Annotated in this window: 123 protein-coding genes, 4 tRNA genes and 3 pseudogenes; 41 read left to right on the top strand and 89 right to left on the bottom strand. The window is 39.5% G+C overall.

All coding sequences use genetic code 11. From position 1 onward, the window contains the following. Window positions 1–170 precede the first annotated feature (170 nt). The 3 genes from AC1M9I_RS11600 to AC1M9I_RS11590 are packed head-to-tail and all read right to left on the bottom strand — an operon-like array spanning window position 171 to window position 2,978. Window positions 171–1,238 carry a DUF6670 family protein gene (locus AC1M9I_RS11600; protein WP_481611059.1) on the bottom strand — a complete coding sequence of 356 codons (1,068 nt, stop codon included), beginning with the start codon at window positions 1,236–1,238 and terminating at the stop codon, window positions 171–173. An 18-nt stretch (window positions 1,239–1,256) separates the two neighbouring features. After that, window positions 1,257–2,081: a CDP-diacylglycerol--serine O-phosphatidyltransferase gene (gene pssA / locus AC1M9I_RS11595; RefSeq protein WP_035269898.1), complete on the bottom strand. Its 825-nt coding sequence runs from the start codon at window positions 2,079–2,081 to the stop codon at window positions 1,257–1,259. Window positions 2,082–2,120: 39 nt separating this feature from the next. After that, window positions 2,121–2,978, bottom strand: coding sequence for a 23S rRNA (adenine(2030)-N(6))-methyltransferase RlmJ (locus tag AC1M9I_RS11590; RefSeq protein ID WP_481594886.1), 858 nt, complete (start codon window positions 2,976–2,978; stop codon window positions 2,121–2,123). Between the two features lie 117 nt (window positions 2,979–3,095). Between AC1M9I_RS11590 and AC1M9I_RS11585 the strand changes: the two genes are divergently transcribed. Next, on the top strand, window positions 3,096–3,698 hold the full coding sequence (locus AC1M9I_RS11585) for a 2OG-Fe(II) oxygenase (RefSeq protein ID WP_481594887.1): 603 nt from the start codon (window positions 3,096–3,098) through the stop codon (window positions 3,696–3,698). 58 nt (window positions 3,699–3,756) lie between these two features. Continuing rightward, window positions 3,757–4,284 (top strand): hypothetical protein, encoded by a 528-nt coding sequence (locus AC1M9I_RS11580; protein ID WP_481590846.1) that lies wholly within the window; start codon window positions 3,757–3,759, stop codon window positions 4,282–4,284. 25 nt (window positions 4,285–4,309) lie between these two features. On the opposite strand, the gene AC1M9I_RS11575 is transcribed toward AC1M9I_RS11580, so the two are convergent. The 5 genes from AC1M9I_RS11575 to AC1M9I_RS11555 all read right to left on the bottom strand — a co-directional run bounded on the left by AC1M9I_RS11575 (window position 4,310) and on the right by AC1M9I_RS11555 (window position 8,831). Then, window positions 4,310–4,561 (bottom strand): DUF2789 family protein, encoded by a 252-nt coding sequence (locus tag AC1M9I_RS11575; RefSeq protein WP_035269894.1) that lies wholly within the window; start codon window positions 4,559–4,561, stop codon window positions 4,310–4,312. Window positions 4,562–4,680: 119 nt separating this feature from the next. Beyond that, window positions 4,681–4,920, bottom strand: a complete 240-nt coding sequence (locus AC1M9I_RS11570; protein WP_179999322.1) for a DUF2789 family protein — start codon at window positions 4,918–4,920, stop codon at window positions 4,681–4,683. 148 nt (window positions 4,921–5,068) lie between these two features. Next, window positions 5,069–6,055: a malate dehydrogenase gene (locus AC1M9I_RS11565; RefSeq protein ID WP_035269892.1), complete on the bottom strand. Its 987-nt coding sequence runs from the start codon at window positions 6,053–6,055 to the stop codon at window positions 5,069–5,071. 173 nt (window positions 6,056–6,228) lie between these two features. After that, window positions 6,229–6,891 carry a ribonuclease T2 family protein gene (locus AC1M9I_RS11560; protein ID WP_481593784.1) on the bottom strand — a complete coding sequence of 221 codons (663 nt, stop codon included), beginning with the start codon at window positions 6,889–6,891 and terminating at the stop codon, window positions 6,229–6,231. Between the two features lie 26 nt (window positions 6,892–6,917). Then, window positions 6,918–8,831, bottom strand: coding sequence for a lytic transglycosylase domain-containing protein (locus AC1M9I_RS11555; protein WP_481594921.1), 1,914 nt, complete (start codon window positions 8,829–8,831; stop codon window positions 6,918–6,920). A 360-nt stretch (window positions 8,832–9,191) separates the two neighbouring features. On the opposite strand from AC1M9I_RS11555, the gene miaB reads away from it, so the two are divergent. The 7 genes from miaB (at window position 9,192) to AC1M9I_RS11520 (ending at window position 15,112) form a co-directional block, all read left to right on the top strand. Beyond that, a complete protein-coding gene (miaB, locus tag AC1M9I_RS11550; RefSeq protein ID WP_179999317.1) occupies window positions 9,192–10,649 on the top strand; it encodes a tRNA (N6-isopentenyl adenosine(37)-C2)-methylthiotransferase MiaB in 1,458 nt (485 codons plus the stop codon). 38 nt (window positions 10,650–10,687) lie between these two features. Beyond that, window positions 10,688–11,773, top strand: coding sequence for a PhoH family protein (locus AC1M9I_RS11545; RefSeq protein WP_092768044.1), 1,086 nt, complete (start codon window positions 10,688–10,690; stop codon window positions 11,771–11,773). Window positions 11,774–11,803: 30 nt separating this feature from the next. Further along, a complete protein-coding gene (gene ybeY / locus AC1M9I_RS11540; protein ID WP_179999313.1) occupies window positions 11,804–12,292 on the top strand; it encodes an rRNA maturation RNase YbeY in 489 nt (162 codons plus the stop codon). Window positions 12,293–12,366: 74 nt separating this feature from the next. Beyond that, window positions 12,367–12,660, top strand: a complete 294-nt coding sequence (locus AC1M9I_RS11535) for an antibiotic biosynthesis monooxygenase family protein (RefSeq protein WP_481593785.1) — start codon at window positions 12,367–12,369, stop codon at window positions 12,658–12,660. A gap of 258 nt (window positions 12,661–12,918) precedes the next feature. Continuing rightward, window positions 12,919–13,599: a hypothetical protein gene (locus AC1M9I_RS11530; RefSeq protein ID WP_179999309.1), complete on the top strand. Its 681-nt coding sequence runs from the start codon at window positions 12,919–12,921 to the stop codon at window positions 13,597–13,599. 141 nt (window positions 13,600–13,740) lie between these two features. Beyond that, window positions 13,741–14,454, top strand: a complete 714-nt coding sequence (locus AC1M9I_RS11525) for a DUF3108 domain-containing protein (RefSeq protein ID WP_035265223.1) — start codon at window positions 13,741–13,743, stop codon at window positions 14,452–14,454. 82 nt (window positions 14,455–14,536) lie between these two features. Next, the gene (locus AC1M9I_RS11520; protein ID WP_035265221.1) at window positions 14,537–15,112 is read left to right on the top strand and encodes a xanthine phosphoribosyltransferase; all 576 of its coding nucleotides are present in this window, start codon (window positions 14,537–14,539) and stop codon (window positions 15,110–15,112) included. Between the two features lie 37 nt (window positions 15,113–15,149). On the opposite strand, the gene AC1M9I_RS11515 is transcribed toward AC1M9I_RS11520, so the two are convergent. From AC1M9I_RS11515 to AC1M9I_RS11500, 4 genes are all read right to left on the bottom strand, one after another. Further along, window positions 15,150–16,004 (bottom strand): MetQ/NlpA family ABC transporter substrate-binding protein, encoded by an 855-nt coding sequence (locus tag AC1M9I_RS11515; RefSeq protein ID WP_481594888.1) that lies wholly within the window; start codon window positions 16,002–16,004, stop codon window positions 15,150–15,152. Between the two features lie 166 nt (window positions 16,005–16,170). Next, entirely contained in the window at window positions 16,171–16,917 is a 747-nt protein-coding gene (locus AC1M9I_RS11510) for an isopenicillin N synthase family dioxygenase (protein ID WP_481611058.1), read from the bottom strand. Continuing rightward, complete coding sequence (locus tag AC1M9I_RS11505; RefSeq protein WP_481593788.1) at window positions 16,914–17,048, bottom strand: hypothetical protein; 135 nt, start codon at window positions 17,046–17,048, stop codon at window positions 16,914–16,916. The genes AC1M9I_RS11510 and AC1M9I_RS11505 overlap by 4 nt, the downstream gene beginning before the upstream one ends. A gap of 115 nt (window positions 17,049–17,163) precedes the next feature. Next, a complete protein-coding gene (locus tag AC1M9I_RS11500) occupies window positions 17,164–18,144 on the bottom strand; it encodes an aliphatic sulfonate ABC transporter substrate-binding protein (protein ID WP_092768056.1) in 981 nt (326 codons plus the stop codon). A 271-nt stretch (window positions 18,145–18,415) separates the two neighbouring features. Between AC1M9I_RS11500 and AC1M9I_RS11495 the strand changes: the two genes are divergently transcribed. After that, window positions 18,416–18,790 (top strand): hypothetical protein, encoded by a 375-nt coding sequence (locus AC1M9I_RS11495; protein WP_035265212.1) that lies wholly within the window; start codon window positions 18,416–18,418, stop codon window positions 18,788–18,790. A 50-nt stretch (window positions 18,791–18,840) separates the two neighbouring features. On the opposite strand, the gene wrbA is transcribed toward AC1M9I_RS11495, so the two are convergent. Further along, window positions 18,841–19,437: an NAD(P)H:quinone oxidoreductase gene (gene wrbA, locus AC1M9I_RS11490; RefSeq protein ID WP_035265209.1), complete on the bottom strand. Its 597-nt coding sequence runs from the start codon at window positions 19,435–19,437 to the stop codon at window positions 18,841–18,843. A 114-nt stretch (window positions 19,438–19,551) separates the two neighbouring features. Between wrbA and AC1M9I_RS11485 the strand changes: the two genes are divergently transcribed. Next, window positions 19,552–20,796: a YihY family inner membrane protein gene (locus AC1M9I_RS11485; RefSeq protein ID WP_481586800.1), complete on the top strand. Its 1,245-nt coding sequence runs from the start codon at window positions 19,552–19,554 to the stop codon at window positions 20,794–20,796. Window positions 20,797–20,833: 37 nt separating this feature from the next. Here AC1M9I_RS11485 and yddG read toward each other — a convergent pair whose 3' ends face one another. Together yddG and AC1M9I_RS11475 are read right to left on the bottom strand one after the other, a co-directional pair. Further along, window positions 20,834–21,721, bottom strand: a complete 888-nt coding sequence (yddG, locus tag AC1M9I_RS11480) for an aromatic amino acid DMT transporter YddG (RefSeq protein ID WP_481593790.1) — start codon at window positions 21,719–21,721, stop codon at window positions 20,834–20,836. Beyond that, window positions 21,718–22,659 (bottom strand): DMT family transporter, encoded by a 942-nt coding sequence (locus AC1M9I_RS11475; protein ID WP_481593791.1) that lies wholly within the window; start codon window positions 22,657–22,659, stop codon window positions 21,718–21,720. Before AC1M9I_RS11475 ends, yddG begins: the two co-directional genes overlap by 4 nt. A gap of 102 nt (window positions 22,660–22,761) precedes the next feature. Between AC1M9I_RS11475 and AC1M9I_RS11470 the strand changes: the two genes are divergently transcribed. Further along, complete coding sequence (locus AC1M9I_RS11470) at window positions 22,762–23,565, top strand: AraC family transcriptional regulator (RefSeq protein WP_092768062.1); 804 nt, start codon at window positions 22,762–22,764, stop codon at window positions 23,563–23,565. 51 nt (window positions 23,566–23,616) lie between these two features. On the opposite strand, the gene AC1M9I_RS11465 is transcribed toward AC1M9I_RS11470, so the two are convergent. Beyond that, a complete protein-coding gene (locus tag AC1M9I_RS11465) occupies window positions 23,617–24,255 on the bottom strand; it encodes a fumarylacetoacetate hydrolase family protein (RefSeq protein WP_092768064.1) in 639 nt (212 codons plus the stop codon). Window positions 24,256–24,300: 45 nt separating this feature from the next. After that, complete coding sequence (locus tag AC1M9I_RS11460) at window positions 24,301–24,804, bottom strand: YcxB family protein (RefSeq protein WP_481593792.1); 504 nt, start codon at window positions 24,802–24,804, stop codon at window positions 24,301–24,303. Window positions 24,805–24,975: 171 nt separating this feature from the next. On the opposite strand from AC1M9I_RS11460, the gene AC1M9I_RS11455 reads away from it, so the two are divergent. Beyond that, a complete protein-coding gene (locus AC1M9I_RS11455; protein WP_481593793.1) occupies window positions 24,976–26,283 on the top strand; it encodes an SRPBCC family protein in 1,308 nt (435 codons plus the stop codon). 74 nt (window positions 26,284–26,357) lie between these two features. Here the strand turns inward: AC1M9I_RS11455 and AC1M9I_RS11450 are convergent. The 4 genes from AC1M9I_RS11450 to AC1M9I_RS11435 all read right to left on the bottom strand — a co-directional run bounded on the left by AC1M9I_RS11450 (window position 26,358) and on the right by AC1M9I_RS11435 (window position 27,099). Continuing rightward, window positions 26,358–26,434: transfer RNA gene (locus tag AC1M9I_RS11450), tRNA-Arg, on the bottom strand. Between the two features lie 361 nt (window positions 26,435–26,795). Further along, a tRNA-Arg gene (locus AC1M9I_RS11445) sits at window positions 26,796–26,872 on the bottom strand. A gap of 43 nt (window positions 26,873–26,915) precedes the next feature. Further along, window positions 26,916–26,992: transfer RNA gene (locus AC1M9I_RS11440), tRNA-Arg, on the bottom strand. Window positions 26,993–27,008: 16 nt separating this feature from the next. Further along, window positions 27,009–27,099: transfer RNA gene (locus AC1M9I_RS11435), tRNA-Ser, on the bottom strand. Between the two features lie 262 nt (window positions 27,100–27,361). On the opposite strand from AC1M9I_RS11435, the gene rnr reads away from it, so the two are divergent. The 3 genes from rnr to AC1M9I_RS11420 all read left to right on the top strand — a co-directional run bounded on the left by rnr (window position 27,362) and on the right by AC1M9I_RS11420 (window position 32,262). Then, window positions 27,362–29,800, top strand: coding sequence for a ribonuclease R (rnr, locus tag AC1M9I_RS11430; protein ID WP_481611061.1), 2,439 nt, complete (start codon window positions 27,362–27,364; stop codon window positions 29,798–29,800). 172 nt (window positions 29,801–29,972) lie between these two features. After that, on the top strand, window positions 29,973–32,012 hold the full coding sequence (locus AC1M9I_RS11425) for a M3 family metallopeptidase (protein ID WP_035265188.1): 2,040 nt from the start codon (window positions 29,973–29,975) through the stop codon (window positions 32,010–32,012). 40 nt (window positions 32,013–32,052) lie between these two features. Continuing rightward, the gene (locus tag AC1M9I_RS11420) at window positions 32,053–32,262 is read left to right on the top strand and encodes a YheV family putative zinc ribbon protein (RefSeq protein WP_171076743.1); all 210 of its coding nucleotides are present in this window, start codon (window positions 32,053–32,055) and stop codon (window positions 32,260–32,262) included. A gap of 54 nt (window positions 32,263–32,316) precedes the next feature. Here AC1M9I_RS11420 and AC1M9I_RS11415 read toward each other — a convergent pair whose 3' ends face one another. From AC1M9I_RS11415 to AC1M9I_RS11395, 5 genes are all read right to left on the bottom strand, one after another. Further along, the gene (locus tag AC1M9I_RS11415) at window positions 32,317–33,702 is read right to left on the bottom strand and encodes a TRAP transporter large permease subunit (protein ID WP_373687203.1); all 1,386 of its coding nucleotides are present in this window, start codon (window positions 33,700–33,702) and stop codon (window positions 32,317–32,319) included. A 1,173-nt stretch (window positions 33,703–34,875) separates the two neighbouring features. After that, a complete protein-coding gene (rrtA, locus tag AC1M9I_RS11410) occupies window positions 34,876–35,463 on the bottom strand; it encodes a rhombosortase (protein ID WP_035265184.1) in 588 nt (195 codons plus the stop codon). An 87-nt stretch (window positions 35,464–35,550) separates the two neighbouring features. After that, entirely contained in the window at window positions 35,551–36,594 is a 1,044-nt protein-coding gene (locus AC1M9I_RS11405) for a hypothetical protein (RefSeq protein ID WP_035265182.1), read from the bottom strand. A 537-nt stretch (window positions 36,595–37,131) separates the two neighbouring features. Next, window positions 37,132–37,446: a hypothetical protein gene (locus tag AC1M9I_RS11400; protein ID WP_481594890.1), complete on the bottom strand. Its 315-nt coding sequence runs from the start codon at window positions 37,444–37,446 to the stop codon at window positions 37,132–37,134. Window positions 37,447–37,507: 61 nt separating this feature from the next. Further along, entirely contained in the window at window positions 37,508–37,768 is a 261-nt protein-coding gene (locus AC1M9I_RS11395) for an FAD assembly factor SdhE (RefSeq protein WP_035265169.1), read from the bottom strand. Between the two features lie 179 nt (window positions 37,769–37,947). On the opposite strand from AC1M9I_RS11395, the gene AC1M9I_RS11390 reads away from it, so the two are divergent. Continuing rightward, entirely contained in the window at window positions 37,948–39,120 is a 1,173-nt protein-coding gene (locus tag AC1M9I_RS11390) for an acyl-CoA dehydrogenase family protein (RefSeq protein ID WP_481593796.1), read from the top strand. Window positions 39,121–39,167: 47 nt separating this feature from the next. Here the strand turns inward: AC1M9I_RS11390 and AC1M9I_RS11385 are convergent, their stop codons facing one another. From AC1M9I_RS11385 to AC1M9I_RS11240, 30 genes and pseudogenes are all read right to left on the bottom strand, one after another. Beyond that, the gene (locus tag AC1M9I_RS11385) at window positions 39,168–40,667 is read right to left on the bottom strand and encodes a flavin-containing monooxygenase (protein ID WP_481594922.1); all 1,500 of its coding nucleotides are present in this window, start codon (window positions 40,665–40,667) and stop codon (window positions 39,168–39,170) included. A gap of 179 nt (window positions 40,668–40,846) precedes the next feature. Further along, complete coding sequence (gene rplQ, locus AC1M9I_RS11380; protein WP_034587447.1) at window positions 40,847–41,212, bottom strand: 50S ribosomal protein L17; 366 nt, start codon at window positions 41,210–41,212, stop codon at window positions 40,847–40,849. Window positions 41,213–41,230: 18 nt separating this feature from the next. Next, entirely contained in the window at window positions 41,231–42,238 is a 1,008-nt protein-coding gene (locus AC1M9I_RS11375) for a DNA-directed RNA polymerase subunit alpha (protein ID WP_035265161.1), read from the bottom strand. 17 nt (window positions 42,239–42,255) lie between these two features. Continuing rightward, window positions 42,256–42,882 carry a 30S ribosomal protein S4 gene (gene rpsD, locus AC1M9I_RS11370; RefSeq protein ID WP_035265160.1) on the bottom strand — a complete coding sequence of 209 codons (627 nt, stop codon included), beginning with the start codon at window positions 42,880–42,882 and terminating at the stop codon, window positions 42,256–42,258. A 12-nt stretch (window positions 42,883–42,894) separates the two neighbouring features. After that, entirely contained in the window at window positions 42,895–43,281 is a 387-nt protein-coding gene (gene rpsK / locus AC1M9I_RS11365) for a 30S ribosomal protein S11 (RefSeq protein ID WP_001040166.1), read from the bottom strand. A 19-nt stretch (window positions 43,282–43,300) separates the two neighbouring features. Next, on the bottom strand, window positions 43,301–43,657 hold the full coding sequence (gene rpsM, locus AC1M9I_RS11360; RefSeq protein ID WP_035265156.1) for a 30S ribosomal protein S13: 357 nt from the start codon (window positions 43,655–43,657) through the stop codon (window positions 43,301–43,303). A 106-nt stretch (window positions 43,658–43,763) separates the two neighbouring features. After that, window positions 43,764–43,880 carry a 50S ribosomal protein L36 gene (gene rpmJ / locus AC1M9I_RS11355; RefSeq protein WP_000867907.1) on the bottom strand — a complete coding sequence of 39 codons (117 nt, stop codon included), beginning with the start codon at window positions 43,878–43,880 and terminating at the stop codon, window positions 43,764–43,766. 20 nt (window positions 43,881–43,900) lie between these two features. Further along, window positions 43,901–45,220, bottom strand: coding sequence for a preprotein translocase subunit SecY (gene secY / locus AC1M9I_RS11350; RefSeq protein ID WP_171076742.1), 1,320 nt, complete (start codon window positions 45,218–45,220; stop codon window positions 43,901–43,903). Between the two features lie 45 nt (window positions 45,221–45,265). Next, window positions 45,266–45,706, bottom strand: a complete 441-nt coding sequence (rplO, locus tag AC1M9I_RS11345) for a 50S ribosomal protein L15 (RefSeq protein WP_035265144.1) — start codon at window positions 45,704–45,706, stop codon at window positions 45,266–45,268. Window positions 45,707–45,709: 3 nt separating this feature from the next. After that, complete coding sequence (gene rpmD, locus AC1M9I_RS11340; RefSeq protein WP_004786899.1) at window positions 45,710–45,886, bottom strand: 50S ribosomal protein L30; 177 nt, start codon at window positions 45,884–45,886, stop codon at window positions 45,710–45,712. 6 nt (window positions 45,887–45,892) lie between these two features. Then, on the bottom strand, window positions 45,893–46,390 hold the full coding sequence (rpsE, locus tag AC1M9I_RS11335) for a 30S ribosomal protein S5 (RefSeq protein WP_035265141.1): 498 nt from the start codon (window positions 46,388–46,390) through the stop codon (window positions 45,893–45,895). A 2-nt stretch (window positions 46,391–46,392) separates the two neighbouring features. Further along, window positions 46,393–46,743 carry a 50S ribosomal protein L18 gene (gene rplR / locus AC1M9I_RS11330; RefSeq protein WP_035265138.1) on the bottom strand — a complete coding sequence of 117 codons (351 nt, stop codon included), beginning with the start codon at window positions 46,741–46,743 and terminating at the stop codon, window positions 46,393–46,395. A gap of 14 nt (window positions 46,744–46,757) precedes the next feature. Further along, window positions 46,758–47,291 (bottom strand): 50S ribosomal protein L6, encoded by a 534-nt coding sequence (gene rplF / locus AC1M9I_RS11325; RefSeq protein WP_035265135.1) that lies wholly within the window; start codon window positions 47,289–47,291, stop codon window positions 46,758–46,760. Window positions 47,292–47,304: 13 nt separating this feature from the next. Further along, window positions 47,305–47,700 carry a 30S ribosomal protein S8 gene (rpsH, locus tag AC1M9I_RS11320; RefSeq protein ID WP_035265132.1) on the bottom strand — a complete coding sequence of 132 codons (396 nt, stop codon included), beginning with the start codon at window positions 47,698–47,700 and terminating at the stop codon, window positions 47,305–47,307. A gap of 12 nt (window positions 47,701–47,712) precedes the next feature. Then, window positions 47,713–48,018 carry a 30S ribosomal protein S14 gene (gene rpsN, locus AC1M9I_RS11315; protein ID WP_067731180.1) on the bottom strand — a complete coding sequence of 102 codons (306 nt, stop codon included), beginning with the start codon at window positions 48,016–48,018 and terminating at the stop codon, window positions 47,713–47,715. Window positions 48,019–48,027: 9 nt separating this feature from the next. After that, on the bottom strand, window positions 48,028–48,564 hold the full coding sequence (rplE, locus tag AC1M9I_RS11310; protein WP_004809796.1) for a 50S ribosomal protein L5: 537 nt from the start codon (window positions 48,562–48,564) through the stop codon (window positions 48,028–48,030). 16 nt (window positions 48,565–48,580) lie between these two features. Continuing rightward, window positions 48,581–48,898 (bottom strand): 50S ribosomal protein L24, encoded by a 318-nt coding sequence (gene rplX / locus AC1M9I_RS11305; RefSeq protein WP_035265122.1) that lies wholly within the window; start codon window positions 48,896–48,898, stop codon window positions 48,581–48,583. Between the two features lie 11 nt (window positions 48,899–48,909). Beyond that, entirely contained in the window at window positions 48,910–49,278 is a 369-nt protein-coding gene (rplN, locus tag AC1M9I_RS11300; RefSeq protein ID WP_035265119.1) for a 50S ribosomal protein L14, read from the bottom strand. A 91-nt stretch (window positions 49,279–49,369) separates the two neighbouring features. Then, on the bottom strand, window positions 49,370–49,627 hold the full coding sequence (gene rpsQ / locus AC1M9I_RS11295) for a 30S ribosomal protein S17 (protein WP_004691314.1): 258 nt from the start codon (window positions 49,625–49,627) through the stop codon (window positions 49,370–49,372). Further along, window positions 49,624–49,821 carry a 50S ribosomal protein L29 gene (gene rpmC, locus AC1M9I_RS11290; protein WP_035265113.1) on the bottom strand — a complete coding sequence of 66 codons (198 nt, stop codon included), beginning with the start codon at window positions 49,819–49,821 and terminating at the stop codon, window positions 49,624–49,626. The genes rpsQ and rpmC overlap by 4 nt, the downstream gene beginning before the upstream one ends. Beyond that, entirely contained in the window at window positions 49,821–50,234 is a 414-nt protein-coding gene (gene rplP, locus AC1M9I_RS11285; RefSeq protein ID WP_035265110.1) for a 50S ribosomal protein L16, read from the bottom strand. Before rplP ends, rpmC begins: the two co-directional genes overlap by 1 nt. Beyond that, window positions 50,174–50,990 (bottom strand): annotated as a pseudogene (rpsC, locus tag AC1M9I_RS11280) (30S ribosomal protein S3). Before rpsC ends, rplP begins: the two are co-directional and overlap by 61 nt. Before the next feature lies 1 nt (window position 50,991). Then, the gene (gene rplV / locus AC1M9I_RS11275) at window positions 50,992–51,321 is read right to left on the bottom strand and encodes a 50S ribosomal protein L22 (protein ID WP_035265103.1); all 330 of its coding nucleotides are present in this window, start codon (window positions 51,319–51,321) and stop codon (window positions 50,992–50,994) included. An 11-nt stretch (window positions 51,322–51,332) separates the two neighbouring features. Next, window positions 51,333–51,608: a 30S ribosomal protein S19 gene (rpsS, locus tag AC1M9I_RS11270; RefSeq protein ID WP_004281508.1), complete on the bottom strand. Its 276-nt coding sequence runs from the start codon at window positions 51,606–51,608 to the stop codon at window positions 51,333–51,335. A 19-nt stretch (window positions 51,609–51,627) separates the two neighbouring features. Then, window positions 51,628–52,452 carry a 50S ribosomal protein L2 gene (gene rplB, locus AC1M9I_RS11265; protein ID WP_481611057.1) on the bottom strand — a complete coding sequence of 275 codons (825 nt, stop codon included), beginning with the start codon at window positions 52,450–52,452 and terminating at the stop codon, window positions 51,628–51,630. An 11-nt stretch (window positions 52,453–52,463) separates the two neighbouring features. Continuing rightward, window positions 52,464–52,784 (bottom strand): 50S ribosomal protein L23, encoded by a 321-nt coding sequence (rplW, locus tag AC1M9I_RS11260; protein ID WP_035265097.1) that lies wholly within the window; start codon window positions 52,782–52,784, stop codon window positions 52,464–52,466. Further along, entirely contained in the window at window positions 52,781–53,383 is a 603-nt protein-coding gene (gene rplD / locus AC1M9I_RS11255) for a 50S ribosomal protein L4 (protein ID WP_035265093.1), read from the bottom strand. The genes rplW and rplD overlap by 4 nt, the downstream gene beginning before the upstream one ends. An 11-nt stretch (window positions 53,384–53,394) precedes the next feature. Next, window positions 53,395–54,033 carry a 50S ribosomal protein L3 gene (rplC, locus tag AC1M9I_RS11250; protein ID WP_035265091.1) on the bottom strand — a complete coding sequence of 213 codons (639 nt, stop codon included), beginning with the start codon at window positions 54,031–54,033 and terminating at the stop codon, window positions 53,395–53,397. Window positions 54,034–54,092: 59 nt separating this feature from the next. Next, window positions 54,093–54,404: a 30S ribosomal protein S10 gene (gene rpsJ / locus AC1M9I_RS11245; protein WP_004725677.1), complete on the bottom strand. Its 312-nt coding sequence runs from the start codon at window positions 54,402–54,404 to the stop codon at window positions 54,093–54,095. Between the two features lie 235 nt (window positions 54,405–54,639). Then, on the bottom strand, window positions 54,640–55,398 hold the full coding sequence (locus tag AC1M9I_RS11240; protein WP_481593797.1) for a type 1 glutamine amidotransferase: 759 nt from the start codon (window positions 55,396–55,398) through the stop codon (window positions 54,640–54,642). Between the two features lie 152 nt (window positions 55,399–55,550). Between AC1M9I_RS11240 and AC1M9I_RS11235 the strand changes: the two genes are divergently transcribed. The 6 genes from AC1M9I_RS11235 (at window position 55,551) to AC1M9I_RS11210 (ending at window position 61,832) form a co-directional block, all read left to right on the top strand. Further along, on the top strand, window positions 55,551–56,753 hold the full coding sequence (locus AC1M9I_RS11235; protein WP_481594891.1) for a PLP-dependent transferase: 1,203 nt from the start codon (window positions 55,551–55,553) through the stop codon (window positions 56,751–56,753). Window positions 56,754–56,765: 12 nt separating this feature from the next. After that, window positions 56,766–58,349: a helicase HerA-like domain-containing protein gene (locus AC1M9I_RS11230; RefSeq protein WP_481611056.1), complete on the top strand. Its 1,584-nt coding sequence runs from the start codon at window positions 56,766–56,768 to the stop codon at window positions 58,347–58,349. A gap of 149 nt (window positions 58,350–58,498) precedes the next feature. Continuing rightward, window positions 58,499–59,260 carry a globin domain-containing protein gene (locus tag AC1M9I_RS11225; protein WP_481594893.1) on the top strand — a complete coding sequence of 254 codons (762 nt, stop codon included), beginning with the start codon at window positions 58,499–58,501 and terminating at the stop codon, window positions 59,258–59,260. A 106-nt stretch (window positions 59,261–59,366) separates the two neighbouring features. After that, window positions 59,367–59,813 (top strand): RrF2 family transcriptional regulator, encoded by a 447-nt coding sequence (locus AC1M9I_RS11220; RefSeq protein WP_481611055.1) that lies wholly within the window; start codon window positions 59,367–59,369, stop codon window positions 59,811–59,813. 86 nt (window positions 59,814–59,899) lie between these two features. Continuing rightward, the gene (gene yihA, locus AC1M9I_RS11215) at window positions 59,900–60,754 is read left to right on the top strand and encodes a ribosome biogenesis GTP-binding protein YihA/YsxC (protein ID WP_035265068.1); all 855 of its coding nucleotides are present in this window, start codon (window positions 59,900–59,902) and stop codon (window positions 60,752–60,754) included. Window positions 60,755–60,887: 133 nt separating this feature from the next. Then, a complete protein-coding gene (locus AC1M9I_RS11210) occupies window positions 60,888–61,832 on the top strand; it encodes a metal-dependent hydrolase (RefSeq protein ID WP_035265065.1) in 945 nt (314 codons plus the stop codon). 56 nt (window positions 61,833–61,888) lie between these two features. On the opposite strand, the gene AC1M9I_RS11205 is transcribed toward AC1M9I_RS11210, so the two are convergent. Both AC1M9I_RS11205 and AC1M9I_RS11200 read right to left on the bottom strand, forming a co-directional pair. Continuing rightward, window positions 61,889–63,142, bottom strand: a complete 1,254-nt coding sequence (locus AC1M9I_RS11205; RefSeq protein ID WP_035265062.1) for a dicarboxylate/amino acid:cation symporter — start codon at window positions 63,140–63,142, stop codon at window positions 61,889–61,891. A gap of 168 nt (window positions 63,143–63,310) precedes the next feature. Continuing rightward, window positions 63,311–64,183, bottom strand: a complete 873-nt coding sequence (locus AC1M9I_RS11200; RefSeq protein WP_481611054.1) for an acyl-CoA thioesterase — start codon at window positions 64,181–64,183, stop codon at window positions 63,311–63,313. A 301-nt stretch (window positions 64,184–64,484) separates the two neighbouring features. Here AC1M9I_RS11200 and plsB point away from each other — a divergent pair, with 301 nt between their 5' ends. Further along, window positions 64,485–67,058 carry a glycerol-3-phosphate 1-O-acyltransferase PlsB gene (gene plsB / locus AC1M9I_RS11195; RefSeq protein ID WP_035265057.1) on the top strand — a complete coding sequence of 858 codons (2,574 nt, stop codon included), beginning with the start codon at window positions 64,485–64,487 and terminating at the stop codon, window positions 67,056–67,058. A gap of 36 nt (window positions 67,059–67,094) precedes the next feature. Here the strand turns inward: plsB and AC1M9I_RS11190 are convergent, their stop codons facing one another. Next, entirely contained in the window at window positions 67,095–67,892 is a 798-nt protein-coding gene (locus AC1M9I_RS11190) for an NAD-dependent epimerase/dehydratase family protein (protein WP_481594894.1), read from the bottom strand. Window positions 67,893–67,945: 53 nt separating this feature from the next. On the opposite strand from AC1M9I_RS11190, the gene recG reads away from it, so the two are divergent. Both recG and AC1M9I_RS11180 read left to right on the top strand, forming a co-directional pair. Next, window positions 67,946–69,991, top strand: a complete 2,046-nt coding sequence (gene recG / locus AC1M9I_RS11185; protein ID WP_481594895.1) for an ATP-dependent DNA helicase RecG — start codon at window positions 67,946–67,948, stop codon at window positions 69,989–69,991. Between the two features lie 67 nt (window positions 69,992–70,058). Further along, entirely contained in the window at window positions 70,059–70,691 is a 633-nt protein-coding gene (locus tag AC1M9I_RS11180; protein WP_092768104.1) for a ComF family protein, read from the top strand. A 17-nt stretch (window positions 70,692–70,708) separates the two neighbouring features. Here AC1M9I_RS11180 and AC1M9I_RS11175 read toward each other — a convergent pair whose 3' ends face one another. Together AC1M9I_RS11175 and AC1M9I_RS11170 are read right to left on the bottom strand one after the other, a co-directional pair. Further along, a complete protein-coding gene (locus AC1M9I_RS11175) occupies window positions 70,709–71,110 on the bottom strand; it encodes an NUDIX hydrolase (RefSeq protein ID WP_481594896.1) in 402 nt (133 codons plus the stop codon). After that, window positions 71,107–71,706, bottom strand: a complete 600-nt coding sequence (locus tag AC1M9I_RS11170) for an LOG family protein (RefSeq protein WP_092768108.1) — start codon at window positions 71,704–71,706, stop codon at window positions 71,107–71,109. Before AC1M9I_RS11170 ends, AC1M9I_RS11175 begins: the two co-directional genes overlap by 4 nt. 155 nt (window positions 71,707–71,861) lie before the next feature. On the opposite strand from AC1M9I_RS11170, the gene AC1M9I_RS11165 reads away from it, so the two are divergent. After that, on the top strand, window positions 71,862–72,875 hold the full coding sequence (locus tag AC1M9I_RS11165; RefSeq protein WP_035265042.1) for a CorA family divalent cation transporter: 1,014 nt from the start codon (window positions 71,862–71,864) through the stop codon (window positions 72,873–72,875). A 110-nt stretch (window positions 72,876–72,985) separates the two neighbouring features. On the opposite strand, the gene AC1M9I_RS11160 is transcribed toward AC1M9I_RS11165, so the two are convergent. The 8 genes from AC1M9I_RS11160 to dxs form a co-directional block, all read right to left on the bottom strand. Then, complete coding sequence (locus AC1M9I_RS11160) at window positions 72,986–73,246, bottom strand: STAS domain-containing protein (RefSeq protein ID WP_218945337.1); 261 nt, start codon at window positions 73,244–73,246, stop codon at window positions 72,986–72,988. Between the two features lie 39 nt (window positions 73,247–73,285). Further along, on the bottom strand, window positions 73,286–73,918 hold the full coding sequence (locus AC1M9I_RS11155) for an MlaC/ttg2D family ABC transporter substrate-binding protein (protein WP_035265038.1): 633 nt from the start codon (window positions 73,916–73,918) through the stop codon (window positions 73,286–73,288). A 19-nt stretch (window positions 73,919–73,937) separates the two neighbouring features. Continuing rightward, on the bottom strand, window positions 73,938–74,618 hold the full coding sequence (gene mlaD / locus AC1M9I_RS11150; protein ID WP_035265035.1) for an outer membrane lipid asymmetry maintenance protein MlaD: 681 nt from the start codon (window positions 74,616–74,618) through the stop codon (window positions 73,938–73,940). Beyond that, window positions 74,618–75,397 (bottom strand): lipid asymmetry maintenance ABC transporter permease subunit MlaE, encoded by a 780-nt coding sequence (gene mlaE, locus AC1M9I_RS11145; protein ID WP_035265034.1) that lies wholly within the window; start codon window positions 75,395–75,397, stop codon window positions 74,618–74,620. Before mlaE ends, mlaD begins: the two co-directional genes overlap by 1 nt. After that, a complete protein-coding gene (locus AC1M9I_RS11140) occupies window positions 75,394–76,212 on the bottom strand; it encodes an ABC transporter ATP-binding protein (RefSeq protein ID WP_035265033.1) in 819 nt (272 codons plus the stop codon). Before AC1M9I_RS11140 ends, mlaE begins: the two co-directional genes overlap by 4 nt. A gap of 422 nt (window positions 76,213–76,634) precedes the next feature. Beyond that, the gene (locus tag AC1M9I_RS11135; RefSeq protein WP_180028266.1) at window positions 76,635–78,449 is read right to left on the bottom strand and encodes a DEAD/DEAH box helicase; all 1,815 of its coding nucleotides are present in this window, start codon (window positions 78,447–78,449) and stop codon (window positions 76,635–76,637) included. 408 nt (window positions 78,450–78,857) lie between these two features. After that, entirely contained in the window at window positions 78,858–79,688 is an 831-nt protein-coding gene (locus tag AC1M9I_RS11130; protein ID WP_035265030.1) for an inositol monophosphatase family protein, read from the bottom strand. A gap of 118 nt (window positions 79,689–79,806) precedes the next feature. Continuing rightward, window positions 79,807–81,711, bottom strand: a complete 1,905-nt coding sequence (gene dxs, locus AC1M9I_RS11125) for a 1-deoxy-D-xylulose-5-phosphate synthase (protein WP_481611053.1) — start codon at window positions 81,709–81,711, stop codon at window positions 79,807–79,809. A gap of 317 nt (window positions 81,712–82,028) precedes the next feature. Here dxs and ribA point away from each other — a divergent pair, with 317 nt between their 5' ends. Further along, entirely contained in the window at window positions 82,029–82,631 is a 603-nt protein-coding gene (gene ribA / locus AC1M9I_RS11120; RefSeq protein WP_035265235.1) for a GTP cyclohydrolase II, read from the top strand. A gap of 87 nt (window positions 82,632–82,718) precedes the next feature. On the opposite strand, the gene hemN is transcribed toward ribA, so the two are convergent. Then, entirely contained in the window at window positions 82,719–84,089 is a 1,371-nt protein-coding gene (gene hemN, locus AC1M9I_RS11115; protein WP_481611052.1) for an oxygen-independent coproporphyrinogen III oxidase, read from the bottom strand. A 245-nt stretch (window positions 84,090–84,334) separates the two neighbouring features. Here hemN and hemF point away from each other — a divergent pair, with 245 nt between their 5' ends. From hemF to AC1M9I_RS11090, 5 genes are all read left to right on the top strand, one after another. Beyond that, on the top strand, window positions 84,335–85,276 hold the full coding sequence (hemF, locus tag AC1M9I_RS11110; RefSeq protein ID WP_481611051.1) for an oxygen-dependent coproporphyrinogen oxidase: 942 nt from the start codon (window positions 84,335–84,337) through the stop codon (window positions 85,274–85,276). A 243-nt stretch (window positions 85,277–85,519) separates the two neighbouring features. Then, window positions 85,520–85,732, top strand: coding sequence for a hypothetical protein (locus AC1M9I_RS11105; protein ID WP_035265018.1), 213 nt, complete (start codon window positions 85,520–85,522; stop codon window positions 85,730–85,732). Between the two features lie 84 nt (window positions 85,733–85,816). Beyond that, the gene (aroE, locus tag AC1M9I_RS11100; RefSeq protein ID WP_481593810.1) at window positions 85,817–86,605 is read left to right on the top strand and encodes a shikimate dehydrogenase; all 789 of its coding nucleotides are present in this window, start codon (window positions 85,817–85,819) and stop codon (window positions 86,603–86,605) included. 379 nt (window positions 86,606–86,984) lie between these two features. Next, window positions 86,985–88,808, top strand: a complete 1,824-nt coding sequence (locus tag AC1M9I_RS11095; protein WP_481596519.1) for an acyl-CoA dehydrogenase C-terminal domain-containing protein — start codon at window positions 86,985–86,987, stop codon at window positions 88,806–88,808. Window positions 88,809–88,979: 171 nt separating this feature from the next. Next, the gene (locus tag AC1M9I_RS11090; protein ID WP_481611050.1) at window positions 88,980–89,585 is read left to right on the top strand and encodes an SRPBCC family protein; all 606 of its coding nucleotides are present in this window, start codon (window positions 88,980–88,982) and stop codon (window positions 89,583–89,585) included. A 59-nt stretch (window positions 89,586–89,644) separates the two neighbouring features. On the opposite strand, the gene AC1M9I_RS11085 is transcribed toward AC1M9I_RS11090, so the two are convergent. Both AC1M9I_RS11085 and hemW read right to left on the bottom strand, forming a co-directional pair. After that, window positions 89,645–90,058 carry a hypothetical protein gene (locus AC1M9I_RS11085; RefSeq protein WP_481611049.1) on the bottom strand — a complete coding sequence of 138 codons (414 nt, stop codon included), beginning with the start codon at window positions 90,056–90,058 and terminating at the stop codon, window positions 89,645–89,647. Window positions 90,059–90,183: 125 nt separating this feature from the next. After that, on the bottom strand, window positions 90,184–91,338 hold the full coding sequence (gene hemW, locus AC1M9I_RS11080) for a radical SAM family heme chaperone HemW (protein WP_481611048.1): 1,155 nt from the start codon (window positions 91,336–91,338) through the stop codon (window positions 90,184–90,186). A 112-nt stretch (window positions 91,339–91,450) separates the two neighbouring features. Here hemW and AC1M9I_RS11075 point away from each other — a divergent pair, with 112 nt between their 5' ends. From AC1M9I_RS11075 to AC1M9I_RS11060, 4 genes are all read left to right on the top strand, one after another. Beyond that, window positions 91,451–91,912 carry a DMT family transporter gene (locus AC1M9I_RS11075; protein WP_035264998.1) on the top strand — a complete coding sequence of 154 codons (462 nt, stop codon included), beginning with the start codon at window positions 91,451–91,453 and terminating at the stop codon, window positions 91,910–91,912. 99 nt (window positions 91,913–92,011) lie between these two features. Further along, a complete protein-coding gene (locus AC1M9I_RS11070; RefSeq protein ID WP_092768159.1) occupies window positions 92,012–93,316 on the top strand; it encodes an MATE family efflux transporter in 1,305 nt (434 codons plus the stop codon). A 143-nt stretch (window positions 93,317–93,459) separates the two neighbouring features. Beyond that, entirely contained in the window at window positions 93,460–94,752 is a 1,293-nt protein-coding gene (locus tag AC1M9I_RS11065; protein ID WP_481611047.1) for an ABC1 kinase family protein, read from the top strand. A gap of 77 nt (window positions 94,753–94,829) precedes the next feature. After that, window positions 94,830–95,081, top strand: coding sequence for a type B 50S ribosomal protein L31 (locus AC1M9I_RS11060; RefSeq protein ID WP_481611046.1), 252 nt, complete (start codon window positions 94,830–94,832; stop codon window positions 95,079–95,081). Between the two features lie 72 nt (window positions 95,082–95,153). Here the strand turns inward: AC1M9I_RS11060 and crcB are convergent, their stop codons facing one another. Continuing rightward, on the bottom strand, window positions 95,154–95,534 hold the full coding sequence (gene crcB / locus AC1M9I_RS11055; protein ID WP_481611045.1) for a fluoride efflux transporter CrcB: 381 nt from the start codon (window positions 95,532–95,534) through the stop codon (window positions 95,154–95,156). Between the two features lie 119 nt (window positions 95,535–95,653). Here crcB and AC1M9I_RS11050 point away from each other — a divergent pair, with 119 nt between their 5' ends. Then, window positions 95,654–95,986 carry a HopJ type III effector protein gene (locus tag AC1M9I_RS11050; protein ID WP_035264987.1) on the top strand — a complete coding sequence of 111 codons (333 nt, stop codon included), beginning with the start codon at window positions 95,654–95,656 and terminating at the stop codon, window positions 95,984–95,986. 24 nt (window positions 95,987–96,010) lie between these two features. On the opposite strand, the gene AC1M9I_RS11045 is transcribed toward AC1M9I_RS11050, so the two are convergent. Together AC1M9I_RS11045 and AC1M9I_RS11040 are read right to left on the bottom strand one after the other, a co-directional pair. After that, complete coding sequence (locus tag AC1M9I_RS11045; RefSeq protein ID WP_481611044.1) at window positions 96,011–97,237, bottom strand: TIGR03862 family flavoprotein; 1,227 nt, start codon at window positions 97,235–97,237, stop codon at window positions 96,011–96,013. Further along, a complete protein-coding gene (locus AC1M9I_RS11040; RefSeq protein WP_481611060.1) occupies window positions 97,234–97,899 on the bottom strand; it encodes a class I SAM-dependent methyltransferase in 666 nt (221 codons plus the stop codon). The genes AC1M9I_RS11045 and AC1M9I_RS11040 overlap by 4 nt, the downstream gene beginning before the upstream one ends. A gap of 84 nt (window positions 97,900–97,983) precedes the next feature. Between AC1M9I_RS11040 and AC1M9I_RS11035 the strand changes: the two genes are divergently transcribed. Next, the gene (locus AC1M9I_RS11035) at window positions 97,984–98,163 is read left to right on the top strand and encodes a DNA gyrase inhibitor YacG (protein WP_035264978.1); all 180 of its coding nucleotides are present in this window, start codon (window positions 97,984–97,986) and stop codon (window positions 98,161–98,163) included. A gap of 352 nt (window positions 98,164–98,515) precedes the next feature. Here AC1M9I_RS11035 and AC1M9I_RS11030 read toward each other — a convergent pair whose 3' ends face one another. From AC1M9I_RS11030 to AC1M9I_RS11010, 5 genes are all read right to left on the bottom strand, one after another. Continuing rightward, a complete protein-coding gene (locus AC1M9I_RS11030; RefSeq protein WP_092768141.1) occupies window positions 98,516–99,160 on the bottom strand; it encodes an MBL fold metallo-hydrolase in 645 nt (214 codons plus the stop codon). Between the two features lie 14 nt (window positions 99,161–99,174). After that, window positions 99,175–100,191, bottom strand: a complete 1,017-nt coding sequence (gene hemH, locus AC1M9I_RS11025; RefSeq protein WP_035264970.1) for a ferrochelatase — start codon at window positions 100,189–100,191, stop codon at window positions 99,175–99,177. A gap of 125 nt (window positions 100,192–100,316) precedes the next feature. Continuing rightward, the gene (locus tag AC1M9I_RS11020; RefSeq protein ID WP_092768143.1) at window positions 100,317–101,279 is read right to left on the bottom strand and encodes a DUF4062 domain-containing protein; all 963 of its coding nucleotides are present in this window, start codon (window positions 101,277–101,279) and stop codon (window positions 100,317–100,319) included. Between the two features lie 72 nt (window positions 101,280–101,351). After that, on the bottom strand, window positions 101,352–102,236 hold the full coding sequence (murI, locus tag AC1M9I_RS11015) for a glutamate racemase (RefSeq protein WP_481611043.1): 885 nt from the start codon (window positions 102,234–102,236) through the stop codon (window positions 101,352–101,354). A 49-nt stretch (window positions 102,237–102,285) separates the two neighbouring features. Then, the gene (locus AC1M9I_RS11010) at window positions 102,286–102,897 is read right to left on the bottom strand and encodes a DUF1285 domain-containing protein (RefSeq protein WP_481611042.1); all 612 of its coding nucleotides are present in this window, start codon (window positions 102,895–102,897) and stop codon (window positions 102,286–102,288) included. Window positions 102,898–103,080: 183 nt separating this feature from the next. Between AC1M9I_RS11010 and AC1M9I_RS11005 the strand changes: the two genes are divergently transcribed. Further along, window positions 103,081–104,793: an electron transfer flavoprotein-ubiquinone oxidoreductase gene (locus AC1M9I_RS11005; protein WP_481592064.1), complete on the top strand. Its 1,713-nt coding sequence runs from the start codon at window positions 103,081–103,083 to the stop codon at window positions 104,791–104,793. A gap of 87 nt (window positions 104,794–104,880) precedes the next feature. Here AC1M9I_RS11005 and AC1M9I_RS11000 read toward each other — a convergent pair whose 3' ends face one another. Beyond that, the gene (locus AC1M9I_RS11000) at window positions 104,881–105,966 is read right to left on the bottom strand and encodes an Imm72 family immunity protein (RefSeq protein ID WP_481611041.1); all 1,086 of its coding nucleotides are present in this window, start codon (window positions 105,964–105,966) and stop codon (window positions 104,881–104,883) included. Window positions 105,967–106,330: 364 nt separating this feature from the next. Between AC1M9I_RS11000 and AC1M9I_RS10995 the strand changes: the two genes are divergently transcribed. Beyond that, window positions 106,331–106,612, top strand: coding sequence for a helix-turn-helix domain-containing protein (locus AC1M9I_RS10995; protein ID WP_481594913.1), 282 nt, complete (start codon window positions 106,331–106,333; stop codon window positions 106,610–106,612). Between the two features lie 131 nt (window positions 106,613–106,743). Here the strand turns inward: AC1M9I_RS10995 and AC1M9I_RS10990 are convergent, their stop codons facing one another. The 8 genes and pseudogenes from AC1M9I_RS10990 to AC1M9I_RS10955 form a co-directional block, all read right to left on the bottom strand. After that, window positions 106,744–107,532, bottom strand: coding sequence for a hypothetical protein (locus AC1M9I_RS10990; protein WP_481611040.1), 789 nt, complete (start codon window positions 107,530–107,532; stop codon window positions 106,744–106,746). Window positions 107,533–107,960: 428 nt separating this feature from the next. Further along, window positions 107,961–109,028, bottom strand: a complete 1,068-nt coding sequence (locus tag AC1M9I_RS10985; RefSeq protein ID WP_481611039.1) for a PoNe immunity protein domain-containing protein — start codon at window positions 109,026–109,028, stop codon at window positions 107,961–107,963. Between the two features lie 5 nt (window positions 109,029–109,033). Next, a pseudogene (locus AC1M9I_RS10980) lies at window positions 109,034–109,175 on the bottom strand (hypothetical protein); the annotation flags it as partial. Between the two features lie 58 nt (window positions 109,176–109,233). Then, window positions 109,234–110,301 carry a PoNe immunity protein domain-containing protein gene (locus AC1M9I_RS10975; RefSeq protein WP_481611038.1) on the bottom strand — a complete coding sequence of 356 codons (1,068 nt, stop codon included), beginning with the start codon at window positions 110,299–110,301 and terminating at the stop codon, window positions 109,234–109,236. Between the two features lie 4 nt (window positions 110,302–110,305). Then, window positions 110,306–110,422, bottom strand: a pseudogene (locus tag AC1M9I_RS10970) (hypothetical protein); the annotation flags it as partial. Window positions 110,423–110,509: 87 nt separating this feature from the next. Next, a complete protein-coding gene (locus tag AC1M9I_RS10965; protein WP_481594918.1) occupies window positions 110,510–111,577 on the bottom strand; it encodes a PoNe immunity protein domain-containing protein in 1,068 nt (355 codons plus the stop codon). A 4-nt stretch (window positions 111,578–111,581) separates the two neighbouring features. Further along, window positions 111,582–113,030: a hypothetical protein gene (locus AC1M9I_RS10960; RefSeq protein ID WP_481594919.1), complete on the bottom strand. Its 1,449-nt coding sequence runs from the start codon at window positions 113,028–113,030 to the stop codon at window positions 111,582–111,584. Next, a partial coding sequence (locus AC1M9I_RS10955) for a DUF2345 domain-containing protein (protein WP_481611037.1) occupies window positions 113,027–113,988 on the bottom strand: 962 nt, incomplete at its 5' end. The genes AC1M9I_RS10955 and AC1M9I_RS10960, both read right to left, overlap by 4 nt.

Below are 113,988 nucleotides of genomic sequence, written 5' to 3'. Positions count from 1 at the left end.
TATTCAGCTAAATCCTTGTTTTTCAACAAGTTTTAATCAACATCACCGCCGATGGATGTGCATTCTACAGCATTCCTCCCCCAATGCAACCATGTTTTTTAAATATTTAAAAAAAATATGATTAACTGAATATTTATTGTTCAATTTACGTGATTTTTATGCTTTTTGAGCTATTTTTTAAGCGTGCATGGCACAATACTTGCAAAATTATCCATTAATTTTTCATCTTTATTAATTTCTTGCCACTTTAAACTACGGCAATCTATATATTCACAATACCCAGATTGTCCCACTTCTTTAATTCCATCAATCTGCACCTGATAACTAAAACTACCTACATAACCTGCGGCAAGACCGAATTTAAAATCTCCACGACTTTCACCTTTCACGATTATTTTTCTTTTTTTATTTTCAAATGACCATTCAAATACGCACGCTAAATACATTTCATGCCCATTAGGGGTTTTTACTTTTGGGTATACCCGATGAACTTTGAAATAAACATCATCAAACATTTCAGATGTCTGAGCTTTTAAATCTCTTAAATACATCCTTGATTGCACAATTTGATTTAAACCATTGCGTATATGAGCAAGAAGTAACTGTCTTTGGTCGATTAAGTTAATTATTTGATAGGTAAAAAAATGAAGCGGTAGATAAGGAATATTGATCGCTCTGGCAAATTCAAATGATCCTAACTGGTCAATTTTATATGTTTGTTCTTTATAGGTTACTGTTCCTTTGCATTGACACACTAATGACCAGTGATCAAATAAACCTAATTTTAGTTTGGTAAAGTGCGAAATAATTGGTTGAGTTTGAATATTCAGATCAACGGAAAGTTCATTGTCCTTTCTTATTAATTTGAAGTTTGGAATTGAGCCTTCTAGTTGTTCTTTTTGTCCAAATACAAATTTATTCTCTTTAATCTCGCAATCATTGATGATTGAATAGCCATTAAAATGTCCAACCATATGTGGACTAATGCTCGTAATGAGTGAAACAGTATCCAAGGCTTTTGTTTTAATTGCATAATCATTACGCAGCATTGGAACATTCGGCTGTCCGATAATGGTTAAAAAATTAAAATAATGAAGTGGAGATGGTAATCCTGGAATCATCAATCCTTGATGAATAATTTTATAGATTCCTCGTGGACCGTGATAATCCAACCGAAGAGGAAAAGGAGCCTGATTCAGCTGTTTTGAATCGTCCGCTAAACTCATCAACAACTGCATACCAAACTCCTTTTTTATTTATATTGTTTTTTCTCGAGCCAAAAATGTAGTGACGAAACCTGAAAGTGCATAAATTATCGAGAGCACTAAAATACCGACAGGAATATTGTATGTAATCGCAGCAAAGATAAACACAACAATAGGCAAGACTGCGAACGGCACACGTTTACGATCTACGGTTTTAAACGAATAGTATTTAATATTCGAAATCATCAGCAAGCCAACTGCAATAATAATGACTGCATTTATCGTCTGAATCATTGGATCAGATAGGACAAAAATTTCAGGGAAATCACGCCCCACCCAAACCAAAGAAATGATCATTACTGCGGCTAGAGGACTAGCTACACCAATAAAATAGCGTTTATCAACCACACCTATTTGCACATTGAAACGTGCCAATCGGAATGCAGCACAAGCAGTATAGACAAAACATGCAGCCAAACCGATTCGACCTAGATCATGGAGGCTCCAGCTATACATCAAAATTGCAGGCGCAACACCAAATGCCAACATATCTGATAATGAATCAAACTGCTCACCAAAAGGGCTTTGCGCTCCAATTGCTCGTGCGACCCGACCATCTAAACCATCAAATAAAGCAGCGATAAAAATGGCATAAATGGCTTGTGTGAATTCGCCATTCATACTTGCAATAATTGAGTAAAACCCTGACAACAATGCCGCAGTAGTAATCAGATTTGGCCACAGATAAATCCCACGACGCTTAACCTTTTGCCCTTCTTGTGTATGTTCCTCTTCTTCAACTTCGAAAGTAATACCATCAAAGCCCGGAACATTTCTTGGAGAAGATTCAGTTTCAGGTTTATTTATATTTGTCATTGTCATTCGTCCTAACTGTAGCCTTATCTCTCAATATTCTTATTCGCCGACCAACCAACGAACGGCAGCATGACCACCATTTTCACTCATTCTTAAGTGCGGGAAAAGCCATTGCAATGCTTCATCTGCATCTTCAGAAAACTTCCAAGGTGGATTAATCACCAATAAACCACAACCGTTTAATCCTACAGGTGTATCGTCTGGCCATACACATACTTCACAAACCAATTGACGGCGAATACCAGTCTTAATCATTTTTTTCTCAAAACGATCAATCATTGCGCGATCTTTAATTGGGTACCAAATTGCAAATACGCCTGTAGGCCATTTCTTATATGCCGTAGCGATGAGTTCAACCAACTGTGGAAAATCCTTTCGCTCCACCTCATATGGTGGATCAATCATGACCAATCCACGTTTTTCTTTAGGAGGAATCACACCGAGCAAACCTTCATAAGCATCACGCTCATGCAAACCTGCACGACGATCACGCACATTCATATAAAGTTGCTGAAATACATCTCGTTGCATCTCAAAAATTGTTGCTTTATCTGTTTCGCGCATTCCTTCCAAAGCGAACCATGGCGAACCCGGATAAGCGCCTTTTCCGGCACCTGCACGCATATCTTCTACAACTTTAAGATATTGCTTAACACCTTCAGGGGCATTACGCTTAATTGAGTCATCGAGTTTAACTAAACGGTGAATACCATTTAAAAACTCTCCCGACTTCTGTGCTGCAGCCGTTGATAAATCGTATTTACCTGCACCACCATGTGTATCAATGTAACGATACGGCTTATCTTTTTGATTAAGACGTGACAAAATCTGAAGCAACAATACATGCTTCATGACATCGGCAAAGTTTCCAGCATGGAAATGGTGACGGTAATTCATGTTTCAATTATTCCTAAGATCAACAATCATTTTAACATGAAAAAGTGTTTCATTCAGAATCGATTATTACTCTAAAATAGCTGACCTTTTTTTTATACAGTAAATAGCGAGATAAATATGGAAGCAGTTGTCATCCCAGGGGATTGGAATGTTGATCAAATCCTTGATGATTTAGATCAACATGGCTTCAGTATCATCGATCATGCATACCCACCAAACTATTTAAAAAACGTTGTAAATGAATGCCAAATCCATCTCGATGATTTTCGAAATGCAGCAATTCAAAATGGCATTGTCAGCACAATCCGCAGCGATCACATTTTGTGGTTAGATCCAAAACTATCAATTTCCCATCAACATATAAAAACCTTACATTTACTCTCTCAGGAATTAAATCGTGCATTTTATTTAGGCATTCAAGAAGTCGAAGCCCACTTCGCTTGTTATAATCCTGGTGATTTCTATGCTTTACATCGAGACAACCCTCAAGGCAAAAATGGTCGTGTGATGTCGACAGTTTTTTATCTGCATGAGGAATGGCATCAGCATTGGGGTGGCCAATTAAGACTACAAGATAAGAATAATCAATGGCATATTATTGAACCCAGACCTAATCGCATCGCTCTGTTTCAAAGCGATTTATTACATGAAGTTCTTGTTGCACACCATCAACGTCTTTCGATTACAGCTTGGTTAAGGACCGCACGAACTTTAATTTAGCGCTTTATTTTTTCGAAGTTGCCTCCATATAGGTTTTAAACCTGATGAGGACTCATCCATGCAATCAAATACCAAGCTAATTATTCAACGCATTGGTGAAACAGACCAACTTTACTTACAAAAAAATACGCCTGAGCTTGCCTTTGAACGTGCCGAATTGCGTTTAGAGCTGGTCAGTATGAGTAAGCTTCGTCAGGAACAAATTCATTTTCTTCAAGAAGCGATTGTTCTTCTTGAACAAGGTCGAGTAGATTTCGAAGAAATGCCAATGCATTTGTATATTAATCTTACCCTGATGTTAGCTAGAGCCTACATGATGTATTTTGAGATTACTCAAGATGAAAAATTTGCGATCATCACTCAGCAAATTTTAAAATCATTAACATCGACCAATCATAGTGATGTTTATTTTAATCTGGCTTATGCTTGCGCTTCTCGTAAAGAGTCAGCACTTACACGCCATTGGCTAAATAAATATTTTAAAACTATTGATCATGATTTAGAGGTGATAAGAACTCACCCTGCTTTCAAACAATTTCATGACCAAGAGTGGTTTATCCAGTTAACCAAACCTAAGATGCATTAAAAAAAGCCCCATGAAAGGGGCTTTTTTAGGCCATTTTTAATTTATATGCATCCATATGTAACTGTTGATTAAGTTCATCTATCCATATTGCCCAATCATCATCTTGTACTAAATGACTAATTAAGAAGTCGCGCTGACCTTTATTCCAAAATGGTGCATCATGTAAATTTTGTTGAGCGGAAAGCTGATGTGTACGGATATAGAGTTCAATTGCCGCTGGACTATTTGCCAACCCCAATTGAGAAAACAATAACGCTAAGGAAGGTTTATGTTCCATCAAGAGACTCCCCTTATCAGATTTTAATAAAATTATTATTTAAATAACTTATAAGAAATCCATGAAAAAACCCAGCTTTTGGTCTGGGTTTATTGTTTCAATTTGTGATTATATTTTCATCACTTTGTATCGTTTGTGAGCTGCTCACTCAATTGGTCAATGACAATGGCCCATTCATTATCTTTTTTCCAATGACTAATAATAAAATCGCGTTGCGATGGGTTCCAAAAATCAGCTTCATGCATCGGCGTATTGGGATCAAGCCGATGTGTTTGTATAAATTGATCAATCCCTTCAGGTGAGCTATCTAAGCCCAATTGCTCAAAAAGTAATTCTTGATTTACTTCCATATCTAACATGGATTGCTCCTTGAATTTTCATGATTTTGTTCAAGATAACATGTCAATACTAAGTTCAATGTAGAAGGATTTCTTAAGCATTGTTAAGTTTTGTGCATAAAAAAAGCACTCCCAATGGAGTGCTTTTTTAATTTAGTTGAAAACTAAATTATTTAACCATGTCAGCAATCGCTGCACGTTCTTCTTCTAACTCATTAAGCGTGAAGTTGATACGCTCACGGCTGAATTCGTCAATTTCAAGACCTTGAACGATTTTGTACTCGCCATTTTCACAAGTTACAGGGAAACCGAACATTACGCCTTCAGGGATACCGTAAGAACCATCAGAAGGAATACCCATAGTTACCCATTCGCCGTTTGTGCCAAGAGCCCAATCGCGCATATGGTCGATTGCAGCGTTTGCAGCAGAAGCAGCAGAAGAAAGACCACGCGCTTCGATGATCGCAGCACCACGCTTACCAACAGTTGGAAGGAATACGTCTTTATTCCATGCAGCATCGTTGATTTTGTCTTTTAAGCTTTCGCCGTTTACGTTAGCAAAACGGTAGTCAGCATACATTGTTGGAGAGTGGTTACCCCAAACTGTCATGTTTTTGATGTCAGAAACTGCAACACCTGCTTTTTGAGCAAGTTGAGTTAACGCACGGTTGTGGTCAAGACGTAACATTGCTGTGAAGTTTTTCGCTGGAAGATCTGGAGCAGATTTCATTGCGATATAAGCGTTAGTGTTAGCAGGGTTACCTACAACAAGAACTTTAACGTCACGACTAGCAACTTCGTTAAGCGCTTGACCTTGACCGATGAAGATTTCACCGTTGACTTTAAGAAGGTCAGCACGCTCCATACCAGGACCACGTGGACGTGAACCAACAAGAAGCGCGTAGTCAGCATCTTTGAATGCAACTTTAGGATCATCAGTACCGATCATGCCAGCCAACAATGGGAAAGCACAGTCGTCAAGTTCCATCATCACGCCTTTAAGCGCTTGTTGAGCTTTCTCAACAGGAATTTCTAATAATTGAAGAATAACTGGTTGGTCTTTACCCAACATTTCACCGCTAGCGATACGGAATAAAAGGCTGTAACCAATTTGACCAGCAGCGCCAGTAACGGCAACGCGAACAGGTTGCTTCATGTAATTATCTCCAGTTGAGAGGATAGTCAATGCGATTAAATAGCTGTTCTATCTAATCTTAATAATCATAAACGGCGAAGATTGTACTCCAATACTTTGACAGATGCATTGAAAAGAGAATGAATTTCAACAAAAGTCTGATAGGAAATATAAATTAACTTCGCGGAAATAAATTAGTAGGCGCCCTCTATGTCAAATGTATTTGGGCAGGTCGAGACAATATCAGACGCACATGACTTGAATTGACCATTCGTGCGATAACAGATTTCAACCCCCGTTAACACCGGGCGACCATTTAAACTTTGGCATTGAAATTCAATACCTTGGCTGGGTAATTTTGGGTTGAGTTTGATGAATTGCGATCGTAATGTCGCGATAGAGACTGTTTTACGATCCACTCCTGTTAAGTAATCAGGAACTTTTAATTGGTCTGCATGATTAATAATGGTACGAAAATACTGACTGGCATTCATTGGAACGCAACCACCATAGTTGGCCCACAGCCTAATTCTAGCCTGCTCATCAGGCATCACCCTAGCAACAACCTTCTTCTGTAGCGGTGCCAAGGTGGCAGATGAACTCGTTTGGCAATCATGACGACTGGTTTCTGGGATAAGACCCTTTATCGTCAGTGAATATCCTTCTAGGCATTTACGGTGTTTCGCTTTTGTTCGATCTAATGCACAAATGGCAGGTGTCATCTGTACTTGAAGCACATATCCTTGTAAACCTTTCCCTGATGCCATCACATCTGCTGAACACAACAAAGCCCCTACGCTCAAACTACTGAGGAGGTAAGTGTGTTGACGACTAAACAGCAGTTTTGTGTGATTCATCAAAGCTCACAAAAATAGTTGAAATGCTATTGCGTATTTCTTACTGGAATAGGCGGCATACGACTTTCGATCGCTTGCGGCCCCTGTCCAAGCAAAACACCATAATGAGCAGCATTGGTCATAACTTTCTTCACATAGTCACGTGTTTCATGAAGTGGTATTGACTCTGTGTATTGATCCGCCGCAATGCTTTTAAACTCTGGTTGCCAACGACGTGCTCTAGTCAGCCCTGCATTATAGCCAGCCGTAGCTAGAACTGGACTGTTACTCAGCATACCTTGAATCATTGACAGGTAATATGTCCCATAACGAATATTGGTATTCGGATCTGATAATGCAGCAGGATTATACGTTTCACCCATTTTTCGTGCCACATCTTTTGCTGTAGCAGGCATAATTTGCATCAATCCACCAGCACCTACATGTGAACGGGCCGTGGTTACAAAGCGACTTTCTTGACGCATTAAACCATAAGCCCACGAAGGATCAATCCCTGCATTTTTACTATGCGTCACCACTAGATTTTGATGTGGTGTCGCATAACGATATGCATAGTTATGACGTTTAAGTGTTCTTTCCGCCGCATAAATAGCACGGTCATACCACCCCATTTCTGTGGCACGTTTTGCCGCAGCCAGTAATAGACCATCATCTTGCTTAAGATAAGCTTGGCGGACAGCCCAATTCCATTCACGATTTGTGTAAGTTGCTGAAGCATTGATATTGCGTAATGCAAAAGCACGTCTAAAGTGAATATCTTGATCTAAACGTTGAATATCCTGTGCGCTTGGTTGAGCACGATCATGTGCTTCATTATAACGAATACCTAAATGGTCTTTTGCCAACAGATTGTGATAATCATCGCCAGCGGCAGCTAATCGTTGATAAATACTTTTTGCAGCTTGCTTGGAAGTTTGGTCTTTACGATTTTCATATGCTCTCGCCATCCAATATTGCCAGCGATCTTCTTGTTTTTGCGTAACGCTCATACTATCTATGGCGCGCAACACACTTTCCCAATCACCAAAACGAATCGCTTGACGCGCGTAAATTTCAGCCTCTTCTGGTGTAAAAGGCACGCCATAACTGTAATCAAAGTTCTTCAGCACTTCAGGATTAAAATTATTTTTCATCACTGTCGTACCTCCAATATACGCCACCGTGCGGTACATATACTTTTGAACATCTGCAGGAACACCTTGCACGACACGAGGAAGATTTTGAAGCGCCGTGTTCAAGTCAGCATCTGCAGCACGACCTAAAGCAAACACCAAATAAGCATAATCTACTGTTGTTCCTTTGGTCGCAGACCATAAATAATTCAAAGGATCTGCCTGAATTTGATTTAATTGTGCTAATGACAAGTTTAAACCCAGAGTTTGTGCTGTTGCGATTGCTGGACCAGACTGGCCCGCTCTAAGTTGCGCATACAAGCGCTGTTGACGATCCGTAGTCGTGAGTAAGGGACTACTTAGCATTAAGCGACCTAAACCATTACACGATTCCGGCTGTGATTCTGTTTTAAGCCAGACATCTTTATATTCAGCGTATACCAGTGTATCGCCATTTTTTGCTCTTACTTGCGCAACCGCACAGCTTTCAGCTTGATCAGGATTGGTGACATAAGGTAAAACAGGTTGAGCTGTCTTGAAATCTGCTTGTTTTACCTTTTCTTCGACATAATCAGCAGCTAATTTTTCAGCCATTGCAGATTGAGGATAGCGCTGTGCAAAGCTGATAATATTCGTTGCAGGTTGGAAGCCTAAATTATTATTCAACATCCAATATTCTGGATAATATCCAAGCGCATCATTTTGCATTGCAGAACGATAATATTCGAGCTGAGCTGTATTACCCGAGTTCGCAAATTTAATCGCCTCATTAAATTGCTCTTCAGCCGCATGAGCAACGGGCAAACAACCTAGTGTTATCAGCCCCATTAAATATTGTTTTAACTGTTTTTGCTTCACTGCTTTTTTTAACACGCTTCTCTTCTCAACTTTAACTCGTCGCTACATTTGGACATGCTTTTTTTCATGATCAACTCTTTTGCAGCGCTTGGCAATTTTAAAATGTATTTTAAATACTCTAATGATCAAGTACTGTTCTGTTATGTAAAGCTCTGATTAACCACTATTATTTTAAAGTATTTTTACTGTAAATCCATAAACTTGATCTGATTTATATATTTGTTCAACCCGTAGTACAAATACTGTAAAATAGCTCGCTTTTATCGAGTGTGGGATTCCCCCATACTTCACCGGAACATATTTATCCCTTTTTATAGGATAGGAGCCTTCATGACGGTTCAAACCTTCATTCCGAATAGTGCCCCAGCTGCCTCAGAAAACACTGTTACCCAGCCACAGCACACCCCAGCCATCGATGGTGCAGTCAAAAAACTGTATATCGAAACGCAAGGGTGTCAGATGAATGAGTATGACAGTCATCGTATGGCCGACTTGCTAGGTGATTCACACGGTTATGTATTAACAACAGACCCTGCTGATGCAGATATTCTTTTAATGAATACCTGTTCAATTCGTGAAAAAGCGCAAGAAAAAGTATTTTCAGAATTAGGTCGCTGGCGCAAGCTGAAAGAAAAAAATCCTGATTTGGTGATTGGTGTAGGTGGATGTGTTGCATCTCAAGAAGGTGACAATATCCAAAAACGTGCACCTTATGTCGACATGGTATTTGGTCCACAAACACTTCACCGTTTGCCACAAATGCTTGATCAGCATACGGATCAAATTGAAAAGCCGAAAAAAGAGAAAATCAAACTGGTAGACATCTCATTTCCAGATATCGAAAAGTTCGACTTCTTACCTGAACCTCGCGTTGAAGGTTATAAAGCTTTCGTATCGATTATGGAAGGTTGTTCAAAATACTGTTCATTCTGCGTGGTGCCATACACTCGTGGTGAGGAAGTCTCTCGTCCCCTAGATGATGTACTTGCTGAAATTGCTGGTCTTGCGGAAAAGGGCGTACGTGAGGTTTCTTTACTCGGTCAAAACGTAAATGGTTACCGCGGAGAAACATTCGAAGGTGAAATCTGTACGTTTGCTGATCTTCTTCGTCTAGTGGCGGAAATTCCAGGCATTGGTCGTATTCGCTATACGACATCTCATCCATTAGAATTCAATGATGACCTTATCCAATGCTATCGTGACCTACCACAGATGGTTTCTCACCTTCATTTACCAGTTCAAAGTGGTTCAAATGATGTATTGAAGGCGATGAAGCGTAACCACACGATTGACGTTTATATCGATAAGATTGCTAAATTACGCCAGGTACGCCCTGATATGCATTTGTCTTCAGACTTTATTATTGGCTTCCCTGGTGAAACTGATGCTAACTTTGAAGAGACATATCAATTTATTCAAGACTTAGATTTTGATCATTCTTATAGTTTCATCTACTCGAAACGTCCTGGTACACCAGCATCAGAGCTGGAAGATTTAACACCTGAAGATGTTAAAAAAGAGCGCTTGGCTAAAGTTCAACAATGGATTAAGCAGTCAAGTATCCAAAAAACTGATGCTATGCTTGGTACTGTCCAACGTGTGCTCATTGAGAGCGTTTCAAAGCACGATCCAAACTTATTGGTAGGAACCGCAGACAATACACGTTTAGTAACATTTATTGGTGATGCCTCTTGGCTTGGACGCTTTGCAGAGATTGAGATTACAGAGATTAAAACCTTGAATTTAGTTTACGGTGAACTCTTGAATCTTGAACCTGACGTGGCGTAATGTAGAGGTATAGATTAATAGACTCTAAAGGAAATCTCTTGACTGCAGCGATTCGACGTACAGTGGCTTTTCCCGGTGTTTCAATGGACCGTTTACAAACCATGCTTGGCGCGTACAACGGTCATATGAAACAAATTGAACAACGTTTAGATGTAAAAATCAGTCAGCGTGGTGATAGTTTTTTTATTGACGGTGGAATTGATGAAGTCGAGAGAGTTGAAAGCTTACTTCAGCGCTTATACGCCGAAGCTGAAGTTTCTCAACAAATCAGCTCTGATTTGATTCATTTAATGATTCAAGGCAGCCAGACTGATCATGAATTACAATTGGATCCTAATCAAGAACACACAGGACTTGACGAGGTCTGGCTCCAAACTCGCAAGGGCCGTATTAATCCGCGGGGGGCCAACCAAAAACGCTATGTACAACGTATTCTTCAAAGTGATATTTCTTTCGGGATTGGTCCAGCGGGTACAGGTAAGACGTATTTGGCTGTAGCTGCTGCCGTTGATATGCTTGAACGCAATGAAATTCAACGTATTCTTTTAGTTCGCCCTGCTGTGGAAGCTGGTGAAAAACTTGGCTTCTTGCCAGGTGACTTATCACAGAAAATTGATCCTTATTTACGCCCACTCTATGATGCCCTGTATGAAATGCTTGGCTTTGAAAAAGTGGCAAAATTAATTGAGCGTCAAATTATTGAAGTAGCGCCACTTGCATATATGCGTGGTCGTACACTCAATCACTCCTTTGTCATTTTAGATGAAGCTCAAAATACAACGCCAGAACAGATGAAAATGTTCTTAACTCGTCTTGGTTTTGGTTCGCGTGCAGTCATTACAGGTGACATTACCCAAGTAGATTTACCACGTGGACAACAGTCTGGTTTGGCACATTCATTACGTGTGCTTGAAAAGATTAAAGAAATCCATATCACACGTTTTCACTCACGTGATGTTGTAAGACATCAGCTTGTACAAAAAATTGTAGAAGCATACGAAGGTTGGGACAGTGAACAACATCGTTTAACCGCTGAAGCACGTGCGGAACGTAAAGCGCGTCAAGAAGCACTCATATCAGAAAATGATTCTGCTGCTGATGCTCAGCATCAAGATGCAGAGTAATTTAAATCTAATCACGCTCAAGGCAAGATTTTGAAACTCAGTCTCTCATTACAACAATCGTTTGAAGCATCAAGCTTGGTGCTCAAACGTGCGTATGTTAAAAAAATTATTGAAACCACACTTCGTCATATTGATACACAAAGCGATTGTGAAATTGGTATAGCTTGCGTAGATGTCGAAGAAAGTCACAAACTTAACCTTGAATATCGTGGTAAAGATAAGCCAACCAATGTTTTATCTTTTCCAAGCGACTTACCAGATGAAATGGCTGAAATTCTAGACAGTTTCCCTATCGGAGATCTGGTGATTTGTATTCCCGTTGTGCTTCGTGAAGCAGAAGAACAATCTAAAGCACCATTAACACATTTCACTCATATGTTGGTTCACGGTACTTTACATCTGATGGGCTATGATCATGAAACTTCTGAACAAGATGCTGAGGAAATGGAAGCTATTGAGATTGAGATTTTACAAAAACTAGGTTTTGAAAATCCTTACCTGCTTTTGGATGACGAATAACATTCCTCAATGACTTCGGTCTATGCTTCCCGTTATTCGGGAAGCAAATTAAAATAATAAATGAGTATTCAAAAATGAACTTCGTTGTCATCTTCAAAGCTAAAATAAAAAATATTGATGATGAATATGTAATATTGGCTAGCCAAATGCGGCATAAAGCGATGCATGATTATCATTGTACAAAGTTTGAAAGCTATCAAGAGAAAGATAATGATGTCAGTCTTTCTTATTGGAGTCGGTTAGAAGATATTCAAGCTTGGCGTCAGGACACTGAGCATCTTTATGCGCAACAAAAAGGTCGCCTATCATGGTATGACACGTATTCGATTGAGGTCTGTCAGATTCAGCGCGCTTATCAATCTGAATAAATCGAGTTGATCTTTATATTGATGACATATTTTAGACAAATGAGTTAAATATTGAGCAAGTTCTTCAGATAAAATAAGATAAAGTCATGCGAAACCAATAGATTAAACTTAAATAACGCCTGACCATCAAAACCATAATAAACGTCTTTGTAAACATTACATCGCAATTGGATAAGCTGTTATCCTTCGGCAGTAATCACCTACAAGATATATACTAGCTGACATCTCACAAGATTTAGAGGTAATGGAACTTCACTTATGCCAACGATTATTTCAAATATCGCGAACAAATTTCGTAAAGTCTATCAAAAGGCTGAAGGGTTTATTGAAGAAGAACGTGAATTTCCTGTCTCTCAAGTTTTTTTAAATGCGACTTTCAAGCGCTTTGTGACCGACAATGTCAGCATCCTTGAAGACTTACATGCAGATTTACATGATGATTGGCTTCGACTCTATGCCACTTTGAATGTGAAAGGGCTTTATACCATTCTCTCTGTAGATTTAAAGCTGATTCAAATGGAATTGAATAAAGATGTACAACTGATTGTATTTGAACAAATTAGTGAAACCGAAGTCATTGAAGCAAAATTTCAAACCTTTTGGATGAAAATTGCATTCCGCTCTGCCCTATTTTTCTATCAAAAAATTCTTCGTAAAGATCCACTTGGTATGATTTTAGAGCGGTTTAATGTCATTAAAGTCAAAGACGATCTCTTACATCTCGATCTAAATCAGTGGCTCGGAAAAAATCGCTCGATCATTGAAACATTGGGCAAAGTACACGTCAACCATGCAGAACTTCGTGAAACAGAATTGGTGGTGATTGGTAATGTAAATTTGATGGCTTTATTCAGCAAAATGAATACTGATCGGTTCAAATCTAAATCTGATGAAGTGGAAAGTGATCACATTACACCAATTAAACAAAAGGACGACTAGAGCGCAGCGTTTTGATGTCGTCATAAAGCTTAAGCTACAGAAAAATACATTTTCACTGTGATTATTGATTATTTCTCCTTATTTATCAGAGATAATAAAACTTCAAGTGATCCTTCGATACGAAGGTAAAGGAAAATATTTATGGCATTTAAATCGTTTAAAACTTTGAGTGTGATTGCAAGTGTAGGTACAGCCGTGCTTTTCACAGGCTATTCAAGTCAAGCGCTTGCCATGACGCCCTTCCAAGCCTCTTATCAGTTTGCATACAATGGTAAAAACTTGGGGTCAGCAACACGAACCTTGAAAAAATCAGGTAACACATGGAATTACGTTTTTGCAGCTAAAGCAGGTGGTATTGCTTCAGCGACTGAAACCAGTAACTTCACATTCAACAATAATCAGATTCAATCATCCAATTTCAGTCGCACCAGTAAAATTTTGGTTCATAACAATACAATGAGCATTAAATTTAATCCAAGTGCCAAAACCATTAACACCACTAAAGATAAAGAGCAACGTTCATTTGCTTGGAAATCTGGTGTACTGGATGAGTTAAATGCAGAATTGCAAATTCGTGAAGACTTAAAAAATAACGGTTTAAAATCGCAATATTGGATTGCAGATGCTAAAGAAGTTGAATCACGTCGTTTCGTCAAACAAGGCACTGAAAAAGTAGAAACCAAGTACGGTACGTTTGATACCATCAAAGTAGTGATGAAGCATGATAAACCAGGTCGTGAAACGATTTTTTGGCTGTCTCCGAAATTGGACTATTTACCAGTGAAAGTCACACACCAAGATAAGAAATCTTCATACGGGCTCTTACTGACAGGGTATAACGGTCCACAAAATTAAGGCATTTTTTACTTGCTTTTTTGCAGATGCTTTTTAAAATACGTCTTTGCTTAAAAAGGCACCTGCCCTAGAGGATTCTCCCGTGTACGCACTAGAACAGAAAATCTTAAACGAAGGTATCGTTCTATCTGATCAGGTTTTAAAAGTTGATTCTTTTCTAAACCACCAAATCGACCCAGTGATGATGCAACAAATTGGTCAAGAATTTGCTCGTCTATTCAAAGATGCAGGCATCACCAAAATCATCACAATTGAAGCTTCAGGTATCGCACCTGCTGTGATGGCTGGCTTGGAACTTGGTGTACCGGTAATTTTTGCACGTAAGTATCAATCTTTAACTTTAAAAGATGATTTATATCGTTCAAAAGTATTCTCTTTTACAAAGCAAGTAGAAAGCACAATTGCTATTTCTAAGAAGCACATTGCAGCAACAGATAAGGTTCTTGTGATCGATGACTTTCTTGCGAATGGACAAGCAGCTTTAGGTTTAGCTGATTTGATTCACCAAGCTGAAGCTGAGGTTGTCGGGATTGGTATCGTGATTGAAAAGTCGTTCCAACCTGGCCGTGATCTTTTACTTGAAAAAGGTTACCGAGTTGAGTCACTTGCTCGTGTTGAATCACTTGCAAATGGGACAGTGACTTTTGTTCAAGAATAATTTTGAACATTAAAAAAAGCGCCTAACGGCGCTTTTTTTATTTTAATGTGGCAGGATCTAGTTGAATGCCCAATTTTGTACCACCAAAATGCTTTTGAATATAATCCTCAACGTAAGGCTGATGGTAAAGATTTGAAAGTTTTTGAAATTTTGGATCATTCAATCGGTCTTTACGCACTGCAAGTATATTGACATTTTCTAAAGCTTTATCAGTGACCTCTTCTTTAAATATCGCATTTGTTATTACATTTAGTCCACTTTCCAGAGCAATAGTATTTCCAATTGCGGCTAAATCCACCTCAGACAAGACACGTGGGAGTTGTGCACCTTTGACCAATTTAAATTGAAGTGATTTCGGATTTGACTGGATACTTTCAAGAGTTGCAGAAATCGTATTAAAATCAGGCTTAAGTATAATTAGCTGAGCACGCTCTAATAACCTTAATGCACGTGCTGTATTCGCCACATCATTTGGAATTGCAATTAAGGCCCGATCAGGCAAAGCAATTAATGACTTGTAGTTTTGAGAATATAAACCCATAGGCTCTAAATAAGTGGTCGCCAAGACAGCAAGCTTCTGATGATTCAAGTCATTAAATTCTTTGAAATATGCCCAAGATTGAAATGCATTAACGTCAATATCACCATCGAGCAAAGCTTGATTCAAAGCCACACCGTCATTAATTTCTTTCACCTCAATGTCAACTTTTGCTGTTTTCGCCTGATCAGAATCCGCGATATGTCTCCAAATATCAACATCCGATCCATGTGATCCGATCACGATTGTTTGTTGTGTTTGCTTTGTTTTTTGAGGTTCAGGTTGAGCACTACATGCACTGATAATGAGAATTGCAAAAATAATAAATAAAAATTGGGCATATTTTGACTTCATGATTTACTCGATATTGTTGTTGATTGTTTGAGTTGTTTAAATTGCGCTGGATAATATTTTTCTGTAACGTCTAGATGAGATCTAAGTCGACCTTTGATACAGTTTTCTCCTACATTTCTCAGTAAAGGATTCAGCGGATCTGTCTCTGGTCCTTGTGCAAGTGCTTTTAAATCATTGCAAGATTTAAAAGCGGAATTTCACCAGCAAATAAATTTGGAGAAAGAAAATAAGCAACCGAGTACCGTTCTGCATTGGTTGGAGATATGACTCGATGTAGATTCGCAATCAAATATCCATTTGTGGCAAGCTCTAAAACCTCACCGATATTGACGACAAATGCGTGTTCAACAAATGGTACTTCAATCCATTTGCCTTGACTTAAGACCTGAAGTCCTCCGATCTGGTCTTGTAAAAGTAAAGTTAAAATATTGGAGTCTTTATGAGGGCCTACACCCTGATGATTCATTTGATCAATTGGAGGATAATGAATCAGCTTGAGTAGTTCATGTGGACTACCTGTAATCAATTGATCAAGTGCTGTGGCCTGCTGCCCCAATGAAAGCAACAAGGCTTTTAATAATTTAATTGCAACTTGTCTGAGATCTCGTTGCCATGCGGTGACTACGCGTTGAAACTCAGGCCAATTCGAAGGCCACTGATTTGGTCCCTGTAAACGTCTCCATGTCGGTCCAGTTTCAGGTTCTAATGCTGCCAGTTCAAAACCAATGTCTATTTGTTCTCTAAAATCAGGGGGCAGACGTGTAACTTCGGCATTTACTCGACTATACCCTCGAAAATGCGGGGAATGAATCATAGCGATTTCATCTTTTTGTTCTTGTGGCAGCGAAAAAAACTGCCGAGTAATACGCTGAATCTCTGAAATTTTTTCAGTTGGAATGCCATGACCCGTCAAATAAAAAAACCAATATCCTTGGCGATATGTGCAAGTCGTTGCAGAAAATCTGCTTGAGTTGATGATTGATCAAATTGACTTAAATTCAGAATAGGAAATGCGTTTAAGCTTTGTTTTAATGGTTGAGTCATGATGCACTCATCTTTCTAATACTTCATTGTATTAATGACTGAAAGATGAATGCTTTTGAAATCATTTAAATTGGATACTTATGCGTCTATAAAAATATGATTCACGTTCAATCACTTAGTCTTGCCCAGTCCACACATGATCTTTTAAAGACACGGCATTCGGAATGAGTTTAAGTTGATAAAACAAATCTGCAATTTTTTGTTGCGCCGTGACTGTATCTGTATCGACCAGTTTGGCATAAGCAGGAATATTTCTTTTTTCTAAAACCAGTTTGGTAATATTTTCGTCCAAGCTTGTACTTTGCGCCAAAATTTTTGCGGCTTGATCTGGGTGTTGATTGATCCAATCATCTACTTGATTTAATGTTTGCACAAATTTTTGGGCTTCAACCGCATGTTGTTTTAAAAATTTTGGTGAAGACAAATAGAAGCTATATGCCAATGGCAAAGCTTTTGAATCAATAAGAACACGTGTATCACCTTTAAGCGAAGCAGCACTTGCATAAGGATCCCAAATCGCCCAAGCATCGAGTGATTTTTTATCAATAGCAGCTCGTGCATCTGCAGGCGTTAACCAGACGGGTTGAATATCAGACCAGCTCAATTGAGCTTGATCTAATATTTGTGAGAGAAAGTAATGCGCACTTGAACCTTGTGTAACACCAATGCGCTTACCTTTTAGATCCTTTAAGCTTTGAATCGTACTGTCTTTGGGTAACAGCAAGCTATGTGAGTTTTTAGATCCATTTTCATAAGCTAAATATTGAATTGGTTTACCTGCCGAAAGTGCGAAAATTACAGGTGTATCCCCTGTATACCCCACATCTATAGCACCGACATTTAATGCTTCTAGTGTTTGAGGACCTGCCGGGAATTCTTTCCATTGAATTTTCACACCAGGAAATGCCTGCTCAAAAGTTTTATTTTGTTTTGCAACGATGAATTTAAGCGCCGCTTTTTGATAGCCAATATTCAAGGTTGTTAATTTTTCATTTGATTCATCTTGCCCCTTAAGATCAGTAGGCTTTTCTTTTGAGCATGCAATGAGGCTAAAACTCAATGTCACAATAGTACTTAGTACAAATAATTTTTTCATTGTCTTGGTAATTTTTTTGATTGGAATAAAAAAATAAGCCAAACTTCGAAAAAAATTAAATCACTATTTGCGCTTAGTTATTCAGTTCAAGATCTAAGCCATCCTGCTCATAAAATACGGTTTTATCCTTAAAAATTAAATTAATCTATTTTGAAATCAATTTTTTATTTTATCTGGCATTACAGTTTTTCTACATTCGGCCATGTTGCAACTTTAAGTGCAATGCTAGAATCTTTGAAATAAATGGATGTATAGATTAGAGCAATCCTAAATGACTGAAAACTTAGAAATACACTGCCCAAAATGCGGTTCAACTGATATTGAAAAACGCAACCATGAACAATTACTGCAAAAAACAGGTGGTGTTCTTCTTTCCGCAGCGGGTACGACTGCGGGTACTGTGGGTGGTGCTGCATCAGGTGCTTCTATTGGTGCTTCCATTGGTGCTGTTGCGGGCCCTTTAGGTGTAATCATGGGTGGCACAATAGGCACTTTTGTTGGTGCAATCAGTGTGGGTGTGACTGGTGGCTTTTTAGGTCATCGTTTTGGAAAAAAAGCGGGTGAAATCGTCGATAAGAATGTTTTCCTCGATTACCAATGCAAAAAGTGCAAACACCGGTTTGAACAAAAACATATTTCAAAATAAAAGTGAGCGAGAAGCTCACTTTTTTATGCCTGATAAAATAATCTTTAAAATTATTTCTTTAACATTTGCAACGCCACTTCACCTAATCGTTTCCCTTGCTCGATACATAGTGATTTTTCATCTTGGCTTAGAGATTGATCGTGTCTAGGACCACTGACATGTGTAGCACCATAAGGTGTCCCACCTGATTTTGTATTTGATAAAGCTGGATTGGCATTGGTTAAACCCAAAATCAGCATTCCATGATGAAACAAAGGTGGCAACATGGTCAGTAATGTACTTTCCTGCCCGCCGTGCATAGACCCCGATGAACCAAACACACAAGCAGGTTTATTATGCAATGCACCATTGAGCCATAAGCTCGTTGTTTGGTCCCAAAAATATTTCATTTCTGATGCCATATTGCCAAATCGAGTTGGTGATCCTAATGCAAGTCCCGAACAATGTTGAAGATCATCCAAAGTCGCATAAATATCGCCCTCCTCTGGAATACTCGGTGCTGCTTCGGTCACCACTGTTGCCAACTGTGGGACTGTTCTAATTTTCGCAAGCATTCCAGTAGATTCAATTCCTTGAGCAATTAAATGTGCCATTTCCTTGGTTGAACCATATTTGCTGTAATACAGAACCAGAACATATGCTTGCATAAAAAGATCATCCAATGAAAAAAGAAAACTATACGGTATTTTTTTTAAAATTTGGTTAAGCTGTGCAACGAACGTACAGAATTTTAACTAAAAAATACTCGAGACTCATTATTTATGGCGGAAATCTTAAAAAAGTTACCTTTCTACAATAAAACATGGTTTCAGTTTATTTTGTTTGTACTACGACGCTTTGAAGCTAACAATTGTCGTGAGCAAGCAGGCTCTTTAACTTACACCACACTTTTCGCTGTCGTGCCGATGTTGACCGTATTCTTGGTTATCATTTCATCGATTAAAGCATTAGAACCTGCTCGGCAACAATTACAACAATTGATCTACAGTAATTTTCTGCCTAAAACCAGTATCGCGTTTGACAAAGCATTGAATGCATTTACTGACAATTCGAGCAACTTAACCATTATTGGTGTGCTGTTTTTATTCTTTACCACAGTAATGATGCTCACTAGCATTGAGACAGCATTCAATCGTATTTGGCGTGTGACAGAAACGCGTAATGGCATTATTGGTTTTATGCGCTATTGGACCATCATTTCACTGGGACCAATCCTGCTGGGTTCGGCTTTTGTGATTTCATCGACTTTAGCGTCTATGAACATCCTAAGCAATAATTTTGCAGGTTATGAATTGAATGGCACGTTTATTTTATGGGTCATCTCATTTGCACTCACCGCATTTGGTTTTTTCGCCTTGTATTGGACGATTCCAAACCGCTCTGTTCCAATAAAAGCAGCCATGATTGCTGCGATTTTTAGTGCTGTTACCTTCGAGTTACTGAAAAATTTATTCGGCTTCGTGATGACTAACTTTACCAGTTATCAGTTGGTTTACGGTGCTTTTGCAGCAGTTCCAATTTTCCTGTTGTGGATTTATCTCTCTTGGAACATCGTACTGCTTGGTGTTGAGATAAGTTATGCCCTCACAGCATTTCATACAGGTAAGACCGAAACGCGCCATCCAATTCTCATGCTTCTAGATATGCTTGAGTTATTCTATAAAAAACAAAAACAAGGTAAAACCGTAACCGATCTGGAGGCACTTGATATTTTAGGACGCGGTGAAATTGGCCGCTGGCCTAAATATGTCAATCTATTGGAACAGCAGAATATTATTAAACGTACAGATAATAATGAATATGTTTTGGTTAGAAATTTAGATCATCTTGATTTTTGGTCATTTTATAAATCATTGCCTTATACGCTACCTGATAAAAATGATATCGGACAAATCCATGAAGATGACGTATGGATGAACCGTATTGGCCCTGCACTGATTGAAGCTGATGATTATCTTGCTGCGAAGCTCTCCGTTCCGCTATCGACCATACTTGAAGAAAAGTAAGCTCTTGCAATAAGAAAAGACCTCTATAGGTCTTTTCTTATTTCGTAGACGGATTATATGGACGTGTAGATTGCCAACAAATAAGTGCGCCTAAGGTCACTAAGACACAACCGATCCAAAAGCTCATTAGAGGTTGCACATCTAGAATCAGCATCGACATCAGACTTGAAAAAATGGGCATAAAATACGTTGCCAAAATTAAAATTTTGAGATGTCCATATTGCATGCTTTGGTTCCAATTGCTATAAGCCAAGCCAATTAAGCTGCCAATGACTACAACCATCAGCCATGTCATCAAATTCAGCTCAACAAAGGGTTCTCGCATCACAAAATGTACAGCCCACAACCCAACTGCAGTCATTAGAAAAAGAAACGGAACAGCATTATGACCTTCTGCATATTTCTTGGTAAATATACTGTACAAAGGCCATAGCACGGCGCCAATAAAAGCAAATGAGTACGCGAATGGATTTTCAAGCACAGCCACCAATATGCGTTTCGGCTCGAGAATATTTGGATTAACAACCATCATTAACCCAAGAATGGCACATGCAAAGCCAGCAATCACCCAAATATTCGCGCTCAATTGCCGTGCAAGAATCGAAAATACTATCAGCAAAGGAGGCCAAAGATAATTAATCATTGCAATGATTAATACCTGTTCTCGATGCGTTGAAAGTGCAATCGAAATTAAAAACAGGATCTCATAGCCCACAAAAAGAGCACCACAGCCCCATAAGTATTTTTTAGGCATGAGTGAAAGCTTGGGAAAACCATTTTTCCATAACATGAACAATGCACTAAAACTATAGATCAGTGCCACCGCCTGTACCGGGCTTAATGATTCAGTTACAAGTTTCACCACCGCAACCAACGAGGCCCAAATTAAAATCGAGCTTAATCCCAGCCATGTATACTGATTCAATGGAATGCTCCAATTCTTGCGCTGATTCGATCAAAATAAATTCTCAAATAGCGGTGCAAAGATACAATCATAATCCCTGCAAGAACCATACAAGAACCGACCAAGAAACTCGTTTCGATCTCCTCATCTAACAGCCATACACCAAACAACATGCCGAACATGGGGGTCAAAAATGAAAACACACCTAAGCCATTTGCTAAATAAGTTCGTAACAACCAAAACCATAGCAGCAAACTTAAAAAAGACATTACCACCGCATGAAATGTTAAGCTCAGAAACGTCAGTTGTGACCAGCGCACATCTGCTTGTCCAGTCCAAAAAGCTAAGGGTAATAAAAAAATAAAGCCCCCAAGCAATTGATAAAATAATGTTTGAGTAGGCGGTGCCTCTGAAAGCGTTGAAAATTTTAAAGAAATCGTAGTCAATGCCCACATCATCCCCGCCATTAGAGCAAGAAAATCTCCCCATAAAATAAGGCTGAGTTGGCTCTGAGCTTGATCACGCACTAAAAAAGTATAAGCGATGCCAAGAAATGCGAAACAAATACCAAACCACTGCAGATTATTCAATTTTTCAGCTTTGACTTTCCAATGTAAGCCTAAAGCCACAAAAATAGGCGCGGTATAGAGCAGAACAACAGTGTGCGCAGCACTGGTGTACCTGAGTGCCTCAGCAACCAAATAAAATTCTGCAGAAAATAAAAAGGCTAACCAAATTCCAGGAACAACATAACGGTAATTGAACAGTTGTTGCACTCGTTGTCGATACAATAATGGAACGACAAGCAAGGTTGCCAAACCACAGCGCAATGCGATTTGCATCAGAGGACTAATATCAGTAGCTGCAAGTTTCAAGACAATTTGCTGTAAACCCCAGACTAAACACAATACGATCATTAAGCTTGACGCCTGAAGGTCAAGACCTCTTCGCTCACCCATGAGTGGCACTCTTCACACAAACAAGTCGTCACTATACTGCTGACTGAATTAGAATATATAATTCAAAATAGACAACAAATACATTTATTCAGGCAATTTAATATGCCAAAACGCCATCCACATGAATCATTCGTTCAGTTAGATAATTATGATCATATCCAAGAGAATCTTTGGCTAACATTCCGTAATGATCCAGCCCATTCGGAATATCCTAAACACGGTCATGCATGGGGCGAATTTATCTATGCATTTGATGGTGTAATGGAAGTTCATATTGATCAAAATCAATATTTAACACCTCCGCCCTACGGAATTTGGCTACCACCGCATCTGCATCACAGCAGTATTAATCTCACAGCTGTTTCTCATGCCACCTTATACGTGCATGAAAGCCTGTGTGATGCACTGCCCAAACAATCAGGTATTTTACTAAGCTCCCCCTTAGTGACGGCGCTACTCAATGAACTCAGAAAAACTTATTTCAAATATGATCAACCCGAATATCAACGACTCTTAATGGTTTTGCTGGATCAATTAAAAAGTTCACCACTGCTCAAAAGCTACTTACCCCATTCTGATCATCCTGCATTACAAACGATATTTACCTACATGCATGAGCATCTCAGTGATCAGCGTCCACTGAGAGATTATGCTCAAATGGTGAATATGAGTGAGCGCACTTTATCGCGCCTATGTGAAGCTGAAATTTCGATGTCGCTCAATGAATGGCGTCAACGCTTTAAAATTACACGAGCATTAAGCTTATTGTCTGAAAATAAAACCGTTGAACATATTGCTCTAGATTTGGGCTATGCCAACGCCTCAGCCTTTATCAATATGTTTAAACGCTGGATGCACATCACGCCCCAACAGTTTCGTAAAAACATCAATTCAGACAATCTCTAACCATAAAAAAAGGATGAACCATCATCCTTTTTAATTGAGCTTGATGCATCATTAATGCACTTGCGTAGTCCACACAAAATCTTGTTTTAAGCCAGTCAAAGTCATTTTGAGCTGATCACCCGATTCTAATGGTCCCACACCTGCAGGCGTACCCGTCATGACAACATCACCAGACATTAAGCTAAAGTTTTGACTGATTTCTGCCAAAAGCGCTCCTAATTTAAAAATCAGTAACCCCGTATCACCATGTTGCCTAAGTTGATCATTAATTTCGAGCTTAAACTGGACTTGATCTAATGCTGGGACCTGATCAAGCGAAATCCAACCTGCCAAAATACAAGATCCATCAAATGCTTTCGCACGTTCCCAAGGTTGTCCTTTCTTTTTAAGCTGATCTTGTTGATCTCTTAAAGTCAAATCCAAACCAAGGGTGACTGCACCTACTGCTGCTAATGCCTCTTGAGGATCCGTAACGTTTTTGAGCGGTCGATCTATTCGCAATGAAAGTTCACATTCATGATGACACTGTCCCAATGCACGATTCCAATCAATCCCTTCTGCTAAGGACACCAAGCTACTCGGCGGCTTGATAAATAAGACAGGTTGATCAGGAATCGCATTACCTAATTCTTGAGCATGCGCAGCATAACTGCGACCGACACATACAATTTTTGATGGAACTGCACTCATGAAAATCTCTCTTATTTATAGTTTGAGTAATGAACTCATCAAAACTTAACGTTTTTGGAATGTATTTTCAAACAGTGTTCTGTCTACATCAGACTCAAATGCACGTTTTGGAATAATGACCACTGTATGATTTTTGAGTTCAAGCATATAGGTCAATTTACCCACTACAAATTTTTGTACTTCACTGTAGGCAAATGCTTGTTTAGGACGACCACTTGAAAAAAGCTCGGCAGAGTTTTGAAACAAATCAATACCTTGTTCAGTCTTACCAAATTGATATTTTTCAAACTGACGCTTGAACATCATAGGTAAGAACCAGTAACGCATAACGATTTGTAAAAAGATAAAGAACGTGCCTAAAGCCATGTAATAGCGCCCTACTCCCTCTAATCCAAGATAAAGCCCCCAAATCACGATCGCAATACTGACAAGTGGCGTTAAAAAACGCGTAAATTGTTTTTTGCCAAAAGTAGCTAATGCAAAACCATCCTGAGACTCTTGTAAATTTAAGAAGTAACGGACAGATAAAACTGGTTGAGTATCAGACATAGGGGATTCAACAATCGATTTTCTTAAGCAAAGATATTACACCACTTTACCTGAAATCGAATTGTCGTTTTAATGAATACTGTTGATTACATCATCGCACTATTGATGAAAGCATCACACGATTTACAATGACACAAAATAAAAAGTCTAAATTCATAGTTCAGGATGAAAATGAAATACTTTAACTATCGAGCATTGTGCTTAAGCCTTATTTTTATACCCAGCTTGTCGTACAGCGCGATTATTGAATGGAAAGAAAATATACCCAGTGCGTTAAAACCATTTCAAAATAATAGTACCGAACTCGCCAGCATCGCCAAAGATCAGATTCTCATCTATGCGCACACAAATACCCAAACATCTATTCCGACACGCAAAAAACAACCCAATCCAAATGTGAAGTTCACATCATCTGCCATCGTATTGCCTGTTAATGAAGAAAAGGTCGCCAAAACGCTTTCACAGTTTGAAAATTTTGTTGGATTATTCCCGACATTGAAATCAGCTAAAATATTAAATCAAGAAAAAAATATCACTCAGGTTCAATATAAAATTTCCATTCCAACACCAATACCAGTGCTCAACTTTAATGAGACCATAGTGTTTCAGCATCATATTGAAGCCAATAGTATTTCGAGTTTGATTGTGGATGCACCTGTTCCTTATGGTCTAGGCAAATTTGAATGGTTCAAATTGGATCAAAATCATACTCTTCTGACCCTAACGCAATGGGGAGATTTGAACCAACCTAAAGGTTTTCTATTTAGCAAAGTTCTGAATGCAGTGCCTGAAGCAAAAATGGGAATTCCAAGTGGTACACATGCATTTTTACTTGAATCAATTCGAAAAAAATTAACAGCGCCTTCTTCGAGTGCGCTCAAACCAGAACAATTTCCATCCGACCAATTAACGACAAATCAAATAGCCAAAATCGCACAAATCAGTCGTATCACCGAACACCCTGTAAGTTTTGTCCATACACCGACAACCGTGCCTTATCAACACGGTGCAGAATCAATGCGTTTTGTGACGACGTATCAGTATTATTCCCAACCAGTGCAACAATTACAAAAATGGACACAGCCTGTACATTATAAAAAGCTGTTTCCCCGCCAACTCAAATCTATTGATATCGAAACCCTAAAAGACCAAACACAATTGGCAGATTTTAAAGTTGAACTCGGGTTAGGAGTTATTCAAATTCCATTCCGATTTAAACTAAATTTTAGCTTTCCTCAGTCGAATCAGAATAGTTTTTATGCTCAAGGCGGTGATCTGAAATACATTAAAGGAAAAATGCAATTTGATAAGTTTCAACAAGGTACTTTATTGAAAATGACGAATGCTGGAAAAATAGATGAAAAAGCACCGTTCCTGATTCGTGCAGCACGGAGCTTGCCTTATCATGATGTGCTCCCTACAGTTGGGGCGAATGTCGTCTTTGCATTGAAAGTCAAAAACGAAGAGCAGAAGAAATAAGATAAAAAAATAGACACAAAAAAACCGCAATTAAGCGGTTTCTTCTCTTTTTTACATCTTATAGATGATCAAGTTGGTGCGCTCAGAGAGATTCGAACTCCCGACCCCTTAGTTCGTAGCCAAGTGCTCTATCCAGCTGAGCTATGAGCGCGACGTCTTGATGGAGTGCATTATATATGAATATTATTATTTGTTAAGTACTTTTTAATAAAATTTAAATCAAGCGAACAGTATTTATACGTAAATGTAAATTATGGCTAGATAATCAACAACTTAAGAGATGATCAACAAGATCAATCCAAATTCCAAACAATCCTGAGTTGGATTGATGATGTTTTTATAAGAGCTAATATCTATTAATTAAAAATAATATGTGTAGAAATTTTAAAATTTATTTCTTTCTTAAGTAGCTAATAAAATATGATGATTTATAGCATCACTTCATTCTAGAAACAAAAAAACCGCAATTAAGCGGTTTCTTCTCTTTTTTACATCTTTATAGATGATCAAGTTGGTGCGCTCAGAGAGATTCGAACTCCCGACCCCTTAGTTCGTAGCCAAGTGCTCTATCCAGCTGAGCTATGAGCGCGTACTTGAGTGTCTTACGACTTCGTTACATCGATTAACTTGATTGGTGCGCTCAGAGAGATTCGAACTCCCGACCCCTTAGTTCGTAGCCAAGTGCTCTATCCAGCTGAGCTATGAGCGCATTTCAAGTTTATCGTTGGCGGTGAGAGAGGGATTCGAACCCTCGATACCAGTAATAGGTATGCTTCCTTAGCAGGGAAGTGATTTCAGCCACTCATCCACCTCACCGTAACGAGACGCCATAATACAAACTTCGTCCCTACTCTTCAAGTGAGAATTTAAAAAATTCTATGTTTTTTGTTCAATCATATATTTTTTAAACAATTTTCAGGTTTTTTACCTTTAATCTGCATTAATTTCACTTTAATACTGTCTATTCTGCATCTCTTTTATAATTTATGAACTAAAAACACTTTATTGCAATCATTTACGTGCAGTATTTCTTATCATGTCTTATGCTAAACTTATCTTCTGATATGAAGCCAAAGACATTATGAAAAATTGGGTCGACCCTGAAGCCAAAGCGGAAGCTGAACGTTACGATAATCCTATTCCAAGCCGTGTTCTGATTCTAGAAACGATTGAGAATAAGAAAAAAGCATTGTCTCATGCAGACCTTGTGGAACACTTCGAAATTGCGGATCAAAAAAGTATTGAAGCACTTAGTCACCGTTTAAGTGCGATGGTTCGTGATGGTCAATTGACGAAAGAAGGTTATAAGTTCCAGCTTATGGCAGATCAACCTGTTCATGATGCGACCATCTATATCAATAGCAAAGGTTTAGGGGTTGCGAGTATAGATGGTAAGAAAGAAGAATATTTGTTACCTGAGCGTGAATTACGTCAAGTCTTCCATGGTGACCGAGTTAAAGTTCAACAGACCTCTGTTGACCGTAAAGGTAAACCATGGGGTTTCATTACTGAAATTACCCAACGACGCGTCAAACAAATCATTGGGAAACTCGCAGAATATGAAGGTGAATACTTCATTCAACCAGCAAATCCAAATGCGCATCAACCGATTACCTTAGAAAAAGAACTCATTGCGCATGCGAAAGCTAAAGTTGGTGATTCTCTTCGAGTTGAAATTGATGATTTTCCAAATCGTGAAGAGTTTGCTACAGGCCATATTATTCAATCTATGGCCGACAAATCTGATACTGAAATTATTATTCCTCAAACCATTTTAGAATATGGTTTACCTTACGAATTTCCAGAAGCAGTAGTTCAAGAAGCTGAAAGTTTTAAAGAACCGACAGTACGAGATCGTCAAGGACGCATTGATTTAAGAGATTTACCCTTAGTCACAATTGACGGTGAAGATGCTCGTGACTTCGACGATGCTGTCTATGCAGAAAAACGTCCTGGTGGCGGCTATCGTGTCGTGGTTGCGATTGCAGATGTCAGTCATTATGTTCGTATTGGTAAACCTTTAGATGATGAAGCACAAGAACGCGGTACGTCTGTGTACTTCCCTCACTTTGTCTTACCGATGTTGCCTGAAGCACTTTCAAATGGCTTATGCTCACTCAATCCAAATGTCGATCGTCTATGTATGGTCTGTGATTTGAATTTAAGTCGCGCAGGTAAAGTCACAAAATTTGAATTCTATCCGTCGGTGATGCACTCTAAAGCACGACTCACCTATGACCAAGTTGCAAAATATTTTGAAGGTGATAGTCAAGCTGTACCTGAAGATCGTACAGTGCGTAAATCACTGAATACATTATTCCAACTTTACCAAGTATTAAAAGGTTTACGTGCAGAACGCCATGCAATGGAATTTGAAACCGTTGAAACGTACATGACCTTTGATGAACTTGGTGGAATTAAAGAAATTCTACCAAGATCACGTAACGATGCTCATAAACTCATTGAAGAATGTATGTTGTTAGCCAATGTCGCTGCTGCTGAATTTGCTTTAAAACACGAAATTCCAATGTTGTATCGTGTGCATGAGCCACCTGAATTCTCACGCATTCAAAAAGTTCGCGACTTTGTTAAGTTATTAGGTTTGAAATTCCCTGATCAACCTACGCAAGCGGACTACCAAGCGGTCATTGAAGCCACTAAAGACCGTATTGATGCGCCAAGTATTCATGCTGTGCTTCTTCGCTCCATGATGCAAGCTTATTATGGGCCAAATAACGCTGGTCACTATGGTTTGGCGTATGAGGCATACACTCATTTCACCTCTCCAATTCGTCGTTATCCAGATTTATTATTACATCGTGCTATCAAAGCACACCTCAAAAATAAACCTGCACCAGTCTCAGGTGGCGCACTAGAAGAAGCCGGTAATCATTTCTCGGCAACAGAACGTCGAGCTGATGAAGCTTCTCGCTCAGTGACCACTTGGTTAAAATGCCATTATATGCAACAGCATCTTGGTGAAGAGTTTGTTGGCGTCATTAGTGCTACGGCTGAGTTTGGTCTATTTGTCACTTTAAAAGATTTATATGTCGATGGTATGGTCCATGTAAGCCAGCTTGGCGATGACTTCTTTGTCTTCGATCAAGCGAGTCAAAGTTTAGTTGGGCAAAATCGTGGTCAGACCTTCGGTTTGGGTGATGAAGTACGCATCAAGGTTGCAGGTGTCAATTTAGAAGAACGTAAGATTGATTTTGAATTGATTCAACAACTCAGCCATGCAGGTCGCGCTATTCGTAGTCGAGCACCACGTGTCGTGAAGGAAAACCCGGTCACCAAGCAAGAAGCGTTAAATCGCATGTTGAATGAGCCTGTCGAACTCCTAAAAGATAAAGATGAAAGCGGTGAACGCCCTGTTCGTAAGAAAAAGTCCAAGGCAAAACCAAGCTCTTATACTAAAAAATCAGACAAAAAATCTGATGGAAAAGTAAAAGACAAAGCGAAAAAGAAAGCTAAAGTAAAAAAGAAAAAGTCGAATGCGAAAGCTAAATTAGACTAAATCTTTAAAGAGCGCTACGGCGCTCTTTTTTTTAAGCTTTATTTTTTTAATTTATAATCAAGTGCACCGATTCTTTATTTAGCACTTACGTAAATAATTGAATGTATCACTTGATTTAAAGTCCATAAACCCCTACATCTAAATGAAGTAAATGAATCAATTAGGTCCTTGAATGACTTTAGAAAAGGCAACTTTGCCTGTACCCGATTTTTCTCAAATTACACTTGATCAACTTAAAGCACAGATTGAACAAGCGATTCAAAATGGTCAACACTTTATAAACCAACTCGAGAAAGTCCCAGACACGGTACAATTACAATTAAATGTGCTCGATCAAATCGATCAATTAGAAAACCAAATGAGCGAATCTTGGGGTATTTTGTCTCACTTAAATGCTGTGATGAACAATCCTGAAACCCGCGAGATTTATCAGTCTCTTTTACCTAGCTTAAGTGAATACTACACACAATTAGGGCAACATACTGCGCTCTATCAAACCTACCAATATGTGCATGATGCACCTATTTTTTCGGATTTACCAGAAGCTCAACAGAGTGCGATTAAACTTGCACTTAGAGACTTTAAACTCTCAGGCGTGGCTCTAGAAGGCGAAGCAAAAAAACGCTACGCAGAAATATCAGCTCGTTTATCGCAGCTTTCTTCAGATTTTTCTAACCACGTTCTTGATGCCACACAATCATATTTCAAACCATTAACTGAAGATGAACTTGCTGGTTTACCTGCGAGCAGTATCGAACTGCTAAAGCAATACGGTCAACAACGTGAACTCGATCAAGCCGTGGCGACATTGGATTTCCCTTCTTATCTTGCGATCATGACTTACGCAGATAATCGAGAGCTTCGCGAAGCCTTATATAAAGCATATACCACGCGAGCGTCGGATCAGTCAGATCACCCTGAATATGACAATACTGCGGTGATGGAAGAAATTCTCAAATTGCGCCAAGAAATGGCTCAACTTTTAGGTTTTGATCATTATGCAGCATATTCACTGGCAAGTAAGATGGCTCCAAGTGTTGAAGCTGTAGATCAATTCCTGATTGAGTTGGCAGAACATGCTCGTAAACCTGCCCTACAAGAAATTGAGGCATTAAAAGCAATTGCTCAATCTCATGGTGTAGATGAACTACAACCTTGGGACACGACGTATTTCTCGGAAAAACTCAAAGTTCAACAGTTTAATCTGTCTCAGGAAGCACTTAAGCCATACTTCCCTACCCCTGTCGTCGTTCAAGGTTTATTTAAAATTGTGGAGCGTTTATATGGTATTCAAGTCATTGAACGTGAAGCACCTGTATGGCATCCAGATGCACGATATTATGAGCTTGAAGATCAAGGCAGTGTCATAGGTGGATTCTATTTTGACTTGTACGCTAGAAGTGGGAAACGTGGTGGAGCATGGATGAGCGGATTCCGCTCACGTATGCAAACCAACAATGGCATGCAGAAACCGATTTGTTACATGGTCGGTAATTTTACACCACCAATTGGTCAACAGCCTGCGCTTTTAACACATGATGAAGTCGTTACTCTTTTCCATGAGTTTGGACATGGTCTGCATCATATGCTCACAGAAGTAGATCATATCTCTGTAGCAGGCACACATGGTGTCGCTTGGGATGCCGTCGAGCTGCCAAGTCAGTTTATGGAATTCTGGACTTGGGATAATGAAAGCTTGGCTTTAATCAGCCAACACATTGAGACCAAAACACCCTTACCTGAAGAACTCCTTAAGTCGCTTTTGGATGCGAGATTTTTCCAATCAGGCATGCAAACCCTTCGTCAACTAGAGTTTGCCATGTTTGATTTGAATATACATAAACAATCTCCTGCTTTAGATGCAATAGCTATTCAACACACTCTAAACGAAATTCGTGAACAATATGCTGTTCTCCCTACAGCACCTTACAACCGATTCCAAAATAGTTTTAGCCATATTTTCGCAGGGGGTTATGCCGCAGGCTACTACTCTTACAAATGGGCTGAAGTTTTGGCAAGTGATGCATTCGATCGCTTTGAACAAGAAGGCATCTTCAACCAAGAGACTGGACTTGCTTTCCGCAAAGCAGTGCTTGCTGTAGGCGGTAAAGATACAGCGCTTGATGCCTTTGTTAAATTTAGAGGTCGTGAGCCTAAAATTGATGCATTATTACGCCATCAAGGTTGGACGAATGACACTAAAACTGCTTAAACTACGCTACTAATTTTTGAAGGTGAGTGTCATTATGTCGATCAAACGTCGTTTCATTGCAGGTGCAAAATGTCCGAAATGTGAAGCTATGGATCGTATTGTCATGCTCACTTCAGGTGATTCAGAATGGATCGAATGTATTGAATGTAACTATTCTGAAAATCGTCCGACACATATAGATGAACCTCAAATGCCTGAGGTTGCAGACGAAATTGGTGTTATTCAATTTAAGCCGCGCCCAAGAAATTAAGATGTTTTAAAAATCAACAAAAAATAAGCACCCGAAGGTGCTTATTTTATTTAATTATTGATACCAACCGAATAACTTAAAGATATAAGGTACATAGGCGATAATTAACATAGCTGGAATCATCACAATCAGAGGAAGAATCCAACGTTCGTATTTGTAGTAGAACGTTTTATCTTTCACTTCTGCATCGGCAGCAGCCACCTCTTCATCACCAATCGACTGCCTTGCGAGCAAGTGATTGAGTGCAACTGGAGGTGATACATAACCCAATTCGAAACCAATTAAAGCAATCATCCAGAAGTGAACAGGATCTATACCATAAGCGTAGGCGACAGGCGCAACTGTTGCTGAAATTAAGATGACAGCACCAAACGGATCCATAATCATCCCGACGAATACCATGAGACATACGATCAAGGTAATCACGATATAGATATTTTCAATATCCGTTGGGAAGTGTTCCATCAACTCGATACGCTCTAAGTATCCACCAACGCTGACAGACAATGCCATTAAGATCACAAGCGCCCCGATATGTCCGACTGTTTCACTTGCAGATACATGAATTGACTTCCAGAAACTCACTTTACGTGCAGGATTGTCTGGACTATCCTGTGCTGCAATTTCAGATGCTGACACTCGCGCCTTAGCTGCTTCTTGTTCAACCGAAGTATGGCTTAATGTCGTATCCCAATGTCCTACTGGTGCGAGCGGTGCTGGTTCATGACGTAATTTTTCATAAAGCACCATGACAAGTAAGATGATTGGCATCATGACTGGTGCAGTAAACTCATTCAAGTTGGTATTTAACGCATACTTGTAGAATGCCCACACAATCAGGAATACGATCACATAAGGAACTACTGCCACTAATGCCTTAGCGGAATTCGGGAATGCAACTGATGGCGCTGCAATACGGAATTTTTGCTCAGCAAAGAACAGTGAAATTAATAAGAACAAAGTTGAAGTGATGAGGAAAACACCAATACCATATTGGTATAACAAGTCAGTCGTCACTTCTTTGTTCAGCGATGCAACAACAACAATCAATAGACATGGACGGAGTACCACACCAAGCGAACCTGACATTGCAGCCGTAGCCAAAGCGAATTGACGGCGTCCGCCCGCATTCCAAACTTCTTTATAAATGATCGCACCTGCAGCGATTACAAAAATACCTGATGCACCTGTATAAGCTGTAGGTAATGCAGCAGCAAGTAAGATTAACCAGGTAAGCGTTTCAGGCGCTAGATTCCATGGACGTAAAATGTTTAGGAATTTATCAACAATTAATGTCTGCTTTAACAGCATACCTGCCCAAATGAACAGTGATAAATTAAGGAAAATAGTAGAGAACTCAACCAGCTGCCCTAAATAAATCCCTTGACCCATTGGATAGTCCATCACAAAGGTAAAGTTAAATCCTGTTGTGATCGCCATATAGGCATAAAGTGGGACTGACAATAATGCCATGCCAATCGTACCACCTGGCTTCGCATTTTCTGGTACACGGAACAATTGGTACAAACTAATTAATGTCAGTGTACTGAACAAGATTATCCATAACCAGTAGATGATTGTCATCTCACTGGTTGGCGGAACACCAGAGTTCAATACAGATCTATACTGACTGATCGCTGAACTGGTTAAGAAACTGTTCGCAAGTATCATTGCGACAGCGTAAACCCTATAATCTAAAACAGAACTTGGACCGCGTAGACCAATGTGGTGGATTTTAAGTGTTGCAGTGATCGCTGCAAGTACCACCATGATAATCAATAGAACTGCCTTATTTTCCGTACCAAATTGGAAAATACCAAAGAAAGTTGTTTCCATGGTTCGGTAAGTTCGTATTGAAGGGTTATCTTCTAAATACTGAATTGACTTATCGTAGAAGGCATATTTTTCTTCACATAACTGTTGACCAGCCAACACAGAGGCACGAACATCTTCTTCAGATGTTGTGCCAAAAATATCTGCAAATTCATCCTTTGCATTGGCTTGCATTTGGTTTTGAACCAGAAGGTCAATATTTGGATTTCGATCACAGACTGGCTTTTCAGGTTCAGCACGCAAGAATGAATACTGCATACCAATTTTTTCGTCACCGTATAGACTTTCACCTAAACGTAACATCTGCCCGTGAATCATTTCTCCTGTCCCGATGATGAGCGTCAGTAACAGTAGAAGCAAAATCGTAAACGCAGATATCCACTCAGTCCATATATAACTAAGTAGACCTAACCCAGATCTCTTTTTAGAAGGCTCTTGCATTGTTATTCCATTATTTAATACTGCTATACATTGCCTGTACAGCTCATCTTTTCTAATTCGGGCTTAGGCAAAATCCTTTACCTAATTTCCTTACCTCTTTTATCACATGAATCTGACTGATTTTTTTTTAAAAAAGAATGACTGACTTTTCCATTTTTTTTAAATTTATGCCAATTTTCATCAATTCACCTCTTAAGAGCGAGATAAAAACCAACTAAATCAGTAGGCTATACCATACTGTATTTCTTTTTTTAAACAAATATGACCTTAAAAAAATAAATGCAAAAGATTCGAATCTGATCACACATTAAAATAAGTGATAATTAAGTATCAGAGTAATTAAGAGATGTGTGTGTCCTTCACGGAGATGTGCTGATAAATTAAAAAGAGCATGCTGAGTAATGCCCCCCATATTGCACCTGTTAAATGTGCTTCAACCAATACTGGGCTACCAATCATTTGCGCAGTATCGAGAGAACCAAAGATATTTTCCCACAAAATTTTGCCCGTGATTAAAGCTAATACAAGCAGCGAGAATTTACGTTCTTTTTCAAATTTTAAAAAATAAACTGCCAAAGCCATATACATACCATGTAGTACCCCTGATAGACCTGCATAAGCTTCAACGTGAGGATAAACATAATAAAAACTTAAACTAACTAATGGCGGGAGTGCGATCAACAAGTACAACATGTACCTAATTTTGACATATGGGAAGATGAAAGGCAGACAGGCTAAACCCACCATATTCAATGCATAGTGTATCCATCCCACATGTACATAGTGAGCTGTCCATACTCGCCAAATTTCTTCATCCAATACAGGACGCCAATAGAAAAAATACTCCTGAAAAATCTGCAGACTAGCGGAAATACTGATACAGCATGCAATAAACAGTATTTTTCGAATCAGGATAGTATCTTTCATCTTTCGTATTCCTAAAAGAAAAAGAGCTTAAAAGCTCTTTTTCTTGAATAACTCCATTTTTTAATTTTGAACAAAATTAAAAAAATCTTATTCGCCTAATGTGTTCTCGAAAAGATCATCGGCTTCATTGGTCGCTTGATCATCCCAGAAGCTCGACATTCCATCAGCTTCAGTTCGTACACCTGTATTCTCCGTCCAATAACGGTCTGAGATCGCTTGTATCATTTGTCCTGCCATATTATCCAATAACTTAAACTCTGGATTTACAGGAACTTCTTCAGCACGTGAAGCGGCATAAGAACGTAATGCATCACGTATTTTTGCATCGTCACCACTGGCTTGTGCTGCAACAGCATACAAGGCATGCGATAAGCGTACTCCTTTTTGCTCACCAATTTGCATAGATTGTTTAAGCGTTTGGTATGGATCTGGTTTGCCTGCATCAGCTCCAGGTAATAATGTCCAAATCACTGCTCGAGTAGCATTCGGTACACCCCAAAACTTGTTGTTATCAAGACAGACCATGCCACGTTCAACAATTGCTGCGATATCTTTAGGAACATGCACTTGACCACCAGAAGCAATATCATTGGTCATCGCTTGTAAGCCACTTAACATCCCTAACAGATATACTGTTTGGTCAAGATTACGACGCATAGTTGGACATGAGTCACCTAAATTATATTTATATTTAGACTGCCAACGCTCCGCAAACAATTGATAACCCGTATATTGACGTTCGGCAGCAACAGCAGCCCAGCGCTTTTGTTCAATACGCGCATCTTGTGCTTCTGTCACTTGACCTGCTTTTGATGCTCTTAGGTATCTTAATTCTGCATCTAAGGCACGATTTTCTGCGCACATCCCTGAAGCTGAATATAAAAGAACTGCCATACGGGTCGGATCAGCACCCATATCTTTAGTCGCCATAATCACAGGAGTCAAAGCTGTGCCCTGATTACACACCATATCCACATCACCCATTGAGAGTACTGGCGGTAAGATGTGTTTTTCACTAAACGCAAGTGATGCATTCGCACCAGTTTTGATTACGTATGAACATCCAGATAAAGTTGTAGCTGCTACAACCGCAATTGCCGTGAAAAGACCTTGAGTCTTTAATTTAGACATACTTCCTGTCCTCAATTTTATAATTTTGTCATCCTTGCGATTTAAAATATCAGATGCAATCGCTGAATAAAAGTGCAGCAATGCACTTCATTAACAATTAGTCTGTCATTGATCTGAATTGAAATGATTGACTTATTTTTTGAATTGTTAAAATTTTGGGCAAAAAAAAGTAGCATTGCGACGGTTCGGCACATGCTACTTATTAAATGGTAAACTCAAGAGAGTTTATTTTGTTCGTTGTTGTGGTGTTCAATTCGTTCCTTCAGCACAGTTCCTAGTCTTCCAATTATAATTGCCATAACAGCAGCAACCACTAGAAACAACCACATATGAATTTCGCTCATTTTGAAATTCCTCATTAGCTGTTGGTATGTTTAATGTACTTTAGAAATTAAGATTTCATCGTGTTTTTGTCTAACAATTTGATTTTCTTTCATTTTCGTCAAACAATTCATTTTTTATTCATATAATATATTTTTAAATAATTGTTTTTTATCATGTTTTAAATTTAAAAATAAAAGACTTATTGTCTAACAATTAGCCAAAACTTGCATGAGTAATCAAGCTTTTCCATTGTTTTTCATCTATTTGATCTCTCCAAATCACCAAAGAATCGAATTTATTTTCGTTAAAACTGAGTATTACGAAGTAATGAAAATGAAAAACTCGATTCAGTTTTGCTTGGTATATTTTTGGATTTGAAGTCATTTGAATCGACCATAAATCTTTGTCTATTTTTTGTAATTCTTTTAATTGTGGTTTTTTTCTAAAATTCCACCAGATAATCAGTATAAATATAATACTGCCCAAAGCATAAATGAGCTTAATACTGATTAATAAAGTAATACTCATGATGAAAATAGAGAAAACATGAAACACAGCCGAATAAGAGCTGTGTTTCAGTGAATAACGCTCATGGATTATGGACATAATCTTTTAATTTTTGAATAAATTGGCGCAATTCAGGTCGAGGTGGTTCAGAAACCTCCATAAACCAATCCAATAAATCAGGATCTTCTTGTTCAACCAGTTCAGCAAACATTGCTTTCTCTTCTGGTTCAGCTTGCAAATAGTATTGCTTTACATAAGGATCAAAATACACGTCAATTTCTTTTAAACCACGACGTGCGCGATAGATAACTTTACGCTCTTCAAGCGTTAATTCATCGTACATTTTTATCCCCTAATCTGTGTTCATTCCATTTTAACTGAAGCCATGAGCTTTGTGTTTTAAAAATATCAATTGACCAAATTCATCAGCAATTCTTGCGATTTGAGCATTCAACACATTGCACCAATGTTCAGGCTCTCTTATGTTGTGGCTAATCTAATAACACTTATGGAAATATAAATATGCAATCAGGCGCAATTCGACCAATTCCTAATATGTTACCTCGAAAATTATTCAATGCAGAGCATGAAGCGTTTCGTGATACTGTCCGAAAATTCTATGAAAAAGAAGTCGTTCCAAATATTGCAAAATATGAAGAACAACAACATGTAGATCGTGACTTATGGAATAAAGCGGGTGAAATGGGTCTATTGTGCACCACAATGCCTGAAGAATATGGTGGATATGGTGTAGATCGACTCTACAGTATGATCCTCATTGAAGAACAAGCTTATGCAATGGATTCATCAACTGGTTTTTCATTGCATTCGGATATTGTTGCGAATTACCTGAATAATTTTGCCAACGAAGAGCAAAAGAAAAAATGGCTCCCTAAAATGGCTTCTGGCGAAGTTGTCACTGCCATTGCGATGACTGAGCCTGGTACAGGTTCAGACTTACAAGCTGTACGAACTTCTGCAGTTTTAGATGGCGATGAATATGTCATCAATGGTTCTAAAATTTTTATTACCAACGGTTATCTATGTGATATGGCAATTGTTGTGTGCAAAACAGGTAATAGTGATAAAGGTTCAGCCAACTTATCTCTCATTATTGTCGAAGCTGATCGAGCTGGATTCACCAAAGGTAAACCACTCAATAAAATTGGTATGAAAGGACAAGATACTTGCGAATTGTTCTTTGATAATGTTCGTGTACCAAAGGAAAATTTGATTGGTATGGAAGGCATGGGCTTCATCATGCTTATGAAAGAACTCGCTTGGGAACGTATGCTTGTTGCGATTATCTGCCAAGCAGGTGCAGAAGCTGCCTTTGCACACACAGTACAATATACAAAAGATCGTAAAGCATTCGGCAAGCCAATTGGCACATTTCAAAATACACGTTTTAAGCTAGCAGAACTTCGAACTGAAATAGACTTCTGTCGTTCTTATTTAGATCGTTGTATGGAATTACAACTTGAGGGTACGTTAGGTGTAGATGCGGCCGCAGCTGCAAAATATAAAATTTCTGATATGTTCTCTAAAGTCGTTGATGAGTGCTTACAGTTACATGGTGGCTATGGCTTCATGCTTGAATACCCTATTGCACGCGCATATATCGATAACCGTGCAAATCGTATATATGCCGGCACCAATGAAATCATGAAAGAACTCATATCACGTTCTTTATAAATAGAAAAAGGAAGCTTTCGCTTCCTTTTTATTTTAATAGCTATTCATTAAGATACTAATTTAGGCTTTTTTACTGACTGTGCAGGAGCCTTCGCAAATTTTAAAATACCATCATTAAAAGTCGCATTTTTGAGATCTTTACGATCAGCTAAATAGTTATGCGTTGCCATCCAAGGTGCCTTAGTACCTTGTTTTGGAAGTTGATCAGCCGCACGCGCAATATAACCTGATGACATTTCACCCATAACTGTTTCATCGAGCATTGCAGAATGGTCAGTTGGTGCGACAACTTCATCATAACCGTTCTGATCCATAAATTTGAATAGACGGCAAATATAATCAGCAATGACATCTACTTTTAATGTCCATGATGCGTTCACATAACCAATGACCATCGCCATATTTGGTACATCACTTACCATCACACCATTATAAAGCATATGTTCGCTAGTCTTGATCGGCTGACCATCAACAGTCGCTTTGATACCGCCCATAATTTGAATTTCTAGACCAGTCGCAGAAACAATGATATCTGCATCTAAGTGTTTACCAGATTTCAATTGAATACCATTTTCAGTGAATGATTCAATATGATCTGTTTCAACACTTGCTTTACCACTACGTAAAATTTTGAATAAATCACCGTCTGGCACTACACATAAACGTTGATCCCAAGGATTGTAACTTGGGGTAAAGTGTTTCATATCCACTTTACCTTTCAACTGCATTTCAATAGATTTAAGAAGTAACTTGCGAACCAGTTGAGGTTGTTTTTTTGACAAAGCAAAAATTGCACGTTGCATTCCGATATTACGAGCACGCGTGAACTTATATGCCATGTCCTCTGTCATAAATTTACGTGTTTTGTCATAAACAAAATCAATCGAAGGAATTGAAGCAATATAAGTTGGTGAACGTTGTAACATTGTTACATGCCCAGCCCCACCTTTTGCCATTGCTGGTACTAAAGTGATTGCAGTTGCTCCACTACCAATGATAACTACTTTCTTGCCGGTATAATCTAAATTTTCAGGCCAAAATTGTGGATGAATCAATTGACCTTTAAATTTATCTTGATTTGGAAAATCAGGTTGGAAACCTTGGTCATAGTTATAATAACCTGTGCAGCCTAAGACGAAATTAGCTTGCCAAGTTTGTTTCTTTTGATTTTGATCTTCGATTTCTACAATCCATTTTTTTATTGAAGTATCGTAATTCGCAGAAAGTACACGATGCTCAAAATGAATTTTTTCTTTAATATTGTACTCACTAACAACTTCACCCAAGTAACCTTTAATCGAAGCGCCATCTGCAAGCACATTCGCTTTACGCCATGGCTTAAAATTGTAGCCAAAAGTAGACATATCTGAGTCGGAGCGAATACCTGGGTATTTAAACAAATCCCACGTTCCACCGAAACTTTTACGACGTTCGAGTATTTCAAATTTACGGTTCGGATTATTTTTAATTAAATGTGCTGCAATTCCAATTCCAGAGATACCAGCACCAACAATAAGAATATCGACTTGCTTATCCATTTCTTTTATTAACCTTTTTATAAGAACATTTTTATTAAAACATATTTTTGACAATACACAATGTCAAGTTTGACTAAAAGTTGCAAAAAACATGTCAATTCAGGTCAAGTAATGCCAATTGTTAGACAAAAAAAGGCCGGTTTATTCAACCGACCTTTTTTGAACAACTTGCGATGTTCTACACGAAATTATTTAACTTCGCGATCTACTAGCTCAACGTAAGCCATCGGTGCAGCATCACCTGCACGGAAGCCCGCTTTAAGAACACGTAGATAACCGCCGTTACGTTCTTTGTAACGAGGGCCAAGAACGGTAAATAATTTACCAACAGTTGCTGCTGAACGAGTACGAGCAAACGCTAAACGACGGTTTGCTACTGTATCGACTTTAGCTAAAGTGATTAAAGGCTCAGCTACACGACGTAACTCTTTTGCTTTAGGCACAGTTGTTTTGATCAACTCGTGTTCAAACAAAGAATTAGCCATGTTTTGGAACATCGCTTTACGATGACTGCTTGTACGGCCTAATTTCACACCACTATTACGATGACGCATGGTGATAGTCCTACTTAATTAACGACTACGATAGGCAAAACGATCGTCCATACGTAAACTAGCTGGTGGCCAGTTTTCTAAACGCATGCCGAGTTGTAAGCCTTTTGAAGCCAGAACATCTTTGATCTCAGTCAACGATTTTTTACCTAAGTTAGGAGTTTTTAACAACTCAACTTCAGTACGTTGAACAAGATCACCAATGTAGTAAATATTTTCTGCTTTCAAACAGTTAGCAGAACGAACAGTAAGCTCTAGATCATCTACTGGACGAAGCAAGATTGGGTCAACTTCTTCACGAGGTTCTTGAGCAACTGGAGCTTGATCTTTCTGAAGATCAACAAAGATTGCAATTTGTTGTTGCAAGATTGTTGCCGCTTTGCGGATCGCTTCTTCAGGGTCAACAGTCCCGTTTGTTTCAAGATCAATGACCAACTTGTCAAGGTCTGTACGTTGTTCTACACGAGCATTTTCAACTGTGTAAGAAACACGTTTAATCGGGCTATAAGACGCATCTAATTGTAAACGTCCCACTGGGCGAGTTTCACCTTCTGGGAAGCGAGAATCAGAAGTCTCATAACCACGACCTTGAACAACTTTCAAGCGCATTTTCAATGAGCCTGAAGCACTTAACGTGCCGATCAAATGTTCAGGGTTAACCACTTCAACATTGTGAGGTAAACGAAGATCAGCGGCAGTTACATCGCCAGGACCTTGTTTCTCTAATGTCAAATATGCTTCATTTTGATCGAACAGCTTAATAGACAATCCTTTAAGGTTCAGCAAGAGCTCGACGATGTCCTGCTGCAAGCCTTCTAAAGTACTGTACTCGTGCTCGACGCCTTCAATCTCAACTTCAACCACAGCAGCGCCAGGTAAAGATGATAAAAGAATGCGACGTAAAGCATTACCTAGAGTATGACCAAAGCCACGCTCTAAAGGTTCTAGAATCACTTTTGCCGAGGTCCCGCTTGCCGCTTCGACCTTGATCGCTTGCGGAGTTAGAAACTCGTTTGCAGTACGCGTCATTATTGCTACCTCAAGGATTATTTAGAATACAATTCAACAATCAAGCTTTCGTTGATTTCAGCAGGTAAATCAGAACGATCAGGTGCAGATTTGAATGTACCTTCTAATTTAGAATGGTCAACTTCCATCCAAGAAGGAGTTCCACGTTGAGCAGCCAATTCAATTGCGTTTTTAATACGTAATTGTTGTTTAGCGCCTTCGTGTACTGCAATCACGTCACCAGCTTTAACTTGGATTGACGCGATGTTAACACGACGACCATTTAAAGTGATTGAACGGTGAGATACAAGCTGACGAGCTTCTGCACGTGTAGAACCAAAGCCCATACGATAAACAACGTTATCTAAACGGCTTTCAAGCAATTTCAACAAGTTTTCACCTGTTGCGCCTTTAACACGAGCAGCTTCTTTATAGTAGTTACTAAATTGACGTTCTAAAACACCGTACATACGACGTACTTTTTGTTTTTCACGTAATTGTAGTGAGTACTCTGATTGTTTACCACCACGAGCTCCACCATGTTGGCCAGGAGCTTTAGCATGTTTTTTTGTCTTAACATCAAACGGTTTAACGCCTGATTTAAGTTGCAGGTCTGTCCCTTCGCGGCGAGAGAGTTTGCATTTTGGACCAATATAACGAGCCATGAATGTTTCTCCTTACACGCGACGTTTTTTAGGTGGACGGCAACCGTTGTGAGGAATTGGAGTCACATCGGTAATGCTATTAATTTTATAACCCACTGCACCTAAAGCACGAACCGCAGATTCACGACCTGGACCAGGACCTTTAACAAGGACGTCCAAGTTTTTCAAACCGTAATCTAAAGCAGCTTTACCAGCAACTTCAGCAGCTACCTGAGCAGCAAACGGAGTTGATTTACGTGATCCACGGAAGCCTTGTCCACCTGAAGTGGCCCAAGCCAGTGCATTACCTTGACGATCGGTAATAGTCACAATGGTGTTATTAAAAGAAGCGTGAATGTGTGCAACACCTTCAGAGACGGTACGAGTGACCTTCTTGCGTGTGCGAGTATCTTTAGCCATCTTTTAGCTTCCAGAAATCTTATTTCTTAATAGGTTTGCGCGGACCTTTACGGGTACGTGCGTTAGTTTTGGTGCGTTGTCCGCGGACAGGCAAGCTGCGACGATGACGAAGACCGCGGTAGCAGCCTAAATCCATTAAACGTTTAATGTTCATGGAAATTTCGCGACGTAAGTCACCTTCGGTCGGAACCTTAGCAACTTCTGCACGAATCGCATCAAGCTGAGCGTCATCTAATTCACGGATCTTAGTAGTTGGTGCAATACCAGTTGCAGCTAAGATTTGCTTAGCAGTATGGCGGCCAATACCAAAGATATACGTAAGAGAGATAACAGCATGCTTGTTATCCGGAATGTTTACACCGGCAATACGAGCCATTCACTTTCTCCAAAAAGGCAGTAGAGATAATCAACCGCCCCACAAAATCTTTGAGGGGCGGATAATAACCTAATTAGCCTACTGAAATCAACAGGTCTTGATCAGATTAACCTTGACGCTGCTTATGACGAGGTTCAGCGCTACAAATCACGCGGATTACCCCATTACGACGGATAACTTTACAGCTACCACAAATTTTCTTTACAGAAGCTTGAACTTTCATGATGAAACCTCTAAGTGCGCTTATCCCTTAGGATGAGCAGTCGTTTTACTCATTAGTGTTTGATTATCATATTGGCGCGATGTGAGGTGTGCCTGTAGCTGAGCCATAAAGTCCATAACTACAACAACCACGATCAACAGCGATGTACCACCCAAATGGAATGGAATACCAAAAGAACTTTGAAGCACCATCGGCATTAAACATACAACAGTGATATAAATCGAACCGATAAATGTTAAACGACTAAGAATATGATCTAAATAACGAGCAGTTTGCTCACCTGGGCGGATACCAGGTACATAAGCTCCACTACGCTTTAAGTTTTCTGATACTTCTTTAGGACTGAAAACTAGTGCCGTATAAAAATAACAGAAGAAAATAATAAGCGCACCGAATAGCACCAAATATAATGGTTGTCCAGGCGATAAAACTAATGCCAAATCTTGTAGTGTACGCTTAACGATCCCTGCATTAGGATCAGAACTACCTAACCATTGACCTAAACTTGCAGGAAACAGCAATAACGAACTTGCGAAAATTGCTGGAATTACACCCGCCATATTTATTTTTAATGGTAAGTGAGTCTGCTGTGCAGTAAATACTCGGCGACCTTGCTGCTTTTGAGCATAGTTAACAGGTATACGACGTTGTGCTTTTTCAATAAACACAATCGCAGCTAAAACAGCTAAAGACAATAAGCCAAATATAGCAATACCAATTAAGCTTGATTGACCATTTTCCACAAGGGTAAATGATTGCACAACCATACTTGGTAAACCAGCAACAATACCTGCAAAGATGATCATAGAGATCCCATTACCAACACCACGTTCGGTAATTTGCTCTCCCAACCACATTAAGAACATGGTACCTGCAACTAAAGACGTTAATGCAGGAATATAGAATGCTAAACCTGAAGTAAAGGTAATCCCTTGACTGATCAGACCCGCACACATACCAATACCTTGTACAATTGCAAGGAATAATGTGCCGTAACGCGTATATTGGTTAATCTTACGCTTGCCCTGCTCGCCTTCTTTTTTCAATGCTTCCAGCGAAGGAACAACCGTTGACATTAACTGCACGATAATCGATGCAGAAATATACGGCATGATTCCCAACGCAAGAATGGACATTCGTTCCAATGCCCCGCCTGAGAACATATTAAACAAACCAAGGAAAGTACCCTGGTTTGCATTAAAGAAACGTTCTAAAGCGACATTATCAATACCTGGCAGCGGAATATGCGCTCCTAGTCGAAAGACCACCAAAGCACCAATTAAAAACATTAATCGGCGAATAATTTCACGATATTTCACGTGAAATGGTTGACCTTTCATCATGTGAACATGACCTGTAGAACTAGGAGACATAGACACTCGCGATTACTCCTCGACTTTACCGCCAGCAGCTTCAACAGCAGCTTTAGCGCCTTTAGTCAATGCAACACCTTGAACAGTGAATGCACGAGTGATTTCACCAGAAAGAACGATACGAGCACGAATCATATCTTTACGTACAACGTTCGCTGCTTTTAAAGTTTCAAGAGTAACGATATCGCCTTCAACTTTGTTAAGTTCAGACAAACGTACTTCAGCAGTTTTCAAAGCCAATTGGCTAGTGAAACCGAACTTAGGTAGACGACGATATAACGCAGTTTGACCACCCTCGAAACCTGGACGAGTACCACCGCTCTTACGTGAGTTTTGACCTTTGACACCACGGCCACCAGTCTTACCAACGCCAGAACCAATACCACGGCCTAAACGAAGGTTTTCACGCTTAGCACCTTCTGCAGGTGCAATTGTATTTAAACGCAGAGTCATGGCTTATTCCTCTACACTAACCATATAGTAAACTTGATTGATCATACCACGGTTAGAAGGAGTATCTTGAACTTCTACAGTGTGACCAATACGACGCAGACCTAAACCTTTAAGGCTAAGCTTGTGATTTTTCAAGCGATGCGATGCAGATTTAGTCTGGGTAACTTTAATCGTTTTCATGATTGATTACCCTTGAATTTGTGCTACTGAAAGACCACGTTTCGCAGCAACTTTCTCAGGAGAAGTCATATCACGCAGACCATTAAAAGTCGCGTTTACTACGTTCGCAGCGTTAGTAGAACCATAACATTTAGTTAATACGTTACGTACACCAACAGCTTCTAAAACAGCACGCATAGCGCCACCAGCAATTACACCAGTACCTTCAGAAGCAGGTTGCATGTAAACACGGCTAGCACCGTGACGAGCGTTGATAGGGTGCTGAACAGTACCATCAACAAGTTCAACAGTAATCATGTTGCGACGAGCAGCTTCAAGTGCTTTAGAAATAGCAGCTGGAACTTCACGAGCTTTACCACGACCAAAACCTACGCGACCATTACCATCACCCACAACAGTTAATGCTGTGAAAGAGAAGATACGACCACCCTTAACAACTTTGGCTACACGATCAACGGCAACCAGCTTTTCAACAAGACCTTCGTTTTGTTCAACTTTAGCCATGATTAGAACTCCAAGCCGTTTTCACGAGCAGCATCAGCCAAGGCTTTGATACGACCATGATATTTGAAACCAGAACGGTCAAATGCAACTTTAGTTACGCCAGCTGCTTTAGCACGTTCAGCGATTAAAGCACCAACTTTAGTAGCTGCTTCAACGTTACCTGTAGTACCACTACGTAACGTAGCATCTAAAGTAGAAGCTTGCGCTAATACTTTGCCACCATCTGCTGAGATTACTTGAGCATAGATGTGACGCGGAGTGCGGTTTACACACAAACGAGTCGCACCCAATGCACGGATGTGCAAGCGTGTGCTTTTCGCACGACGCAAACGGGTTTGTTTCTTTTCGTTCATAAGAACCTCGCGCCTTATTTCTTCTTAGCTTCTTTACGAAGTACAACTTCATCAGAATAACGAACACCTTTACCTTTATATGGCTCTGGCGGACGGTAACCACGGATATCTGCAGCAACTTGACCTAAAGCTGCTTTATCAGCAGATTTAAGCACGATTTCAGTAGCTGTAGGTGTTTCAGCAGTTACACCTTCAGGAAGGTTGTAATCGATCGGGTGAGAGAAACCTAGGTTAAGGTGAACTGTGTTCCCTTTAACCGCAGCTTTATAACCAACACCGATAAGTTGTAACTTACGTTCGAAACCTTCGCTAACACCTTTAACAAGGTTGTTAAGCACAGCGCGAGCAGTACCAGCTTGCATCCAAGCATCTTTAGATTCAGCTTTAGGAGCAACAGCTAGAATACCGTCTTCCTGTTTTAGCTCGACCAGCGCATGCAGGTTGAAAGACAAAGTACCCTTGCTGCCTTTCACTTCGACCTGCCGGCCGTTCTGAGTAACTGTTACACCGTTAGGTACAGTTACTGGGGCTTTAGCCACACGAGACATGAGGAATCACCTATTAAGAAACAAAAGCAATAACTTCACCACCGATACCTGCAGCACGTGCAGCGCGATCAGTCATGATGCCTTTGCTTGTAGAAACAATTGCAATACCTAAACCTTGCTTAACGCTTGGAAGGTTATCTTTACCGCGATATTGACGTAAACCTGGACGGCTAACGCGCTTCACAGTCTCAATAACTGGTTTGCCTTCGAAATATTTTAAAGTCAAAGTAAGTGTTGGTTTGCCTTCAGCATCTGCAACAGCTACATCAGCGATATAACCTTCTTGTTGAAGAACGTTAGCAATCGCAACTTTTAACTTTGAGTTTGGCATAGAAACAGTTTGTTTCTTCGCCATTTGTGCGTTACGAACACGTGTTAACATGTCGGCAACGGTATCTTGCATACTCATTTATAGTGCTCCTTACCAGCTTGCCTTAACAACGCCCGGTACATCACCTTGCATTACTGTGTCACGTAATTTGTTACGGCTTAAACCGAACTTACGGAAGTAACCATGAGGACGACCAGTTAAACCACAACGGTTACGAAGACGTACTGGAGATGCATTACGTGGTAATGCTTGTAACTTCATCATCGCTTCGAAACGCTCTTCGTCGCTTGCATTTACGTTTGCAATAACAGCTTTTAATTCAGCACGTTTTGCAGCGTATTTAGCAACAGTAGCTTCGCGTTTCAATTCGCGATTAATCATACCTTTCTTAGCCATATCGACCTCTTATTTGAACGGGAAGCCGAATGCACGCATAAGCGCACGGCCTTCGTCATCGGTGCGAGCAGTCGTAGTGATGGTAATATCCATACCACGAATACGGTCAATCTTATCAAAATCGATCTCAGGGAACATAATCTGTTCTTTAAGACCCATAGAGTAGTTACCACGACCGTCAAATGATTTCGCAGAGAAACCACGGAAGTCACGGATACGAGGGATCGCGATAGAGATCAAACGGTCTAAGAATTCGTACATGCGTTCGCCGCGTAAAGTAACTTTACAACCAATCGGCCAACCATCACGGATTTTGAAACCAGCGATAGATTTACGAGCTAACGTAAGAACTGGTTTTTGACCAGCGATAGCTTGCATATCAGAAAGAGCACCATCAAGGAGTTTTTTGTCAGCAGCAGCTGCACCAACACCCATATTGATCGTGATTTTAGTGATGCGAGGGATCTCCATCACATTCTTAACGCCCAATTGTTCTTGTAATTGAGCTTTAAGTTCGTCGTTGTAACGCGCTTTAAGTCTGGCCATTGCCTATTTCAACCTATTACTTCGCTACCGCCACTGATTCACCATTTGATTTGTAAACGCGAGTTTTCACGCCGTCAATCACTTGGTAACCAACACGGTCAGCCTTTTGGGTTGTAGCATTAAAAATTGCCACGTTAGAGATATGAAGCAAAGCTTCTTGTGTAACGATAGCGCCTTCAGCACCTGTTGCACGGTTAGGCTTTTGATGCTTCTTAACTAAGTTAAGACCTTCAACCTTAACTCGGTCATTAGAAACAGACAAAACAGTACCTTGTTTGCCTTTTTCTTTACCTGCGATCACGATTACTTGATCGCCTTTTTTAATCTTAGCCATGATTGCCTCTATTATAGAACTTCAGGAGCCAATGAAATGATTTTCATGAACTGTTCAGTACGAAGTTCACGAGTCACTGGTCCGAAAATACGAGTAGCAATCGGAGCTTTGTTGTTGTTCAAAATAACAGCAGCGTTATCATCGAAACGAATAACAGAACCATCTGGACGACGGATACCGAATTTTGTACGTACAACTACTGCATTCATTACGTCGCCTTTTTTAACACGGCCACGTGGAATTGCTTCTTTTACAGTAACTTTAATAATGTCGCCAACTGAAGCATAACGACGATGTGAACCACCAAGTACTTTAATACATTGTACGCGGCGAGCACCACTGTTGTCTGCTACGTCGAGCATAGTTTCGGTCTGAATCATTGCCCTACTCCAAAACCGAGCATCACCGGTCACAATTTCGAAAGGCTCAAAGAGTACTCGAAATTGACCGATGATGCAACAAGAACGTTATTTACTCAGCAGCTGCTTCAACAACTTCAACTAAAGTCCAAGACTTAGTTTTAGAAATTGGGCGGCTTTCTTTGATAGTTACAACATCGCCAGTTTTAGCAGTGTTGTTCTCATCATGAGCGTGTAATTTTGTTGAACGGCGGATTGATTTGCCATACAACGGGTGTTGAACGCGGCGTTCGATAAGAACAACGATAGACTTGTCCATCTTGTCGCTTACTACTTTGCCTGTTAACGTGCGAACTGTTTGCTCACTCATTGTGCGTTCCCCTGTTTTTCGGTAAGGAGGGTCTTGATGCGAGCAATAGTTTTACGAGTTAATTGCACTTCGTGCGATTTACCCAATTGACCAGTTGCTTTAGCCATGCGAAGACGGAATTGGTTCAACTGTTGCTCATCAAGCAAAGCTGTCAATTCTTCTACCGACTTTTCACGTAGATCTTTAGTTTTCATTACATTACCGTCCGAGTCACGATAGTGGTTTTAAACGGAAGTTTAGCAGCAGCAAGCGTAAATGCTTCACGCGCTAATTCTTCGTTCACACCTTCCATTTCGTACAGGATCTTACCTGGTTTGATTTCACAAACCCAATATTCCACAGAACCTTTACCTTTACCCATACGAACTTCTAATGGTTTTTCAGTAATTGGTTTGTCCGGGAATACACGGATAAAGATCTTACCACCACGTTTTACACGACGGCTGATTGTACGACGCGCTGCTTCAATTTGACGCGCAGTCATGCGACCACGTTCAACTGATTTAAGTGCGATAGTACCAAAAGATACTGTGCTACCGCGATGTGCTAGACCAGTGTTACGGCCTTTTTGCACTTTACGGAATTTAGTACGTTTAGGTTGCAACATGGATTATTCTCCTTTTTCAGCAGAACGATCATTGCGACGACCACGACGCTCTTGACCTTCACCACGACCGCGACCACGTTTAGCTGGACGTTCTTCAGCTGGAGCTGGGTTCATGACTTGTTTCATGCCGCCCAAGATCTCACCACGGAAGATCCAAACTTTAACGCCGATCGTACCGTAAGTAGTTTCTGCGCGAACCGCTGAATAGTCGATGTCAGCACGAAGAGTATGTAGAGGTACACGACCCTCACGATACCATTCAGTACGTGCAATCTCTGCACCGCCTAAACGACCAGAAACTTCAACTTTGATACCTTTCGCACCAGCACGCATAGTGTTTTGAACCGCACGCTTCATAGCACGACGGAACATTACACGTTTTTCTAATTGAGAAGCAATTGCTTCACCAACTAGACGAGCGTCTAAATCTGGACGATCAATTTCGTTGATGCTTACTTGCGCTGGAACACCCATAATATTGGTAAGTTCGCGCTGTAATTTTTCAATGTCTTCGCCTTTTTTACCGATCACGATACCAGGACGAGCAGTGCTAATTGTTACTTTAGCAGCGCCTGTTGGACGTTCGATAAGAATATTGCTCACCATCGCATTCTTAAGTTTTTTGTTTAAAAACTCACGAACTTGAAGATCTTTAAGCAAGTATTCAGCGTATTGTTTCGGATTCGCATACCAGTTAGCGTTATGACGTTTCACAACACCTAGGCGGATACCGATTGGATGAACCTTCTGACCCATATCAAACCCCTACCTTAACGGTGATGTGACAAGTACGCTTAGTAATACGATCTGCACGACCTTTAGCACGTGGCAAAATACGTTTAAGGCTCATGCCTTCATCAACGTAGATCGTAGAAACTTTAAGATCGTCTACATCTAAACTGTTATTATGTTCAGCGTTTGCAATCGCAGATTCCAACGCTTTCTTAACTAAAACTGCAGCTTTTTTGTTGCTGAAGTTTAGTATGTTAAGAGCGTGCGCAACAGATTTGCCGCGAATCAAGTCTGCAACCAAACGAGCTTTTTGTGCCGAGATAGCGGCACCGCGTAATTTAGCAGTTACTTCCATCATAGCACCTATTAACGTTTAGATTTCTTGTCAACACCGTGACCACGGTAAGTACGAGTCGGTGCAAATTCACCAAGCTTGTGACCAACCATATGCTCAGATACGATTACCGGAACATGGTTACGACCATTGTGTACAGAAATTGTTAAACCAACAAAATCCGGGAGGATCATCGAACGACGCGACCAAGTTTTGATCGGCTTACGGTTATTAGCCGCGATAGCCGCTTCAACCTTAGCGAACAAGTGCGCATCGACGAATGGGCCTTTTTTCAGAGAACGAGGCATTGTCAGATTCCTTTACTTGTTACTTAACGCGACGGTCGCGAATGATCATCTTAGTCGTACGCTTATTGGTACGTGTCTTGTACCCTTTAGCTTTTTGACCCCATGGGCTTACAGGTTGAATACCTTTGTTACGCCCTTCACCACCACCATGTGGGTGATCTACCGGGTTCATCGCCATACCACGAACGGTAGGACGAACACCACGCCAGCGTGAAGCACCAGCTTTACCTAGTGAACGTAAGTTGCTTTCTTGGTTAGAAACTTCACCAAGAACTGCGCGACATTCAACGTGTACTTTACGCATTTCGCCAGAACGCAGACGAATAATTGCGTAAGAACCGTCACGACCCAATAACTGAGCAGAAGCACCAGCAGAACGCACTAATTGAGCGCCTTTACCGATTTTAAGCTCGATATTGTGAAGAGTAGAACCGATAGGCAGGTTACGAAGTGGTAAGCAGTTACCTGGACGAATTGGAGCATCGTTACCAGATTGAACTTTATCACCAGCACGTAGACCTTTAGGCGCAATGATATAACGACGCTCACCGTCAGCATACAAAACTAATGCAATGTGTGCAGTACGGTTAGGATCGTATTCGATACGCTCTACAGTCGCAGGAATGCCATCTTTGTTACGTTTAAAGTCAACAATACGGTAATGTTGCTTATGACCACCACCAACGTGACGTGTAGTAATGTGACCGTTGTTATTACGACCACCAGTACGTTTTTTAGCTTCTACCAACGGAGCATAAGGCGCACCTTTGTGAAGATGGTCGTGAACGACTTTCTCTACAAAGCGACGTCCTGGTGACGTTGGCTTACATTTTTGAATAGGCATAATTCTCGTCCTTATTCCGCTGTGCTTTCAGCGGTATCGCCCAAGTCAGCCATTTCTACATCTTGGCCAGCTTTCAGGGTGACGTATGCTTTTTTAACATCAGAACGACGTCCGATAGTTTTACCAAAGCGTTTAGTCTTACCTTTAGTGATAGTCGTGTTAACTTTAACAACTTCTACACCAAATAATTGTTCAACTGCTTTTTTGATTTCAAGTTTGTTTGCATCGATAGCAACTTTAAACACTTGAACACCAGCAGTTTCACCTAAAACTTGTGCTTTTTCTGAGAATACAGGTCCTTTTAGGACTTGATAGATACGTTCGTTGTTCATCCGAGTTCTACCTCAATTTTCTTAGCAGCAGCTACAGACATAACAACTTTATCGAACGCGATCAAGCTAACAGGATCGATAGCAGCAGCATCAACCACATCAACGTGTGGAAGGTTACGAGCAGCTAGATACAAGTTCTCATCAACAGCATCAGTAACGATTAATGCACGAGTAGCATTCAAGTCGTTAAGTTTTGCAAGCAATTCTTTAGTTTTTGGAGCAGCTACAGCAAACTCTTCAACTAAAACTAAGCGATCTTGACGAACAAGTTCAGCCAGGATGCATTGCATAGCACCGCGATACATTTTACGGTTTACTTTTTGAGACCAGTCTTGTGGACGAGCAGCAAAAGTTTTACCACCGCCAACCCAGATTGGGCTACGAATAGAACCAGCACGAGCGCGACCAGTACCTTTTTGACGGAATGGTTTTTTACCACCGCCAGAAACGTCTGCACGTGATTTCTGAGCTTTTGAACCTTGACGACCACCAGCTAAATAAGCTGTAACAACTTGGTGTACAAGAGCTTCATTGAATTCACGACCGAACGCAACTTCTGATAATTCAACAGCAGAGCCGGAAACAGTATTTAAATTCACGTTATTTCCCCTCAAGCCTTGATAGTAGGACGAACAGTTACGTCACCACCGGTAGCACCAGGAACCGCGCCTTTAACTACAAGAACTGAACGCTCTGTATCGATAGCAACGATTTCAAGACCCTGTGTAGTTACGCGTTCAGCACCTAAATGGCCAGCCATTTTTTTGCCTTTGAATACGCGACCAGGAGTCTGGTTTTGACCTGTAGAACCTAGAACACGGTGAGAAACAGAGTTACCGTGAGTAGCGTCTTGAGTACGGAAGTTCCAACGCTTAACACCACCTTGGAAACCTTTACCTTTAGACTGACCAGTTACGTCAACGATTTGACCCACTGTGAACAAATCTACACCGATAGTTCCGCCAACTTCACGACCTTCAAGATCAGCTTCTGTAACACGGAACTCTTGAACTAAACGACCAGCAGCAACACCCGCTTTAGCGAAGTGACCTTTCTGAGCATTAGTAACGCGAGATTCGCGACGTTCACCAGTAGTGATTTGAATCGCTTGATAACCATCAGTTTCAAGCGTTTTGATTTGAGTGATGCGGTTAGGATCAACCTCAATCACTGTAACAGGTACAGAAACACCAGCATCTGTAAAGATACGTGTCATACCGCACTTGCGACCGACTAAACCAATAGCCATGTGCATAAACCTCTAAAAAAGCGGCTTAATTAACTTAGAGTGTTAATTAACCGAAAGCCTTAACCCAATGCGATCTGAACGTCTACACCAGCTGCAAGATCTAATTTCATCAATGCATCTACAGTTTTGTCTGTAGGTTGAACGATGTCGATCAAACGCTTGTAAGTGCGGATTTCATACTGATCACGCGCGTCTTTGTTAACGTGCGGTGAAGTTAGAACGTTAAAACGCTCGATGCGAGTTGGCATCGGGATTGGACCACAAACTTGTGCACCAGTACGTTTTGCTGTTTCTACGATCTCTTGAGAAGATTGATCAATTAAACGGTGATCAAAAGACTTCAAACGGATACGGATTCTCTGGTTAGACATACCAGTAAACTCCAAGCCAAATATATAAAGAATCACCCATGACGCATCTCCCCCTGTCCGAAAACAAGGCAAGTGTCAGAGGCAGTGAAAATCACTAAGGTCGTGATCGATGCCACGACTGTAACGATCTAAACAACAATCAACGTTGTTTAGCCCTTAATATCAAAGGGTCGCCCATTATAACGATTGTTTAACTGTTAAGCAAACCTATTTATCATTTTTTCTCAATTTACGGTTAAGCGTTGGCGGCTTTCTTTTGTACACCCTGCCCGAACCCCAATACATAATTAATTGCATCGATCAGCAATTCATTCCCTTTTTGGAACTTAGTTTTTTTTGTTTGTTTTAAGGTATCTAAAGATTGTACATAAGCGCCAGAAAATACCTTCTCATGCTCTTCATTCTCAATATACATTTGTAAAACTTTCGGCGTTATTTCTGGATGAAACTGAAAACCCAGCACATTCTTTCCAATTTGGTACATTTGGTTTGCACACACATTATTTTCAGCCAGTCTGACGCCTCCTTTAGGAATCTCAAAAGTCTCACTGTGCCATTGCATTATTTCCAATTCTTTAGGTATTTCAAAGTAATCTGATAAACCATGTTGAGTTCTGAAGACTTTAGTCCAACCTAACTCTTGTTGCTCATTTAAACGTACACTTGCTCCCAAAGCATTGGCTATAAGCTGACCTCCGAGACACAAACCAATTGCAGGCTTGCCTAGTGATAAATATCGACGGATCCATCTTTTTTCTATTTTTAGCCATGGATAATTAGCCTCATCATTTACACTCATTGCTCCACCCATGATGATGAGTAAATCAATATCTTCAATTGCTGGTAACGCCTCGATTTCTAATGCCATCTCAACAGGTAAGGCAAAAAATTCCGTAGCACTAATTTGTGCTCCAATTGATTTTAAATATTCATAACAACTTCCGAACCCTTCACCAGCAATATGCTGAAAGTAATGCACTTTTAATGGCTTCATTTTCCAACCCGAACTTTTCTTATATTGCACTAGCAGTTGCAAAAATGAAGCCAACCTATAGGTTGTTAAATAATTTTAAACAAAGCACAGCTATGCAGTTTTTTAGTAGTATGTTTTGTTAGTTATAAAATGACGGTTTATACAGGTAAATTGTGAAAATAAATACGCAAACTCAACTCATACATAGCCCTAGAAAAGCACCTCAACTTTTAAATAGTATTCAACCCCCTATTTATCGCGCATCAACGATCATTTTTGAAAATACCGATGCTCTTTTCAATCGCCATTGGACCGATCCTTATGACTATAGTTACGGAACGCATGGCACCCCTACCACGTTTACGCTAGGCGACAATATTGCACAATTAGAAGGCGGAGAATACTGTCTACTTGCACCAAGCGGACTCTCTGCAATCAACTTGGTGAATTCTTGTTTTTTAGCACATGGTGATGAAGTTTGGGTCGCGGACAATATTTACGGTCCAAATATGGAGCATTTGCGAAACCTAGAATCACGTTATGGTATTGTCGTTAAGGTCTATAATCCGATTGATATTGAGAGCTTTAAACCCAGTGATAAAGCTAAGTTAATTTGGTTAGAAGCTGCAGGATCTGTAACACTTGAATTTCCAGATTTAACGAATCTGGTGAAAAAAGCTCAAGCTCATAAGATGCTTACCGCACTTGATAATACTTGGGGAGCGGGTCTAGCTTTTAATGCTTTTGATTTTGGTACAGAACACTTAGCAGTCGATATTACCATCCATGCACTCACCAAATATCCAAGCGGTGGTGGTGACATTCTCATGGGAAGTGTCGTAACAAAAAACAAGGATTTATACCACAAGCTATTTCGCATGCATGCAATTCAAGGAATTTCTATATCAGGCGATGACACCGCACAGATTCAGCGCAGCCTATCTTCAATGGAACTCCGTTATACGCACCAATCTAAATCAGCGCTAACTTTATTAAACTGGCTTCAACAGCAAAATGAGTTTGCACAAGTATTGCACCCTGCCAATCCAAAATCTGCAGGTCATACTTTTTGGAAAGAAGTTTGCCTATCAGAATTAAGCGCAGGTTTAATCAGTGTAATTTTTGATAAAAAATATAATCTTCAAGATATACGCAATTTTTGTGATGCGCTTAACCTGTTTAAATTAGGTTTTAGCTGGGGTGGCCCAGTGAGTTTAGTAATGCTCTATCAAATTGATCAAATGCGTGAGCTTGCACATCCACATTTACAAGAAGGAATATTGGTTCGTTTTTGTATAGGACTGGAACATCCGCAAGATTTGATAGAAGATATTCAACAAGCACTCAAAATAATGCAACAACAAAAGATCGAATAAAAAGGAATAATTATGGGCACACCAATTGTCATCGCAAAAAAAACCTCAGATACATCCCAAGAGATTGTTTTACATTCGCAACTGGCAAACCGACATGGCTTGATTGCCGGCGCAACAGGAACAGGCAAAACAGTCACTTTAAAGGTCTTGGCAGAAAACTTTTCTCGTATTGGTGTGCCGGTATTTTTAGCCGATGCAAAAGGTGATGTCTCTAGCCTTGCCAAAGCAGGTGAAAGCAATTCAAAATTTGATGAACGCATCAAGAGCCTCAATATTGAATCAATCCCATTTAGCGCATCACCTGTGGTTTTTTGGGATTTATTTGGCGAACAAGGTCACCCGATTCGGACTACAGTATCAGAAATTGGTCCATTGCTTTTAGCCCGAATGCTGAATTTGAATGACACCCAAGAAGGTGTGCTTTCTGCGATTTTCCGCATCGCGGATGATCAAGGTTTATTACTGATCGACTTTAAAGACCTCAAGGCGATGATCACTTATGTGACTGAGCATGCAGCTGACTTTAAAGCAGAATACGGCAATCTTTCTCCTGCCAGCTTGGGTGCAATCCAACGTAATTTGCTAGCACTGTCCGATCAAGGCGGTGATCAATTTTTTGGTGAGCCTGCATTAGACCTCATGGATTTTATCCAAACCGATGCACAAGGTCACGGTAATATTAATTTGCTCGCTGCCGATAAATTAATGAATATCCCAAAGCTGTATGCGACTTTCTTACTGTGGATGCTTTCCGAACTGTTTGAACAATTACCTGAAGTCGGTGATATGGATAAACCGAAATTGGTATTTTTCTTCGATGAAGCTCATTTACTGTTTGACAATGCCAGCCCTGGTTTGCAAGAAAAGATCGAACAAGTGGTACGCTTAATCCGCTCTAAGGGAGTAGGTATTTATTTTGTCACCCAAAATCCGCTGGATTTACCTGAAAGTGTTTTAGGACAACTGGGCAACCGTGTTCAGCATGCACTTCGCGCCTTCACACCAAAAGATCAAAAAGCAGTAAAAACTGCAGCTGATACTTTTAGAGCAAATCCTGCATTCAAAGTACAAGATGCTATTACGGAGTTGGCAGTTGGTGAAGCGCTGATTAGCTGTCTAGATGAGAAAGGTACGCCACAAATGGTTGAACGCGGTTGGGTTATGCCCCCATATTCATCTTTTACACCTATCACGCTTGAAGAGCGTAAGACGCTCATGACAAACAGTGTGGTTGCAGGTGTTTATGAGCAAGTACTTGATCGAGAAAGTGCTTTTGAAACGCTGCAAAACAAAGTAGTTCAGCGTCAACAACAAGCCGAACAAGAAGCATTAGCAAAACAACAGGCTAAGGAACAAGAGGCCTACGCAAAGCAAATTGCTAAAGAGCAAGAAGCTTTCGCAAAACAGCAAGTCAAAGAACAAGAACGCCTTGCCCGGGAACAACAAAAAGAAGCAGAACGTGCAGCCAAACAACGTGAAAAACTCACCCAAGATATTGTCGGTACGTTTGCTAAAAGCGCTGCACGAAGCCTCGGCGGAAGCACTGGACAAAAAATCGTCCGCGGTCTACTAGGCTCATTATTTGGAAAAAAATAGTCCTCCCTTTACCCATCATTTTTAACTTCATTATGGGATATTTTAATATCCCATAATTATTTTAAGGTTTTCTATGCAAGTCATATTGCAGCTCGACCCTAAAAGATGTATTTTAAATATATCTTTTAATAAAGCCAAAGTTGAAGCTCATGACGCCACAACATATTGAACTTGTAAAAGCGACTGTTCCCGTTCTGCGTGAGAATGGTGTTGCTCTTACGACCTATTTCTATAATCGCATGCTGAACAACAACCCCGAGTTAAAAAATACATTTAACATGGATCATCAAAGTACTGGTCGTCAGCCACGTGCTTTAGCTGCTGCTGTTTTGGCATATGCTGAAAATATTGAAAATCCTACAGTTTTGGCAAAAGCGATTGAGCGAATTACCACTAAACACGTAAGTTTAGACATTCAAGCGGATCAATACTCGATTGTGGGTGAAAACCTTCTGCATTCAATCAGCGAAGTATTAGATGTGCCAATGGACTCTGATCTGATTGCTGCTTGGAAAGCCGCGTATATGCAATTGGCAGACATTTTAATTGGTGTCGAAAAATCAAAATATGAAGCTTTGACTGCACAAAATGGTGGTTGGGCTGGCTGGCGTGAATTTAAAATTACAGCGATTGAAGCTGAAGCTAACACCAAAACCTTCACTTTAGCTGCCAAAGACGGTCACACCATTGCGACGGCTGAAGCAGGTGAATATATTTCGGTGCGAGTCCAAGTACCGGGGCAAGAGATGCGCCAACCACAACAATTTAGCTTTGATGTTGCACAAGCTGATCAGTATCAAATCACAGTAAAAGCGGTAGATGAAGCAACTGAATATTCTGTGGCAAATATCTTATTAAACCACTATCAAGTAGGTGATGTGGTTGAGGTATCTGCACCACTAAAAAATTAATTCATCTAAATCTTTAACCGAAATAAGATTTTAAGAGATCATTGAAAGCTCCGTTCACGGGGCTTTCAATGTTAAGATGGAAATAAGCTATCTTTTATGATGATCTATGCAACTGAATAAATTTACCGACTATGCGCTGCGTATATTGATGTATGTCGCACAACCTCGCGACTTGCCTTATACCATTGCAGAACTGGCAAACCAATTGCAGGTCTCAGAAAACCATGTCATGAAAATCGTTCACTTTATGGCAAAACAAAATTGGCTAATGACCAGTCGAGGCAAAGGTGGCGGTATACGTCTAGCCCCTCAAACTCTGAATATCTCATTAGGGACTTTAGTGAGAACACTTCAAGGCGATCAGCAAATTGTAGAGTGTCATAACCCGCCATGCGTATTAAGAAGTGACTGTGGCTTGAAAGGCATTTTAGATCATGCAGTCCAACAGTTTTATCAGCATTTAGATCAATTTAAACTGAAGGATGTTATACCCACCTCAGGTATAAAATTCAATTCAGATTCACCCATTCCTTTCATCCAAGTTACACCATAGATTGACTCAATTCGATTGAGTATTCGCTTGCATGCGCGACTTCCTTTATAATAGCTGATTGTAAATTGAGTTATTGAAGTTGAGCTATGCATCACAGCAGAGGAAAGTCGAAAAACAGTAAGGCGTCAAATGCCCCAAAGCAAAAGATCAGCTATGAGAAAAAAGCCGATCCAGCGATTACTGAATATTCGGTTCAAGCGCTCAACTGGTTGCGCAAAGCCGAATTCTTAATGAGTGCACCAAAACTGAATTTATGTGTAGAAGACACAGGTTATGAGATTGCTTTTGCAGGTCGTTCGAATGCTGGTAAATCGAGTGCGATTAATGCATTAACTAATCAAAAACAACTTGCACGTGCGTCTAAAAAACCTGGTCGCACACAAATGATTAACTTTTTTAGCATGGGCAATGCCGAACAAAGATTAGTTGATCTTCCTGGATATGGCTATGCTGCTGTACCTGAAAGCATGAAAATCGTTTGGCAAAAAGAGCTTGAAAACTACCTCATTCATCGTGAAAGTTTACAAGGGCTTGTATTGTTAATGGACATACGACACCCTTTACAACATTTCGATGTCATGATGTTAGAATGGGCTTATTCACGTAAATTATTTGTCCATGTTTTATTAACAAAATCAGATAAGTTAAATCGTGGTCCAGCTTCTAAAGCATTGCAAGAAGTCAAAGCTCAATTAAAGAAAATGAAGCTTAACTTCTCTATCCAATTGTTCTCATCCCTCAATAAGCAAGGTCTTGAAGAACTCGCAAGCGTTATTGCTGGTCGTTTAAATTTTACGCTTGAGCAACCTAACGGATTTGATCTAAGTGCAATTCCTGAAGTAAGTGAATCAGACATCGATGAAGATTTTGATCATGATATTCAACAAGATGATGAATCACCAAGCGAAACAACCGAACTAGAATCCAACAAAGCTGAATAGTATCTACCCTACTGAATGGTTAAATCATTACATTCACTAATTGATACATCAATGTCCTCAAATGCTAAGGTTATTTGAGGGCATTTTTTTATACTGAAAAATGATAATCACAACAAAAATTCAGGAAAGTGTGATGAAATTATTGTCTCGATTAAGAAATAGTAAGATTGGATCTTCTATTGAGTATCACATCAAACCTCGTAAAGTTAAATTTGAGTGGGCGGATACACCAGTAGATTGGGTTCCAAATCAGCCTTTCGTTAGTTATTTTATCAATGAAATTAACAATATCTTACCAGCAGGCGAATTTTGGTTTTGTCGTCTGTACAACAAAGTATTACCCAAAATTACTGATGAAAAACTTGCAGAAGATGTGAAAGCTTTTATTCGCCAAGAAGCGATGCACGCTCAAGCACATAATTCAGCAAATAAAGAATATCTCAGCGCACGTCATATCGATATTCAACGTAACCTCGATATCATGGACTTTCTTTTTGGAAAACTTTTAGCGGATAAACCTTTAGGTCTAAACGTCCCAAAAGCCTTAGATCATCAGTGGGATTTATTTAGATTAGGTATTATTGCTACTGTTGAACATATGACTTGTGTCCTCGGCAAATATGCCTTGTACAACAAAAAATGGGGAGAATTGGGTGCTGATGCCAATATGCTCGATCTCGTAAAATGGCATGGTGCTGAGGAAATTGAACACCGTACCGTTGCATTTGACTTATATCGTCATCTTGGCGGTGGTTATATTTCTCGCTATTATCAAAGTGTAGTTGTGATTGCTGCTGTATTAGGTTTATGGGTTGATGGTGCTGCTCATATTATGGGTCAAGACCCTCGCTTTAAATCAATTAAACCAGCTGTTTACAAACCTTGGATTTGGCGTGAATGGGCACGAATTGCCCAAAAAGACAATGGTTTACTTCCTCACCCATTCTGGCTTGTTTCTCAACAACTCGGCTATTTAATGCCTTGGTATGACCCTGTTCATGAAGCAAAAACTGAAGATGCGATCAACTATCTAAATCAGTCACCAGCAGCGGAACGTGCAGCACTGAAAGTTGCATAATGTATTCAATAAAAAAGCAGGGTGATCCCTGCTTTTTTTATATCTGATCTAATCTTTTAAGCTGTATTTTTTTCAATAGGTTCATGATCAGGATTCGTGTAACGATCTACAACAACACTAATCATCATATCCCCCTGCACATTCACCACTGTTCTAACGGTATCTAACAAACGGTCAATCGGCAATAATATCGCGATTGCTTCTGCCGGGAGTCCAACTGATTGTAAAACCATAATCATGGTAACCATACCTGCGCTAGGTATACCTGGTGCCCCTAAAGATGCAATCATTGCTGTCGCACACACAATCAATTGTTGTCCTAACGTTAAGTCAAGCCCCATTAAATTCGCAATAAACAGCGCCGCCGCAGCCTCATACAATGCCGTCCCATCCATATTCAACTGTGTCCCGAGAGGGATCACAAATCCTGCAGTCTGGGGTCTTACTCCTAAATTTTCCTGAGCACACTTCATTGATAGCGGCATGGTTACGGAACTTGAGCTAGTAGCAAACGCCGTAATCAAGGCTGCTCGTGTTCCCTTAAAAAATGTAATTGGATTCATTCTCCCGAAAATCCAGAGCAACAAAGGCAAAACAACTAGGCCATGAAAGATGGTCGTTCCCGTGACTACTGCTGCAAATTCTGCTAATCGACTCAGAACAGATAGGTCCTCCGTCGCGATTAACTTTGCCAGTAACGCAAAAATCCCTATTGGTGCGAGCTTCATCACCCAACCAATCATCAACATCATGATTTCAAAAAATTGCTGACTCAACGCTTTCACTGTTTTAAATTTTTCACCACCTTTAACGAGAGCCACCCCAATTAAAAGTGCAAAAACGACAACGGCTAACACATTACCTTCAGCAAATGCTTTAAACGGGTTTATTAGTGTATTTTGGATAAAGTTGGTAAAAAAACTCGAGGGCGTCAAAGTATCAGGCGTCTGATGCTGATTCATGGTCTCTTGAAAAATAGTGATGTCTACACCTTTCCCGACCTCAAAAAGATGCGCACACGCAAGCCCCAAAATCAGCGCCAACGTTGTGGTTGTGACACAACAAGCAAGGGTAATTTTCCAAGTTCTACCAAGTTGGCCACCAGTCTGCAGATTGGAAACTCCGACAACAATAGAACTAAAAATTAGAGGAATCAGTAATAGTTTAAGTAGACCAATAAAAATACTACTGGCAATCCCTAAGCCATATAAACTTCCGTTAAAAAATACTGTATCAGGGAATACATTTAACAAGATGCCAAAAGCCACACCTAAAATTGCAGCAATTAAAATTTGCGTATTTAGACTCATGTCCTGTGCTTTTCATTTTGATTTATTAGTCGCACTATGCCATGAGCGACTTCAAGAATCGATCATTTTTTCTTGTTAGCTTTGCAACCGAAACGAATAATTTATAAATACAAATATGAACTAAAAAGCCAAATCTGAAGATTTGGCTTGAAGCATGGATCAATTATCTTATTGCGTTTCGATTTCACGAATTCGAATTAGACCTTCTTGCACTGTACTACAGACCAATTGTCCATTTTGCCACATTCCTCCAAAGTTCAATCCTCTAGAACTTGCACTAATCGTTGCTTCCATGTCATAGAGCATCCAATCATCTACACGAAATGGTTTATGAAAGTACATGGTATGGTCAATGCTGGCACATTGTAAACTCGGTGAAATATAACTGAGTCCGTGTGGTCGTAGTGCAGTTGTCATCAAAGTAAAGTCTGAATAAAAAGCAGCGATCGCCTGATGTAATGCATTTTCATCTACATCATCAGCCAAACGATCGTGTGTACGAATATAGTGCGCGTAAGACGGCGCTTCAGGTTGTGGTTGGAATGGATTGACTGGCATTACAGGCTTAATTTCAACATGACGATCACGCATAAAGCTGGCACGCACATTCTCTGGTACGAAATCGACAATCATTTTCTTGAGTTCAGCTTCAGATTTTAGCCCATCTACTGGCGGGTATTCTGGTTCAGCAACTTGATAATTGAGACCCTCTTCTTGGTCTGCAAAAGATACCATACACATGAATATCGTCTTGCCATGTTGAATCGCACGAACTTGGCGACTCACGAAACTACGTCCATCACGGATTCGATCTACTTCATAAATAATGGGTGCATTAACATCCCCACCAAATAAGAAATATGCATGCAATGAGTGTGCAGGGCGATCAGTTGTATATGAAGCAGCACGTAACGCTTGACCTAGAACTTGCCCACCAAAGACACGTTTGCCAACCAAATTTTGGCTTTTGCCTCTAAAAATGTTTTCTTCAAGTCTTTCTAGCGTGAGTAAATCTACGAGTTCTTGCGTGAGCTGATTCATATCGGACCTATATATTTCATTGCTACGACATTAAATTGGGCCTGTTGAACTTAAACAGATTTTCCAATTTAATGACTCAATCTTTATATTGCCATAATTTCCGAGTAAACAACTAAACTTTGCTTGACTATATTGTCATAAAACAAATTTGATATTTTGGCTAAAAATACGATTATTAACGAAAATTCATCCAAATTCTGTGCATTTTGTTAGAAAATGACATATTGTTTTGATCACAGATTTAAGAAAATAATTGCCTTCATTCGCGTCATGCGAAATTCGTCTTTGGCTAGGAGTATGTATGTCCAAGAATGGCTTTGGTCAAATGTATCGTCGACTTTCCAGTAAGTTGCTTGACCTCGTAGTAACACCGCATGTTCTTGGAGAGGTTCCTACTGAAACCCAACCTTCAACACCACCCACTGAAAATAATACGACTCACAAAAAAGTGGTGTGCTATGTATTACAAAATTACTCGCGTAGTAATGCGTTAGTGGTTGACGGCGAAACTCGTCGATTAAATCTCGCGCCAGCACTTGACCCACTCATGATCGGGGACCATAAAGAGAAAGCTGCTGTATTATTTTTACAACACCAAGATGAAACAAACTTACTTAATCCGCCACCCCATGCATTTCCACCTCGTCTCCTCAGATTGATCGAGATATTGGATAAGCATCCAGATACTGACATTGAACTTATACCTGTGACTGTATTGTGGGGCCGCTCACCGGACAAAGAAGATTCATTATTTAAATTGCTATTTACGGACACTTGGGCAACGCCAAGTACTGTTAAACAACTGATGAATATTGGTTTACATGGTCGCCAATCTTTTCTTGAATTTCATGAACCAAAATCACTGCGCGAATTGGTAGATTACGCACGTGTAACACATCCAAACTTGTCTCCTGCAACATATATCGTCAATCAACTCAATGATTATCTAGATCGTCAGCGTGAAGTTGTATTAGGTCCAGATTTGTCAGATCGTCGAAACGTGATGCAATCATTGATTAAATCTCAAGATGTTCAGGACGGAATTCGCAAAGAAAGTATTCGCTCTAAAATCAGTTTGATTGAAGCTGAGCGCCGTGCGATCGGCTACGTGAATGAAATTGCATCAGACTATTCTCATGCAACAGTACGTTTTGCAGAACAAGCCCTGACGCGTCTTTGGACTCAACTCTATGACGGCGTAGAAGTACATAATTTCAATACAGTTCGTGAATTAGCGAAAGACTACGAAATTATTTATACACCTTGTCATCGTAGCCATATTGACTACCTATTACTCTCTTATGTGATTTATAAGCGTGGGATGATGGTACCGTACATTGCTGCAGGTGATAACCTGAATATGCCATTCGTTGGTCAGCTTTTACGTGGTGGCGGTGCATTTTTTATACGTCGAACCTTCCGTGGAAATGCGTTATACACCACTGTATTCAAAGAATATCTATACAGTATCCTATCGCGAAACACGCCATTAGAATACTTTATTGAAGGTGGACGTTCACGTACTGGACGTTTATTACCGCCGAAAACAGGTATGTTGGCAATGACTGTGCATAGTCATTTGCGTGGTCGTGCTAAACCTATTGTATTTGTCCCGACCTATTTTGGTTATGAACGCCTGATGGAAGGTGCAACTTACGTCGGTGAAATGAATGGTAAGCCTAAAGAGGCCGAATCTATCTTTGGTATTTTACAAACCTTAAGAAAGATTGAACGCATCTTCGGTAAAGTACACGTAAACTTTGGTGAACCCGTCTTCCTTGATGAGATTTTGAAACAGCATGGTGCTGAACATATCAAAATTGAGAAGAATGATGACCCGATTCCTCAAGAAGTTTCTGATGCAGTCAACACCTCAGCAAATGCAATTCTTGAAAATATTAACCGTGCTGCTGTTATCAACCCAGTTTCGTTATTGTCACTTATTCTTTTATCGACTTCCAAGCACACGCTTGATGAAGAGATTTGTATTAAACAGTTAGATACCTATCGAAATCTTCTAACAGCTTTACCTTATGATCATCGAGTTCAAATCACACCACTGTCTGGTAAAGAAATCATTGCTTATGGTTTAAAACTCAAGTTGATTAAGCGTGTAAAACATGTCCTTGGCGATATTATTGCGATTGAAGATGGTCAAGCAGTATTACTGACATATTTCCGCAATAATATTTTGCATGCTTATGTCTTGCCATCACTGATTGCTGCGATGGTCGAGCACAATGGTAAAATTTCACAGGGCGATTTGATTAATGTCATTCGTACACTTTATCCATTCTTGAAAGCTGAACTTTTCCTTAAGTGGAATACGGATGAGCTTAAAGAACAGATCTGTAACTATGTTCAAGGTCTGGTAGAAGCACAGTTGATTACGATTGATGAACATGGAAATTTATGTAGCCCTGCACCTAACTCTGAACAACACAATCAGTTAGTCGTGCTTGCTGCTCCAGTGAAGCAAAGTATTGAACGCTACTACATGACACTTGCCCTAATTACTCAACGTGGCTCTGGAAATATTACGACCAAGCAGGTCGAAGATTTAAGCCATCTATTAGGTCAGCGTTTATCTGTACTTTATGAGTTCAACTCACCTGAATTCTTTGATAAAGCGCTCTTCCAAAGTTTTATCAAAGTTCTGACTCAACAAGGCTATATCAGTAATAACGAAGAAGGCGCAATAGTCTTTGATGCACAATTCAAAGAGGTTGCTCAATATGCCAACTTGGTACTAGATGATGTAACCTTACAAATGTTGCAACATATCACTTCATTTAACGATGAAGAGCTCAAAGAAGCTTTGGATGCAGTTGCTGATCAACAAGCCAAAAAACGCTTAAAACGCAAGAAAAAATAGTATCTAAAACCCTCCCCAGTGAGGGTTTTTTTATGCCTAAATGAGTTCTCGATAATCCTTAAAAAATTGAGCATGTTTCAATTTAAAACCAGTGCTTAACATTCGAGAGGCATAAATTTTCTTTCCACGCTGTGCCTCACTCAATAATTTTAATGAAGGGATGTTTAACTGCTTTTGGAACCACAGAATAATTTCATGTAATGGAATGGGTTGATTATTACTACAAATATAAGTTTTTTCTGGATGTTCCACGTGAAGTAAATGGACAAGAAAACCCGCTAAATCTTCGATATGAATTCGATTCGACCAATGCACATTGGGATAGTCCATTGTATTTTGAGCAAGCTGCATCATTCTCTTCACGGATACGCCATAAATACCAGTGGGTCTCACAATGATACATTGCTGTGGAAAGGCTTCTTGCCAAAGCTTCTCCATTGTGGCTAACACTAATGCTTTCTCATCTTGCGGATTGATCTCTGTTTGGTCATCAATCTCCTCCCCTTGATCTTGTCCGTAAACGCGTGTCGATGAGACAACAATAATCTTTTTGATAGGATGCAGTGCCAGCTGATTTCTCATATGTGGAATCGCATCTATGAAAGCTGCTTTATACCCGTTTAGTGATGGGTCTTTGGGTGCAATCAACACGTATACTGCATCAATAGGCGACAATTTCGATAAATCAAGTTGGTGTATATCTTGTTGAAGATGCATAGCACCTGCTTGATCTTTCCTGCTTAAACTGACTGTGGTAATTTGATGTCCTTGTTGAAATAATTGTTTAGCAACATGTTGCGATGTTTTACCATAACCGATAAATAGAATATGCATGTAAGACCTATTCTCTAGTGTTATAAATTCAATTTAAGCAAAGTTGAGGGGACATGACTGCAGTCCATCAGTTGCAAGGTGTAGGAAACGCCGCTGCCGCTTTACTCGAAAAATTAAATATCTGGAATACGGATGATCTTTTGTTTCATCTGCCTCGAGATTATGAAGATCGCAGTACTATTGTGCCCATGAATCACCTTCAAGTAGGTCGAAGCTATTTACTTGAAGGCACTGTCGCATCAATGGATATGCCGCCCGGTAAACGCAAATCCATGGCAATATTATTACAAGATGATTTTGGAAAAGTCACCTTACGTTTTTATCATATTTATAAAGCATTGATGGATCGCGCAAAGCCTGGAAATCGTTTAAGAGTGTTTGGTGAAGTCCGAGTAGGCGCTCGTGGCCTAGAAATGTATCACCCAGAAATTCAATTGATTACTGAACATACACCACTTCCAAAAACGCAGCTAACCGCAATTTACCCATCAACGGAAGGACTCACTCAACCTAAACTGCGCGAATATATTAAACAAGCTTTAGCACAACATGCCCATGATTTACCAGAACTGATTCCTGCAAAATTTACCAATGGGTATGCTTTAAAAGAAGCACTAGAATATATTCATCACCCTCCCACCGATGCCAATATGTTGCAACTGGCTGAAGGACAGCATCCTGCGCAGCAACGTCTCATCTTTGAAGAATTAGTCAGTCATCAAATTAGTTTATTGACTCGTCGTGCATACATTCAGCAGATCTCCGCACCTGCATTTTCAGCCAGTCGAACATTTGCCAAACAACTTCTCTCCATACTTCCCTTTGAAATGACGAATGCTCAAAAACGTGTTTCAAATGAAATTTTGAAAGATCTTAAACAAAACAAACCGATGCTCAGACTAGTGCAAGGTGATGTAGGTGCAGGCAAAACCTTAGTAGCAGGCATTGCGGCATGTCATCCACTCGAAGAGGGATGGCAAGTTGCTCTTATGGCACCGACTGAAATCCTCGCAGAACAACATTATTTAAATTTTAAAAAATGGTTCGAACCACTCGGCATCCAAGTTTCTTGGTTATCAGGCAAACAAAAAGGGAAAGCACGCGCTGCTGCAGAACAGCAGATTAGAGAAGGCTCTGCCCAATTGGTCGTCGGCACTCATGCACTATTTCAGGATAACGTCCAGTTTCATAAATTGGGTCTTGTCATCATTGATGAACAGCATCGGTTTGGAGTTGACCAGCGTCTAGCATTACGAAATAAAGGGGCACAGGATACGACACCACATCAGTTAGTAATGACCGCCACGCCTATCCCACGTACGTTAGCAATGTCAGCGTACGGCGATTTAGATACTTCTGTGATTGATGAGTTACCCCCAGGGCGTACTCCAATCCAAACAGTCACTATTCCACTCGATCGTCGTGAAGAGGTCCTGCAGCGTATTGCGACAAACTGCGCTGAAGGTAAGCAGGCTTATTGGGTCTGTACATTAGTGGAACAATCAGAGACGTTAGATGCCCAAGCCGCTGAAGCGACTTATCAGGAGATTAAAGAACGCTTTCCGCACCTCAATATTGGTTTGGTTCATGGCAAAATGAAAGCTGATGAAAAACAAGCTGTCATGCAACAGTTCAAAGACAATCAATTACAACTGCTGATCGCAACAACTGTGATCGAAGTTGGAGTGGATGTACCAAATGCATCCATCATGGTCATTGAAAATGCGGAGCGACTGGGTCTATCTCAACTACATCAATTAAGGGGGCGTGTGGGTCGAGGTGCTAAAGCAAGTTTTTGCGCATTATTGTATAAAAGTCCTTTATCGCAGAATGGACAAGAGCGTTTACGCATTATGCGTGAAACCAATGATGGCTTTTTAATAGCAGAAAAAGATTTGGAAATCCGTGGCCCAGGCGAACTGTTAGGAACGAAACAAACTGGAGACATGGGCTTTCGCGTGGCTAAATTGGAACGTGATGACCATCTGTTAACTCAAGCACACTATGTCGCGACTCAAATTTTAAAAGATTACCCACATCAAGCGGATGCTCTTCTTAAACGATGGTTACCAGAAGCACCTAGATATGCGTATGTTTAATATGTTCCTTAATCAACGAACTCAGTTATAATCATAGGTACTCACAATAAAAATAACTTGAGCCATGATGCTGAGCCCTATTCATAACCTCTATCACACATTATTATCACGACGCGCTTGCCAATTATGCGGATTCTCTCCAACTCAAACCCACAGATTATGTGATGACTGTTGGACAATGCTCCCATGGAAAAGCCCTTCACTCATTCATCGACATGAAAGAAATATTTATGCTTGTTTCGACTATAGCTTTCCTATAGATCGCATTATTCACTTATTCAAATATGAACAACAACTTCATTATCAAACTTTTCTAGCACACACATTGCTAGAACTTAAACTGAAACGTTTTCAAGCGATTGTACCTATGCCTATTTCAAACGAGCGCTTGAAGGAGCGTGGTTATAATCAAATGATGGTCATCGGAAAAATTCTTTCCAAAAAACTGCAAATACCCATTTGGCAGCCAATTGAACGTTCAGCACAACACTCACAGAAAGGCTTAACACGTGTAGAAAGAATCGAGGATATTCAATCTCAATTCAAACCAATACGTTCAGAAAAAGGAAAGTTTAGAAATATCCTGATTATTGACGATGTCGTGACCACAGGGAGTTCAGTCAATGCGTTGGCCAATGCACTAGAAAAGCTCGGCTGTCAGAACATTCAGATCGCATGCATTGCAGCCGCAGAATATTGACACAGTCACTTTAAGTTTTAATCGGCATTAAAATGCTGCCTACACCAAGGAATCACGATTTCTCGAGTTAACGGTGCTAAAGGCGTAGCATCATCATCTAAATCGATCCATTTCATTTCAGCAATTTCTGCATGAATGTGAGGCTCTTGTTTAAGCTGAACTCGATAGAGATAACTAATCAACTGATGATCCGCTTCATTTGCAGCTTTGGTTTCAAAACGACCTATATATTGATCTATTACTGCCTCAGCGCCAATTTCTTCTTTAATTTCTCGCAGAATCGTGTCTCCAGAAGGCTCATTCTCCTCTAACTTCCCACCAACCTGCATGAAAAACTGGGTATTCTTTTTTCGAACCAACAACAACTGCTGATCCTCATTGGAAATAATCGCTGCTGCGACAGTAATGATTTTGCTCATGTATCTAGTTTCACCAAATCTTCTCGATCTTGGACACCCCATTTCGGTTGTGGTGCCTGATAAGACTCGAATTTTGACACAATATCCTCTATTGAAGTTGAATTGATTAATGCATTGGTAAAGCGAGCTCGAGTAAACTCTTGATCTGTCGTATGTTGAATGAATTGTAATAAACCATCATAAAACCCGTTGATGTTTAAAAATGCGCAGGGTTTAAGATGAATACCGAGTTGCGCCCATGTCCATTGTTCAAAAATTTCTTCAATTGTTCCTGCACCACCCGGTAAGGCAATAAAACCATCCGACAAATCTGCCATCAGCGTTTTACGCTCATGCATACTGGTAACAACGTGAAGTTCAGTCAAATTTGGATGTGCTAATTCACGATCCACCAATCCTTGTGGAATCACGCCAATGACCTTTCCACCAGCCTCTAATGCACTATCCGCAACAATACCCATTAATCCTGAACGACCGCCACCATACACCAAGGTCTTGCCTTGTTGCGCTAAATATTTCCCTGTTTTCTTTGCTGCATCAGCATAAACAGGATCGGAACCTAATGTTGAACCACAAAATATTGCAATAGAATTCATTTAAAATTAGCCTTAAGTTTTTATAACAACAATTAAAATGATATGTTCTGTGTTTTTTAACCCAATTAATGATGGAATTGGTTTTTTTTCATGGCATCCTTGTCTAAAATACACCCATCGTTCACACACAAACTGCGCAAGGGAGAAAAGATAAAATGCTTGAAGCCTTTTATGCCACAGAGCGCGGTAGTCTAGAAGATGCAACGATCAATGGTGGGTTTGATTTACACCCTGAATTGGTTTGGATCGATTTAATTGCACCCTCTCAAGATGAGCAAGAATGGGTTTTAGATGCCTATAAACAAAATCTTCCAACACTAAAATCATTAGAAGATATTTCATCATCTGCACGATTCTACCGTGATGATGATGGCATTTTACATATCAGTACGTATTTTTTAACGAAAAATAAAAACTACCAAGTCGATGGTGACCCTGAAGAGTCATCCAATATGCTAGGAACGGTTCAAACCGTTGCATTTATTTTACATAAAGATCGACTATTTACTTTACGTGGTGAAAAGCTCGTTGCTTTCCGTGCCTTTCGAGCACGTGCTCGCCGTAATGATTACGACATTGACTATAAAGATCCGACTTGGATACTTTTGGGTTTACTCGAAGCTAAACTCGATGAGCTTGCGGATATCTTAGAAGATATCCACAAGGATCTAGAACTCTACTCTACAGAAGTATTGAATGTTCGCCACCGTGAACAAATTCTTGATCTCGATGATATGATTACCCGTCTTGCTCAAAAAGAAGATATGTTGGGTAAAGCGCAACTCTGTTTAATTGACTTACGCCGCGTTCTGACCTTCTTAGCAAGACCCCGTGCCTTAGGCAGTCATATTTATGATGCTGATATTCGAGAACTCAGTGAGGATGTTCGCTCATTAGTAGAACATGATGCATTCTTGTTCCAGAAGGTTCGATTCCTATTGGATACCACTTCGGGTTTCATTAATACTGAACAGAATGATACGATTCGTCGATTCTCGATTTTACCTAGCATGCTTGCTCCCCCGATGTTGGTGGCCAGTATTTATGGTATGAACACTGATGTACTGCCCTTTGCTCAAGGAACGACGAGCTTTGTTGTTGTCAGTTTGATTATCCTAGTGTTCTTATTTGGACCACTGATTTATTTTAGATGGAAAAAATGGATTTGAGTACGCTTTGATGTCGCGTTTTTTTAACAACGTATGAAGTACCTTCTGTTGAGTAAATTACTATTTTAAAGCGATAAAAAAGCACCCTAAGGTGCTTTTTTATTTTTCAATCAAATCAATTTTAAATCATTTTCTAAATGGCAAGATTGAATGATTTTCATCATTTTTTCTGGCACAGATTTAAACTGTAAACTCGATGTTCCAGGTGCTTGACGCAATAAACGCACTAAAACAGCTAGCGCCAGAGTACTACCATGTTCAAGACCTGATAAATTTACAGTAAGTGGAAACTGCTTTGCTTGTTGAATCAACATTAAACCTTGTTGATAATACTGTTCAGCATTGTCGAAGCTAATTTTTCCAGAAACCATAATTTCTTGATCTTTGAGTGAAATCACAATTGTTCTCTGTTATTTTTTCTCAACTGCAGCTTCAGCATCAGGCTTGAAGTTTGCAATTGCTTTATTGATATCGCCACCATTACGCTTCACAGTAGCAGCAAACTGATTACGGAATTGCAAACCTAAGTCAATTCCAGAAACGTTGATATTGCGAATCTTCCACTGATCACCTTTATCAGCCAATTGGAACGATACAGGGATCTTCTCACCCTTGTTAATAAAATCAATCGTTACAACAGGGTTTTTAGTGTTAGATGCTTTATACGGACGAATTGTATATGTCTGATTAGAAAACTTAGAGAAAGCACTACCATAGTTTTCAATCAATGTTTCACGGAAGTTCTTCTCAAACTGTGCGCGTTGAGCAGCATTACTATATTGATTCGTTGCATAAGTTCCCATCACGATACGAGTAAATGATTGCGAATCAATATATGGATCTAAATTTTGACGAACAATTGCGCGTACCGCAGCAGGGTTATTTTGTAACTTAGCTTGGTCTGCTTTTAAACGTGAAATTAAGCCATCAGCTACTTTTTTGATAAATGCAGGAGGAGTCTCCGTAGGTGCAGCAAATGCTGTACTCGCAATCATCGTCGATAAAACGCTAACAGTCAGTGTTTGCTTTACGAACGTATTCATTTATTTTTCCTCTATTTAATCATTCAACAAAAGAAGCAGTTTCATCTGTGAATTCCACAGTTTCTGCATCTGATGAACCATTTGAATCTTTTTTCGCAGCTGAATCACCAGCACCACCTGTCACAAATTTAGACACTAAGTCTTCAATTTCCATTGTGCTTTGTGTGTTGCCAATTTGATCACCACGTTTTAAATAATTTAAACCACCACCTGGAACAATTTTGAGATACTTCTCGCCCAGTAAGCCATTTGTCGCTACCATAATGTAAGCATCTTCATCAATATTGGTGATGGAGTTCATGTTAGCGATCAGTTGCTTTTCCATTTCTTTTTGTTGCGATGGCGTAGCAGCTTCATAGTCACTGCTATAACGCAACTCTTCTAAAGCACCTTCTTGCACAGTTTTAAGTTGTTCATCATTGAAAGATGTCAGCTCACCATCTAAATTAATTTTCACTGTTGCAAGACGTGTTAACGGATCTAATCTGATCGACTCAACTTCACCAACTTTTACACCGCTCAGTGCAACTTTAGCACGTGGTTTAATACCATTCACATTATCAAAAGTTGCGGTCATGCTATAACTGTCTTTTAAATTTGTCCCAGCTAAGCCACTTACTTTCATTGCCAAGAAAAATAATGCACAACCAAATAGAATCACGAATATTCCAACTGCGAGCTCACTCGTACGTGATTTCATTACACACCTCCAAACATGACCGCAGTCAAAACAAAATCAAATCCTAAAACACATAGTGATGAATACACTACCGTTCTTGTTGTTGCTGTCGCAATGCCTTCTGATGTAGGCTCGCATGAATATCCCTGATATACGGCAATCCACGTACAGATTAAAGCAAATACAAAGCTTTTGATGATCGTGCCATTAAAGACATCTTTATAAAATTGAACGGCACTTTCCATACCACTCCAATACGAACCTTCATCAGCACCTAAAAAATCCACACCGACCATTTTTCCGCCCATGATCCCCACAGCAGCAAAAATTACGGCAAGCATAGGCAAACTAAATATACCCGCCCATAAACGTGGTGAAATAATGCGTTTAAGTGGATCAACACCGATCATTTCCATACTAGACAATTGCTCAGTCGCTTTCATCAAACCAATTTCGGCGGTTAAAGCAGATCCTGCACGCCCCGCAAAAAGAAGTGCAGCAACCACTGGCGCAAGTTCACGCAACAAGGTCAACGAAACTGCTGCACCAAGCATCGCTTCACTGCCGAAAGTGACCAAAATGCTATACATCTGCAAACCCAAGACTGCACCTATAAACAGTCCTGACACCACAATGATAAGCAATGATAATACGCCAACACGGTACATTTGATAGATAAAGAGTTTGACTCCAATCCAAGTCGGCATCGAAAATAAAATTTGAACTAGCATAATGGCTGCAACGCCAATACCTTGAACACGCTCTATAACGCGTCTACCTAGTGAGGCTATCGCATTCATGTACGCACCTCATCACTTAAATACGCTTGATGACTAAATTGATAATCCACAGGACCTTCGACCGAACCTGTTAAGAATTGACGGACGAAAGGCGAACTATGATTCTTTAACTGATCAGGTGTGCCCTCGCCTTGTACTTTACCTTCCGCAACCACATAAATGTAATCTGCAATAGATAATGTTTCAGCAACATCGTGAGACACGATAATGGTCGTTAGGTCTAACGCTTCTCGTAAAGAACGAATCAATCGGGTTAAAACCCCCATTACGATGGGATCCTGACCAGCAAATGGTTCATCGTACATAATCAAATCTGGATCTAGTGCAATTGCACGAGCTAACGCCACACGGCGATTCATCCCCCCAGAAAGCTCAGAAGGCATCATTTGCTCAGCGCCACGTAATCCCACAGATTCGAGTTTTAAAGCGACCAGTTCTGCAATCAGATGTTCAGGCAATTGAGTATGGGCGCGGATAGGGAAAGCTACATTTTCATAGACAGTCATATCAGTGAAAAGGGCACCACTCTGAAAGAGCATCCCCATACGAGCACGTGCTTTAAACAATTCCTGACGACTCATTTGGCTAATATTTTTGCCATCCAACAAGACCTCGCCTGCATCAGGTACAAGTTGCCCCCCAATGAGTCTAAGAAGCGTGGTTTTCCCCGTCCCTGAAGGACCCATAATGGCAGTAATTTGACCCTTACGAATCTTTAAATTGACTTGGTCGTAAATAACACGATCACCACGATTAAAGCTTAAATTTTTTACTTCGATCAACGCTTGCTCATCGATTTGTATTTGATTATTCATAGCTGAGCGTGTTCCTACAATTTTTCAGCTTGCATACTATACTCTGAAATAACTGAATTTAAATGTTATTTATAAAATACAAGGTTAAGCGGACATTGTAGCATTATTGATCATTTTTATTAATTTTGCTTATAGAAAGATGTGTTTTATTTATGAAACAATGATTTGAAATTATTCTTTTTTAAAAATTTATAATGTGATACTAAAAAAATAATAGGCAAGATTAAGTAATACCAATAAAAAGAACACGTACATCATGATTGCACCCACATTCATTTGCTTCGTCTCAAGCATTATAATCTTATTATTCATATTTTACATTTACCATAAATAATGTGAACTTATTCACTTTTATTCTAACAGATTTTTTTATATGAGCAATAAAAAACCAGCCCGAAGGCTGGTTTATTTAGCTATACCGATTAGTCGTTAAATTTACGACGTGGGCGATCGCTATTGAATTCACGCTTTGGACGGTCATCACCAAATGTACGTTTTGGACGATCAAAACCACCTTCACGACGTGCTGGACGGTCACCGAAATCACGTTTTGGACGGTCACCAAAACTGTTTTCACGAGGTTTATAATCTACACGGTTACCACGATTGTCATCGTTAGAACGAGGGCGATCACCGAAATCACGCTTTGGACGATCATCAAATGAACGTTGCGGACGGTCACCGAAATCGCGACGTGGACGATCTTCGCCATTAAACTCACGACGTGGACGGTCATTGTTAAACTCGCGACGTGGACGATCTTCACCATTGAATTCACGACGTGGACGATCGTTGTTGAACTCGCGACGCGGACGATCTTCGCCATTAAACTCACGACGTGGACGGTCGTTGTTGAACTCGCGACGTGGACGATCTTCACCATTGAATTCACGACGTGGACGATCTTCACCAAACGAACGGCGTTCGCCATCACGGTTACCTTCGCGACGTTTGAAGTTTGATTCACCTTCAAAACGACGACCACCACCGAAACCACCACGGCCACGGCCTTCACCACCACGGCCACGACCGCGACCAGCGCCATCACGACTACCGCGTGCTGGAGGTGGAGATGGCTCAAGACCTTCAATTTCAGAAACTTCTAGACGTGCATCTAAGTAGTCTTCTAAAGCACGAATTTTACCACGTTCACGGTAAGTCGCTAATGTGATTGCTTTACCAGTACGACCTGCACGACCTGTACGACCAATACGGTGTACATAATCTTCGTTCTTCATTGGAAGACCAAAGTTAATCACGTGTGAAATTGTTGGTACATCTAGACCACGTGCTGCAACGTCAGTTGCAACTAAAATTTTTGCGCGACCTTCACGAATGCTGCGCAAACGACGGTTACGTACAGTCTGTGGCATTGCACCATGAAGTGCTACAACTGAAAGACCAGCTTCAGACAGTTCTTCTGCAAGCATATCTGTATCTTCTTGCGTAGAAGCAAATACAACGGCTTGATCAAGATCTTCTTCATTTAACCAATGTGTTAAAAGCTTTTTCTTGTGCTCAAAACCATCAGTCCAATGTAGAGTCTGAGTGATGTCAGTATTCGTCGTGTGACCAGTTTCAATCGCAATACGTTCTGGCTCATTCATCATACGTTCTGCCAACGTAATAATACGTGGTGCGAAAGTCGCAGAGAACATTAATGTTTGATCACGGTTACCCGCTAAATCACTGATCGCCTCTAAATCTTCAGAGAAACCAAGATCAAGCATACGGTCTGCTTCATCTACGATTAATGATTTAACTTTGTCTAATTTGATTTGACGACGGTTTACAAGATCAAGTAAACGACCTGGAGTCGCTACCACAACTTGTGCACCTTTTAATTGTTGGATTTGTTTACCAAAAGGCATACCACCCATAATCGCAGCAATACGAACACCTTTCATGTGACGTACAAATGCAATCGCATCTTGGCTCACCTGTTGAGCCAATTCACGTGTTGGGCAAAGTACTAAAATTGTAGGTGCAGTTACAGCACGCATACGCTCTTTGAAAGAAAGCAACGTATCTTCACTACCCGCTAAAGCGTGAAGTGTAGGTAATAAGAATGCAGCAGTTTTACCAGAACCTGTTTGGCTTGATACTAAAAGATCTTTACCATCTAAAGCAGCAGGAATTGATTGTTCCTGAACAGGAGTAGGCGATGTAAAGCCTAATGCTTGTAATGCTTGTTGAAGTGATTCGTGTAGTGGAAAATCAGCAAAAGTTTTGCTCATAGAGTTTTTCACCCGAAAATTGGGTGCTCCATTAAATAAAGTCTGATGGACATCGGCAAAAAGCGGTACAGCAATAATCGCTGAAAATATAGAATCAGCGGCGATCCGAGAACGACGATGCGTATAACGCACACATGATTACAGCCTGAACCTGAAGGAATCGCTTTTAGCGATTGGGTGGGGCGCGAAATAATGTCCTCTCTTTGGACCGGACGCGCATACACAATATAGAAGAGAAATGTTCAGGTAATGAACGAAATTTAGTGCGTGCGCGGAGTATAACAGATTTTTTTATAATGTCATTAAGTTTAATTGCTTTTTGGTGCATTCAAGTACAAATATTCAAATTTATCATGTTTTGGACATAAAAAAGCTCCCAGTTAGGGAGCTTTCATAAATTTGATCTGCTTATTTAGCAGCAGCACCCCAGGCTGGGACAACTGCTTGCATCAATGGTTTCAATAATTTCATAGAACAAGCCAAGACTTGACCATTTTCCATTGAATTTGAACCACCGCGCGCATCAACTACTGTACCACCAGCTTCTTTAACAATTAGCTCACCCGCTGCGATATCCCATGGTTTCAAACCAAGTTCGAAATAACCATCGTAACGACCAGCAGCAACATAAGCTAAGTCGAGTGCTGCTGAACCTAAACGGCGGAATTGAGCACCTTGCTCAGATACTGCCAACAAAGAATCGAAGTGATTTTTTGCATAAGAAACTACTTCGCCATCGCGTTTAGCACGATATGCATGACCAACAGCCAAGAATGTACGATCTAAACTATCTTTTACATTCACACGAATACGACGTTGGTTCATCATTGCACCGCGACCGCGACTCGCAGAGAACAATTCATCTTTGATTGGGTCATACACAACACCGTGTTGAGTCACGCCTTTGTGTTGAACTGCAATAGAAATACAGAAGTGTGGGACACCATTAATGAAGTTTAAAGTACCATCTAAAGGATCGATCACCCAACACCAATCAGCATCGTGACCTTTACCTTCTTGCATACCAAACTCTTCACCAAGGAAGCTGTGATTTTTATAGCTTTTGCGCAAGATATCGATCGTCAACTCTTCAACATAGCGATCAACGCGAGTTACAGGACCTTCGATACCCTTTTCTTCAACTTGCAGATCAAGTTTATGACGATTCTGATGCGCTTTTAAAAGCTCTTGACCAACTGTTTGAGCCGCACGCGCAGCCATCACCACCATAGGTTCCATTGAACACCCACTACAAATTTGAAGATACTGATAAAGAATAATGCATAAAAGCGCCGACATTTTATCAAATATCGGCGCTTTTAGGTAAAAAATGTTTCTAAAATTTTATGACTTGTATTTAAACCACCTGTACAAGCTTTAACCAAGCTTGTTGAATTGAAGCTTGGATACCTTCTGCATCCAATCCACAATCTTTAAGCATCTCAGCATGACTGGCTTGCGCTAAGAATTGATCAGGTAAGCCTATGTTCAAAACTGGCTTAAGAATGTGTTCGGCCATTATAAATTCATTCACAGCACTTCCAGCACCACCCATGACTGCATGCTCTTCAACCGTTACAAAAAGTTGGGTTTGATCTGCATATTGTCGAATGATTTGACCATCTAGGGGTTTAACAAACCGCATATTCACAACGCGTACCGCAACATCCAATTGATCAACTAAAAGCTGAGCAGCATGTTCTGCAACAATCACGCGGCTACCGAAAGCTAAAATAGTAATCACTTCTTCGGCTTTTACATTCAGCTCCAAAGTTAACTCAGCTTTACCAATTTCAAGCGCTGTCAGTTCTTTTTGAATTTCAACACCTAAACCATTTCCGCGTGGATAACGCACTGCAGCAGGACCCGGGTGCAAATAGGCGGTATGTAGCATTTGACGGCATTCATTCTCATCTTTTGGTGCCATAATCACGATATTCGGAACTGTACGCATAAATGCGTAATCGTATGCACCAGCATGGGTTGGCCCATCTTCACCCACTAAACCTGCACGATCGATACCAAATGTGACATCAAGGTTTTGTAATGCCACATCATGAATAAGCTGATCATAACCACGCTGTAAGAAGGTTGAATAAATTGCCACTACTGGTTTTAAACCTTCACATGCCATACCTGCAGCTAAAGTCACTGCATGTTGTTCTGCAATTGCCACATCAAAATAACGATCAGGATATTGTTTGGCGAATTGCACCATACCTGAACCTTCACACATGGCAGGTGTAATGGCTAACAACTTATCATCTAACTGGGCTTCATCGCACAACCATTGCCCAAAAACATCAGAATATTTGGGCGCTTTTGTTGAAGCTGCTGCAGCATTTAATTTAGCAATTGCGTGATATTTTATTTGATCTGCTTCAGCAGGTGCGAAGCCCTTACCTTTCTTGGTATAGATATGAATTAAGCGCGGCCCCTTACGTTTTTTTAAGGCACTAAATACATTAACAAGTTCATCGACATTATGACCATCGAATGGACCAAAATAGTCAAATCCAATCGCTTTAAATAAGTTATCCGCAGCCTCGGTAGCAGCACTATGTAAACGTGAAGTGTAGTCCCACTCAGGATAGTCCTGAATAAATGGATTACCCTGCTCATCAATATGCACAGACTGCCCTTTTTCCCAAATAGCAGCCAAATGTTTTGCAAAACCACCCGTGCTACATGAAATCGACATATCATTGTCATTCAGTATCACCATGAGATCAGCATTATGTGCAACAGCATCATTCATGGCTTCGAATGCCATCCCTGCTGTCATTGCACCATCACCGATAATTGCAACCACTTCACAAGGATCTTTTTGATAACGACGAGCTAAAGCCATTCCCAAACCCGCTGAAATAGCAGTCGATGAGTGGCCCACACCAAAAGTATCAAATTCAGACTCTTCACGAGCGGGGAACGCCGCTAAGCCATTTTTTGCACGAATTGTAGTCAGTTGCTCACGACGTCCAGTCAAAGCTTTATGTGGATATGCTTGATGTCCCACATCCCAGATAAGACGATCATGCGGTGTATTGAAACAATAATGCAAGGCAACAGTTAATTCGATTACACCTAGATTGGCACCGAAATGCCCACCACTTTGTCCAGCAGCATACAAAATAAATTGACGTAGCTCGTCCGACACTTGACTCAATTGTTCTTTGGCTAGTTGACGCAATTGCATTGGATGATTAATCGCATCCAACAAAGGCGTAACAGGACGTTGACTAGGTATTTCGGTATACAACATATGTGGCAATGCCTTCTAAAGCCTGGCAAATCCTAAGCTAGGTAAATGGGTTAGCTCGATTCTTCTTATTGATCGAGAAATCGAAAAAAAACACCTTAAATCAACCACATTTATATTGGTCCAGTGTTGAGCTTTCGCTAAACGGGCGTTGTTAGGTAGCTAGATTATCCTGAATATCGATGCTACTTATCAACTATTATCTTGTGCTTTGCAAAAAAAAGGAAATCTTCTGTGTAAATTTGCACAATGATACTCAACTATGGTCTGATCATTCAGCTATACTTTAGCCAAATTATGAACATGTAATGGAAGTCGCTGTGCCTATAGAGTTTGTTGCCACATCTAAATTACCCACTGCCTTTGGTGATTTTAAAATCACTGTTTTTCAAGATCCTAAAACAGGTGAAGAACACGTAGCATTGTCAAAAGGATTAGATAAAGCACCCACCTCTCCTGTCTTGGTACGAATCCATTCCGAATGTTTAACAGGTGATGCTTTTGCTTCATTAAAATGTGATTGTGGCCCACAACTTCAAGCAACTCAAAAATTGATTAACGAAGCTGGACAAGGCGTAATTTTATATTTACGTCAAGAAGGTCGTGGTATTGGTTTAACCAATAAAATTCGTGCTTATGCCTTGCAAGATCAAGGACATGACACAGTAGATGCTAACCTGATGCTCAACTTACCCGCTGATGCGCGTAAATACGATATGTGCAGCATCATGCTGGATCACTTACAAGTGAAACAAGTCAAACTTGTCACAAACAATCCTCTCAAAATTAAAGCTTTAACTGATTTAGGAATTGATGTAGTTGATCGTGTCCCGTTAACGGTCGGTTTGAATAAATTCAATGAAGAATACTTAAAAACCAAACATGAGCGCATGTCACATATGTATCAAAAGGATGATTTTTAACTACAGCATAATTTAATCGCTGTAAAAAAATACCCCGATGCTTAGGGGTATTTTTTCACTTAGACTCAGCCCAATTTGTGAAGATGACTATATCGTCATAGAAAATATCCGATTTTCAGGTTTGTTTCTTTTTAACCTTAAATCGAACGCCATACAGATATTTCGTACAAATGGTTTTCCAGCTTCCGTTACCTTCAATCCATATTCACTCATCTTCACAAGTTGGTCATTTTGCATTTCAGCTAAATCTTCTAAAACTTGTGGTCGCTGTGCAAAATCCATGTCACCTTGCCAATTCGTCTCAAAGTGGCACATGAGATTTAAAATGTGTTTTCTGATTTTCAAATCTTCTTCTGTTAAAAGATGACCTTTAAAAACTGGAATTTCGTTTTGTTCTAATCGAGCATAGTAATCTTCAAGCGTCTTTTCATTTTGAGCAAAACCTTGCCAACAATCGCCAATAGCCGACATCCCTAAGCCAATCATCACTTCTGTTTTTGAAACGGTATATCCCATAAAATTACGATGTAACTGTTGGGCTTGAAATACCTGATACATATCATCATGCTCAAGCGCAAAATGATCCATCCCTATTTCATGATATCCAGCAGACAATAATTTTTGTTTTCCTTGCTCATAACACTGTCTTTTCTCTTCATCGCGCGGAACATCATGGTCTTTAAAACCACGTTGCCCATTGCCTTTGATCCATGGTACATGCGCATAACTGTAAAAGGCTAAACGATCTGGCTTAATTTGAATGGTTTGATCAATTGTGTTTAAAACATCATCTAAATATTGAAAGGGCAGCCCGTAGACCAAATCATGCGAAATAGACGTATAACCAATTTCACGCGCCCATTCTGTAACCTGCTTTACGTGTTCAAAAGGTTGAATTCGGTGGATCGCTTTCTGCACGGTTTCATTATAATCCTGCACGCCAAAGCTAACGCGTCTAAAACCCAATTCAAACAGCGTCTTTAAATGATCGTAAGAAGTATTATTAGGATGTCCTTCAAAACTAAATTGATGATCTTCAGCTACTTCTGATAGTGCTAAAAGCCCATCAATCAACTGTTTAAGATGCTGAGGAGAAAAAAATGTAGGTGTCCCTCCCCCTAGATGTATCTCTTTAATCCAAGGACGCTCTACAAATAACTCACAATACAATTTCCATTCTTTTAACAAAGCCAAAATATAAGGCTGTTCCATTTCATGTTTTTTAGTGATTTTTTTATGACATCCACAAAAAGTACATAAGGACTCGCAAAAAGGTAAGTGAACGTAAAGGCTAATACCATGTTGGCTATTCGATTTATCAAAACGTATTTTTAGTTTTTGCTGCCATAGTACTTGATCAAAAGTCGACTGCTCCCAATACGGAACTGTGGGATAGCTCGTATATCGAGGACCTGGAACATTATATTTTTGCACCAGTGAAATAACGTTTTCGAACATATCCCCACCTTTAAAATCACCACATATTAAAAGCTTAACTGCTTTCAGTCGTTCTATTTTGAGGAGCTTATTGTTTTAATTCAACCTAGTATCTTGGTCAGGATTCATAAGCAAATTCAAATCACAAAGTACGTTTACCCTGACTAAACTTAAATCTCGATCCGCTATATCGATAAAATCACCTTAATCTTTCATACAATTTATGTTTTGATGTAGCTAGTTTTTCATTGCCCAAGAGGCTTGGTATGTCACACCCGACTTCTGCAGATATTCAACGTGTCCGTGAATTTTTACTCGACTTACAATCTCGAATTTGTGCTGCGCTTGAACAACAAGAACAACAAGGTGGCGGTAATGCCCAATTTGAGATTGATGATTGGGAACGTCCCGAAGGTGGTGGTGGCAGATCACGCGTATTGCAAGATGGTACAGTGATCGAAAAAGGTGGTGTGATGTTCTCGCACATCAATATTTCAAAGTTACCAGCATCTGCTACTGAACGGCACCCACATATAGCTGGTGCACGAGCACAAGCCATGGGGGTTTCTTTGGTGATCCATCCTAGAAATCCAAATGTACCGACCTCACATGCCAACGTAAGACTATTTGTCGCAGAAAAAGAAGGACAAGATCCTATTTGGTGGTTTGGCGGCGGTTTTGACTTAACGCCATTTTATCCGAATGATGAAGATGTTAAATCATGGCATCAAACTGCGCACGATCTTTGTGCACCTTTTGGCGATCATGTCTACCAAGATCATAAAAAATGGTGTGATGATTATTTTTATTTGAAGCATCGTGATGAACAACGTGGTGTCGGTGGGTTATTTTTTGATGACTTAAATCAGTGGAATTTCGAAACTTGTTTTAAATACATGCAAGCTGTAGGCAATGGATATCTCGAGGCGATTCTACCAATCTTCCAACGTAATCAAGACAAACCCTATAGTGAAGCTCAACGCGATTTCCAATTGTATCGTCGTGGACGCTATGTGGAATATAACTTAGTTTACGATCGAGGGACTTTATTTGGATTACAAACTGGCGGTCGAATTGAGTCTATTTTAGTAAGTCTTCCGCCATTAACGGGTTGGAAATACAGACCTGAATGGGATGAAGGCTCTGCTGAAAAGAAATTAACCGACTACTATTTAAAACCGAGAGATTGGCTCGCTGAACTGCATTAAATGTAAATCACTCGCCCTGTTAAAACAGGGCTTTTTTTGTTGAGCAATATATTCACTCCATTGTCTAACGAAATTGAATAATTCCATTACATTCTCTTAGAAAAAAAGGCACAATAGATAAAATTGATTAAATTTTGTCACACTTCTGACACAGCTCTTAAGTTTAATTTAAGCAAAGTACTGTACAATCATTTTTTACTTGTATTACCCATGGAAGTTTTTACTTCTGCATAAGGAATCGATATGCAACACAACTCTATTCGCGCACGTGTTGTCGTATTTTGGACACTGGTTATTGCTCTTTTGAGTGCAATCAGTACCACTATATTTTCAGAAACACTACTCAATGATAGCTTTGGTTTTAGCTTGATGGTGTTTGCAGCTGTTGGTCTACTGCTCAACATTGCGCATATTTTACTTCATACCCTATTTGAAATTTGTAACCCAAGTCATTAATACACTTCATTGAATATGTTCATATTGGGAACTTTCTGCATTTGACGTATATTGTTTGCCACTTCTTCATCAGGAATTAGAGCAATGCGCAAACAATTTGCCGTAATTGGAAATCCCATTGAACAATCTCGATCTCCAGAGCTTCATCATGCGTTCGCACAAAAGACTGGGGTGATCCTTGAATATAGCAAACGCCTTGCTCCTCTCGATGGTTTTACACAGAGTATCAATGAGTTTTTTAAGGCTGGTGGTATTGGTCTAAATGTCACGGTGCCGTTTAAAGAACAAGCTTTTGCACAATGTGATGTACTCACTGAACGTGCCAAAATTGCAAAAGCAGTGAATACACTATGGATGAAAGATGGTGTATTGCATGGCGACAATACCGATGGCCAAGGACTTGTTGCAGCCATTCAACATCTAAATTGGCCTCTTGAACAAGCAAGTGTACTTATTTTAGGCGCAGGCGGTGCAACACGTGGCGTGATTTATCCACTGCATCAAGCTGGTGTAAATAAAATCATGATTGCTAATCGAACGGTTGCACGCGCAGAGCAATTGATTCAGGACTTACAACCTGCTGTCCCAGATCTAGAGCTAAACGCTTGTGGTCTTGATCACTTAGCAGGTGAATTTGATATTGTTATCAATGCCACCTCTGCGAGCTTGTCTGGTGATGCACTCAATCTACCTCAACAGTTAAAATTCAAATATGCCTATGAAATGGCCTATGGCAAACCTTCCACTTTCCTTGATCAAGCGAAACAGCGTGGAATTCCGACTGCAGAAGGATTTGGAATGCTCGTTGGACAAGCGATTGAATCTTTCGCGATTTGGAATGGTGTGCGTCCAGAATTAAAAGATTTTATTTAGTTTTTGCACACGTTTAGTGCCTTGTGAAAAGTGCAATTTTTTAAATTGCACTTTTTTCTCTCTAGAATATCGATTAAATATCTTCGAATTGATTTTAGTGACATATTTTTAGTGCATATTCAAATTGAATAAATTCAAATTAAACATATGGTCATCCACACAAAAAATCAACCTAAGCTTATGTATTAATAATATTATTTTTTCTAATAAACTCCTACTACAACAAATGAATTCAGTTTATATTCATTCAAGAATCTAAACACTAATTCGCAATTCTGACATTTATTTCCGTGACTTACATCAATGTTTTTTTAGTGTTGTAGGTCAATAATCGGATCATCTAACGAGTATTTTCTCTATTCAAATTAGGAAAAGTTCAATGCCTGCATATAAAGCGCCCGTACGTGATATTCGTTTCTTAATGAACGAAGTTTTTGATTATCCTGCGCACTATAAAACTCTAAGCAACGGCGAAGCTGCTGACTCTGATACTGTCGATATGATTATCGAAGGTGCTGCAGATTTCTGTGAAAATGTATTATCTCCACTTAATCAGTCTGGAGATGAAGAAGGCTGTCATTTTAAAGATGGCGAAGTCAAAACGCCTAAAGGTTTCAAAGAAGCTTACGAGCAGTTTGTACAAGGTGGCTGGCAAGGTCTTTCTTATCCTGAAGAGTTTGGTGGTCAAGCACTGCCTATGTCGCTGAACCTGATTAAATCAGAAATGATGGGTACAGCAAACTGGTCTTTCACCATGTATCCAGGCTTAAGTATGGGTTGTATGAATACCATCATGCAATTTGGTACTGAAGAACAGAAAAACACCTACATGCCTCACCTCACTGCGGGTACATGGTCAGGCACAATGTGTTTAACTGAACCACAATGTGGTACAGACTTGGGTCAAGTTAAAACTAAAGCTGAGCCTAAAGGTGACGGTACTTATGCTATCACAGGTACTAAAATCTTTATTTCTGCGGGTGAGCACGATTTAACTGAAAATATCATTCATATTGTGTTGGCACGTCTTCCAGACTCTCCAGCTGGTACGCGTGGTATTTCATTATTCATCGTTCCAAAATTCATCCCAACTGCTGATGGTGGTGTAGGCGAACGCAATCCTGTGACTTGCGGTTCTATTGAACACAAAATGGGGATCAGAGCATCTGCTACTGCCGTACTGAACTTTGATGCTGCAACGGGTTACCTGATTGGTGAAGTCAACAAAGGCTTACACGCAATGTTTACCTTCATGAATACGGCGCGTATCGGAACTGCTGTTCAAGGTTTAGCACATGCAGAACTTGCATTCCAAGGTGCATTACCTTATGCAAAAGAACGTATGTCAATGCGCGCACTCTCAGGTAAAAAAGAGCCTGAAAAAGTAGCTGACTCAATTATCCACCATGCTGATGTTCGCCGTATGCTTTTGACTCAAAAAGCGATTGCTGAAGGTGGCCGTGCAATGATCTATCATGCTGCACAACTTGCTGACAAAATGACTGATGCTTTAGCTCAAGGTGATCAAGCGAAGTTTGATGATTACGATGATAAACTAGGTTTCTACACACCAATTTTGAAAGGCTTCTTAACTGAGTTAGGCTTAGAAGCAGCAAACCACGGTATGCAAGTCTTTGGTGGCCATGGCTATATCAAAGAACATGGTATGGAGCAGATCGTTCGTGACGCGCGTATTTCAACGCTTTACGAAGGTACAACTGGTGTTCAAGCACTAGACTTAATCGGTCGTAAAGTACTGTTATCTTCTAAAGGTAAAGTCGTTCGTGACTATACAGCTGAAATCCTAAAATTCTGTGGCCAGCACGCACGCAATAAATACATGCGCCGTTTTGCTTGGGACTTAACTAAGATTTGTGCACAATGGAATGCATTAACTGTACGTATTATGCTTGCTGCACGCAAAGATCGCGACATCGTTTCAAGTGCTTCTGTGGATTACTTAATGTTCTCTGGTTACGCAATGATGGCATATTACTGGGCTCAACAAGCGGCAGTGGCATCAGCGAAGTTAGCATCAGGTGATGGTCAAGAAACTCCTGAGTTTTATAAAGCGAAAATCAAAGTTGCAGATTTCTACTTTGAGCGTTTACTTCCACGTGCTCAAGGTCATGCTGAATCTATGGTTAACCCTTCGAAAACTTTAATGTCTTTAGAAGCTGAACACTTCAGTTTTGATTACTAAGATTTCATAGAAAAAAGACCGCCAAGGCGGTCTTTTTTTATTGATAGAATGAACTATCTTACTTTAAGAATACGAAATTACATTTAGAGCAAGAATACAACAGTGCTATCTTGATCAAGCGACATAAATATTCCAAACGAGCTTTTATCAATATACAAAAAGGAAAATAATATGCATAAGACATTGATCTCCCTATCTTTACTCAGTGCAGTCTTTTTCGCTACAAATAGCTTCGCTGAATCGGATATTAAACATCACCAAAAAACCACGACGTATTCAATAAAGAATTTGAATTACTCAACGAGTGGATCTGCTGAGGTCATTATTCATCGCCCTGTGAGTGAAGTCTTCAATATTTTAACCAATGTAAATCTTTGGCCAAAAATTAATGTGGGTGCAACTCAAGCCATTGAGCCTAAGAATATTCGTGTTCAAAAAGGTACGACTTTCAAAGAATTTATTAGCAGCCCGATTCCAGGCATAAAAGATTGGAGTAATGAATGGCATGTGATTGAGTTTGAGAAAGATAAGAAGTTTGTTATCGCAACCATAGAGCAATTTGCTCAAGTCCCAATCCATTCAAAAATTACCTATGAATTTGATCGTATCAACGCCAATAGCACAGAATTTGAACGAACTATTGAAGTAACTTTAGACAATAAATTTATTCAAGGCGCGACAAAACAAGAAGTTGAAGCCCTGTATCGTTTTATTGGTTCTCAGTGGGAAATGGCCAATCATTTAAAAAAATATGTTGAAGATCAAAGCTCAAATTAAGGGATTAACAAACACCTGATTGAACAACCAATCAGGTGTTGTAAATTAATGCATATATTTTAATGCTCACGGTACTCTTTAATCTCTATTGGCTTATCTTTCACGAGTTCAACTGTTCCCTCATTCAAACCATTGAAATTTTTAAAATGAATTGAAACTCCATTTTCATTTGCAAGTTTCACACCACTTGCAGCAACCGTGCTCTTCAAGTGATAAACCGCATCCGAGTTATCCCTGAGTTCAGCCGTTTGAAAATTGTCGTTTGTTTTTAGCTCTAATGTTAAATCCATTGGTCCAGTAAAATGGATCACCTGTTCACCTTCAGCACGAGCAACTTGATCAACAGGCGCAGAAGCTTCAGCATTTAAATGCGTTGGTCTCTCTTGTTCTGACATTTGCTCACTATTTTTGTTTTTATCAGCACAACCAACGAATGCCAATCCCAAGATTGAAGCCACTAGAACTAATTTCATTTTTATTACCTATCTTGATGAGAACCATTAAAAAACTCATCATTATTTTCACAGTAAAGGAGCGAAATAAGTGTGGATTTAACAGTTTCGCTGTTAAAAATTACATTGGAGTTTAATTATAGAACTTACAGAAACTCCTCAAGCAATGAGTTCAAATATAAATGTCCTTGAGCAGTGCATGACAAACGTTTTGGATCGTCTACCATTAATTTTCTGTCAATCAATGATTGAACTTGATCTTGGATTGATTGCAAAGATAAACCTGTACGAGCTTCATAATGTGAGGTTGGTACACCTTGATTAAGTCGCAGTGCATTCATCATAAATTCGAATGGCATTTCATCATCTTCAATTTTCTTAAACTGCAAATGCTCAGCAGGGACTTTCGCTAGATAATCTTTCGGTAATCGTGTTTTTTGGTAACGATATACACCATCACTTAGCGTCACTTTAGCATGCGCACCAGCACCAATCGCTAAGTAATCGCCAAATTGCCAATAATTTAAATTATGTGCTGAGGGTTTCTCTTTACGCCAAGCCGATACTTCATAGTTGGTAAAACCATTTTCGATTAAATAGGCCTCACCCTGTACCTGAATTTCTTCTAATACATCATCGACAGGCAATATAGGTTGAGTTCGAAAAAATACGGTATTGGGCTCAATGGTTAACTGATACCATGAAATATGTGTAGCTCCGTGCTCCACGGCAAGTTTTAAGTCAAGTAATGCTTGTTCAAGCGTTTGTTCAGGTAAGCCGTGCATTAAATCGACATTAATTTGCTTAAAGCCTGCATCTTTCGCCAAACCAATTGCTGAAATTGCATCTTGGTTGGAATGAATACGCCCCAGTTTTTGAAGATGATTCGAGTTAAAACTTTGGACACCTAAAGACAATCGATTGATCCCCACCTTTAAATAATCTGCAAATGGATCATGTTCTACCGTGCCCGGGTTGGCTTCTAAGGTAATTTCACAATCATCCTCAAACGGAATCAAAGCGCTTAGCTGAGCAAATAGCCATTGATACCCTTGAGCAGAAATGAGAGAAGGAGTACCTCCACCTATGAACACGCTATGAATTTGACGACCCTGAGCAAAATTTATCTGTGTTTTGAAATCCTCAACCAATGCTTGTAAATATTCTTTCTCCAACGCCATGGACAATGCCCCATTGGGTACAGCATGCGAATTAAAGTCGCAATATGGACATTTACGCACACACCACGGCATATGAATATAAAGTGACAATGGAATATCTTGTGGATTCAGAGTAGCCAAATGTACAGCTCAAAACTTAAAAAACTTATTTTAACATGACTACACCATAACGCTCAGAACTGATTCAGTTTTTACTTTACACTCAATATAAAACAAGGACGTGGGTGCATTTATGTTTAAAGTCGCGAGCCAATTTTTATTCTTTATCCCTTTAGCGCTTGGGATCGGAATCGCAATGACCTTCCAAACTGCGATTAACACACAATTACGTGAATATTTATATTCTCCATTACAAGCTGCACTTTTATCATTTTTGATTGGTACAATAGTTCTCGCAATACTGGTTTTTTTTCAACAGACTGAAAAACCACAATTGAGCGAAATTGTACAAATTCCTTGGCATCTTTGGCTCGGCGGTTTTTTAGGTGTTTATGCCATCAGTATTAGTATTTATTCCGCTCCTAAATTAGGTTTCTTAACCTTATCGGCATTAATTATTTTTGGACAGATTGTTATGTCCATGATAGTCGACCATTTTGGAATTTTAGGTACAGAAAAAATTGCCATTAATTGGCAGCGCATTTTGGGTGGCGTGGTGATTTTTATAGGTGTGCTTCTCACTTTACAACGCTAAACCTTCATTCTAAGCACATAAAAACGATGAGTAATTTTTGTGTCTAATGTGACTGCAACTTCCAACATCAGTTATGAATTAAAAAAACTATTTCATCTCATGATCCCAATCTTGATTACGCAATTTTCGCAAGCAGGATTAGGACTGATTGATACCATTATGGCAGGACATTTATCTGCATTAGACTTAGCGGCAATTGCTGTCGGGGTAGGTCTTTGGATTCCTGTCATGTTGCTATTTAGCGGTATTATGATTGCAACAACGCCGTTGGTTGCTGAAGCAAACGGTGCGAGGACTCCAGAGAAAATTGCCACTATTACACGACAAGCATTATGGGTTGCTTTAGTTCTCGGGATTATTGCTGGTCTAGTCTTACAGATTCTCCCCTATACGCTTCCTCTTCTTGGCGTTCCAGAGTCACTTCACCCTAAAGCTGGCCTATTCTTACATGCGATTGGATTCGGTATGCCAGCAGTCACCATGTTTGCTGCACTACGAGGATACTCTGAGGCGATTGGTAATCCACGCCCAGTGACTGTGATCAGTTTAATGGCCTTAGTCGTACTTATTCCGCTTAATTTTGTGTTTATGTATGGTTTAGGTCCAATTCCTGCATTAGGAAGTGCTGGATGTGGATTTGCAACGGCAATTCTACAGTGGCTGATGCTGATCACGTTGGCATTGTATATCTTGAATAATCAGGCATATCAAAAAACCCAACCCTTTAGTCATTTTGAAAAAATTGATCGCTACTGGTTAAAACGCATCCTTGCTTTAGGTTTCCCAATTGGCTTGGCTATCTTCTTTGAGGTCAGTATTTTCAGTACCGCTGCAATTGTATTGAGTCCATTGGGTGAAATTACGGTTGCAGCGCATCAAATTGCCATCTCCATTACGTCACAATTATTTATGATCCCGATGTCTCTGGCGATCGCACTTACCATCCGAGTGGGAACGTATTATGGCGAAAAGGATTACCAATCTATGCGTAAAGTCCAATGGTTGGGTTTAGCAACAGGTACTGTACTTGCAGTAATGACCATGGTTTTATTGTGGGTCTTCCGCCATCAAATTGTCGCGTTGTACACCTCTGATGTATTGGTGACTCAAATTGCGGTTTACTTGGTGCTATTCGCTGTTGCTTACCAACTGATGGACGCTTGGCAAATCAGTGCTGCAGGATGTCTAAGAGGCATGCAAGATACGAAGGGTCCTATGTGGATTACTATGCTTGCCTATTGGGTGATTGCGTTTCCTGTAGGCGTATATCTCTCTAGATTTACCAATATTGGTCCCGCGGGTGTATGGATTGGATTGATCGTGGGGTTAAGTATTGCCTGTGTACTCTTACTCGGACGTTTATATATGAATAATCAGCGACTTGAGCGTAGTCAATCATCATGAACAATAAATCCCGGATGCTCGGGATTTATTTTTTTAGCCAATCATTTACTTACAACTCATTAACAATTTCAAATATGCATCTTTTAATTTGTCGCCTATGATCAAATCAGAAGATGAAAATAATGAATCGAGGTTCTTAACTCATGGCAAACAAAGCGAGCTCTCCCGGCCGTCGTTTCATGAAACTCGCAGGTATGACTGCAAGTATTGCTACTAAAACCGTGTCCAACTCTATTCGCACCTTTAATGCAGATGATGATAAAAAAAACGAAGCACGCAGTAAGCTATTTCAAGACATTGGTGTTCAAATTGCAGATACCCTTGGGGAAATGAAAGGTGCTGTAATGAAAGTTGGTCAAATTGCATCACAATACAAAGATATTTTCCCGCCTGAAGTCGCGAAGGCTATTGCTAAATTACAACGTCAAGCCCCTGCGATGCCCTTCCAACAAATCAAGCAACAAGTAGAAAAAGAACTTGGTCAGCCACTGTTAGATGTTTTTAAAACATTTGATGAACAACCTTTTGCAGCAGCTTCGATTGGGCAAGTTCATAAAGCCACCTTAAAAAATGGCCAAGAAGTCGTTGTAAAAGTACAGTACCCAGGCGTAGATGAAGCATGCGAAAGCGATCTAAAACAAGTTCGCTTGGCCTTACGTTTGATGGGTGTACTAAAAGTCGATAAAAAATTACAAGATCGATTATTTGCAGAAATTCAAGACAGCTTACACGAAGAGCTCAACTATGAAATTGAAGTGCAGAATTTAGAGGTATTTAGAACCTTCCATCAAGCATTGGATTCTAAAATTATTATCCCACAAGTGTTCAAAGATTATTCCAGCAGACGAGTTCTAACATTGAGCTTAGAAGCAGGTGACAATATTGAAACCGCAAGCACTTGGCCGCTTGATACACGCAACGAAATTGGTCGTCGACTAATTCAAGCTCTTGGTCATCAGATTTTCTATCTAAAACGTTTTCATTGTGATCCGCATCCTGGCAATTTTGCTTTCCGCTCAGATGGTAGTGTCATCATCTATGATTTTGGTGGTGTTAAAACCTTATCTGCTGAACTGGTGGATCGATTTAAAAAATTAGTTCGCGCTGGTCGTGCTGAAAATATCCAAGAGATTGAACAACATCTATTCGCGTTGGATGCTCTTGCTGAAACAGGAAAATTCCCTGAGGAACTTTATAAACAATGGTTAGAAGTGTTGCTCAGACCCCTTACCACTCAATACAATTTTGCTGAAAACTCATCTCATCATGATGGCGTCATTTTAGTGAAAAAATCACTTAAGTATTGGGATACATTTAAGCCCTCTCCAGACACATTAATGGTCAATCGTACGATTTCTGGACACTATTGGAATCTGATTAACTTAAAGGTCGATGACAATCTCAATGATTTGTTTGAAACGCTCGTTCCGATTTGAAAAATTAACAAGACCTTACAATCCTTATTATTGTTATGTTATATTATAACAAAATATAAATAATTAGGAGTGTTTCCATGCGTCCCAATATTCATCCTGAATACCATGAAGTACTGTTTCATGATACTAACGCAGATCAGTATTTCATCATTGGTAGTACGATTCAGTCAAAGCAAACCAAAGAATATCAAGGGAAAACTTACCCCTATATCACGCTAGATATTTCAAGTGCTTCGCACCCTTTCTATACTGGTGAAGTCCGTCAAGCCAATAATGAAGGTCGTGTGGCAAGTTTTAATAAGCGTTTTGGTCGCTTTAAACGTAAATAATAAAATTTTCGACTCTCACTATTTTTAAGCCTAAATTTACTCCTCCAATTTAGGCTTTTTTTATTTTTATCGTTATTTATGGGTTAAATAAAATTGAGTAAAGGAAAAACTCAAGATCAATCCCAAGAGTCCAATCAAGATACTACTCAAAACATAAATCAGTGCCAAATTGTATTGTCCAGATTTTATCAATTGAAAAGTTTCCAAGCCAAAACTTGAGAAGGTGGTAAAACCACCTAATATGCCAACCATAAAAAATAGGCGAGCCTCTTGTTGTAATACAGGATACTGTAAACTGAATGCAAAAAATCCCCCTGCTAGAACACAGCCCAGAATATTCACAATCCAAGTTGCCCATGGAAATTGATATGCATTTTGCATGAACCACATACTGGTCATATATCGAAGTGTTGCACCAATCGCTCCACCACATGCTACCCATAACCAACTCATATTATGTCCGTTCTCGTGTATTGATCATATTTTTACCTTAAAAAGTAACGAATTATTGTCTTGGATTCACGCGTTTTTTCGTTAAGATGTAGCAAATTTAAACGTGTAAGGACTCAATTATGGCTCAAGCATTATTGGAACAATTAAAAAATGGCGAAGCAAAATTTGCCGACGTAATTTCATTTATTGAAGCAGGTTATACACATACGCCAACCGCATTTAGTAATGGTCAACAATATAATGCCAGTAATGAAAATCAAGGGAGTGCTAAAGTTTTTTCTTTTGCCAAATTAAATGGTCTTTCTCAAGAACAAACATTACAGCTTTTTGCAGAACACTATGCTTCTGTTTTGGCTACACCTGAAGCTTCAGATCATCAAAATATCCGTCAATTCATGATTCATGGATGGGATGGCATTAAATTTGAAGGCAATGCACTCACTGCGAAATAATCATAAAAAAAGACTAGCGCTTGGCTAGTCTTTTTCAACAGTTTTATTTAGGTATTCAATTACACCTAATCCTGCTGCTCGACCTGTTGCAAAACATGCTGTAAGTAAATAACCACCTGTCGGGGCATCCCAATCCAACATCTCTCCACAGCAGAAAACAATTGGATTACTTTTCAACTGTAACTGTTTAGTCAGTGCAATTTCCCGTACACCACCTGCGCAGCTAATCGCTTCTTCAATGGGTCTAAAACCGTCTAGTTTGATAGATAAATGCTTAATATGCTGAGCCATCTTCTCTGCAATCGCCCAATCATGCTTTGGGGTCAATTCACGTAATAAATTTGACTTTGCAGTGTCTAATCCCAATTTTCGCCAAATATTATTCATGCTTTGTTTCTTAGCATTCTTAAGTTTAGAGATAATTTCATGCTCAGATAATTCTGGCAGTAAATCTAAATTTAAAACCATGGAATCTTGATATTGCAATTGTGTTCGAAGTGCCCGACCATGCTTATAGATCAACCCACTTTCCAAACCATAATGGGTGATCACGATATCACCCTTAGCTTTGGGCTGATGATCCACCCAAGCTTCAACTCGTTTGAGTGGCGAGCCGAATACAGGTTCCATATACGAAGACCAAGCTCTGACTACACCAGCATTACTCGGGGAAAACGCTTTTAACTCTTCTTTAGCTAACCATGACTGCCAAGCCCCATCACTACCCAACTGTGCCCAGGACACAGCGCCACACGCCAATACAATCGCATCAAATTGCTCAGTTCGTATTGAATTGGATTGAGTATCAAAAACTGTCAGTTCATTTTGATTAAGCGCGGTAATTTGATGCCGATAATGAAAATTGACTTTGGAATCCACTAAACTTTTTAACCAAGCACGCAGTAATGGAGCTGCTTTCATTTCATTGGGAAATATACGACCAGAGCTTCCAACATAGGATTCAATCCCTAGGTTTTTCATCCAATTTCGAATCCAACGCGCATCCCATTTTTTTACCCAAGGTGCAAGCCATTCGGCATGATCATAACGACCAATAAATTGATCGATAGGTTCGGCATGAGAAATATTTAAACCTGTTTTACCTGCCATCAAAAATTTACGTGCAGCTGAAGGCTTTTGTTCAAAAATATGAACTTCAAATGCAGGATGAGCAGATAAAACTTCAGCAGCCATTAAACCTGCTGGACCTGCGCCTACGATTGCGATTCGCTTTGAATATTCCAAATTCATAGATTATTCGTTTGTTGATTTTCAGAAGAGATCGGCATTTGCCCTTGCAGAGGCATAAAGTGATCGAAGCGAGTTTGGTACGCTTCAGGTTTTTGAATAATCAACTGCTGGCATAATTCACCACGCTCTAGATACTTTACTTCAAAATGCGTTCTTGCCGAAGTTGAAGGGATTCTTTCTTTAACATAAGAAAGGTTCCAAACATTAAGCAGCTGTTGCTCTGCCTCGTCGATATATTCAGGAATATTGCTGGCCAAAGTGATCGTACCATTCGATTGCAATCGAGACAGTAAAAATTCAAAAAAAGGCATATTCAACCAACGTTGCGCTGGATTATGAGGTTCGGGATTCGGATATAAAATAAAAAAATCTTCAACTTGCTGTGGAAATAGCGCATGTACGATCCAAGGGATTGCATCTGCATGTACAGGTCGCAAATTGGTTTGACCCTCTAGTTGATGCTGTTTTTGCATCGCTAGAAATTTTTCTCTGGTTCGTTCAATCGCGATTAATTGTCTTTGCGGATTTTGTTGCGTAAACAATAAAGCATGTTTACCTTTACCCGCCCCAATCTCAACACATAGTGGTTCAGCTAGAATCGGTTGAAAGTCGCGTGGCGCATGCATACGCTGTGCTTGAAATTGACGAATCGGCATAATCAGATCAAACTTATGAAAACGCGACAAGTCTAGCAACTCTAGATGCTTTTGCCTATTTTAGCTGTTTTATTTTACTAGGATTCATTTATGCCAAAAACATTTCCGTGCCCACGCTGTGGACAGCCTAGTCAATGGACTGGCAATGAATTTCGTCCATTTTGTTCTGAACGATGCAAACTTATCGATTTAGGGGCTTGGGCAAACGATGAATATCGCCTTCCAACACAGGATTCTCCTCAAGCTGATCAAGGCGAATATCATGAATAATGCCAACTTTGCTCAATATTAAAAAAAATAATTCAATTATATTTACACAACCAAAAAAATTAGCTTTTTTAAGAAAACTCGATAAATGTGATTTTATTTAAGTTTATGTTGTGATATTGTGATGATAATCACATTAAAACAACAATTCTACTTTCATAAATACATGAGACTTTATAAATTCACATTCACACTCAGTATAATTTTATCTTGCCTAGGCCTCCTTTTTGCAGGTCTAGGCATTTATCAACATGATTTCGTCTTGATTTTAATCTCTGCACTATTTGTGTTAGCCGCTGCCCTTCTCTTTTGGGAATTGAATGACATCAATCGAGATCACTTTTTTCGTTTTTAATTAACCAGCTTTACCTGCCACAAACGGGTTAAACTTTTTCTCATAGCCAATGGTACTGATTGGACCATGCCCTGAAATAAACTGTGTTTCATCTGGCAAACTAAAACATTCTCTCTCAATCGAATCCAGCAACTGTTGATGATTTCCCTTGGGAAAATCTGTTCGACCAATTGAACCCTTGAAAAGAACATCGCCAGTCCATAACAAGCCATAGTTAGCATTATAGAACATGACGTGGCCAGGCGTATGACCGGGAGCGAATCGAACCTCAAAGGACTCATCCCCTAGTTTTAAAGTTTCACCACCTTCAAGCCACTGATCAACCACAACAGGTTCAGGTATCGGAAACCCATATCGTGCTGAAACTTCCTGAATCATATCTAACCAAAATGCATCTTCTTTATGAGGACCAATTACTGGAATACCCCACTCTCTCGCCAATGCTCCGACCGCACCAGCATGATCAAGATGACCATGAGTTAACCATAGCTCCTTCACTGTTAAGTCTAACTCTTGCACAACTTGCATAATTTTTTCAGGCTCACCACCTGCATCAATTAACACAGCTTCTTTGGTCTCTTGATCCCAAACCAATGAACAATTTTGCTGAAATGCTGTCACAGGAATAATTTTAACTTGAAGCATAGGAACCTTTAAATTTACGCAGAATGTTGGAGGGTAATCTTGAGTGCATCCAGTTGAGCTTCTACTAAATCGACCAACAAATCAATATGTGCTGCATCAGTGTTTAACGCTGGAATATAGGCATAGTCTTTCCCGCCCGCTGTTTTAAAGGTTTCGGCATTTTCCACAGCCAACTCTTCTAAAGTCTCTAAGCAATCTGCTGAAAAAGCAGGGCTGAGAACATGGACAGATTGAACTCCTTGTTGTCCCCACTCAGTCAGCAACGCATCTGTATATGGCTTGACCCACTCTTGTTTACCGAATCGTGATTGGAAGCTGATAGCCCATTCATCGTCACGTAATCCCAGAGCCTCTGCGACTTTTTTCGCTGTAACCCTACAACGGTCGGCATATGGATCACCTTTATCTGCATAAGGCTGAGGAATCCCATGGAAAGACATTAATAATTTTTCCGCTTTACCGTGTTGCGCCTGAAAAACCTGAACACTCTTTGCCAAAGCCTGAATAAATTTTGGATGTTGATAATAATCGCGTATTAAACTTAAGCCAGGTAAATTTCTCTGCGTTAAAACCCATTTCGCCAATGCATCATACAAAGGTGCTGTAGAGGTCGCTGAATATTGAGGAAAAAGTGGAAATAAAATGACGTGATCTTGCGGTGTCTGAGTAAGTTTTTTTAGAACCTCATGAATACTAGGATGACCATAAGTCATCGCAGGAACGACCTGAACATCAAAATCTGGATAATCTTGAATAACTTTTTGACGGATTAAATCTGTTTGCTTCAACAGAATTTCACGCATAGGGGAATCTCCATTCCACACCTGCGCATATGCTTCAGAAACATGCTTTGGTCGAAATGGTAAAACAAAACAATGTAAGATAATTTTCCACAAAAACGATGGAATCTCAATCACACGCTGATCAGATAAAAACTGTTTTAGAAAAGTTCGTACCGCAGGCACTGTAGGGGCATCTGGTGTTCCCAAGTTGGCAATAATTACGGTGATTTTCGGCTTTAACTCAGACATCTGATCCACATCAATTCACTGTTTAATTAAGAAATACTTTATCAGAGTCTAAGTAAATTCGGCGTGATTTTATGATTGCTTTTTAAAATGTGAATGAAAGAGAAAAACTATCATATGAACTTGATCTATTTATTCATGCATTTCCATAACATCCGCTGACGATCATCTCGTCCTACAGGAACGATCCATTCATTATTACGCATTTGTTGCTTGATGGTATGCAATGCACGTACATTAATCTGTGCTCTAGATACCATATGTGCCTTAGGAAGTTGCAATTGAGCATCGACCAGCCCCGTATCAGTCAAATACTGATTCAACACTTTAGAATAAAAATCTTCTGGTGTTGCTTGGGAAAATTGAGACTCAAGAACAGCATAAATTTCATGCCATCGCATGGAACGTATACAAATAATTTCTTTAAAATGACTATCAACATAGGCATGCATACGATAATCAAAACTGAATTGATCATCCCACTCTATTCTAGGCAAAGATAGAAAAGGATCGATTTCAGATTTGGCTTGTTCCATTTTTGCTTGTGCCAACTGAGCTCTTAATCGATCAATCTCATCTTGTTTTGCTTGAATGCTTTGTGGTCTTACCCAACCCAAAACTGGGTAACGCTCAAGCATTTGAGGCATATGAGACCTGAGTGCAAGCTCTAATTCACGAGCACTTTTAAAAAATACGACCTGATCAACTTCTTGAATGATCTGTTGCCGGAAATTTTGAAAGCGCTGTTGAAGATCCGCTTCACGCTCTCGTAAATGCTCCTCACGCGATTCTGGCTGTTCATGCATAAATACAATAATGGGCTTTTGCTTAGTCACGGCATAGATATATTCCAAGTGCATGTAACTAATACCAGAGACAGATTGCTCGCCATACTGGCTTCCTAAAAGCAGAAGTACATAATCACAATCATCAATTTGACGGCGTGCAAAAGCGGTTGTTACAGGTGTTCTTTGTTCTAAACCCCATGAAAAAAAACCCATACCGATCAGCGTTTGAGACACAACCATACGCTCTGGCTGCATCTCTTTACCAGAAGTTGTAATAAACACTTGGTAACGCTTATCTAGCATGCCTTAATCCAATCCTGCATCTAGGTAAAAATGCCTTACTCATAAGGCTTAAAATATATAGCTTGATATTGATCATTCTTCTTCGAATGTATCAGTTAAATTTTCAATTGACCATAGTATTTCATGCCCGATCATATTTTGAAGTACAGGCTGAAGTTCAAGCGCATTTCCGCCACTGACAACACAACGCAACTGCACTGATTTGTCATATGGTTGAGTAGCATTGAATTTATTTTTGATAAGGACTCTTGCTGTTTGGCGTGCAACAGCAAATCCTGAATCAACCAAAGTCAGTCGCTCTGTATAAAGATGCTCAATTGCTGATTTTAAAAATGGATAATGCGTACAACCCAACACCAAATAATCGGCTTGATCTTGCATGACGGGATCAAGTATCCGTTGTAATGTTGCAATACAGGCTTGCGAATTTTGTTGCCCTGCTTCCACGAAAGGAACCAAATCCAAACTGGTGACTTGATGAACTTTAACACCTAAAGGATCTGCAAAATTCTGCATTACATCCTTGATTAACTGACCTCTAAAAGTCGCTGGAGTCGCCAATACAGCCACCACTTTAGACTGTGTCTGTAAAACTGCAGGTTTTAACGCAGGAACCAATCCAATAATTGGAAATCGCTCACCATAATGCGCCCTTAAATAATCCAGACTAAAAGCTGAGGCCGTATTACACGCAACAACCGCAACTTTGCATCCTTGACGATACAACCACTCAATTGCATGTGCTGTGAGCTGACGAATATCTTGATCTTCACGCGGACCATAAGGGACATGAGCTGTATCTGCATAGTAAAGGATATGCTCATTGGGTAAATATTTTGCTATTTCCAATGCAACTGATAAACCACCAATACCCGAGTCGAAAATACCAATAGGGGCATGTTCAAGTGCATGAGGCATAGGCTCATTAGAGCTCGGTTGGGGTAAAATTGCAGACATCTCAACGACTACTTTTATAATGCTTAAATGAATGGGCTAAGCTTAAACCTCAAGTCCCTAATTGCAATAGCAAATTACCACTTTTTAAATTCAGGACCGATTCACCTTGCTCATTTTCGCTCAACTCCCCCATGTCAACTAAATGAAAAAAAGCTGAACGTTGTATTAATGCGTTGATGCCAAAGCGCACATGCACATAAGGACGCATCTCTCCTTGAAAATCACGCATAAAGATTGGATGATCTTGATCCACAATAATGAGATCTTGAGTGGTCGTTGTTAGCTGTAGATAGGAAAGCCCTTGAATCTCGACTTGATCTACCTGATTGACCAATAAAGGTTCATCTTCGACTTCAATTTCGATTTGCTCAACGGGTGTTTTTAAGTAAAATTTGTTGTCTTCTTTCCACAGTACTGTCGAGAATAGGTCAATGAGGCTTTGTCTTTTAATCAATTGACCTTCGTGCCACCATTCACCATTCGCTTTTACTTTCAAATCCATTGAGCCACAATGCTTTGGGTTCCATTGTTCAAGAGGTGGGATTGACCTTTTGTGACTTGACTGTGCATCTTTTAGATATTGTACGATATTGATTAAGTTTTTATCATCAGGTACAAGTGAATCAGGCTGTGCTGTTATAGAATCATTTTGTTTTACCATGGTTTATGCCCTGCTGACGGAAAATAAAGCGACTCAGCCAATTGGCTTGATCAAGGTTTGAACCTATACTAGCGCAAAATATATAAAAGGTACGAGAGCAAAATTGTACCTGCAACTAAGAACACTCATGGCAGCACCGTCGGAATTATCGGTTGCCACCCTTTACTTTATGAGGAGTCCTTTATGGAACACATCGAACGTGAATCGATGGAGTTTGACGTTGTAATCGTTGGAGCGGGCCCTGCGGGTCTTTCAGCTGCGATCAAAATCCGTCAACTTGCAATTGAAAACAACCTCAACGATTTATCTGTATGTGTCGTTGAAAAAGGCTCTGAAGTAGGTGCGCATATTCTTTCTGGTGCTGTGCTTGAACCACGCGCTATTAATGAATTGTTCCCAAATTGGAAAGAAGAAGGTGCGCCTTTAAACGTACCTGTTACAGAAGATGAAACGTACTTCCTTCTTTCAGATCAAAAATCTCAAAAAATGCCTCATGCTTTTGTGCCTAAAACAATGCACAACGACGGCAACTATGTCATCTCTCTGGGTAACGTCGTACGCTGGTTAGGACAAAAAGCTGAAGAGCTTGAAGTATCCATTTTCCCGGGCTTCGCAGCAGCGGAAATTCTGTATCATGCTGATGGTACTGTAAAAGGTATCCAAACAGGTGATATGGGTATTGGTAAAGATGGTGAGCCAACACATAACTTTACACCAGGCTATGAGCTCCATGCGAAATACACGTTATTCGCTGAAGGCTGCCGTGGTCACTTAGGTAAACGCCTAATCGCTCAATTCGGCTTAGATAAAGACGCTGATCCTCAACATTACGGTATCGGTATTAAAGAACTTTGGGAAATCGATCCAGCGAAGCACAAACCAGGTAAAGTCATGCACGGTGCGGGTTGGCCTTTAACTGAAACTGGTTCATCTGGTGGTTGGTGGTTATATCACGCTGAAAATAACCAAGTATCATTGGGTATGATTGTCGACTTATCTTACCAAAACCCTCATATGTATCCATTCATGGAAATGCAACGTTGGAAAACACATCCATTAATTAAAGATGTATTGGAAGGCGGTAAACGTATTTCTTACGGTGCACGTGCAGTAGTTAAAGGTGGTTTTAACTCTCTTCCTAAATTCACCTTCCCAGGTGGAAGCTTAATTGGTGATGATGCTGGCTTCTTGAACTTTGCAAAAATTAAAGGTTCACACACTGCTATGAAATCAGGCATGTTATGTGGTGAGGCTGTATTTGAAGCAATTAAAGCTGGTGTAGAAAAAGGCGGCGACCTTGCAATTGCTCGTGTGACAGAAGGCGAAGATTTCTTTGCTAAAGAGTTAACGTCATATACAGAGAAATTTAACAACAGTTGGTTGAAAGAAGAGTTATATAATGCTCGTAACTTTGGCCCTGCAATGCATAAGTTTGGTACATTCTTCGGTGGCGCATTCAACTTTATCGATCAAAATGTATTTAAAGTTCCGTTCACTTTACGTGATTTGACACCTGATTACAGTGCTTTAAAAACTGTTGATGCAGTGAACTTCAAACCAAACTATCCAAAACCAGATGGTAAGCTTACATTTGACCGTTTATCTTCAGTGTTTGTTTCAAATACAGTACACGAAGAAAACCAGCCAGCGCATTTAAAATTAACTGATCCATCAATTCCAGTAAATGTTAACCTTCCTCAATGGGATGAGCCTGCTCAGCGCTACTGCCCTGCTGGCGTATACGAAATCATGGAAAATGATGATGGTTCTAAGCGTTTCCAAATTAATGCTGCTAACTGTGTTCACTGTAAGACTTGTGATATTAAAGATCCGTCACAAAACATCACTTGGGTTGTACCTGAGGGTGCGGGTGGTCCGAACTATCCGAATATGTAATCTCGTTTGAGATCAAAAAACCCGCGAAAGCGGGTTTTTTATTAAACTTCCATCAATGCGAAAGTTTTCACCTTGAGCGATATAGTTTTATTCTTCTCCATCAAACTGCCAATACATCTCGCCCCAATCACTTTCAAAATCAGGAAAAATATCGCCTTTTTTAAAGTATTGCCGTGAATTTGATTTGGCTGTTGTATACCAATAGCCTGCTTTAGGGCTAACCTGCCCAGCCGCCATACTTAATTTTTCATTTGATTCAGTTTCGGGTTGATTGGCATGTTTTCCTATATTTTCTATATCAAAGATATATTTCTTTTCTTCTTCTGGAATTGTTCCGTCTAAATAGCGTTTGTCTTCCCATATAAGCCGCCATTTCACGTCATACCAATCATCTGTGCCTTCTAATTTATATTGAGTAGCTTCCGAACCTTCCAAAAAATAATTTGGGCAACCAACATACACATTATATTCAGGGTCATTGGTTAATTTTTGATAGACGGATTTTTCAAACCAAGGTTCATATATACCTGAAATTTGGATCTCTTCACCTGAAAAAATTTCAATATCACTATTTATTTGATTATTGTCGAAAATTAATTCAACTTTAATACTGCGAATGAAACTCCAATACACGAACTTGTTAAATGATTCAAAATTCCATTTTTTATACAAAAAAGGATAATGAGGAATATAATATTCGTTATCAAAATCAGATAGGGTTATTTTTATAAATGCTGTAAACTCATTTGCAATACATATCTTTTTTATTTCATTTTCATGTAGATTTTCGAATATCCAACCAGAATCCCTTCCGACCATTCCTAATTTTTTATATAGAGGATCATTTTCAAGCCCGCGCTCATCACCATATCTTCCAAAAATTGTAGAGTGTATATTTTCAGATATAAAATCTGAATAGACTTCTTTTTTGAACTTACTTCCTAGAAAATCTAATAAAGTTTTTTCTTCAATATCTAGAACATAGAGATACATTAATAATTCTCTCTCATGTCTAGTTAATAATTCAAACTCTTCACTAGATTTTCTTAAAGCATTCTCAAAAGCAACAGTAAATTCCTTATTGAGATAGTAAATTTTTTTTAAAAAACTATAACTTGTAATCATTTTTAAAAAATTAATTACTCTAAATCTCAGTTTTTGATCAACTTTCATTATCTATCTGCTTTATTTGAACTACTCTCTCTTGAATTAGCACGACTAGTACTTGATGTCGCATGTAATATTTGTCCCTGCTGTACTGTTTTCTTTGAAGCTTCTCGATTTAATAGGTATTCAACAGTTTCGGTTGTATCCTTAGGTAAGATTGCATCCTTCCAATTTGTATTTTGAATTTTAATAACTTTATCAATAGATCTCTTTCATAAATCAAAAAACGATCTATCACTTGCTGACTATGTGTACCGAATAATTTTAAATATTCATGCATAATTTGCGAATGAAATACATCGACTAAAAAAAGCTTTCTGAAACACAGTTTAAGCGATATACAGGCATCTCATGGCCAACCTTTGATTTAATGGCTGAACAGCTAAAAATGCTTGTACCTGCTAAAGGTAAACCATCTAAGTTAAGTGTAGAAGATCAAATCCTTCTGAGCTTAAGTTATTGGCGTGAATATCGAACATTATTTCATGTCGCAACGAGTTATGGTGTGTCAGAGCCTACGGCTTCAAGAATCGTCCGCCACGTAGAGGCTTTCCTGATCAAGTCCAATCTATTTAATTTACCCAAGAGTTTGCCTGAAGGCGAAGGTATTGAGTCTGAAGATCGAAACAAATCGAAATATTTCCACGATTAATTAAATCTTTTTATTGTAATTAGGCCAGTTGGATGTCGAATAGATTTTAGGTGTGGGCTTACTCGTCTCACAATTATATTGCTAAATCAAACCTAACAAACAACTTTCTAAAACAAAGCCCACCAAATATCCTATTTCATATATTGCCAAACATCAGGGTCTACATAGCTGTCATCAATATGATAGCCTTCTAGTTTAATTTTTTCTTCCTTAAATTTACGATCTTTTTCATTGTCTCTTCTTTCATCTAAAAAGGCTTGTTTTAACTGTTCTGCTGTCATTTCATCTGAGTTAGAAATAGCATTAAAACCAGTATATCTAAAATGCTCAAAACTGTATCTCAGCATATACTGTTCTTTTTTATCATCTTTATATGTTTTAGAAAGAGATATCCCCAAATTAATATTACTATTATATAAATTAAAATACATATGGCCATTAGTCAGATCCATCATTTCTTGCCACTCTTTAAAACTTAAAATATAGCTAGGGTCAATAACCTCTCCCATGTTTTGACTCATATATTTTAAATTATCTTTTTTATCTATACGTTCCGAATAAGGTAAAAAATACTGCTTCCAGTTTTTCTCACTCATTTGCTTCATAAGTTTTACATAAGCCTGATATGCATCTTCTCTAGTCGTATATTCATTAGCATGTAAACTAGCGGTTACATCCATAATCAAAACACCATCATTGCCCATTCGTGCAATTTGCGTCCCCATTACACTAATAACATTATCAATTTCAAAGTTACTTTGTTCAGTTATAATTTTAACCTGTCCCAGTTTGGGCGGTCTCCAATCTAGTGACAAAAAATTCATCCCCGCAGGTTGGCGGTCTATTGGCGCGTTACTATATTGAATAAAATCTTTTAATCCTTGCTGTCCAAAATGTAAAATAGCACTTTGTGGTGGCATGATTTCATTTCCTTTACTTTTCGTATTTGGAGTACAAGCCAATAATAGGCAACATATCGAAAATCCAAAAATTAAACTCAGATAATTTTTCATATTGAAACTTTTGTTAAAAAAATCGTTATTTTTCCGTTCATTACTACTTGGATGTATTCCAAAGAGAAAGTTTGCTTTGCTCTGACTCCACCTCGTTATTAGTTTTAATTCCTGATGTAAAAAGACACGCCTTTATCATCCAACATTAAACGGTGATATTTTTCCGCAGCCAAATTAATCTTAACTAAAGATCCGTTATAAAAAATTACTTAGGTTATACATGAGGGTGCAGCTAGTATGAGCTATTCGAATATGTAATGTCTTTTAAAACCCTCGCTAAAGTTTTTTTATTAAACTTCGATAAATACGAAAGTTTCCCCTTGAGCGATATAGTTTTATTCTTCACCATCAAAATACCAATATACTTCACCCCAGTCTTGTTCTGAAAGCATTGGTAAAATGTCACCTTTATTAAAGTGCAGACGTTGATTTGGCTGAGCAGGTGTCGTCCAAAAACCTGTTTTAGAACATTTTTCACCGCCTCGTACTTTAATTTTTTCTACCGAATCTTGTGCTTGTACTTTTTCTGATTGTGCTTTAGCAAAATCGACTAAATCTTTCGGATAAAATTGATGCTCTCGATAAATGGTGTCATCAATATCTAATAGCCATGTCACAGCTGCGGCTTCCCATGACCAATAACCATAATAAAGGAAACCGTCATCAATATCAGCCCGAGGGTGCTGGTCATGGTATGGTTCACGACGACTGGCTTCATACCAATCTTCTAAGTATTGCAACATCATGGCTGGACGCTTTGCTGCATCAGCATCAAAAACTTTAATGAGCTTACGATAGGGCAAATGACGACGTGCATCATTCGGTGGTGTGCCTCGATCTGTTACAAATGGAGCAATCAATCGCTCGATTAAACCATCTTTTTCTTGTCCTTCAGGCGTTGCTTCTGTGTAGTCGATAATCTGCATAATCCGATTCATTTGATCTGCATAGCCTGTCAGTAAACCAAAGCATATCAATCGTAAAGCAATATCCCAATAATCTTCTGTTCCCAAAGCGATATGCCAAACATAACGTCCTTCTGCTTCTGTACTTTGATGGTACTGAGCATGAATATCTGCATATTCTTCCATCCAGTTTAAAATGTATGGATATAGTTCTTGAATAAAGCGTATACCACCACCTGCAGAATATTGTAAAGATATTAAATTTAAAACATCTAGTAACCTTTGATGACCTGCCGCCATTTTTTTACTAGCTTTACTACCTGTTTTATATTTTTGAAAACCATCAGTTACTGAATAAATACCATTAAGAAACGTATCAAACCTTCGGCTATACATTTCATGTTGTAATAAATTATCTCTGTAATTTTTATTAATCAGTATTTTTTGCTTAAACCACTCTTCCCAATTAATATCTATATCATTTACTTGACTATTCAATCTTCTTACTCTGGTAAAATATCATTCGGTAAAACAAATTCTAATTTTATTCCATGTGCAGTCACTGTTCGTGTGCATTTGGGTTTATTTAAACCTTTTACATTTTTCATGATGATCAAATTTATCGCCTGTAATTATGACTAGGCTTTATCATAAAAAAATAAGCCACCCTATAAGGATGGCTAAATCTTGCGATATTCTAAGTTTATTTTTCACCATCAAAATACCAATATACTTCACCCCAGTCTTGTTCTGAAAGCATTGGTAAAATGTCACCTCTATCAAAATATTGACGTTCATTTGGTTGGGCTGGAGTCGTCCAATAACCTGTTTTTGGACATTTATCCCCACCTTTGATTTTAATTTTTTCTACTGAATCTTGTGTTTGTACTTTTTCTGATTGTGCTTTAGCAAAATCGACTAAATCTTTTGGATAAAATTGATGCTCTCGATAAATGGTGTCATCAATATCTAACAACCATGTAACAGCTGCCGCTTCCCATGACCAATAACCAAAATAACTGATACCTGATCTAATATCAGGTTGTGGATGTTGATCATGATAAGGTTCACGACGACTGGCTTCATACCAATCTTCTAAGTATTGCAACATCATCGCTGGACGTTTTTCAGGTGCAGCATCAAAAACTTTAATGAGCTTACGATAGGGCAAATGACGACGTGCATCATTCGGTGGTATGCCTCGATCTGTTACAAATGGAGCAACCAATCGCTCAATTAAGCCATCTTTTTCTTGTCCTTCAGGCGTTGCTTCTGTGTAGTCGATAATCGGCATAATCCGATTCATTTGATCTGCATAACCTGTCAGTAAACCAAAGCATATCAATCGTAAAGCAATATACCAATAATCTTCTGTTCCTAAGGAGATATGCCAGACATAACGGCCACCCGCATCAGGGCTTAAATTATAAAGATGACTCGTTTCAGCATATTCTTCTGTCCAATGAAGAAGATATGGATAAAGTTCTTTTATAAAATTTAAATCCCCGCCTGCTGAATATTGTAAAGATATCAAGTTCAGAGCATCTTTCAATCTTTGATGACCAGATGCTATATATCCACCAAATTTAGAATCATTTTTATAATGGCTAAATCCATCAACAACTGTATATAACCCATTAACAAACGTATCAAATCTCTTGTGATACATTTCTTGCTCAAGCAACTTATCTCTAAATAAACTTGTATCTTTTACTTCTAAACTCAACCATTTTTGCCAATCTATTTCTTGATCATTTACTTGTATTGACATACTTTCATCTCTCCAACATCTCGTTTGGTAAAACAAATTCTAATTTAATACCGTGTGCAGTTACTGTCCGTGTGCACTTAATTTTATTTAATTCTTTGCATTTCTCTTGATGATAAAATTTAGTTATGTCTAAACTTTTGTTATTTGAAATGTCTAACTGAGAATATTATTATAAATAAAAAATAATGCCCCGAAGGGCAAATTAAAATTATTCTTCACCATCAAAATACCAATATACTTCACCCCAATCTGTCTCTGAAAGCATTGGTAAAATCTCACCTTTACTAAAGTGCTGACGCTGATTTGGCTGGGCAGGAGTCGTCCAAAAACCTGTTTTCGTGGATTGCTCTCCACCTTTGATTTTAATTTTTTCTATAGTGGTTTCTGCTGAAACCGATTCAGCTTGCGATCTAGCAAAATCGACTAAATCTTTCGGATAAAATTGATGCTCTCGATAAGTTGAATCGTCAATATCTAATAGCCATGTTACTGCTGCTGCTTCCCATGACCAATAACCAAAATAACTGATGCCTGATCTAATATCAGGTTGTGGATGTTGATCATGATAAGGTTCACGACGACTGGCTTCATACCAATCTTCTAAGTATTGCAACATCATCGCTGGACGTTTTTCAGGTGCAGCATCAAAAAGTTTAATGAGCTTACGATAAGGTAAATGACGACGTGCATCATTCGGTGGTATGCCTCGATTTTTTACAAATGGAGCAACCAATCGCTCGATTAAGCCATCTTTTTCTTGTCCTTCAGGTGTTGCTTCTGTGTAGTCGATAATCGTCATAATTCGACTCATTTGATCTGCATACCCTGTCAGTAAACCAAAGCATATCAATCGTAAAGCAATATACCAATAATCTTCAGTTCCCAAGGAAATATGCCAGACATAACGTCCACCTGCATCAGGGCTTAAATTATAAAGATGACTCGTTTCAGCATATTCTTCTGTCCAATGAAGAAGATACGGGTAAAGTTCTTTTGTAAAATTTAAATCACCACCTGCTGAATATTGTAAGGACATCAAATCTAAAGCATCTCTAATTCTTTGGTGACCAGCTGCGATATATCCACTAAACTTAGAATCATTTTTATAATGACTAAATCCATCTACAACGGTATATAGTCCATTTATAAGTTCTTCAAAATTTTCATGATAATCTTGGGCATTTAAAAAATTATCTCTAAATTTTGTTTCATCATTAATCTCTAAAAATTGCCATTTTTGCCAATCTATTTCTTGATCATTTACTTGTATCGACATTCTTTTATCTCTCCAACATCTCATTGGGTAAAACAAATTCTAATTTAATCCCGTGTGCCGTAACTGTCCGTGTGCATTTGGGTTTATTTAAACCTTTACATTTTTCATGATGATCAAATTTATCGCCTGTTATAGTTACTAAACTTCGGTCATAAGGACAATGTACTGCAACAACTTTCCCTAATCTTCTTTCTGTAGAAGCCTTAAAATTGACTCTTCTCCATGTTTTAATATCACGAATTAATGAACTATGTTTCGGAATAATTTTGGATGCATCTATTTTGCTCGCAATCCATAAATGCGACATCTGCACACCATCACTCACAGTCGTCCCCACTGAACGTTTAACCTTATCATCTTGGTCTGATGCCATATAAACATCGAGACCCATTTTCAATGCCATCATGGCTGCCTTTGGTGTCATCAGTGTTCGATGACTCAGTGCATTGGTCGCTTTACTGTCTGTAATACGATACTTATGTGCTAGTCGAGCACTATGCCATACATGATCAAGTCCGTTATGACCCGTATCGTGATATTCGTACAGCACGCCATTATTATTAATTTTAGAGCGACTTTTCATGCGTTTTACATAGTAATAATCCGTAATGTGCTCACCACCTGAACCAAGTTCTTGATTCGATCTTCTTTTTCGCTGTAATTGTTGACGTCGTGTTGAAGTATTTTGACGACCTGGGCTTACATTATTTCCTCCAGTATTTCTTGATACATTGCCATTTTGCTGAGTTCGTGGGGCTGGATTTTGATTTGGTCTACTGGTTGTTGTCGCTGTTCGAGTCGTAATTGGAGCTCTAGCTGTAGTGTTAGGATAAGGAGTTGCTAGTGCCTTTTTATGGGCTGCTTGCATTTCTTTCATAACCATATCAATTTTTTGATTGGCAACTTTCTTCATTTGCTGAAGCTGAGTTACTAATGTTTTTAACTTAGCATTGCCGAGAACAGCTCGTGTCATCCAACTATCAAAAACGCCAATTAAACCATCAATAATTTTATTACTAGTTGTTTGCAGCTCTCTTGTGTATGTATTCCAATTTAAGGTTCTAAACCATTTATCTACATCACCACGTAATGTTTTGCTTGGTATTGCATCCAAAATAGCTCCCATAGCTTTACCTGAACGCAATTGTTTAAAAACAATTTTTAATCCATCACCAGCAATTGGAACAAATGCAACAAGATTAAATACCAAATCAAACCAATTCTCTTTATTATCTGGCTTTTCTGATATTTTAACGACTGAGACAATCACATTCCCGACATCAACGCCTTGACCAACAAAGGGTATACAACCTATCACAACTGCAACAATAATTTGAGCGGGACTGGAGCCACTACCATCAAGTACACCTTTAATCCATTGAGCCGCCGATTCTTCCCCTTTAGCTGTTACTCTTACAGCTTGCGTTGAACCCTTGGCTACGGCAGTATTCATTGTTTATCTCCTAGGTCTAATCTAGAAGTAGAATCATCTGTAAGTAAAATTTCTTCTAAATCATCTGCTATTGCATCATCTACATTATTTTGTTGTGGTATTAATTGTTCTTCATAATCGCTTACATGATCATCGTATTCGATATTATTCGACATGAGCATGTCTTCAATTTCATCAGGGAAATATTCATCTAATAATGCATCTAATTCTTGTTGGTTGTATTGCTCAATAAGTTGTTCAGCTTCACTAACACTCATCACTTTTTGATCTTTAAAAGGATTATCAATTTTTTCTCTATCTGGTTTCGCCTCAACACTACTAAAGCCATAGTAGACTTTAGGTTGAGTTTTATCACTAGGAATAGTGACTTTGGCATAACCTTCGGCATCTAATACACCTTCTTGGGCAGAACCATCAGCAAAAATCAGTTTAAATGGAGCTTGTGCAACAGGTTTTAAGTCATCATAAATGTATTTTAATTCCACTTTATTAGGTAATAATTTAAAGGTAGGTAAAGCTGGAAATTTTGCTGATACATTCTTTCCATTCACAAACTGATGCTGCCCTGCCTTAACCTCAAACTTACTTGCAGTCGTAGGAAATACCCCTGAAGCATTTATTTTTAGCTGTGAACCGCCTGCGGTCAGTACGATTTCTTTCGCACTCGTGATGTCGACATTTGCCTCCGTCGAAATAATCTGCACACCCTTTCTTGCAATCAGATCAGCACCATCTCCTTGAGCTTGAATCTCAATCTTGCCTTTGCCTGCATAGAGTCGTGCCCCTTCTTGCGCTGCAAATAAACTGATCTTTTTGCTGGCATGTCCGATGATGCTGTCTTGCGTACTGGTGTTAATGCTTCCTTGTGCAATCTGGTTGATCTGCCCATCTGCACTGAGGTGGATGTCTTCGTTACTTTCTACGGCAATTGAACTTGGTGAAGCCAAGAGCATGATCG

This window comes from Acinetobacter sp. ANC_7553 (assembly GCF_056779895.1).
Note: the sequence above shows the minus strand (reverse complement) of the source record. Positions and strands in the feature narration are given on the sequence as shown.

Coding starts and splice junctions, on each gene's coding strand:
- rplQ (WP_034587447.1), bottom strand. CDS start 41,212: ATGCGTCATCGTAATAGTGGTGTGAAATTAGGCCGTACAAGCAGTCAT.
- rpsS (WP_004281508.1), bottom strand. CDS start 51,608: ATGCCTCGTTCTCTGAAAAAAGGCCCATTCGTCGATGCGCACTTGTTC.
- AC1M9I_RS11405 (WP_035265182.1), bottom strand. CDS start 36,594: ATGTCTAAATTAAAGACTCAAGGTCTTTTCACGGCAATTGCGGTTGTA.
- AC1M9I_RS11575 (WP_035269894.1), bottom strand. CDS start 4,561: ATGGAACATAAACCTTCCTTAGCGTTATTGTTTTCTCAATTGGGGTTG.
- rpmD (WP_004786899.1), bottom strand. CDS start 45,886: ATGAAAACGATTAAAGTTACCCAGACTAAATCTGCATCGCATCGCTTG.
- rpsD (WP_035265160.1), bottom strand. CDS start 42,882: ATGGCTCGTTATATTGGTCCAAAATGCAAACTCTCTCGCCGCGAAGGG.
- AC1M9I_RS10990 (WP_481611040.1), bottom strand. CDS start 107,532: ATGCCACCACAAAGTGCTATTTTACATTTTGGACAGCAAGGATTAAAA.
- AC1M9I_RS11205 (WP_035265062.1), bottom strand. CDS start 63,142: ATGAGTCTAAATACGCAAATTTTAATTGCTGCAATTTTAGGTGTGGCT.
- AC1M9I_RS11485 (WP_481586800.1), top strand. CDS start 19,552: ATGGCGGAAATCTTAAAAAAGTTACCTTTCTACAATAAAACATGGTTT.
- AC1M9I_RS11210 (WP_035265065.1), top strand. CDS start 60,888: ATGAAATTATTGTCTCGATTAAGAAATAGTAAGATTGGATCTTCTATT.
- wrbA (WP_035265209.1), bottom strand. CDS start 19,437: ATGCAAGCATATGTTCTGGTTCTGTATTACAGCAAATATGGTTCAACC.
- rrtA (WP_035265184.1), bottom strand. CDS start 35,463: ATGAAAGATACTATCCTGATTCGAAAAATACTGTTTATTGCATGCTGT.
- AC1M9I_RS10960 (WP_481594919.1), bottom strand. CDS start 113,030: ATGAATACTGCCGTAGCCAAGGGTTCAACGCAAGCTGTAAGAGTAACA.
- AC1M9I_RS11060 (WP_481611046.1), top strand. CDS start 94,830: ATGCGTCCCAATATTCATCCTGAATACCATGAAGTACTGTTTCATGAT.
- rpsN (WP_067731180.1), bottom strand. CDS start 48,018: ATGGCTAAGAAAGGTATGATTAATCGCGAATTGAAACGCGAAGCTACT.
- rpsM (WP_035265156.1), bottom strand. CDS start 43,657: ATGGCTCGTATTGCCGGTGTAAACATTCCGGATAACAAGCATGCTGTT.
- rplC (WP_035265091.1), bottom strand. CDS start 54,033: ATGGCTATTGGTTTAGTCGGTCGCAAGTGCGGTATGACACGTATCTTT.
- recG (WP_481594895.1), top strand. CDS start 67,946: ATGACTGCAGTCCATCAGTTGCAAGGTGTAGGAAACGCCGCTGCCGCT.
- AC1M9I_RS11495 (WP_035265212.1), top strand. CDS start 18,416: ATGACTGAAAACTTAGAAATACACTGCCCAAAATGCGGTTCAACTGAT.
- AC1M9I_RS11005 (WP_481592064.1), top strand. CDS start 103,081: ATGGAACACATCGAACGTGAATCGATGGAGTTTGACGTTGTAATCGTT.
- AC1M9I_RS11400 (WP_481594890.1), bottom strand. CDS start 37,446: ATGAGTATTACTTTATTAATCAGTATTAAGCTCATTTATGCTTTGGGC.
- hemF (WP_481611051.1), top strand. CDS start 84,335: ATGTCACACCCGACTTCTGCAGATATTCAACGTGTCCGTGAATTTTTA.
- AC1M9I_RS11130 (WP_035265030.1), bottom strand. CDS start 79,688: ATGGAACCTATGGTGGTGATGGCTGCGCGTGCGGCTCAAACAGTTGGT.
- crcB (WP_481611045.1), bottom strand. CDS start 95,534: ATGAGTTGGTTATGGGTAGCATGTGGTGGAGCGATTGGTGCAACACTT.
- rplF (WP_035265135.1), bottom strand. CDS start 47,291: ATGTCTCGTGTGGCTAAAGCCCCAGTAACTGTACCTAACGGTGTAACA.
- AC1M9I_RS11105 (WP_035265018.1), top strand. CDS start 85,520: ATGCAACACAACTCTATTCGCGCACGTGTTGTCGTATTTTGGACACTG.
- AC1M9I_RS10965 (WP_481594918.1), bottom strand. CDS start 111,577: ATGTCGATACAAGTAAATGATCAAGAAATAGATTGGCAAAAATGGCAA.
- AC1M9I_RS11515 (WP_481594888.1), bottom strand. CDS start 16,004: ATGAAGTCAAAATATGCCCAATTTTTATTTATTATTTTTGCAATTCTC.
- AC1M9I_RS11475 (WP_481593791.1), bottom strand. CDS start 22,659: ATGGGTGAGCGAAGAGGTCTTGACCTTCAGGCGTCAAGCTTAATGATC.
- rplB (WP_481611057.1), bottom strand. CDS start 52,452: ATGCCTATTCAAAAATGTAAGCCAACGTCACCAGGACGTCGCTTTGTA.
- rpsH (WP_035265132.1), bottom strand. CDS start 47,700: ATGAGTATGCAAGATACCGTTGCCGACATGTTAACACGTGTTCGTAAC.
- rplR (WP_035265138.1), bottom strand. CDS start 46,743: ATGAACGAAAAGAAACAAACCCGTTTGCGTCGTGCGAAAAGCACACGC.
- AC1M9I_RS11600 (WP_481611059.1), bottom strand. CDS start 1,238: ATGCAGTTGTTGATGAGTTTAGCGGACGATTCAAAACAGCTGAATCAG.
- AC1M9I_RS11395 (WP_035265169.1), bottom strand. CDS start 37,768: ATGTACGATGAATTAACGCTTGAAGAGCGTAAAGTTATCTATCGCGCA.
- rplW (WP_035265097.1), bottom strand. CDS start 52,784: ATGAACAACGAACGTATCTATCAAGTCCTAAAAGGACCTGTATTCTCA.
- AC1M9I_RS11035 (WP_035264978.1), top strand. CDS start 97,984: ATGCCAAAAACATTTCCGTGCCCACGCTGTGGACAGCCTAGTCAATGG.
- rpsK (WP_001040166.1), bottom strand. CDS start 43,281: ATGGCTAAAGATACTCGCACACGCAAGAAGGTCACTCGTACCGTCTCT.
- AC1M9I_RS11580 (WP_481590846.1), top strand. CDS start 3,757: ATGCAATCAAATACCAAGCTAATTATTCAACGCATTGGTGAAACAGAC.
- AC1M9I_RS11090 (WP_481611050.1), top strand. CDS start 88,980: ATGCATAAGACATTGATCTCCCTATCTTTACTCAGTGCAGTCTTTTTC.
- AC1M9I_RS11505 (WP_481593788.1), bottom strand. CDS start 17,048: ATGACTCAACCATTAAAACAAAGCTTAAACGCATTTCCTATTCTGAAT.
- AC1M9I_RS11240 (WP_481593797.1), bottom strand. CDS start 55,398: ATGAAGCCATTAAAAGTGCATTACTTTCAGCATATTGCTGGTGAAGGG.
- AC1M9I_RS11465 (WP_092768064.1), bottom strand. CDS start 24,255: ATGAGTGCAGTTCCATCAAAAATTGTATGTGTCGGTCGCAGTTATGCT.
- AC1M9I_RS11050 (WP_035264987.1), top strand. CDS start 95,654: ATGGCTCAAGCATTATTGGAACAATTAAAAAATGGCGAAGCAAAATTT.
- AC1M9I_RS11560 (WP_481593784.1), bottom strand. CDS start 6,891: ATGAATCACACAAAACTGCTGTTTAGTCGTCAACACACTTACCTCCTC.
- secY (WP_171076742.1), bottom strand. CDS start 45,220: ATGAAAGGTCAACCATTTCACGTGAAATATCGTGAAATTATTCGCCGA.
- AC1M9I_RS11585 (WP_481594887.1), top strand. CDS start 3,096: ATGGAAGCAGTTGTCATCCCAGGGGATTGGAATGTTGATCAAATCCTT.
- AC1M9I_RS11165 (WP_035265042.1), top strand. CDS start 71,862: ATGCTTGAAGCCTTTTATGCCACAGAGCGCGGTAGTCTAGAAGATGCA.
- AC1M9I_RS11425 (WP_035265188.1), top strand. CDS start 29,973: ATGACTTTAGAAAAGGCAACTTTGCCTGTACCCGATTTTTCTCAAATT.
- rplN (WP_035265119.1), bottom strand. CDS start 49,278: ATGATTCAGACCGAAACTATGCTCGACGTAGCAGACAACAGTGGTGCT.
- AC1M9I_RS11455 (WP_481593793.1), top strand. CDS start 24,976: ATGAAATACTTTAACTATCGAGCATTGTGCTTAAGCCTTATTTTTATA.
- AC1M9I_RS11220 (WP_481611055.1), top strand. CDS start 59,367: ATGCAACTGAATAAATTTACCGACTATGCGCTGCGTATATTGATGTAT.
- AC1M9I_RS10975 (WP_481611038.1), bottom strand. CDS start 110,301: ATGTCAATACAAGTAAATGATCAAGAAATAGATTGGCAAAAATGGTTG.
- dxs (WP_481611053.1), bottom strand. CDS start 81,711: ATGTTGTATACCGAAATACCTAGTCAACGTCCTGTTACGCCTTTGTTG.
- AC1M9I_RS11225 (WP_481594893.1), top strand. CDS start 58,499: ATGACGCCACAACATATTGAACTTGTAAAAGCGACTGTTCCCGTTCTG.
- AC1M9I_RS11590 (WP_481594886.1), bottom strand. CDS start 2,978: ATGAATTACCGTCACCATTTCCATGCTGGAAACTTTGCCGATGTCATG.
- murI (WP_481611043.1), bottom strand. CDS start 102,236: ATGTCTGCAATTTTACCCCAACCGAGCTCTAATGAGCCTATGCCTCAT.
- pssA (WP_035269898.1), bottom strand. CDS start 2,081: ATGACAAATATAAATAAACCTGAAACTGAATCTTCTCCAAGAAATGTT.
- AC1M9I_RS11230 (WP_481611056.1), top strand. CDS start 56,766: ATGGGCACACCAATTGTCATCGCAAAAAAAACCTCAGATACATCCCAA.
- AC1M9I_RS11175 (WP_481594896.1), bottom strand. CDS start 71,110: ATGAGCAAAATCATTACTGTCGCAGCAGCGATTATTTCCAATGAGGAT.
- AC1M9I_RS11135 (WP_180028266.1), bottom strand. CDS start 78,449: ATGAGCAAAACTTTTGCTGATTTTCCACTACACGAATCACTTCAACAA.
- AC1M9I_RS11470 (WP_092768062.1), top strand. CDS start 22,762: ATGCCAAAACGCCATCCACATGAATCATTCGTTCAGTTAGATAATTAT.
- AC1M9I_RS11555 (WP_481594921.1), bottom strand. CDS start 8,831: ATGGGGCTGATAACACTAGGTTGTTTGCCCGTTGCTCATGCGGCTGAA.
- mlaD (WP_035265035.1), bottom strand. CDS start 74,618: ATGAAATCACGTACGAGTGAGCTCGCAGTTGGAATATTCGTGATTCTA.
- aroE (WP_481593810.1), top strand. CDS start 85,817: ATGCGCAAACAATTTGCCGTAATTGGAAATCCCATTGAACAATCTCGA.
- AC1M9I_RS11070 (WP_092768159.1), top strand. CDS start 92,012: ATGATCCCAATCTTGATTACGCAATTTTCGCAAGCAGGATTAGGACTG.
- AC1M9I_RS11155 (WP_035265038.1), bottom strand. CDS start 73,918: ATGAATACGTTCGTAAAGCAAACACTGACTGTTAGCGTTTTATCGACG.
- yihA (WP_035265068.1), top strand. CDS start 59,900: ATGCATCACAGCAGAGGAAAGTCGAAAAACAGTAAGGCGTCAAATGCC.
- AC1M9I_RS11565 (WP_035269892.1), bottom strand. CDS start 6,055: ATGAAGCAACCTGTTCGCGTTGCCGTTACTGGCGCTGCTGGTCAAATT.
- AC1M9I_RS11525 (WP_035265223.1), top strand. CDS start 13,741: ATGGCATTTAAATCGTTTAAAACTTTGAGTGTGATTGCAAGTGTAGGT.
- AC1M9I_RS11085 (WP_481611049.1), bottom strand. CDS start 90,058: ATGAAATTAGTTCTAGTGGCTTCAATCTTGGGATTGGCATTCGTTGGT.
- AC1M9I_RS11180 (WP_092768104.1), top strand. CDS start 70,059: ATGCTGAGCCCTATTCATAACCTCTATCACACATTATTATCACGACGC.
- AC1M9I_RS11200 (WP_481611054.1), bottom strand. CDS start 64,183: ATGAATCAGCTCACGCAAGAACTCGTAGATTTACTCACGCTAGAAAGA.
- AC1M9I_RS11140 (WP_035265033.1), bottom strand. CDS start 76,212: ATGAATAATCAAATACAAATCGATGAGCAAGCGTTGATCGAAGTAAAA.
- mlaE (WP_035265034.1), bottom strand. CDS start 75,397: ATGAATGCGATAGCCTCACTAGGTAGACGCGTTATAGAGCGTGTTCAA.
- AC1M9I_RS10995 (WP_481594913.1), top strand. CDS start 106,331: ATGGCTGAACAGCTAAAAATGCTTGTACCTGCTAAAGGTAAACCATCT.
- AC1M9I_RS11045 (WP_481611044.1), bottom strand. CDS start 97,237: ATGAATTTGGAATATTCAAAGCGAATCGCAATCGTAGGCGCAGGTCCA.
- plsB (WP_035265057.1), top strand. CDS start 64,485: ATGTCCAAGAATGGCTTTGGTCAAATGTATCGTCGACTTTCCAGTAAG.
- hemH (WP_035264970.1), bottom strand. CDS start 100,191: ATGTCTGAGTTAAAGCCGAAAATCACCGTAATTATTGCCAACTTGGGA.
- rpsQ (WP_004691314.1), bottom strand. CDS start 49,627: ATGAGTGAGCAAACAGTTCGCACGTTAACAGGCAAAGTAGTAAGCGAC.
- rpmJ (WP_000867907.1), bottom strand. CDS start 43,880: ATGAAAGTTCAAGCTTCTGTAAAGAAAATTTGTGGTAGCTGTAAAGTT.
- hemN (WP_481611052.1), bottom strand. CDS start 84,089: ATGTTCGAAAACGTTATTTCACTGGTGCAAAAATATAATGTTCCAGGT.
- rpmC (WP_035265113.1), bottom strand. CDS start 49,821: ATGAAAACTAAAGATCTACGTGAAAAGTCGGTAGAAGAATTGACAGCT.
- miaB (WP_179999317.1), top strand. CDS start 9,192: ATGACGGTTCAAACCTTCATTCCGAATAGTGCCCCAGCTGCCTCAGAA.
- rpsJ (WP_004725677.1), bottom strand. CDS start 54,404: ATGTCTAACCAGAGAATCCGTATCCGTTTGAAGTCTTTTGATCACCGT.
- AC1M9I_RS11190 (WP_481594894.1), bottom strand. CDS start 67,892: ATGCATATTCTATTTATCGGTTATGGTAAAACATCGCAACATGTTGCT.
- AC1M9I_RS11500 (WP_092768056.1), bottom strand. CDS start 18,144: ATGAAAAAATTATTTGTACTAAGTACTATTGTGACATTGAGTTTTAGC.
- AC1M9I_RS11160 (WP_218945337.1), bottom strand. CDS start 73,246: ATGGTTTCTGGAAAAATTAGCTTCGACAATGCTGAACAGTATTATCAA.
- rplP (WP_035265110.1), bottom strand. CDS start 50,234: ATGTTGCAACCTAAACGTACTAAATTCCGTAAAGTGCAAAAAGGCCGT.
- AC1M9I_RS11170 (WP_092768108.1), bottom strand. CDS start 71,706: ATGAATTCTATTGCAATATTTTGTGGTTCAACATTAGGTTCCGATCCT.
- AC1M9I_RS11415 (WP_373687203.1), bottom strand. CDS start 33,702: ATGGCGATCACAACAGGATTTAACTTTACCTTTGTGATGGACTATCCA.
- rplV (WP_035265103.1), bottom strand. CDS start 51,321: ATGGAAGTAACTGCTAAATTACGCGGTGCCGCTATCTCGGCACAAAAA.
- AC1M9I_RS11065 (WP_481611047.1), top strand. CDS start 93,460: ATGGCAAACAAAGCGAGCTCTCCCGGCCGTCGTTTCATGAAACTCGCA.
- AC1M9I_RS11390 (WP_481593796.1), top strand. CDS start 37,948: ATGCAATCAGGCGCAATTCGACCAATTCCTAATATGTTACCTCGAAAA.
- AC1M9I_RS11010 (WP_481611042.1), bottom strand. CDS start 102,897: ATGGTAAAACAAAATGATTCTATAACAGCACAGCCTGATTCACTTGTA.
- AC1M9I_RS11375 (WP_035265161.1), bottom strand. CDS start 42,238: ATGACGCGTACTGCAAACGAGTTTCTAACTCCGCAAGCGATCAAGGTC.
- AC1M9I_RS11570 (WP_179999322.1), bottom strand. CDS start 4,920: ATGTTAGATATGGAAGTAAATCAAGAATTACTTTTTGAGCAATTGGGC.
- AC1M9I_RS11460 (WP_481593792.1), bottom strand. CDS start 24,804: ATGTCTGATACTCAACCAGTTTTATCTGTCCGTTACTTCTTAAATTTA.
- AC1M9I_RS11535 (WP_481593785.1), top strand. CDS start 12,367: ATGAACTTCGTTGTCATCTTCAAAGCTAAAATAAAAAATATTGATGAT.
- rplE (WP_004809796.1), bottom strand. CDS start 48,564: ATGGCCAGACTTAAAGCGCGTTACAACGACGAACTTAAAGCTCAATTA.
- AC1M9I_RS11075 (WP_035264998.1), top strand. CDS start 91,451: ATGTTTAAAGTCGCGAGCCAATTTTTATTCTTTATCCCTTTAGCGCTT.
- AC1M9I_RS11530 (WP_179999309.1), top strand. CDS start 12,919: ATGCCAACGATTATTTCAAATATCGCGAACAAATTTCGTAAAGTCTAT.
- rplO (WP_035265144.1), bottom strand. CDS start 45,706: ATGACTCTGCGTTTAAATACAATTGCACCTGCAGAAGGTGCTAAGCGT.
- AC1M9I_RS11020 (WP_092768143.1), bottom strand. CDS start 101,279: ATGCTAGATAAGCGTTACCAAGTGTTTATTACAACTTCTGGTAAAGAG.
- rplX (WP_035265122.1), bottom strand. CDS start 48,898: ATGGCTAAGATTAAAAAAGGCGATCAAGTAATCGTGATCGCAGGTAAA.
- AC1M9I_RS11000 (WP_481611041.1), bottom strand. CDS start 105,966: ATGAAAGTTGATCAAAAACTGAGATTTAGAGTAATTAATTTTTTAAAA.
- rpsE (WP_035265141.1), bottom strand. CDS start 46,390: ATGGCTAAAGTTGAACAAAACGAAGGTCTTGTTGAAAAGCTGGTTGCC.
- AC1M9I_RS11030 (WP_092768141.1), bottom strand. CDS start 99,160: ATGCTTCAAGTTAAAATTATTCCTGTGACAGCATTTCAGCAAAATTGT.
- AC1M9I_RS11095 (WP_481596519.1), top strand. CDS start 86,985: ATGCCTGCATATAAAGCGCCCGTACGTGATATTCGTTTCTTAATGAAC.